The organism is Uliginosibacterium sediminicola, from assembly GCF_039631295.1.
Classification (GTDB): Bacteria; Pseudomonadota; Gammaproteobacteria; order Burkholderiales; family Rhodocyclaceae; genus Viridibacterium; species Viridibacterium sediminicola.
This window is the reverse complement of record NZ_JBDIVE010000007.1, coordinates 1-115343: the sequence shown is the minus strand read 5'-3', so window position 1 is coordinate 115343 and position 115343 is coordinate 1. Positions and strand designations below refer to the sequence as shown.

Genomic DNA, 115343 nt, shown 5'->3' with positions numbered 1-115343 from the left:
ACTGTTTATAACGTCTCTCGGCACGCGCTTCGGCCGAAGCGGTCATGAAAATCTTCAGAAAGGCATCGGGAAACACCACCGACGCCATATCGCGCCCATCGGCGACCAGGCCCGGCGACTGCCGATAGGCGCGCTGGCGGGCCAGCAGCGCCAGGCGCACGGCCGGCAAGGCGGCCAGCTTGGAGGCGGCATTGCCGGTCTCTTCACGCCGCACGACGATGGAGACGTCCTCGCCATCGAGCACGATGCGGCCATGATCGAAGCTCGCATCCAGGGCGTCGGCCAGCTTGACCAGCTGCGCCTCGTCGTCGAAAGCGACGTTGCGCTTGATCGCTGACAGCGCCAGCATGCGGTAGATCGAACCGGAATCGAGCAGATTCCAGCCCAGCACTTCGGCCACACGCGCGGCGACCGTCCCCTTGCCCGAGGCCGTTGGCCCATCAATCGCCAGAACAGGAATGCTCGCCATCACATCACCTCGAGAATATTGATGCCCAGCAGATCCAGGCCGGTCTTGAGCGTACGCGCCGTCAGCTGACACAGACGCAGGCGGCTGTCGCGCAGCGCACCTTCGCTCTTGAGCACCGGACAAGCTTCGTAAAAGCGCATGAACTGCGTCGCCAGATCGTAAAGATAGCTGCACAGGAAGTGCGGCGCCGTCTCACGACTCACGGCATTGAGCGCATCGGAGAAACGCGCCAGTTCAAGCGCCAGCGTACGTTCGGCGGCTTCCGTCAGGGTGATCGGTGCGGCCTCGTTCCAGCTGTCGACCTTGCGGAACACGCTCTGGATACGCGTATAGGCGTACTGCAGATACGGCGCCGTATTGCCTTCGAAGGACAGCATGGTGTCCCAGCTGAAGACGTAGTCGCTGCTGCGGTTCTTGGAGAGATCGGCGTATTTGACGGCGCCAATACCGACCGCCTGCGAAATGGTCTTGCGCTCGGCTTCGGCCATCTCGGCGTTCTTCTCGCTGACCAGCGCAAAGGCGCGCTCTTCAGCTTCCTGCAGCAAGTCGACCAGCTTGACCGTGGTGCCGCTACGCGTCTTGAAGGGCTTGCCATCGTCGCCCAGCATCACGCCAAAGCCGACGTGTTCGAGCTTGGTGGCTTCGCTCACGAAGCCGGCTTTGCGACTCAGGGTGAACAGCTGCTGGAAATGCAGGGCTTGTCTGGCATCGACCACGTAGAGGATGCGGTCGGCATGCAGGGTGCCGATGCGGTAGCGGATCGCGGCCAGATCGCTGGTCGCATACAGGTAGCCGCCATCCTGCTTGCGCACGATGTAGGCCTGGGCCTCGCCTTCCTTGTTCTTGAATTCATCGAGGAAGACCACCTGCGCGCCATCGCTCTCAACCGCCAGTCCCTTCTCTTGCAGATCGGCGACGACGACGGGCAGATCATCGTTGTAGAAACTCTCGCCGCGCACATCCTCACGCCTCAGCGCCACGCCGAGGCGCTCGTAGACGGCCTCGCAGTGATGCAGGGAGATGTCGAGAAACTTGCGCCACAGCGCATTCACCTGAGCATCGCCGCCTTGCAGCTTGACGACGTATTCGCGCGCCGTGTCGGCAAAAGCCGCATCTTCATCGAAGCGTTGTTTGGCACGACGGTAAAAGTCTTCGAGGTCCGACAGCGCGACGTCGCCGCCCTGCTCCGCTTCAATCAAATAAGCGGTCAGCATGCCGAACTGCGTGCCCCAATCGCCCACATGGTTCTGTGCGATCACGGTATGGCCGAGGAAGCGCAGCACCCGCGCCAGTGCATCGCCAATGATGGTCGAGCGCAGATGGCCGACGTGCATTTCCTTGGCGAGGTTGGGGCCGGAGTAATCGATGACGACGCGCTGGGCGGCGATCTGCGGCACACCGAGACGTGCGTCGGCCAAGGCGTCGGTGGCCAGGGAGGCCAGATATTCCGGCGCTAGCGTGATGTTGATAAAGCCGGGGCCGGCGATCTCGACCTTGCTGGCAATGCCCGCCAGATCGAGATGCGTGATGACTTGTTCGGCCAGTGCACGCGGATTCATCTTGCGTGCCTTGGCAGCGCCCATCACGCCATTGGCCTGGTAGTCGCCGAATTCGGGGCGGCCGGCGGGTGCCACCACGGCCGGCGCGCCGGCACAGCCAGCAGCATCGAGCGCAGCGCGCACGCGTGAATCAAGCAGTTCAATCAGAGTTTGTTTCATACACACCTTTTGTGCAGCACGACGGCAATACGCGAGCGGCCAATTGCGCCGCCCAGCGTGCCACTGCGGAAATCATGTTCAGCGGGTAACGCCCGCGAAGACATCAAAATATTCGGGAAAGGTCTTGGCGGTGCATTTCGGATCATTGATGCGCACCGGCACACCGCCCAATGCGACCAGCGAGAAGCACATCGCCATACGATGATCATCATAGGTATCGATGGCGGCGTTGGCGCTGAGATTTGCCGGCGGCACGATGCGCAGCCAGTCTTCGCCCTCCTCCACCGTGGCGCCTACTTTGCGCAATTCGGTCGCCATCGCGCTGATGCGGTCGGTCTCCTTGACGCGCCAGCTGCCGATATTGGTAAGGCGCGAGGGGCCATCGCAAAACAGCGCAGCGACGGCCAGGGTCATCGCCGCATCGGGGATGTGGTTGAAATCCATGTCGAAAGCCTTGAGCCCGCCGGCAGGCGCCTGCGCTTCGATCCAGTTGTCACCCATGCTGATCTGCGCGCCGATCTGCTCCAGCGCGGCGGCAAATGCCACATCGCCCTGGATGCTGTTGCGCCCCACGCCTTCGACGCGCAGCGGCCCGCCACCAATGGCGCCGGCGGCGAGGAAATACGAGGCCGAGGAGGCATCGCCTTCGACGTACAAGGTGCCCGGAGAGACGTAGCGCTTGCCGCCGGGGATGAAGAAGCGCTGCCAGCCTTCGCGCTGCACTTCGACGCCGAACTGCGCCATCAGCTTGAGAGTGATCTCGATATAAGGCTTGGAGATCAGCTCACCGATCACTTCGACCGTCGTCTCCACGCCCGTGGTCGGCAACGCCATCAGCAGCGCGGTCAGGAACTGGCTGGAGACATTGCCGCGAATTCTCACCACACCGCCGGGTTTGATCTCGGCCGGGCGAATCTGCAGCGGCGGGAAGCCCTCGTTGCCAAGGTATTCGATATTCGCGCCAATCTGCCGCAAGCCATCGACGAGGTCGCCGATCGGGCGCTCGTGCATGCGCGGCACGCCATGCAGCTTGTACGTACCGCCCGCCAAAGCCAAGGCCGCCGTCAGCGGACGAAATGCGGTGCCGGCATTGCCCAGAAAGAGATCCGCATTCTTGTTGGCAAAGCCAGCAGGCGCACCGACAACTCGATAGTCCCGCTCTCCCGTCTTCTCTACTGACACGCCCAGCAAACTCAGCGCTTCGAGCATGCGATCGGTGTCGTCCGAGGCGAGCAGATCGCGGATATCGGTCGTGCCCTCGGCCAGTGCCGCGAGCAGCAAGCTGCGATTGGAAATGCTCTTCGAGCCGGGCAAGCGGACCGTGCCACGGGCCTGACGCAAGGGTGCAAGATCGAGAAATTCCATGCTTCACATCGCTTTCGATTCATCAGCCCGGCGCAGCGGGCATGAGCGCCAACTCACTGCGAATTGGCCCATTTATTACGTGCCGCGCTGGCTTCGCTGAACAGCTTTTCCAGCTCTTGCCCGTCGCCTTGCAACAGCAGCGCGCGCAGCCAGGCAAGCTGCGCCAGATAGGCATCGAGTTCGGCCAGCAAGGCCTGACGATTGGCCACGCAGATGTCGCGCCACATCTCCGGATGGCTGCCGGCAATCCGCGTGAAATCGCGAAAACCCGAGGCCGCATACTTGAACAGCTGCTCGGCATTGGCCCGCGCAGCCAGATCGTGCACCAGGCCGAAGGCCAGCAAATGCGGCAGATGGCTGACGGCGGCAAAGACGCGGTCATGCTCCTGCGGGCTCATCTGGAACATCTGCGCGCCGCAGGCGACCCAGGCCGCGCGCACGCGGTCGATGGCATCCGGCGCATTCTCCGGCAAGGGCGTGAGCACCACCTTGCGATCCTGGAACAGCGTTGCGCTGGCTGCCGCAGGACCACTCTTCTCGGCTCCGGCAATCGGATGCGCCGGCACGAAGCGGGCGATGTGCACACCCAGGTGCGTATAGATCGCATCGATCACATCCGCCTTGGTACTGCCGGCGTCGGTCACCAGGGTCTGCGCTTCAAGGTGCGGCGCCATCGCCGCCATTACCGTCGCCATCTGGCCGACCGGCATGGCCAGCAAGACCAGATCGGCCCCTTTGAGGGCGGCCGCCCAGTCAGTCTGCACTTCATCGATCAGGCCCAGCGCCAGCGCCTCGTCGAGCGAGGCACGCGAACGACCGACACCCACCAGATGCCGGGCCACCGCCGCCTGCCGCAAGGCGGCCGCAAAGGAGCCACCGATCAGGCCGACACCGGCAATGACAACACGCTCGAAGCTCACGTTCATGCGCGGACCGCCTGTTCCAGCGCGGCGAGGAAACGCGCGTTTTCGGCTTCGCTGCCAATCGACACACGCAGCCATTCCGGCATGCCGTAGCCCGCAATCGGCCGCACGATCACGCCCTGCTTGAGCAGGCGCAGATTCACGCCGGCGCCATCGCCCACCTTGAAGGTGAGGAAATTGCCGGCCGAGGGAATGTGCTGCAAGCCCAGTTTGTCGAGCCCCGCGATGATCTGCGCCATGCCTTGGCGATTGGTCTCATAGCTTTGCTGCAGGAACTCATCGTCCGCCAGTGCAGCTTCGGCCGCAGCCAGCGCCAGACTATTGGCATTGAAGGGCGCACGCACACGGTTCATCAGATCCGCCACGGCAGGACTGGCCACCGCGTAGCCGATGCGCAGACCGGCCAGACCGTAGATCTTGGAGAAGGTGCGGGTGATGACCAGATTCGGATACTTCGCCAGCCAGGCCACGGCGTCGTAACGCTGGGCGGGCGCCAGATATTCGTTGTAGGCCTCGTCAAGCACCACGATCACATCCGGCGAGACTTGCTTGAGGAAGGATTCGATCAGCTCGCCCGGCAGGAAGGTACCGGTCGGATTGTTCGGGTTGGCGATGAAGACGACGCGCGTATCCGCCGCAATGGCGTCGCCCATCGCCGCCAGATCATGGCCGAAGTTACGCGCCGGCACTTCGATCAGGCGTGCGCCGACGCTCTGGATCGCCAGCGGGTACACCGCAAAAGCGTGCTGGGCAAAGACGCCGCTGCTGTTCTCGTCGAGAAAGGCACGCGCCACCAGCTCCAGCACGTCATTGGAACCATTGCCGAGCACCAGGGTATCGAGCCCGACGCCCAGCCGGGCAGCCAAGGCCTGCTTGAGCGCGAAACCATTGCCATCCGGATAGCGGGCCAGATCCTCGACGGCCGCCAGCAGCGCAGCCTTTGCCTTGGGGCTCATGCCCAGGGGATTTTCATTGGAGGCGAGCTTGACGATGTCGGCCTCGTTCAGCCCCATCTCACGGGCCAGCTCGGACACCGGCTTGCCGGGCACATAAGGCGAAATCGCGCGGATATAGTCAGGCGCACGTTGTGCAATCGTCATTCAGAACTCCGTAAAACAGCAGGCTTCAGATGGCTGCCACGGGATAGGAGCCGAGCACCTTGAGGAAGGCCGCACGATCGGCCAGCGCCGCAAGCGCACGCGCCACCGCAGGATCTTCGCGATGTCCCTCGACATCAACGTAGAACACGTATTCCCACAAACCGGTACGCGATGGCCGTGACTCGAACTTGGTCATGCTCACCCCTTCGTCGGCAAATGGCTGCAGCAAGGCATGCACGGCGCCAGGCTTGTGCAGCGCAGAGCAGACGATGGAGGTTTTGTCGCGACCGGAAGGGCTCGCGTCATGTGCCGAGATGACCAGGAAGCGTGTCGTGTTGTTCGGGTCGTCTTCGATGTTGGCATGCAGGATAGGCAGGGCAAAGTGCTGGGCCGCGCGCTCCCCGGCAATGGCAGCCGCTTCTTTGTCTTCCGCCGCGAGCCGTGCCGCTTCGGCATTGCTCGACACAGACAGGCGCGGAATACCATGCGCATGATGCGCCAACCAATCGTTACACTGCGACAAGGATTGTGAATGCGAGTAAATGCGCTTGACCTGTGACATGTCGGCCGCGTGCGTCATCAGGTTCTGGCGCACACGCAGACTCACTTCACCACACACCGAGACATTGCCCGACATGAAGAGGTCCAGCGTGCGGCCAACCGCGCCCTCGGTCGAATTCTCGACCGGCACGACACCATAGGCCGCTGCGCCGGCTTCGACGGCGTGGAACACATCGTCGATGGTCTGCTGCGGTTGCAGGTCGGGGGCGCCGCCAAAATGCTTGCTCGCTGCTGATTCGGAATACGTGCCATGCGGCCCGAGGTAGGCCACCTTGAGCGGCTGCTCAAGCGCCAGACACCAGGACATGATCTCGCGGAAGATGCGCTGCACCGCTTCATTCGACAGCGGGCCGGGATTCTTCTCGGCGATATTGCGCAGCACCTGCGCTTCACGCTCAGGGCGATACAGCGGGCCCTTCTTGATCTCGCCTACGCGCTGCGCGCAACGCGCCCGCTCGGCCAGGCGCTGCAGAATCTCCGCATCCAGCCGGTCGATATCCTTGCGCACCGTCAGCAAGGCTTCGGTCTGTTCCGCACTCAGCGGCTGCTCGGCAGCAGAAGAAGAATCAGCCATGGCTCTTCTCGAATTCCTTGAGGTAGTCCACCAGAGCCTGCACGCCCGCAAGCGGCATGGCGTTGTAAAGCGATGCGCGCATGCCGCCCACCGACTTGTGCCCCTTGAGCTGCAACAGGCCGCGCGCCTTGGCGCCGGCCAGGAAGGCCTCGTTGAGCGATTCGTCGCGCAGGAAGAACGGCACGTTCATGCGCGAGCGGCAAGCATGTTCGACATGCGTAATGTAGAGCTCGCTCTGGTCCAGCGCGTCGTAGAGCAAGCTGGCCTTGGCCGCATTGCGTTCAGCCATCGCCGCCACACCGCCCTGACGCTTGAGCCACTGGAACACCAGACCAGCGATATAGATCGAGTAGGTCGGCGGCGTGTTGTACATCGAGCCATTGGCCGCCACCAGCTTGTAGTTGAAGGCTGAAGGGCACAGCGCATGCGCCTGGTCGAGCAGATCATCGCGCACGATGACCAGGGTCAGGCCTGCCGGGCCGATGTTCTTTTGCGCGCCGCCGAACAGCAGACCGCATTTGCTGACATCCAGCGGACGCGAGAGAATGTGCGAGGACACATCGACCACCAGGGGCACGTCCGGCGCGCCCAGCGCCGCCATGTCCGGAAAGTCGAAGAACTCGACGCCGTCGATGGTTTCATTGCCGCAGATGTGCAGATAAGCCGCATCGCTGCGCACGCGCCAGTCGGCCACAGCCGGAATGCTCGTGTACTTGCCCTGCTTGGCCTCAGCACGCAGGCCGCTGGCAGCCAGATGCAGATCACCGTAGCGGGCCGCTTCTGCGCGCGACTTGGCGGACCAGCTGCCCGTCTCGACGATATCGACCTTGTTGTTCCGGCCGAGCAGATTGAGCGGCACGATGGCGTTCTCGCCCAGCCCGCCGCCCTGCATGAACAGCACCTGATAACCTGCGGGCACCTGCATCAGCTCACGTACATCGGCGAGCGCCTGCTCGATGATGCTGGTGAACTCCTTGCCGCGATGGCTCATTTCCATCACCGACATGCCACTGCCGTGCCAGTCGAGCATTTCCGCTGCGGCCTGGCTCAGCACCTCTTCCGGCAGCGCAGCCGGTCCCGCTGAAAAATTGAAAACCCGCGTCACGCTTGGCCCTCGTCGCTTGCGCCCTCACCGGAAGTATCCTGCGTGCCTGCGTCGGCGGCTTCTTCCTCGTCGGTCTCGACAATCTTTTCGATGCTCGAGAGCTTGGCGCCGGAATCCAGATGGATCAGCGTCACGCCCTGCGTCGAACGGCCCAGTTCGCGGATGTCACGCACCGGGGTGCGGATCAGCACACCGTTGTCGGCAATCAGCATCACGTGATCGGTCGGATCAACCAGCACCGCTGCGACCAGCTTGCCGTTGCGCTCCGAACCCTGGATCGCGATCATGCCCTTGGTGCCGCGACCGTGCAGGGTGTATTCGCTGATCGAGGTGCGCTTGCCGTAACCGTTTTCGGTCGCCGTCAGCACGCTTTGCGTCTCGCCATGCGCGACCAGCATCGACAGCACGCTCTGACCATCTTCGAGCATCATGCCGCGCACGCCGCGCGCAGTGCGGCCCATCGGGCGCACATCGTTTTCGCTGAAGCGCACCGCCTTACCTGCATCGGAGAACAGCATCACATTGCAGTCGCCATCGGTTACCGCCACGCCGATCAGGTAGTCACCATCATCGAGGCCCACGGCAATGATGCCGGCCTTGCGCGGATTGGCAAAATCGGTCAGCGGCGTCTTCTTCACGGTGCCCTGTGCGGTCGCCATGAAGATGAAGTGGCCTTCGTCGAATTCCTTGACCGGCAGCACGGCGGTGATCTTCTCGCCTTCGACCAGCGGGAACAGATTGACGATCGGCTTGCCGCGCGAATTGCGATTGCCTTCCGGCACTTCATAGACCTTGAGCCAGTACAGACGGCCACGGTTGGAGAAGCACAGGATGTAATCGTGCGTATTGGCGACGAAGAGCTGGTCGATCCAGTCGTCTTCCTTGGTCGCCGCAGCCTGCTTGCCACGCCCGCCACGCTTCTGCGCGCGATAGTCGGCGAGCGGCTGGCGCTTGAAGTAGCCGGTGTGCGAGAGCGTGACCACCATGTCTTCCGGCGTGATCAGGTCTTCAATATTGATATCCGAAGTACCGAGCACGATTTCCGACTTGCGCGGATCGCCGAACTGTTCGCGGATCGCGCGCAGCTCGTCAGAGATGATCTGGGTGATGCGCGCCGGCTTGGCCAGGATGTCGAGCAGGTCGGTGATGATGTCCATCACCTCCTTGTATTCGCTGACGATCTTGTCCTGCTCCATATTGGTCAGGCGCTGCAATTGCATTTCAAGAATGCGCTGCGACTGCACTTCGGAGAGGCGATAACCCTGCGCCGACAGACCGAACTCTTCGCCCAGACCGTCCGGACGGTATTCGGCCACCATGGCGCGCGAGAGCATTTCTTCAACCAGGGGCGAGCGCCACTGGCGGCTCATCAGCTCCTGCTTGGCAATCGCCGGCGTCGGTGCCGCCTTGATAAGGGCGATGATCTCGTCCACGTTGGACAGCGCGACAGCCAGACCTTCAAGCACATGGCCGCGTTCGCGCGCCTTGCGCAATTCGAAGATCGTGCGCCGCGTAATGACTTCACGACGATGCGAGAGGAAGCACTCGAGCATCTGCTTGAGGTTGAGCAGGCGCGGCTTGCCATCGACCAGCGCGACCATGTTCATGCCGAAGCTGTCTTGCATCTGCGTCTGCTTGAACAGATTGTTCAGCACCACCTCGGGCATTTCGCCGCGCTTGAGCTCGATCACCACGCGCATGCCGGACTTGTCCGACTCGTCGCGCAGATCAGAGATACCCTCGATCTTCTTCTCGCCCACCAGCTCGGCAATCTTTTCGAGCAGGGTGCGCTTGTTCACCTGATAGGGCAGCTCATCGATGATGATGGCCTGGCGATCATTGCTCTTCGGAATGTCTTCGAAGTGCGTACGCGAGCGCATGATCACGCGACCGCGACCGGTGCGATAGCCATCATGCACGCCCGACAGACCATAGATCAGGCCGGCAGTGGGAAAGTCCGGCGCCGGCACCAGCTTGATCAGCTCTTCAATATCCGTATCCGGATTGCCCAGCAGGCACAGGCAGGCTTCGATGACTTCGGAGAGATTGTGCGGCGGGATATTGGTCGCCATACCCACGGCGATCCCCGAGCTGCCGTTGACCAGCAGGTTCGGCACCCGCGTCGGCAGCACGGTCGGTTCGAGTTCCTTGCCGTCGTAGTTGGGCTGGAAGTCGACCGTTTCCTTTTCGATATCGGCCAGCAGATCGGCGGAGATCTTGTCCAGGCGGCACTCGGTGTAACGCATGGCCGCCGCATTGTCGCCATCGATGGAGCCGAAATTGCCCTGCCCGTCGATCAGCGTGTAACGCAGCGAGAAATCCTGCGCCATCCGCACCAGGGTGTCGTAGATCGCCGAGTCGCCGTGCGGGTGGTACTTACCCATCACGTCGCCGACCACGCGGGCGCACTTCACGTAAGCGCGGTTCCAGGCGAAATTCGATTCATGCATCGCGTAAAGCACGCGACGATGGACCGGCTTCAGGCCATCCCTGACGTCCGGCAGCGCCCGCCCGACGATCACGCTCATGGCGTAATCGAGATAGGAAGTGCGCATCTCCTCTTCAAGACTGATCGGGAGCGTTTCTTTTGCGAATGAATTCATGTGGCGCGAGTGTCGTAATATCCGGAATGCGCGAACAAGCAGAGGCGGTCAGCACAACGCCCGCAAAGGCAGGCTGAAGCAAGCCAAGGCTTTCCCAAAAGCGTGCAATTGTAACATGCCGTACCCCCGAGAGCCCGGCCTATCCACCACCCCTACAACAGCCCGCCCAAGCCATGAATCAAGCACTTGAGCACCTGGACCTGCTGATTGAAGCCCGCTGGGTGATCCCGGTCGAACCCGCCGAGCTGACGCTGGAAAATCATGCCGTCGCCGTGCGCGGCGGCCGCATCCTCGACATCTTGCCGATCAGCGAGGCGCGCTTGCGCTACAGCGCGACCGAGACCGTCTGCCTTGAAGATCATGTGCTGCTGCCCGGACTCATCAATCTGCACACGCACACGCCGATGTCGCTGCTGCGCGGCTACGCCGACGACCTGCCCCTGATGCGCTGGCTGCAGGAAGCCATCTGGCCAGCCGAGCGACAGCACGTCAGCGAGGAATTCGTCTTCCACGGCAGCTTGCTCGGCGGCGCCGAAATGTTGCTCGGTGGCGTAACCTGCGCCAACGACATGTATTTCTTCCCGGACGCTGCCGCGCGCGCCTACGAACAACTAGGCATGCGCGCCGTGATCGGCATGACGGTGATCGACTTCCCGACCAACTACGCCGCGGACGCGGCCGACTATTTGCACAAAGGCCTGCAGGCACACAGCGCCTGGCGCGAGCATCCGCTGATCGACTTCGCCCTGGCGCCGCACGCCCCCTATTCGGTTTCTGACGCCAGCTTCGAACGCATCGGCTCGCTCGCCGAAGAGCTGGATCTGATGATCCACATCCATGCGCACGAAACACGCGATGAAATTGCGCAAAGCCTTGCCGAGCATGGCGTGCGCCCCTTGCAACGCCTACAGTCACTGGGCTTGCTGGGGCCCAATCTACTGATCGCCCACGCCGTGCATGTGACGCCGGACGAAATCGCCAGCCTTGCCCTCAACAATGTCGGCATCGCCCACAACCCGGTCTCCAACATGAAGCTCGCCAGCGGTGCGGCGCCCGTCGCCGCCATGCTGGCCGCAGGGATTCATGTTGGTCTTGGCACCGACGGCGCGGCCAGCAACAACCGCCTGGACATCCTGCAGGAAATGCGTCAAGCCGCCCTGCTGGCCAAGCTCAGCACGATGGATGCAAGTGCCTTGCCAGCACACAAGATTTTACAAATGGCGACTATCCACGCCGCACACGCCTTGGGCCGCAGCGCCGAGCTGGGCAGCCTGCGCCCGGGCAAACTTGCCGACATGTGCGCTATCGCACTGAATTCACTTGAAACTTCACCAATATTCAATGTTGCATCGCACATCGTCTATGCCTGCGGCCGCGAGCACGTCCAGGAAACCTGGGTCGGCGGTCGGCATGTGGTGAAAGGAGGAGTACTGTTGCATAATGACAACACTGAATTGCTGCGTCTTTCACGGCTGTGGCAGAATTCCCTGCAGAATTAAGGCGGGAATTCAATTTCTACATTGATTCGCGTCATGAATTTTTAATGCAGGATGCAGTAGAACCAATGCCCTGCGGTGCAATCAAGCTGCAAGGCAAGGGCATTAGATGGGCATGGGTGATCCGCTCAGTCCTTTTCTTCACAAACAGTAATTGAGGAGCATATGAAGACAAGTCAAAAACTTCTGCTGACGGTTCTTGCCGCTGCAAGCATCACCAGCGCCTTCGCCCAGTCGATCACCACCAGTGGTACTGGCCCGCAGCCCTACGCAATCTCCGCCGACAAGGTCATCGAGCGCGCCAACGACGGTCTGTGCTGGCGTTCGGCCGGTATCTGGACCAAGGAACTGGCCCTGAGCGTGATGGGCTCCAATGGCAAGCCGGTCGGCTGCACCTGCGAACCGGAATTCGCCAAAGAAGCCGCTTGCCAGCCGCCGAAGCCCGCTCCTGCTCCGGCCCCCGCACCGGCACCGGCACCGAAGCCTGCTCCCGCTCCGGCACCGGCTCCTGCTCCGGCCCCCGCTGCAGTCAAGGTCAACATCCCGGCTGATGCCCTGTTCGAGTACGACAAAGCTGTCGTCACCCCGCTGGGTCAGGAAAAGCTCGCAGCTTTCGCTGAGCGCGTGACCAAGCTGTCCTCGCTGGAAGTCGTCATCGCCGTCGGTCACGCTGACCGTCTGGGTTCCGATGCTTACAACCAAGCCCTGTCGGAAAAGCGTGCTGCTGCCGTCAAGGACTTCTTGGTGAGCAAGGGTGTGCCGGCCAACCGTGTTTACACGGAAGGTAAGGGCGAAACCCAACCGGTGACCAACGACGACTACAAGAAGCTCGGCCCGTTCAACGGCAAGAACAAGAAGCTGGTTGACTTCTTCGGTCCGGACCGTCGCGTTGAACTGGAAGCTGTCGGCGTCAAGTAAAATAGCCGCCACTGCCTGAAAAAGCCCTGCTTCGGCAGGGCTTTTTATTTTCTTGTGAGACTGGGGAATACCGTGATTCAGACCAATGCCGACGATAGCGAACTGGCCAAATTCAGCGCACTGGCCCACCGCTGGTGGGACCCGCAATCGGAATTCCGCCCCCTGCACGAAATCAACCCCTTGCGCCTGGACTGGATCGACGCGGCCTCGCCCATCAGCGGCAAAGCCGTCATCGATATCGGCTGCGGCGGCGGCATCCTCGCCGAGAGCATGGCGCAGCGCGGCGCCAAGGTGACCGGCATCGATCTGTCGGACAAGGCACTGGCCGTTGCCCGCTTGCATGCGCTGGATAGCGGCGTGAGCGTCGATTACCAGAAGATCGCCGCCGAGACGATTGCTGCCGAGCGCCCGGGCCAGTTTGAAGTCGTCAGCTGCATGGAGATGCTCGAACACGTACCGGATCCGGCCAGCACCGTGCGCGCCTGCGCTGATCTCGCAGCGCCAGGGGCTTCGGTGTACTTCTCGACCATCAATCGCAATGCCAAGGCTTACCTGATGGCCATCATCGGCGCCGAATACCTGCTGCGCATGCTGCCGCGCGGCACCCACGAATACCAGCGCTTCATCAAGCCCGCCGAACTGACGCGCTTTGCACGCGATGCGGGGTTGGACGTGGTCGAACTGATCGGCATGCACTACAACCCGCTCGACAAGCGCTACAGCCTGGGCGCCGGCACCGACGTCAATTACCTGATGCGCTGTGTCAAACATGCCTGAGCACGACATCCTCTGCGTGTTGTTCGACCTCGATGGCACCCTGGCCGACACGGCCCCCGACCTGGCCGGCGCACTCAACCGCACCCGCCTGGAAGACGGCCTGCCGGCCCTGCCGCTGAGCCAGCTGCGTCCGCTCACCTCACAGGGCGTGCGCGGCCTGCTGCGCGCCGGCTACGGCATCAGTCCTGATGACGCGCGCTACGCAGCACTGGCAGATCGCGTCCTGCAACATTACAGCGCCAATATCTGCGTCGATACGCAGCTTTTTGCGGGCATGCCTGCCCTGCTCGCTGAGCTCGAAGCGCGCGGCCTGCCCTGGGGCATCGTCACCAACAAGCACACCCGCTTCACCACGCCGCTGGTTGCCGCCATGCAGCTGAATCAGCGCGCAGCTTGCGTGGTCAGCGGAGACACGACGGCCAAGGCCAAACCGGCGCCGGAGCCCCTGCTCCACGCCGCCGCGCTGTGCGCCATCGCGCCTGAGCGCTGCATCTACCTGGGCGACGACGAACGCGACATCATTGCCGCCAAAGCCGCCGGGATGCACAGCGTCGCAGTGCGCTGGGGCTACATCGGCGAAGACAAGCCGATTGAAGCCTGGAACGCCGACTACACCATCGAGCAGCCGCTGGATCTGTTGGACTACCTGTCAGCCAAAGCGTAGAATGAAGATTGCTGGGGGCGACCTGGTTTCGACGGGGGTCGCGAAGCAGCGTGGTGCATACCGAGGATCAGTGACCTCGTAAATCCATCTGAAAAGTTTTACTCGCAAACGACGAGCAATTCGCTCTAGCCGCTTAAGGCTTCAGCCACTGCACTGATTGTTCTCTGGGTCAGGTCGGGCAACCGACAGCAGTGTCATTCACAGGGAATCGTGCCGCATCGGGTTACTTGGTGTGGAGCTAAAAAATAGGTAACTCGCGTCGCGCGGGCCTGTCGATCGGCAATGCGCGGTGTTAAAAAAAATTGACCGACTAAGTATGTAGATCCAGTTGTAGAGGACTTTCGGACGCGGGTTCGATTCCCGCCGCCTCCACCAATAAACACCATAAGCTTCAATAAGCTAAAACAAAATAGCCCGCCAAAGCGGGCTATTTTTTTGTGAAGTCGGGTGTGGCGCTCTGCTTTTGCGGCCTTTTTGCGACGCTTCACTGCGGCATCATGTGCCATTGCATGCGCAGAACAGAACTGCCGCCATGGCAAATCAAGCCGATTTCAGCGCTTAGGCCGCAATCTCAGACAAGATAGCGCAACGAAAACACGTGATCCGAGACGGCTTGCGCCTCGGATCTTATGCATATCGTGTTGCAGCACCACACAAACAGAGACTCAAAGACGGATCAGCTCTGCGGGAGCGCCGGCCTGATCTTGAACCAGATGGAGTACATGGCGGGCAGGAACACGAGGGTCAGGATGGTTCCGGCAAAGGTGCCGCCAATCAGCGTATAGGCGAGCGTTCCCCAGAACACCGAATGCGTCAGCGGGATGAACGCGAGGATTGCCGCCAGCGCGGTCAGGATCACCGGACGCGCGCGCTGCACCGTCGCCTCGACCACGGCGCGGAAGGGGTCCAGCCCGGCTTGTTCGTTCTCACGAATCTGCCCAATCAGGATCAGCGTGTTGCGCATCAGGATGCCCGACAGCGCGATCAAGCCCACCAGCGCATTGATACCAAAAGGCTGATGGAAGAGGATCAGCGCCGGCACCACACCGATCAGCCCCAGCGGACTGGTCAGGAAGACCATCACCATGCCGGCCATCGAGCGCACCTGCAGGATGATGATGAGCAGCGTAAGCGCCAGCATGATCGGGAAGATCGGCAACATCGCTACAGTCGCCTTGCCGGACTCTTCGATGGAGCCCGCCTCCACGATGTGATAGCCACTCGGCAGCTTGTCGATGACAGGCTGCAGTTGCCGGGTGATGGCCGCCGACACATCCGGCGGCTGCAAGCCTTCGCCAATGTCACCCCGCACGGTGATCGTCGGCACGCGGTCGCGGCGGCGCATGATCGGCTCTTCCATGCGCACCTCGACTTTGCCGATCTGTGACAGCGGAATGCGCTGCCCCTGAACGCCCGCCAAGGTGAAGTCGCCGATTCTGGCCGGGTCGAGCCGCTTGTTTCCCGCCGAACGCGCGACAACCTGCACCGTGCGAATGTCCTCACGCACTTCGGTGACAGGAATTCCGCTGAGCAGGAATTGCAGTTGTTGCGCCACCGAGCTGGAGCTCAGTCCGACGGCCTGCAAGCGGTCCTGCTGCAGAGTGAAATGCAGTGTGGGTACGCGCACCCCCCAATCCGTGTTGACCGTGAGCATCAACGGGCTGGCCTCCATGACCTGCCGCACATCCTCCGCCAGCTTGCGCAACACCTCCGGATCTGGACCGGTGAGCCGATAAGCGACCGGAAAGGGCGAGTACGGACCGAAGATGAGTTGGGTGACACGCACGCGCGCCTCCGGGGCCAGGCCTTCGGCGATGGCCTGCCGCAAGCGGTGTTTCAGCGCCTCGCGCTCATCCTGGTTATCTGTCCGCACCACGATTTTGGCAAACGACGGGTCCGGGAGCTCCGGACCCATCGCCAGATAGAAACGCGGCGCCCCCTGGCCAACGTAGGCGGTGACAGTCTTCGCTTCCTTTTGCTTGGCTAGCCAGGCTTCCACCTGCGCCGACGCAGCGCTGGTCTGGGTAATCGAGGTGCCGTAGGGCATCTGGACCTCGACCAGCACTTCTGGACGGTCAGAAATCGGGAAGAACTGCTTCTTGACTACCCCCATGCCGAGCACCGACAGCACGAAAAGGCCGATCACCGTTCCGGCGACGATCCACTTCCGCGCGATGACCTGCCGCAGTAGTCGGCGGAAGCGGTTATAGCGAGGCGTGTCGTAGATCGCCTCGTGACCGCCTTCGACCTTCTTGAAATCGGGCAGCAGCTTGACCCCGAGATAGGGCGTAAAAACCACGGCCACCACCCATGAGGCGATGAGTGCGATGCCGACGATCCAGAACATGTTGCTGGTGTATTCGCCCGCCGAAGAGCGTGCGAAGCCATTCGGCATGAAGCCGACCGCCGTGACCAGCGTGCCTGACAGCATGGGTGCCGCAGTGTGGCTCCAGGCGTAGGCTGAAGCCGCGATACGGTCGTAGCCTTCTTCCATTTTCACCACCATCATTTCGATGGCAATGATGGCGTCATCCACCAACAGGCCGAGCGCCAGGATCAGTGAGCCCAGTGTGATGCGGTCGAAGTTCTTGCCGGTCGCCAGCATCACGGCAAAGACAACCGCCAAGGTCAGCGGAACGGCAGCGGCCACCACAATACCGACACGCCAGCCCATGCTGACAAAGCTCACCAACATGACCACCATCACCGCGGCGAAGAACTTGACCATGAACTCATTGACCGCTGTGCTGATATTGACAGCCTGATCGGTCACTTTGTCCAGACTCATGCCCAATGGCTGCACGGCATTGATGGCTTTGACCTCGCCGTCCAAGGCCTTACCCAGATCGAGCCCGTTCCAGCCGTCACGCATGACAACACCGAGCAGCAGCGCCGGCTCGCCAGCATTGCGGATGATGAACGTTGCCGGGTCTTCATAACCACGCTTCACCGTGGCGATGTCCGCGAGCTTCAGCGTGCGCCCCTGCGCCACCACAGGCGTGTTGCGGATCTTCTCCAGCTCATCGAAAGCGCCGTCCAGACGGATGAATACCTCCGGTCCCTTGGTCTCGACCGAACCCGCCGGCGTCAAGGCATTCTGGCTGCCCAGCGCGGCGAACACATCCTGCGGGCTGATGCCCAGCGTTGCCAGGCGCTCGTGCGAGAACTCGACGTAGATACGTTCTGACTGTTCGCCAACGATGTTGACTTTCTTCACCCCCGGCACATGCAGCAGGCGCTGACGCAGGGTTTCCGCTTCGCGAACCAGCTCGCGCTGGGGTACCCCCTTGGCCTTGAGTGCGTACAAAGCGAAGGTCACATCGGAATACTCGTCATTCACAAACGGCCCGAGCACTCCGGGTGGCAGGTTACGCAGTTCGTCCCCGACCTTCTTGCGGGCCTGATAGAACTCATCCTGTACCTCCGACGGCGGCGTGCTATCGAGCAGCGTCAGCGTGGTGAAGGCGAGTCCGGGGCGGGTGTAGGTCTCGCTGCGGTCATACCAGCGCAGCTCCTGCAAGCGCTTTTCGATCTTCTCGGCGACCTGATCCTGCATCTCCTGCGCGGTCGCGCCGGGCCAGGCGGTGACGATCGTCATGACCTTGATTGTAAATGAGGGATCCTCGGCCCGCCCCAGTTTGAAAAAGGACAGGGCTCCGCCCAGCGAAATCAGGATGATCAGGAACAGCGTGATGGCGCGTTCGCGTACCGCGAGCGCCGACAGGTTGAATCGGCCTTCGCTCACGGATGTGCTCCTTGTGTCGTATTGGCCGCGGCCAGACCCGCCACGCGGACCTGTTCGCCCTCATGCAGAAGATGGGCGCCGAGCGCGACGATTTTTTCGCCTTGCTTGATCTGGCCTGCGACATAGGCGCCGGCGTCATCGACGCGCTGGATGCTGACCGGCCGCCAGGACACCTTTGCGGGCTCGCCCTGGATGACCCACACTCCGGGGCCCTTGCCCGGGTCGAACAAGGCACCGATGGGAACCTGCAGGCCGCCTTGTTCTGAAGAAGTCCTCTCCGGCATCTGGAGCACGACCGTGCTGCCCAGCGGCGCGTTCGACAGCTCGCCCGCCAGCACATAGCGCGCCTCGAAGGTACGCGTGAGGCGATCCGCCGAGTTGGAGAGCTGGCGCAGTCTGGCTGGAACGGGCTTGCCTTCCTTGCCAAACAAGCTAGCCTGCGCCACCGAACCGATCACCGGGCGCAGCGTTTCCGGCAACTGGATCACCGCCTCACGCCGGCCGGCATGCGCCAGCCGCACCACGACCTGTCCGGCGCTGACGACCTGCCCGGGTTCGGCCAGGGTTTCCATGACCACACCGTCGCCATCAGCCAGCAGTTCGGTGTAGCGGCTTGCATTGCGGGCCACGTCGGCCTGAGCTTCTGCCGCGCTGAGCTGCGCACGGGCAGCATCGGCCGCAGCCTTGACCTGATCATAGCTGGATGCGGAGATGGCGCCGGTGCCGCGCAAATCGCGGTAGCGGGCCTCGTCTTCGGCCGTCTGCTGGGCACGGGCCCGTGCGGCGGCCACCGCTTCCAGCTGGGCATGAGCCGCCAGTTTCAGATCAACGGGGTCCATGCGCATCAGCGGCTGACCGCGCTTGACGCTTTGCCCGGCGTCGACCAGGCGCTCCAGCACCTTGCCTGAGACACGGAAGCCAAGATCGCTCTGCACCCGTGCAGCGACGGTGCCCGTAAACGAACGTGAAGCCGCGCCGGCCTCCCGGGCCATCGCAGCGCGCACCAGAGGGGGCTCGGTGCGCGGATCGGCGGGCGCCTTCTCGCCGCAAGCGACGAGCGCCAGGGGTATGGCGCACATGAATAAAGGAGTGGCGAAGCGGAGCATGAAAGTCCCTTTGGTAAAGTGATCGGGACCTTCATCATCTTTCTTGTGACCATTTCAGTCAATAGTCACAAACAATTTTCTTCATTCACGGTGACAGACTGCGCAGCACCAGGCTCGAAAGCTGAGCGGGTGCGTCCTCGGTGTAATCCAGGCTGTGCTGCAGGATCAGTGGGTGCAGGAAAGGACGCAGCACCAGGTAGATCGCCATCACGGTTTCATCGAGCGGCGTCTTGCGCTCGAAGTCCCCGCTCTGCCGCCCCTCCTCCAGGATGCTCCGCAGCATCACCCGGATGCGCTCTTCATAGGCGAGCGTGGACTGCCAGCGCTCGGTCGCGGCAGAGGTCGCAATTTCATACAGCTTGCGGTCTTGCGAAAACAGCTGCAGGCTCAGTTCGAGGACGGCCTTGAACATGCGCCGCAGCTTCTCCGGGGGCCGATCGGCCTGATCGATGGCCGCCTTGACGTCGGTCTCGATCTTGCCCAGGCAGTTGGCGCAGATCATCTCGCCTATCGCCTGCTTCGACTCGAAGAACTTATAGATGTAGGCCTTCGAAAAGCCGATGGCCTTCGCCAGATCTGACACGGTCGTCTTCTCGTAACCGTAGCGGCTGAAGTGTTCGGTGGCGGCGAGCACGATCTGGTTGCGCACCTCGTGGTCGGCCGGGCCCCGCACCAGGGCAGCAGGAGTACTGTTTTTCATCATGGGAGGCAGCTTACGCCAGCAGGAAAGACTAGACAATAAGTGACCAATTGGTATTATGGTCACTCGTTCGACGCCAGAAAGAAATCCATGTCGCCCAAAACCACGCTCATCTCACTCCTGCTGGCAAGCCTGTCGACTGGCTGCGCCGTCGGCCCTGACTACATTCACCCCGACACGCCCCTGCCCGCCCGCTTCCAAGGGCAGACGGCGGTCGATCAACGCACGGCGAAATCCAGCGCCGAGCTTGCCACCTGGTGGGCAGGATTCGGCGATCCGCAACTGACGCGCTTCGTGACGCTGGCGCTGGCACAGAATCTTGATCTTGCACAGGCTTCGGCACGCGTGATGCAGGCACGTGCCGGGCTAGGTGCGGCCAATGCCGCCTTGCTACCCTCCGGCAATATCAGTGGCCAGGCTGCCCGCGCTTACCAGTCGGTCGAGACGCCGCTGGGACAGGTTCTTAACGCCAGGCCCGGCTTCGACCGATACGGCAGTGCATATGAAGCCAATCTGGGCGCGAGCTGGGAGCTGGACGCATTCGGCGGTCTGCGCCGGGGGCGCGAAGCCGCGCTGGCTGAGTACAGCGCTTCGGAGGCCGGCGTCGTCGCCACGCGGCTCGCCGTAGCGGCCCAGACCGCCGACATCTATATCAGCATCCGCGGCCTGCAGGCCCGCCTGGACGTCGCGCGCCGGCAGGAGAAGACACAGCAGGATCTGCTCGCCACCATCAAGCTGCTCTACGGCAAGGGCCTGGCGCCCGAGCTGCAGGTACGTCAGGCCGAAGCTGCGCTGTCCCAGGTCCGGGCGTCTATTCCTGCGCTGGAGGCAGGCCTGGACGTCGCGCTGAACGCCCTGGATGTGATGTTGGGCACGGCGCCTGGCACACATCGGGCCGAATTGAGTCAGTTCGCTGAAATCCCCCTTGCCCCGCAGATCAACGCCATGGGCGCGCCGGGCGAGCTGCTGCGCCGCCGCCCCGACCTCATCGTGGCCGAACGCCGCCTGGCCGCCTCGAATGCGCGAATTGGTGTCGCGATGGCCGAGTACTACCCCAAGCTCTCGCTGAGCGGCTTGCTGGGGAGCGCGACAAGCGTATCGAGCAGCAATCTGTTCACTAGCGGCGCCAATCAGGCGTCCGGCGTGCTGGGCTTGCGCTGGCGTCTATTCGATTTCGGCCGCATCAACGCGCAGATCGAGCAGGCAAAGGGGCAGGAAGCCGAGAGTCTGGCGGCCTATCGACTGGCCGTGCTACGGGCGACGGAGGACGTGGAAAATGCCTTGTCGGCCCTGGTTAAGCGTGAAGCGCAGTTGGCCGAACTTGCCCAAGGCGTGGACGCGCTCAGCCGCGCGCGCGGCGCTTCATTTGCGGCATACCAGAAGGGTGTCGTCAGCCTGATCGAAGTGCTGCTTGCCGACGAAAGCCTGTTGCGTGTTTCAGATTCGCGCGTGCAGGCCCAAACCGAATCGGCCCGCGCAGCGGTCGCAGCGTTCAAGGCCCTCGGTGGTGGTTGGCAGCCTCGAGCGCTGACAAACATCGCTATCCAGTAATGGGGGAGACGCCTGGAGCAAGCGTAGTGCGAAGCTGTCACGACAGCGTTCGCCGGCGCTGACTGCGCTCTTTTTCCAGCCCAGGCTGACGCTTGAGCGCTTGGCTACATCGGGTGCTCAAGCTCGCTGCTTGATCAGATTGCCCCGTTTCAGCCAGCTACACGCTAATCCCTGATTTCAGGCTGATTGAACTGACTGGGTGTGATGACGCCCGGAATGTATTTCTGCCCCCATTGCGCCATCTCTTGCAATACAGGGCCCAGATCGGCGCCTTTGCGGGTGATGAAGTACTCCGCTCGCGGCGGCTTGTCTTGGTAGAACTCTTTCTTGACCAAACCGGCAGCTTCCAAGCGCTTCAACCTGTCCGCCAGGATGTTGGTCGGAATCGACTCGGGTGAAGACTGAAACTCGCCATAACGGCGCTTGCCCGACAACAACAGATCGCGCACCACGAGCAGGGTCCATTTATCGCCCAAGATGTCCAGCACGTTGGCGATAGGACATGTTGATCGATAGCCATCTGGGCACGCGGAAGACTGATTGATTTTCTTCATGTAGAAAATTTTAGGCTTGTGACTTGCATTTTGCAAGCCATAGACATAGCATGTGACTTGCAGTTTGCAAGTTACTAGACTTTGCGGTGCCTGGGACGCGTTCGCAACGCACAAGCCACGCTAAAGATCTGCATCAAAAGCACTGCGCGAATTCAAAACTGATCACAACTGGAGCCTGACATGAGTGACCCTGCTAGCACCCCCGACTCGCTATCCCGCCGTCAAGCACTCGTCGCGAGCGCAGCCATGGCCGCCGCCCTCTCCTTGCCCTCGCAGGCCAATGCTCAGAGCGGGCGCACGAGCGACAACAATTCAGCGACGGCAACCACCCGCTTCGTCGAAGTCGGTGGCCGCAAGCTGGCCTACCGCTCCGTCGGGAGCGGCAAACCCATCGTGCTGTGCAATCGCTTTCGGGGTGTGCTGGGCCTGTGGGACCCTGCCTTCATTGACGCCCTCGCAGTTCAAGGCTTTCAGGTAGTGAGCTTCGACTATTCAGGGCTGGGGCTGTCCACCGGGGAGAAAAGCTACAACCCGGCAGCCATGGTGAAAGACGCCAAAGACCTGATCGATGCACTCGGGCTGAAAGATGTCGTGATCGCAGGCTGGTCCATCGGCGGCATCGTTGCGCAGATCTATCTGGCGATGTTCGGCCAGGACGTCAGCCATGCCGTTCTGCTGGCGACGACGCCCCCCGGCAAGCTTGTCAAACAGGCTGAACAGCTCTTCTACGACGCCGCCGCCGTACCCGGCATCAGTCTGGACAACTTCACCACGATCTTCTTCGAGCCCGCCGATGAGGGCAGTCGTGCCGCCTCGAAGCGCTCCTTCGAGCGGATCGTGGCGCAGAAGATTGCCCGCAGCCCCGACGTGCCGGCCGACTGGGCGATCAGCCAGATCGGCAATACGCCGCGCAATCCCGTCTTTCCGTCGGATGAAATGCTCGGCTTCCTGAAGACCACCAAGACGCCCATCCTGCATCTGGGTGCGGACCACGACATCATTTTCCCGATCGAGAACTGGTACGCCCTCAACGGCCAGTTGCCGACCCTGAGCCTGATTACCTACCCCAGAGCGGGCCACGGACCGCATCACCAATACCCTGAAGCCGCCGCAAGCCAGATCGCGGCCTTCATCAAGGGCACACGCAAGGCCTGAGCGCCCACTTTCACTCACACCCCAAAAAGGACACATCATGAAACTCGAAGGCAATACCATTCTCGTGACCGGCGGCGGCTCCGGCATCGGCCGCGGCCTCGCGGAAGCATTCCACCAGCGCGGCAACAAGGTCATCATCGCCGGGCGTCGCAAGGCGCTGCTCGACGAAGTCGTGGCCGCCAACCCCGGCATGGAGGCTATTGAGCTGGATATCGCCGACTCAGCCAGCATCCAAGCTGCAGCGCAAACCCTGATCGCCCGCTACCCCAGCCTCAACGTGCTGGTCAACAATGCCGGCATCATGCCCTTCGACAATGCGGCCGGGCAGATTGACGAAGCGAGCTCGCGCCGCCTGCTCGAAACCAACCTGCTCGGGCCGATCCTGCTGAGCTCGGCGCTGATCGAACACCTCAAGCAGCAGCCGCGCGCCACGATCATCTACAACACCTCGATCCTGGCCTACGTGCCTCTGGCGCCCAGTGCGGTCTACTCCGCCACCAAAGCAGGGCTGCACTCGTACGCCTTGTCACAGCGCTTCATGTTGCAAGACACCAACGTGAGCGTGCAGGAAATCGCACCGCCCTGGGTGGATACCGAGCTTCTGGGCAAGAAGAGTGGCGATCCGCGCGCCATGCCGGTTGACGCGTTCATCGCCGAAACCATGGCAGGTCTGGCGACCGAGACGCCGGAGGTGGTGGTCAGCGCAGTAAGTACCCTGCGCTCCAATCCTGGGCCTGACGAACACGCCTTCATCAACGCATTCAATGCGCAGATGATCGCGAATCCGCCCCCGATGTAATTTGCCAAGCAAAGGGAGCCGTCATGTCGAATTCACAAGTAGTCCTCGTGACGGGTGTGTCATCAGGTATTGGACGCGCCGCAGCCGAGAGATTTTCGAGCCTGGGTTGCCGCGTGTTCGGCACTGTGCGCAATTTGGTGCCAGCGAATGCTATTCCGGGGGTCACGCTCCTGGAAATGGATGTTCGCGACGAGGCCTCGATTGCGCGCGCGATCGATACACTCATCGCCCAAGCTAAGCGAATCGACGTGCTGGTCAATAATGCCGGGGTCACGCTACTCGGCGCTACAGAAGAAACCTCGATCACCGAAGCTCAGACATTGCTCGACACCAATCTTTTGGGTGTCCTGCGCATGATCAGGGCCGTACTGCCCTACATGCGCGCTCGGCGTTCCGGCCGCATCGTCAATGTCAGCTCGGTTCTAGGATTTCTGCCGGCTCCCTACATGCCCCTGTACTCCGCCTCCAAACATGCCGTGGAGGGACTCTCGGAGAGTCTGGATCACGAAGTACGCCAATTCGGCATTCGCGTGGCCCTGGTCGAACCGTCTTTCACCCGAACCAATCTGGATCTGCACGCCCCGCGGACAGCCAGCAGAATCGATGACTACGTGGCCACCTTCGGATTCGTGACACAAGCGGTCCAACGCAACGTCCAGCAAGCGCCCTATCCGGATGGCGTTGCCGCCACGATTGTCGATGCCGCTTTAGGCCAGTGGAAAATGCGCCATACGCCCAAAGGTGAGGCCTCCCTTCTGGCCAAGTTACGTCGATTCATGCCTGCAGCTTCGGTCGAGAGAGGGCTGAGGAAAAGTTTCGGGCTCGCCTGATGCAGCTCAGCTCGCCGCCCCGCCCCAACACCCCCAGAACAAAGTACGGAGGAATCCGCAAATGACTGCAAGAGCTTCATAACAGCTATGGACAGCACTATCCGCATGTCCTCAACAGCCTCCGTTGAACGGAAGCTGGCAAACGCTCCACCCAGCAATCACTCTCCGTGGCCCGTGTTCTGGATCGCCAGTACCGCGGTGTTTCTCGTCTCCATGGACGGCACCATGTTGTTCGCTGCATTCAGTGCCTTGCGTGCAGGCTTTCCGCTCGCCACAGCACCGGATCTTTCGTGGGTGCTCAATGCCTACACCGTAGTGTATGCAGCGATGCTGATCCCTTCGGGCGGACTGGCGGACCGACATGGACGCAAAAAAGTATTTCTCGCTGGCGTCGCGCTCTTTGTGGCGTCTTCCGTCGCCTGTGGTCTGGCTGTCAGCGTGGAATGGCTGGTCGGCGCCAGAGCTGTGCAGGCCGTAGGCGCAGCATTGCTCACCCCAGCATCGCTCTCGCTCGTACTAGCCGCGTTTCCGAAAAACAAACGCGCAGTCGCAGTGAGCCTATGGAGCGCGGTGGGAGGACTGGCTGCCGCGGTGGGGCCCAGTCTAGGCGCACTCGTGGTCGCATCGCTCGGCTGGCAATGGGCTTTCTACCTGAACGCCCCCTTGGGCCTATTTGCACTGTGGCGCGGCGCAAGAGTGCTTAGCGAGGCCAAACAGCCGAGCGAAGGACATCCGCTCGACCTGATCGGAATGGGCTTGCTGATCATCGGCATTGGCGCCTTGGCGCTATCCATTGTGCAAACGGAGTCGCCCGGGTGGTCACGCCTTGAACTGCAGGGTATGGCGGGCCTGGGAATAAGCGCCATCGTCGGCTTTGTGATCTGGGCGAGGAGCGCTGCTGCGCCGCTGGTGGATCTGGACTTGTTTCGTAACACGACCTACCGCTACGTCAATCTCGCCAGCCTCAGCTTTGGTATTGCATTCTCCATGATGTTCTTCACGTTTTTCTTCTACATGAAGTCAATCTGGCACTATTCGCTCCCCCTGGCGGGCCTTGCGATCACACCGGGGCCGCTGATGGTGACACCTATCGCTGCACTCTCCGGGCGGCTGGCAAGCCTGTATGGCCATCGCCCGCTGCTGATTGCTGGATGCGCCGTCTATGCGGCGAGCGGCGTGTGGTTTTTGATCATGCCTGGCACGGAGCCCGCCTACCTGACCCAATGGCTACCCGGAGCAATACTCAGTGGAATGGGCGTGGGGATGGTCTTGCCGTCACTGTCGGGCGCAGCCGTGAGCCATTTGCCCGCAGAACACTACGCCGTCGGCAGCGCAGTCAATCAGGCGATTCGACAAATCGGTTCAGTGATGGGGGTGGCGTTCACCGTGATGCTGCTGGGGAACGCGAGCTTGAATCGAGCGGACTTCGATGCGGTCTATCTCACCCATATCGGTTTAGCTGTGCTGACAGCCGCCTTTTGCCTGCCCGTCAAAACGCGGCCGGCAATGGCTGCAGCCAAGTCATGAGCCGTCTCTCAGAGGCGATCAACACGTGCTTCAGCTGCAATGCCACTCAGCTTGAAACGATGGCGCTTCTTTTCCCTGCGCGGGTGCGGACTCGATGACTCCCGCGCCTGGGCCAGTCATGCATGGCAAGCCCTCCCCTTGCGGAAACTCCGTAAGGGGGAAGGGAAAAGGCCACGGCGGCGATCCAAAAATTATCGCAATACAGCGGTCGGCAGACCCACAAGCCTCTGCAAAACAGCCTGTTAGCGATGCAATGCACGTACTTTAAGAGCCTGAAGAACAACGGACTAGACAGGAATGGATGGCATGATTTACAACTAAAGGATACAAATACCTTCAAACGGAATCCACATGGCCATCAATGAACTGCGTTCAATCATGACCTTCGTAAAGGCTGTGGAGTTGGGGAGTCTCAGCAAGGCTGCGGAAGCGCAGGAAATATCACCACAGGCGGCGAGCAAAGCCTTGAGGCAGCTGGAGGCTTACCTGGGCGTGCGTCTGTTTCATCGCACAACGCGTAGCATGTCTCTGACCGAGGAAGGGCAGCGCTTCCTGGAGGCGGCGCAACCCTCCCTGGCGGGATTACAGCAGGCTTTGCGCGCCGTCAGGCAGACGAAAACAGATGTCGCCGGCCCTCTGCGAATCGTCGGCCCCCGATCTGTCCTGCCATCCGTCATCGGGCCCCTCCTCGACGAATATTTGCGCCTGTATCCGGAAGTGCAGCCTGACCTGCAGTTTGATGACCGGATCGGCAACTGGGTGGAGGATCGGGCGGATATAGGTTTCCGCCTGGGACAGTCCCCCCAGGAAGGTTTGATTGCACGCCCTTTGTTCCCCTTGCAGCTGATCATCTGCGCTGCTCCCAGCTATCTGCGCAAGTACGGTACGCCACACAGTCTCTACGATCTCACCTCCCATCGCTGCAGCGCTTTCCGCCGTGCCAATGATGGCCGCGTCGTGCCCTGGCATGTAAAAATCGGCGAAGCCGTGCAGGACCACCCCATCAATCCCTCGTTCTGTACCAACGATGAGGTCTTTGAGTTGCGGACTGTGCTGGCGGGCGAAGTCATCGGCCAACTTGCCGCGCCAAGCGCGGCACCGCTGATTCGTGCAGGAAGGCTGGTGCCATTGTTGCTGGAGCACATGGCCGACAACCTCAGCCTGCACATCTACTACGGCAGTCGTTCCGCCATGCCCGAGCGAGCTCGTCGCTTCATCGATCTGGCCGTCGAACGGCTGAGCAACGACAGTGACTTCGTCATGCGCCCTGAGGAACTGCTTAGGGCGTGTTCACATTCACCCGGCGGATTGCGTTGAAGTGCAGGGCTTGCCACGAGCTTGCCAAAAGCGGGCGCGCGACACAGTGCAGGGTGGCCCCCTGCACAAGGAGCGCAACGCAGTATGGCGAGCCCTGCACTTCAACCCTCCGGGCGGGCACTGAATTGGCCACAGCACAGCGTTGCAGCTCCTCGTCAGGGGGGCCACCCTGACAGCGTCGCTGCGCCTTGTTCTGTGCCCAATTCAGTACCCGCGCAACCGTCGCGTGAATGTGAACACGCCCTAGCACAGCAGCCCGATAGCAGAGATGGGGCTGACGCTCAGCGAAATCTGATGCTGAGCGGGAAGCTCATACCTCAGTTGCACAGCCTTCGGTCGATGAGCTGAGGCAGGTCTGAAAGTCCTGATGGCCTGCGGCTCATATCTGCAGTCGCAAGGCGATTTACATTATTTAGTTGTAAATAATTCAATCAATACACGTCTAGTTGGATGTTTTTGAGAGACCTATAGTTCCGTCCATCGCATCACGCCCCGACAGGAGCAGCTCATGGACAACTTCACTCTCTTCAATCCGACGACGATTGATTTCGGTACCGGCAAGGAACAACAAATTGGGCAGCATCTCGCCGCGCACAGCGTCAAGAAGGTGCTGCTGACCTATGGAAGCGAGCGCATCAAGCGCGATGGTCTGTTTGCCACCGTCGCGCAGAGCCTTGCCGCACAGGGCATCAGCTTCGTCGAGTTCGGCGGTATCGTCAGCAATCCTGTGATTTCCACGGTGCGCGAAGCCATCCTGGTGGCCCGCACTCATCAAGTCGATGCCGTGCTGGCCGTCGGGGGTGGCTCGGTACTCGACAGCTCCAAGGCGATTGCCGCCGGCGTACGCTATGAAGGCGATGTCTGGGATCTGTTCATCGGCAAAGCTGCGATTACTGCCGCGCTACCGATCTTCAGCATACTGACCCTGGCGGCCACCGGCAGCGAAATGAACAACGGCGCCGTGGTCACCAATGAGCTGACCAAAGAGAAGTTCGCCATCGGCTCGCCGCACACCTTTCCCAAGGTGTCGATCGTCAATCCAGCCTTGATGCAGACCGTATCGCGCGATTACCTCGTGTATTCCGCTGCCGACATCATCGCCCACTCGATCGAGGGCTATTTCACCGCCAAGCTGCAACCGCGCTTCCAGTCGCGATTGGTCGAGGCGATCATCAAGACGGTGATCGAGACCACCGAGACGCTGCTGGCCGATCCTGCAGATTACGAGGCCCGTGCCCAGTTTGCCTGGGCTTCAACGCAGGCACTCAACGGCCTCATCTATTCGGGCACGGCGGGCTTCAGCTACCCGAACCACATGATCGAGCACTCGCTTTCGGCACTCTTCAACGTACCGCACGGCGCAGGTCTCTCGGTGGTCATGCCGGCCTGGATGAAGTGGTACCACTCGCACAATCCACAGCAGTTCCAACGCTTCGCCCGCGAAATCTTCGGACTGGAAAGCGCCGAGCAAGGCATCACAGCACTGGAAAACTGGTTCGACAAGATCGGCACGCCGACGCGCCTGTCGCAACTGGGCATCACCGAAACCGAGCTACCCGCCACCATCGACAACGTGTTGGGCAATGCCAAATGGTTCGGCATTGCAGACATCTACACCCGTGACGTCGTCACCCGCATTCTCAAGAACGCACTGTAAAAAAACACCATAAATCTCTAACAAGGATCAACCCCATGAGCATCAACAAGGAAGTGATCGTCATCATTGGTGCAGGTGGCATCGGTATTGCGATTGCACGCAGGCAAGGTTTTGGTCGCAGCGTTTTGCTGGCGGACTTCAACGAGGTCACGCTGGCTAACGCAGCAAAGTCCATGCGCGACAGCGGCTATGCCGTCGAGACGCAAGTGGTCGACGTAACATCGCGCGATTCAGTCAAAGCCTTGGCTTCCAAAGCGGCCGCACTCGGCAGTGTGAGCCAGGTGGTCAACACTGCAGGCCTGTCGCCCAATATGGCGCCTGTCGAAGGTGTGTTGAAGGTCGATCTCTACGGCGCAGCCGTGGTGTTTGAAGAGTTTGGCCAGGTTATCGCTCCGGGCGGTGCCGGGCTGATCATCTCCAGCATGGCCGGACACATGTTGCCGGCGCTGCCCGCAGAGCAGGATCAGGCATTGCTTCATACGCCAAGCGAGGAACTGCTGGCGCTGCCTTTCCTGCAAGCAGATGTGATCCCCAATTCGGTGCTCGCCTACATGATCGCCAAGCGCGCCAATCATCTGCGCGTGCAGGCTTCGGCGATCAGCTGGGGCGCTCGCGGCGCGCGCGTCAACTCGATCAGTCCCGGCATTGTGGTCACGCCGCTGGCAATGCACGAACTCAATTCGGAAATCGGCGGCATGTATCGCGCCATGATCGAAGCCTCACCGGCCAAGCGCATGGCCCCTCCCGAGGAAATCGCCATCGCCGCGTCTTTCCTGCTCGGGCCGGATGCAGCCTTTGTGACCGGAAGTGATTTGCTGATTGATGGCGGCGTCATCGCAGCGATGAAGACCGGCACCCTGGCAACACCCGATTGAAGCAAGCATTGATCCCCTGGAAGACGAAAGCATTGTCATGCCCCGCATCCTGATTCTCGGCGCAAACGGCCAACTCGCACGCAACACCACGCCGTTCCTGCTGGAGCAGCCCAAGCTTGAATTGACGCTCTACCTGCGCCGTGCGAAACGCATCACCAATCCGGACCCGGCACGCGTCAACATCATCGAAGGCGACGTGCTCGACCGGACCGCTCTGGAAGCCGCGATGCAGGGGCATGACGTGGTCTACGCCAACCTAGCCGGGCCCATGGCGACGCAAGCGCGCAACATCATTGACGCAATGCATGCGACCGGCCTGAAGCGCCTTATTTTCATCAGCTCGATGGGAATCTACGGCGAAGTGCCGGGCGAGAAGTATCGCAGCGTGCTCGACCCCTACCGCGATTCAGCAGCGCTGATCGAAGCCTCGGATCTCGACTACACCATCTTGCGCCCAGGCTGGTTCATGCGTGAGCAGACGATCAGCTATGCGCTCACGCAGAAAGGCGAGAGCTTCCGTGGCCACTACGTTTCACTCAACAGCCTTTCAGACCTGATCGTGAAGCTCGCGCTGGATCCAACGCTGCACCTACGCTGCAGCCTCGGAGTGAGCGAAGTCTGAGCTGCATTCTAAGGCAGTACTTGTGGGCTTGGTTCGATAAAAAACAGGCACATCGAATCCCCCAACAATCAACACGGCCGCTTTCACAACCACACCGGAGAACATGGCGTGACGCAGAAAAATCCCAATGAAAATCAGCTGAACCATCGTGCCTTGCTAGCCATCATCCTTGCCAGCTACTTGATGATCGTGCTGGATATTTCCATTGTCGTCACCGCACTCCCCAAGATACAGGACAGTCTGGGACTCTCAGCAAGCGCACTCTCCTGGATGCAAAACGCTTACACGCTGAGTTTCGGCGGCCTGCTTCTGCTGGGCGCACGCGCGGGCGACATCCTCGGCCGCAAACGCATGTTCATGCTGGGCTTGACGCTGTTCACGCTCAGCTCGCTGATCATTGGCCTTGCGCCAAACGCCGCTTTGCTTCTGGCGGCGCGCGCCGTGCAAGGCATTGGGGCGGCGATCCTTGCGCCGTCTACCTTGGCGCTGCTCACCGCCAATTTTGCTGAGGGTCCGGAGCGTACGCGTGCTGTGGCCTGGTATGGCTCGGTAGCCGGGATTGGTGCCAGCCTTGGCCTCGTACTCGGCGGCGTGCTGGCCGACATGCTGTCCTGGCGCGTCGGCTTCTACATCAATGTGCCAATCGGCCTGGTGCTGTGGCTCGCCGCGCGCCGCCACCTGCCCGAATCACCGCGCCAGCCGGGACAGTTCGACCTGGCCGGCGCGCTGAGCTCCACGCTGGGCATGACGGCATTGGTCTACGGCATCGTGCATTCGGCCAGCGCAGGCTGGAGCGATCTTGAAACCCTGTTCTCCACAGGCATCGGCATCGTGCTGCTGGCCTTTCTGGTGTTCCACGAAGGGCGGGCTGCGCAAGCGATCATGCCCTTGCGTCTCTTTGCGCAGCGTGAGCGCGCCAGCGCCTACGCCGCGCGCGTCCTCTTCCTCGGCGCGATGATGGGCTTCTGGTTCTTCACCACCCAGTATCTGCAGGGCGTGATGGGCTTCAATCCCTTCCAGGCCGGGCTGGCTTTCCTGCCCATGACGGTGGTGAATTTTGCCGTCGCAGTCATGGTACCCCGGCTCACGCGCCGCTTCGGCAATCCGCGCCTGTTGGCGACGGGCCTCAGCCTGAGCTTGCTGGGCATGGTCTGGCTGAGTCAGGTATCGGCGGAGAGCTCCTACCTGCTCGGCGTCGCCTTGCCCATGGCGCTGATCGGCATGGGCCAGGGCGGCACGCTGAGCCCGCTCACCTCATCCGGCGTCGCAGGCGTGTCGCCCCGGGATGCCGGCGCGGCTTCGGGCCTGGTCAATGTGGCGCATCAGCTCGGTGGCTCGCTCGGTCTGGGGGTGCTGGTGGTGGTGTTTGCTGCCGCAGCGCCGCACTCACTGGATGCCCGCGCTGACTTGGCCTATCAAGTCGGTGCTGCCTTAATGGTGGGCTGCGGGCTACTGCTGCTGGCACTCCTCATTGTGCTTTTCTTCATCGTGCGCAAGCCGCGCACAGCAATGGATCTACACCACGTTTGATCTCATGTGATCTGCAGAAAGGAACGCTTCATGAGCGCAAATACAGAAACCATCGGTGTTGTCAGTGTTGCCCGCGCGGGTAGCCACAACACGTTTGCCGGGCCAGCCGAATGGTTCAGCGGCACGGTCAATATCGAAATGCTCTTCATCGCCCCCGATCCGGCGACCGTGTCGGGCGGGCTGGTGAGCTTTGAGCCTGGCGCCCGCACCAATTGGCATTCGCATCCGCTTGGTCAGACCCTTTTGGTGACTGCCGGTAGCGGCCTTATCCAGCACTGGGGCGGGCCGGTTCAGGAGATACGGCCTGGCGATGTTGTGAGCATCCCGGCCGGCGTCAAGCACTGGCACGGTGCGGCAGCAGATAGCGCGATGTCTCACATCGCAATTCAAGAGTCGCTTGATGGCAACAGTGCCGACTGGATGGAAAAAGTCAGCGACGAGCAATACGCCAGTTGAAGCGATCCTTCTTTCGACTTTAGAGCCAGGAGCACAGTATGCAGAAACGCGCACTAGGTAAAAGCGGTCTTCAGGTTTCAGCCATCGGACTCGGTTGCATGGGCTTGAGCTATGCCTACGGGCCGGCGACTGAAAAATCCGCCGCAATTGAATTGATCCGCCGTGCCTACGAACTTGGTGTCACCTTCTTTGACACCGCAGAGGCCTATGGTCCGTTTGCCAACGAGGAGCTACTCGGTGAGGCGCTGGCGCCCTTCCGCGACAAGGTCGTCATCGCCACCAAGTTCGGCTTCAAGGGCGGCAAGGTGTCAGAGGGTATGGATAGCCGCCCCGAGAACATCCGCGCGGTGGCGGAGGCTTCACTGCGCAGGCTCAAGACCGATGTCATCGACCTGTTTTACCAGCACCGCGTCGACCCAGCGGTGCCGATTGAGGACGTAGCAGGCACCGTCAAGGACCTCGTTGCCGAAGGCAAGGTGCGCTATTTCGGCATGTCGGAAGCTGGGGCCGAATCCATCCGCCGCGCTCACGCCGTGTTGCCACTGGCGGCCTTGCAGAGCGAATACTCGTTGTGGTGGCGTGAGCCCGAGCAAAGCATCCTCCCGCTGCTTGAAGAACTGGGCATCGGTTTCGTTCCCTTCAGCCCGCTGGGCAAGGGCTTCCTGACCGGTGCGATCGACGAGAACACGAAGTTCGATGCCAACGACTTTCGCAACGTCGTGCCGCGTTTCGGCGAAGAGGCTCGCCGTGCCAATCGCGGACTGGTTGAGGTGCTGTCCGACCTGGCCAGCGGCAAAGGTGTGAGCCCTGCGCAGATTGCAATTGCATGGTTGCTCGCACAAAAGCCCTGGATTGCGCCGATTCCCGGCACCACCAAGCGCCATCGACTCGAAGAGAACATTGCTGCGGCGGCCGTCACGCTGAGCGAACAGGACCTCGCCGACATCGCGCACACGCTCGCCAGCATCAAGGTCGAAGGCGACCGCTATCCGCCGCATCTGCAGCAACGCGTCGGCCGCTGAGCCGAACACCGCCATGAATGCCTGAGGCGAACCACCGCCGTCGCACACTGGATCGAACAGGAGCAAGACATGTCTGAAAAACCCTTCCTTAAAGCTTCCGCCTTAGCAGCACGGCGCCAGCTTTTGAAAACTGCGGCCGGCGGACTGGTGGCTGGCCTGGCTACACCGATCTTGTCGGCTACGGCTTCGGCGCAGACCACGGGCAAAACCGCGGGCAAGATCCTGATTGCCTATTACTCGCGCACTGGCACCACACGTGAAATGGCGACCCAGATTCAGCAAAAGCTGGGTGGCGATCTGTTTGAATTACGCACGGCACATACTTATCCAAAGGAGTACCGCGCCACCACCAATCAGGCCAAGCGGGAGCAGCAGGAGCGCTTCCGCCCGCAATTGACCACTGAAGTCCAGAACATGGCAGGGTATGACACAGTGTTCATCGGCTACCCGAACTGGTGGGGCACCTTGCCGATGGCGTTCTTCAGTTTTCTGGAGCGCTACGATCTGGCCGGCAAGAAGATCATCCCCTTCAGCACCCATGAAGGCAGCCATTTCGGCAGCAGCCTGAGCGACATCCGGACACTGTGTCCGAAGTCCACGCTGCTCGAAGGCATCGCTCTGCGTGGCGGCGGCATCGACAAGCTGCAAAGCAGCGCAGCGCGGGCAGAAGTGGCTGCTTGGCTACAGAAGATCGGTATGGTGGCCTGACATGCTCAAGCTCATGCACTTCCTGAGCCATTGGACCGCATTCGCCGGTGTGCTGGCGCTCAGCACAACGGCAGCGCCCCGTCACGCCTGGGCGGCCCAGAATGAGTCCGCTGGCACCCCCATTCTGATCCAGGCCGCTGGCCACACGATCCGCGCCACACTCAACGACAGCCGCACAGCGCAGGACTTCATCAAAAGCCTGCCGCGCAGCTTGACGATGACGCGTTGGGGCGATCGCGAGTTCTACGGCAAGGTGGGTAGCCGTCTCTTCGACGCTGTGCCGCGTCAGAAGGGCTTTGCCGACGGCGACATTACCTACTGGGTACCAGGAGCTTCCTTCGCGATCTTCTACGACAGCACAAAGGACCAGGACATCGACGACCTGATCGTGATTGGCAAGATCCAGTCAGACCTGTCGGTGTTCAAGGATTTGGACTATGTGCTCACGATGCGCATCGAGCTAGCGCCCTGAAGCTGGAGCCGCCATCATGATTCGCCGATTGCTCAAGCGCCTGGCACTGGATGCTTTCATGCTCGCCCTGATCCTGATCGAATTCGCCTACGGCCTCACCGGCAGCACTGTGCATGAGCTGATCGGTCTCGCCATGCTGATGCTCTTTCTATTGCATGGCGGGCTCAACTGGCAGTGGATCCGCAGCGTGCTGAAGGGCCGTTACAACGCTTTTCGCGTGCTGAGCCTCAGCGTGAACGCGCTGCTGCTGGTCGCCTCGCTGGTGATGATGCTCAGCGGCATCGTGAATTCTGCGCTGCTGTTTTCACTGACCGGCGTCGAGCTTGAGCTCATCCCGCGCGAGATTCATACCGCAGCGGCCTACTGGTTCCTGATCCTGATGGCGATTCACCTTGGACTGCACTGGAAGATGGTGATGAGCGAGGCACGCAGCCTGGTCGGCCTCGCCGAGCCATCGCGTCTCACCGCGCAAGCGTTGCGCTTAGCCGCCGCCGCCATCGTGGTCAGTGGCGTGCATGCTTCCTTCGAGCGTGGCGTACTGGGCAAGCTGATCGCCTATTACTCCTTCGATTACTGGGATTTTGAAGCGTCGATCGCTGGCTTCTTCCTGCAGTACCTGGCCATCGTGGGGCTTTACGCGATCCTTGCGTACTACGCGCTGCCGCTGTTCAAGCGCCGCGAACAGCGCTTGCGACAACTGGCGCTGACGCTGCTTGCCACCCTGACTGGATGCGACAAATGCAAATGCCTGGGCCGTTCCTGATTATTGGGCGGATCAAACTGTTCATTGCATCGGCATACCAAGTTGCAACACGCACCTTCATTAATTTCAACACACCGTACATCAAAGATTCGGTTCAAGCGCTCCAACAACAGAGAACTCCCAAATGAGCAGCTCAGCAAAGGGCAAACTGAATTCGCCCGCAGGCGAACAAAAGCATGAACAGGAGGTCCGCATACTGATCATCCTCAGCGCACTGATGTCCTTTGCCTCCATATCAGTCGACATGTATCTGCCCGCCCTGCCAAGCTTGGTGACCGAGTTGCATGCCGATCCGGCCCGTATTCAACTGACAATCTCTAGCTTCTTGATCGGCTTTAGCCTGGGCCAACTGTTCTGGGGACCGATCAGCGATGTTTACGGTCGCCGCTTGCCAATCGCGGTCGGCCTGGTCCTGTTCATGCTCGGCTCGGCAGGCTGCGCACTGTCGGAAAGCGCCTCGCAGATGCTCGCCTGGCGAGTCGTGCAGGCTCTCGGCGCCTGTGCCGGGCCGGTGTTGGCACGCGCCATGGTGCGTGATCTCTACGCACGAGAACGCTCGGCACACATGCTGTCGATTCTGATCCTGATGATGGCCGTAGCGCCGCTGGCGGGCCCCCTGCTGGGCGGGCAGATCCTCCACTTCTGGTCTTGGCGGGTAATTTTCTGGGTGCTGGCTGCGGTGGGCGGGCTGACACTGCTGGCGCTCCGTCTGCTGCCCGAAACCTTGCCACCGGCCCGACGCAGCAAGGGCTCGGTGCGCGCAGCCCTGCACAGTTACATGCAGTTGGCCATGAGCCCGAAGCTGCTGGTCTATGCGATCTCGGGCGGCTTTTACTACGGCGGCTGCTATGCCTTCATCGCAGGCACCCCCTTCGCCTACGTCGACTACTACCAGCTGTCACCGCGCTATTACGGGCTGATCTTCGGTGCCAATATCATCGGGCTGATGGGTGTGAATTTCTTCAACACACGCCTGCTGCGCAGTTTCAGTGCCAATCAAATCTTCAAGTTTGGTACCTGGATCGCTGCTGCCTCGGGCATTGTGCTAGCCGTCAACGCCTGGTTCGGTTGGGGTCGCATAGCCGGACTCGCCATTCCGATTTTCTTCTTCATGTCGGTCAGTGGCTTGATCGTAGCGAATTCGGTGGCCAGCGCCCTTGCCGCCTTTCCTGAGCAAGCCGGTGCGGCTTCATCCTTGGTCGGCGCCATGCATTACGGCAGCGGTGTGTTCAGTGCCGCCATGCTCGGCTGGTTTGCCGACGGAACCCCTTGGACAATGGGCTGGATCGTCGCAGCCGCGGGGATCGCCTGCCTCCTGGTGGCTTTACTCCAAGATCGCAGCCGCACCGCCGTCGCGCTGCCCGACAAGGTGTAGTTTGCATCCGGCGCCGGTGCCGAGATCCAGCGCGCACTCGGCCGCTCAGCCACGAGGCCCAACAGGGAAAATCCGGGAAAACTTATCTGGAAACAAGCCTGACTTCGCGCTAAAGCCGGTGATCAGCGAAAACCACAAGTCATTGTTTTTTTGATGGTGCCCAGGAAGGGACTCGAACCCCCACGTATCGCTACGCCAGAACCTAAATCTGGTGCGTCTACCAATTTCGCCACCTGGGCAGGTGATTTGCGCCTGAATCCGGCGCTTGGACGGCGCGGAGTATACCAGCTTGGCTATACTCGGCGGCTGTCTTCGAAATTTGTGGCCATGCCTGTCGAGCATTACGAGAACTTTCCTGTCGCTTCCATCCTCTTGCCGCGCCATCTGCGTGAGCCGGTCGAGGCGATCTATGCCTTTGCGCGCAGCGCTGACGATATTGCCGACGAGGGGGATGCTGCGCCGCTGGTGCGGCTGGCGCAGCTCAACGACTACCGCCGCGAGCTCAACACGATTGATTCGGGCGGTATGCCGACGCAGGCGATGTTCGCGCGCCTTGCGCGCAACGTGCGCGCATTCAAACTGCCGACGATCTTGCTGCGCGACTTGCTCGATGCCTTTGCGCAGGACGTGGTGAAGAAGCGCTATGCCGATTTTGCCGAGCTGCGCGACTACAGCCGGCGCTCGGCAGATCCGGTCGGGCGGCTCTTGCTGCACTTGTACCAGCGCGCGACGCCGGCGAATCTGGCGAGGTCGGATGCGATCTGCTCGGCCTTGCAGTTCATCAATTTCTGGCAGGACGTGGCCATCGACTGGCGCAAGGATCGCGTCTATCTGCCGCAGGATGAGCTGGCGCGCTTTGGCGTGAGCGAAGCACAGCTTGCCGAGGGCCGCGTCGATGCCGCCTGGCGCGAGCTGATGCGCTTTCAGTTGCAACGTGCACGCGACATGATGCACAGCGGCGCGCCGCTGGCCCACGCCCTGCCCGGCCGCATGGGCTGGGAGCTGCGGCTCGTGGTACAAGGTGGCCTGCGAACGCTGGAGCAAATCGAGGCGGTCGACTACGATGTCTTCCGCCGTCGCCCGAGCCTGGGTAAAACCGACTGGCTGCGCATGCTGTGGCGCGCCAGCCTGATGAGAAAAAAAGACTGATGGATCCCTTTGAATACTGCCAGCAGAAGGCCGCCGCCAGCGGTTCGAGCTTCTATTACAGCTTCCTCTTCCTGCCGCTCGAAAAGCGCCGCGCGATCATGGCGCTGTATGCCTTCTGCCGCGAGGTTGACGATGTGGTCGACGAGATTGCCGACCTGTCGATCGCGCAGGCCAAGCTTGAGTGGTGGCGCAAGGAAACCCTGCAGATCCATGGCGGCTCGCCCACCCATCCGGTGACGCTGGCCCTGGCCCAGGTGGTGAAGACCATCAATCTGCCGGCCGAGCAGCTGCTGGAGATCATCGAAGGCATGCAGATGGATCTGCAGCAGACGCGCTACCTCGATTTCAAGGCGCTGCAGCTCTACTGCTATCGCGTCGCCAGCGTGGTCGGCCTGCTCGCCGCCGAGATCTTTGGCTACAGCGACAGACAGACGCTCAAGTACGCGCACGATCTGGGCATCGCCTTCCAGCTCACCAACATCATCCGCGATGTCGGTGAGGACGCGCGCCGCGGCCGCATCTACCTGCCCATCGATGAATTGCAGCGCTTCAATGTGACCGCCCGCGAGATCACCGACGGGCAATACAGCGAGCGCTTCACGGCGCTGATGGAATTCCAGATCGGGCGCGCCGAGCAGTACTACGCCCAGGCGATGGCGCATCTGCCGGCGGCAGACCGAAAATCGCAACGCGCCGGGCTGATCATGGCAGCGATCTATCGCACCACGCTCGACGAGATCAAGCGCGATGGCTGCAAGGTACTCACCCAGCGCACCTCGCTGACGCCGATCCGCAAGCTGTGGATCGCCGCGCGCACCTGGCTGAAGAGCTGAACATGGCGCGCGTGGCAGTCATCGGCGGCGGTTACGCGGGGCTCAGTGCAGCCGTCGAGCTGGCACGCGCCGGCGTGCCAGTGACGGTGTTCGAAGCCTCGCGCACACTCGGCGGGCGCGCACGCGTGGTCGAGAAAGACGGCCGCCGCATCGACAATGGCCAGCACATCCTGATCGGCGCCTACACCGAAACCCTGCGCATGCTGCGCCAGCTGCGCGTCCCCACGCGCAATCTGCTGAGCATGCCATTCAATCTGCATGTCGTCGGCCGCCTCAGCCTGCGTGCCGGAAACTGGCCGGCGCCGCTGCACCTGGCGACGGCCTTGCTGGGCGCCAAAGAACTCAGCTGGGCGGATCGCCTCTCGGCCTTGCGCCTGATGCGCTACATCAAGCGCATCAAATACACCCTGAATACCGATCACAGTGTCTCTCAGCTGCTCAGCGACAGCGGCCAGACCGATGCCATGCGCGAGCTGATGTGGGAGCCGCTGTGCATTGCCGCCTTGAACACGCCACCGCACGAAGCCTCGGCCCAGGTGTTCATCAATGTGCTGCGCGATGCGCTGACCGGCAGCGCGTCAGCCAGCGAAATGCTGATCCCGCGCGTCGACCTCTCCGAGCTCTTGCCGGTGCCTGCCGCGCAGTTCCTGGCGCTCAATGGCGGCGTGGTAAATATCGCCACGCCGATCAAGGGCATCGAGCAGGACGGCGAGGAATTCCGCCTGATCGGTAATCCCTTCGAGGGCGAGCGCTTCAGCCAGGTCATCGTCGCGGTGGCGCCTTATCACGTCAGCGATCTGCTTGCGCCGCTGCCCGATCTGGCCCTCCTGCGCAGCCAGATCGACGCCATGACGCATCAGCCGATCACCACCATCTACCTGCAATACGCGGAGACGGTAAGCCTGCCCGAGCCGATGATGGCTTTCGCCGATTCGAGCATCCAGTGGTTGTTCGACCGTGGCCAGCTGGGCGCCGACAAGGGCTTGATTGCGGCGGTGATTTCCGCGCGTGGCGAGCACTCGAATCTGTCACGTGAGGAACTCGCGCTGCGCGCGCACGAAGCCGTCGAGCGCATCGTGCCGCGCCTGGCTGCGCCGCAGTGGTCGACGGTGATCACCGAGAAACGCGCCACCTTTGCCTGCGGCCCTGCGGTGTGGCGGCCGATTGCGACGACGCCGCTGAAGAACCTGCTGCTGGCGGGCGACTATCTGCAGTCACGCTATCCGGCAACGATTGAAGCGGCCGTGCGCTCCGGGCTGATTGCGGCACGTCAGGTGCTGCGCATGACGCGGCAGAGTGACTGAGGCCGACCGGGCGCTGAAGGCGTTTGAGCGAATCTTCAGGCGGCTGGCACACTCGCCGATCAGGCACAGCGCTGAGCGCCGCCCCTCTCCCGGCCTCCGGCCCCCGGAGGGGGAAGGAACGAGATGGCGCGGCAACAAGCAGGCCGCTTTGCCGTGTTCTCCCGAACGGGGAAGCGCCCCCTCCGGGCCAAACGAGGCGCGGAGAACGGCTTATTTACGCGACTTCTTTTCCGTCTGGGCGACCGCCGAGAAGGCATCGCTGGATGCCTTGGCGACCTGCTCCAAGGTCTTGCGCGCGGCCTCGAATGTCGATTGCATCGCTTCGGCAGCTGCGTGGCTGTTGAGCGGCATGCCCTTGAGGAAGCCTTGCATGGCTTCAATCATTTCCTGACTGCCCGAGGTGAGCTGCTCGCTGACCAGCTTGCTCATCTCGTGCTGCAGCTCGGCGGTGATTTCGGCGATGGTGCGGCTGGTCGAGAACATCTTTTCGGCCGCCTGCTGGGCGTAACGGGCGCGCAGTTCCATGGCCTCGTTGGGTGTCTTGATCTGGGTGAGGGACTGCACGTTGGCGACGCCATCCTCAAACAGATCCTTGGCAGTCTGCATCTGCAATTGCAGGATGCGCTGCGAGTTCTCGATCGAGAGCTGAGCCAGCTTCATGGCTGACTCCAGGTTCTTTTTCTGCAATGCAGCGACAGTCTGTTCAGCGTTGTTGCTCATGCTCGGCACTCCAATGATTTTTTCATATTGGTCAAGGGTACGGCGCGAGCAACATAGCACTCCCCGCCAACCGGGTCGATAAGCACTTCTGCCTATCAGGGACATGCCGCCTTGAAAGCCCCTGCTTCGCCCCCAGATCGGGAACAGAGGGTTTTGAACGCCCGCCTTGAAGGAATCTGCCATGCGCTTTGACAAACTCACCACCAAATTCCAGCAGGCCCTGGCTGATGCTCAGAGCATCGCCGTGGGCCGCGATTCTCAGTACATCGAACCCCAGCATCTGCTGCGCGCCCTGCTCGGCCAGGAAGACGGCAGCACCACGGCACTGCTGGCGCGTGCCGGCGTCAATGCACCGCCGCTGCTCAGCGCGCTGGACAAGGCCATCGAGCGCCTGCCCCAGGTGCACGGCCATGGTGGCGAGGTGCAGGTCGGCCGCGACCTCTCCAATCTCTTGAATGTCACGGATCGCGAAGCGCAGAAGCGCGGCGACCAGTTCATCGCCAGCGAGATGTTCCTGCTCGCCCTGTGCGAGGACAAGGGCGAGACGGGCCGCCTGTTCAAGGAGCATGGCGCTGATCGCAAGAGCCTGGAAGCGGCGATTGAAGCGGTGCGCGGCGGCGCCTCGGTGGGCAGTGCCGATGCCGAGTCGCAGCGTGAATCGCTGAAGAAATACTGTATCGACCTCACCGAACGGGCGCGCCAGGGCAAGCTCGATCCGGTGATCGGGCGCGATGACGAGATCCGCCGCGCGATCCAGATCCTGCAGCGGCGAACCAAGAACAATCCGGTGCTGATCGGCGAGCCGGGCGTGGGCAAGACGGCGATTGTCGAAGGCCTGGCGCAGCGCATCATCAATGACGAAGTGCCCGAATCCCTGCGCGGCAAGCGCGTGTTGTCGCTGGACATGGCCGCCCTACTGGCGGGCGCGAAATACCGTGGCGAGTTCGAGGAACGCCTCAAGGCCGTCCTCAACGATATCGCCAAGGAAGAAGGCCAGCTGATCATCTTCATCGACGAGCTGCACACCATGGTCGGCGCAGGCAAGGCCGAAGGCGCGATGGATGCCGGCAATATGCTCAAGCCCGCGCTGGCACGCGGCGAGCTGCACTGCATCGGCGCCACCACGCTCGACGAATACCGCAAGTACATCGAGAAGGACGCCGCGCTGGAGCGCCGCTTCCAGAAAGTGCTGGTCGACGAGCCCTCGGTCGAATCGACCATCGCCATCCTGCGTGGTTTGCAGGAGCGTTACGAGCTGCACCATGGCGTCGACATCACCGACCCGGCCATCGTTGCCGCAGCCGAGCTCTCGCATCGCTACATCACCGACCGCTTCCTGCCCGACAAGGCCATCGACCTGATCGACGAAGCTGCCGCGCGCATCCGCATGGAGATCGATTCCAAACCCGAGAGCATGGACAAGATGGATCGCCGCCTGATCCAGCTGAAGATCGAGCGCGAAGCGGTGAAGAAGGAAAAGGATGAAGGCTCGAAGAAGCGCTTCGGACTGATCGAGGAAGAAATCGCGCGCCTGGAAAAGGAATACTCCGACCTGGACGAGATCTGGAAAGCCGAGAAGGCCGCCGTGCAAGGCAGCCAGCACATCAAGGAAGCCATCGAGGCGATTCGCCAGCAAATGGAAGAAGCACGCCGCCGCGGCGACTGGCAAAAGATGAGCGAGCTGCAATACGGCGAACTGCCCAAGCTCGAAGCCCAGCTCAAGAGCGCCGAGGGCGCCGAGCAGCCTGCCAAGGCCAATACCTTGCTGCGCACCCAGGTTGGCGCCGAGGAAATCGCCGAGGTCGTCTCACGCGCCACCGGCATCCCGGTGTCGAAGATGATGCAGGGCGAGCGCGAAAAACTGCTGCAGATGGAGAGCAAGCTGCATGAGCGCGTGATCGGCCAGGACGAGGCTGTGCGCCTGGTCTCGGATGCGATCCGCCGCTCACGTGCCGGGCTGTCGGAAGAATCCCGCCCCTACGGCTCCTTCCTGTTCCTCGGTCCGACCGGGGTGGGCAAGACCGAGCTGTGCAAGACTCTGGCGAGCTTTCTGTTCGACAGCGAGGAGCACCTGATCCGCATCGACATGAGCGAATTCATGGAGAAGCATTCGGTCGCCCGCCTGATCGGCGCGCCGCCCGGATACGTCGGCTACGAAGAAGGCGGCTACCTCACCGAGCTGGTGCGTCGCAAGCCCTACTCGGTGATCCTCTTCGACGAGGTGGAAAAGGCACACCCGGACGTCTTCAATGTGCTGCTGCAGGTACTCGATGACGGACGCATGACCGATGGCCAGGGGCGCACGGTGGACTTCAAGAACACGGTGATCGTGATGACCTCCAACCTCGGCAGCCAGATGATCCAGCAGATGGAAGGCGAGTCTTACGCGGCGGTCAAGGCCGCCGTCATGACGGAAGTGAAGACCTACTTCCGGCCCGAGTTCATCAACCGCATCGACGAGGTGGTGGTGTTCCACGCACTGGACAGCGCCAACATCCAGTCGATTGCACGCATCCAGCTGCAGTATCTGGAACGCCGCCTGGCACGCATGGAAATCGGCCTGATGGTCTCCGACAGCGCGCTGGCCGAGATCGCCAAAGCGGGCTTCGATCCGGTGTTCGGCGCGCGTCCGCTCAAACGTGCGATTCAGGAGTACATCGAGAATCCGCTGGCGCGGCAAATTCTCGAAGGCCACTTCAGCGCCAAGCAGACCGTGGTGGTTGATAGCGAAGGCGGCCACATCGTGTTCCGCAAACCCAGCTGAAGCACGAGCACTGCCCGGCCCCCCACCGGGCAGTGCTCAAGCACAAGCTGCCTGACAAATAAGCGTTATCCCTAGTTTTTTACTCAAGATTGTCGGAAAAATGCCGATGCCAATGCTGATGACTCTGCTGGCTATGCACAAACCGAGCGCAGGTGGAGAGCAAACCAGGCAAGTCCGCGCTGGTGGCATGACGAGTACGCAATCTGATGCAAACAAACAACCTGGGCAAAGCGCGACTGCTTGCGTGCATCGGAATCGTGCTCATCGCAGGCTTTCTGGCGACCAGCCTGAGCAGTTACTACACCTCCCGCGAATCGATCCGTCTGCGCATCAGCAGCAAGGGCCTGCCGCTCACCAGCGACAACATCTATTCCGAAATCCAGCATGACCTGCTGCGGCCGGTGCTGATCGCCGCACAGATGGCGAACGACACCTTCCTGCGCAACTGGGTGCTCGAAGGCGAGCGACGCCCCGAGCAGATCAAACAATTCCTGCAGGAAGTGAAGAGCCGCTACGGCGCGGTCAGCGCCTTTCTGGTCAGCGAGAACAGCCGCCATTACTACTACGCGGGCGGCGTGCTGAAGGACGTGGCCGAAGGCGAAGCACGCGACAAGTGGTACTTCCGCCTCCGTGGCATCGCGGGCGATTACGAAACCAATGTCGACCCGGATCTGGCCAATCGCGATGCGATCACCATCTTCATCAACCACAAGGTGCTTGATTTCAAGGGCAATTTCATTGGTGCCACCGGTATCGGCCTGACCCTGGACGCCGTCAGCCACATCGTCGACAACTACCAGCAGCGCTTTAACCGGCGCATTTACTTTGTCGACCGCAGCGGCCAGATCGTACTGGCCAGCAAGTCACTGTATCTGCTGCGCGGCTCGATCCGCGAGCTGCCGGGCATCCGCGAGGTGGCCGACAAGGTCATGGCGGCCGGCAACGAACCGGAGGCCATGCATTACCCCTTCCGTGGCAGCACGATCTGGCTCAACGCGCGCTTCATCCCCGAGCTGGGCTGGTATCTGCTGGTCGAGGAAGACGAGAGCGGCGAGATCAGCGCAATCCGTAATGCCCTGCTGCTCAACATCCTGATCAGCACCTGCATCACCGTGGTGGTGCTGGCCATCACCCTGTACGCCATCAACCGTTTCCAGCGCCGCCTTGAACGCCTGGCCAACTACGACGTGCTCACCGGCCTGCTCAACCGTCAGGCCTTCGAGCTGCTGATCCAGCAGTCGATCAACACCGCACAGCGCTACCAGCGCCCGCTGGCGGCGATCCTGTTCGATCTGGATCACTTCAAGACCATCAACGACACCCACGGCCACCTCGTCGGTGACGAAGTCCTGCGCCAGATCGCCAGCGTGACGCGCAGCGTGCTGCGCGAGAGCGATGCGATCTGCCGCTGGGGTGGCGAGGAATTCCTGATCCTGCTCAGCGAGTGCAGCCAGGCCCAAGCCCTGCTCACCGCCGAAAAGCTGCGTGCCACCATCGAACTGCATGACTTCACTGCGCCGGTGAAGCTGGTGACCATCAGCGCGGGCGTGGTGCAGTATCGCCAGCGCGAAACAGCGATCAGCTTCTTTGCTCGCGCCGATGAAGCGCTCTACCGCGCCAAGGCCAACGGGCGCAATCAGGTCGAGCTGGAAAGCCAGCCGACGGACCGCTCAAGCGAGCCGCCCAAGACGACCATCAATGCCTGATCGAGATTAGAATCCGCGTCTCATCCACGCAGGAGCAGATTGATGTCCGGAGCTCACTTCCATGTGCACGGCCCGCACGACCACGAAGTCGAACATGTCGCCGCCCACGCAGCGCCCGACAGTTTTGCCGGACGCATCGCCGTGACCACAGCCATCCTGGCCACCGTCGGTGCGATGTTCGCTTATGAAGCCGGTGCCACCCAGGCCGCGGCCATGCTGTTCAAGAACAATGCCGCGATCAGCAAGACAGAAGCCTCCAACCAGTGGAACTACTACCAGGCCAAGAGCAGCAAGCAGAACATCGCCGAGCTGGGTGCGCAGCTGATTGCTGGCGAGCGCGGCGAGAAGTTCGCTCAGGACGTCGAGCGCTACAAGAACGAAAAAGTCGATATCCAGAAAAAGGCCGAGGCACTGGAAGCTGACAGCAAGGCCTGGGACGACAAATCAGAAGCCACGATGCATCTGCATCACCGCTGGGCGCAAGCCACCACGGTGCTGCAGGTCGCCATCGCGCTGGCCGCGATCGCCTTGCTGACGCGCAAGCGCTGGCTGCAATACGGCGTCTACGGCGTGTCCACACTGGGTGTCGGCCTGGGTCTGGCCGCCCTGGCGCATCTCTGAGCCCGCATCCGCGAAAGACAGCCATGCCGCTCGAACTGGACAAGCAGGATCGCCAGCAAGCCATCGAATCGCTGCAACGCTACTTCGCGGAAAACATGGATGAGCCCATCGGCAACGTCACGGCAGGTGCCCTGCTCAACTTCTTCCTCGAGGAAGTCGGCCCCTGCCTCTACAACCAGGGCGTCGCCGATGCGCAAGCCCGTCTGCAGCAACGCCTCGAAGACCTCAGCTTTGAGGTGCATGAAGACGTGTTTGCCTATTGGCGCAAATTCGACGCGAACAAGCCAAGAAACAAGCCGAAAAAATAGCGCCGCCCGGCGCAGCCTTCACAGGCTGCCGAAAGGCCGGCCATCGCGCGTCGCGCCGCGCGCGCCGCTCTTGATGTCGTACACCTGGCCTTTGTAAGGCGGCTCCGGCGGAATCAGCACCCAGGTCCTTGAACTGCCGGTCACCGGGTCAATCGGCAGGCTGCGCAGATATTTGCGCTCTACCAGCTCTTCGAGCGACTCGGGGTAACGCCCCTGGTCGCTGTAGAACTTGTCGATCAGCTCGCGCGTGGTGTGCAGGTTGTCGAGCAGCACCACTTCCTTGGAGCTGTCCACGCCCTTGAAGTACTTGGGCAAGGCCAGGGTCAGCAGCAAGGCGATGATCGCCATCACGATGAGCATCTCGATCATCGTGAAGGCGGCCTGCCGCCGCGTAAGGCCGCTACGCTGTCTCATGCTCGCTGCCTCAGTCCTCACGCGAACGCTTCGGTGCGTTGTCAGCCGGCACATTGACCACGATAGACTGCGGCTGTGCGACCGGCGCGGCATCCGTGTTCACTACAGCATCGGCCCCCTCTGCGCGACGACCGCGCACGCTGGTCACCGTGCCAGCCTCGAAGCTCTCTTCATTGACGCCTGGCTTGCTGATGCCACGGATCAGGCGCGGCGTGATCGACAGCAGGATTTCCGTCTTGCCTTTGTCCACTGAATCGGAGCGGAACAGCTGTCCGAGGATGGGAATCTCACCCAACAGCGGCACCTTGCTGGCGGACTTGCGGTCGCTGTCCTGGATCAAGCCGGCCAGCACCTGGTTCTCGCCATCCTTCAGACGCAGCACGGTTGAAGTGGTGCGGGTGCCGATGCGGTACGCCACCGTGCCACTGGTCTTGTTCTCCACCGTGCTGTTGATGCTGCTCACTTCCAGCGCGATCTTCAGACCGATCTCGTTGCCGGGGAAAATCTGCGGCTCGACATCGAGCTTCAGACCCACATCGACATAGGTGATGTTCTGGCTGGTCACGCCATTGGAAGTGGCCGTCGAACTGATATTCGGCACCCGCTCGCCGATCAGGATCTTGGCCTTCTCGCGATTCTTGGCGCGGATGCGCGGATTGGCCAGCACATTGACGGCGCTGTCGGTCTGGTTGGCATTCAGGCTGGTGCTGCCAATGGTCAGGCCCAGGCTGGCCGGTGTCAGGTTGAACAGGTCGCGCAGGGTCAGGATATTGCTGCTGTCACTGGTCGTCGTGCTGGTGGTCGTCACCGTGGTCGTGGACGTCCCCGCCACCGTGCGCGCGATGGGCGACAGCGAGAGCGAACCGGGCCAGGCGATGCCCAGGTTTTCGAGCTTGCCCTTGCTCACCTCCAGAATCGCCACTTCCAGCATCACCTCGGGTTCGGGCACATCGTGCAGGGCAATCAGCTGCTGGGCCAGCGCCAGCGCCTGCGGCGTGTCACGCACGACGATCATGTTGAGCTTCTCGTCGACCACCACGTCCTTGAACTTGAGCACCGTCTTCAGACTGTTGGCCACCAGCTTGACATCGGCATTGGCCAGATGGAAGCCGCGCACCACCAGCGTCTGGTAATCACTCTGCTTGGCCGGCTCGTCCGGGTAGATCAGCAAGGTGCCCTGATCCATCATGCTCCAGCCCAGGCGCGTGGTCAGCACGATCTTCTCCAGCGCTGCGCGCACCGTGGTGTCCTTGAGATAGATCGAGGTACGCAGATCCGGCGGTACATCCTTGTCGATGACGATGTTCAGACCGGTCGATTTGCCGATCGCATCGAACAGCGAACGCACCGGCGCATCGCGGAACTGCAGGGTCACCTTCTTGTTCAGCGCATCGAGCTCGCTGGCGGCCGAGGCAGCCTGGGCGCGGGCGCTGCTGCTCACCCGACTGGCCGCCGAGGCGCTGCTGGCAGCCGCCGCTTCGCTACTGCTGCTGGACGCCTTGCGCGCCGAACTGCTGTGCTGCGGCAGCGGCAACACGACGGTCTGTGCCGCCACCAGGGGCGCGGCGCCCGCTTGCCCGTTTTGCCTGCCGACGGAAGAAGCTTCGAAGCGTGTGAACGTCGGCAGCATCGGCGCGGCGGAAGAGGATTGCGCAGACGCCGACGAAGCGGCCGCCACCGACGAAGATGCCGCCATCGCCGACGAGGACGCAGCGGACTCTGCCAGCGGCGGCGCCGGCGCAGCGGGGTCAGCCAACTGCGCTTGTACCGATTCCAGCGCGGCACTGATCGCCGCATCCCCCGGCCGCGCCGCATGCGCCTTCTGCAACACCGGCAGGGCTTCACGCGCACGACCTGCAGCAATCAGCGCGCGGCTGTATTCAAGCTCCTGCGTCGATGAACTGGCGCAGGCGGCCAGCACACCCAGCATCGCGCTGCCCAGCAAGAGAAGGGCCGTACGCTGACGGATGGATTGGATTGTCGTTGTCATTGTTCACCCTCGATCGGGATGATGAGATTCGATTGAGTTGAAAGATCCCTGAGCAGGACTTGCTTGGGTTCGATGGCGAGCACCTTGAAACCACTGATCTCGGCCCCTGCAGTGGCGACATAGGTCTGGTTGTCGCGGTCCAGAAAAACATTCCAGTGACCGTCGCGCAGCATGCGACCAATCACCACAAAGGTCGGCGGCGGCGCCTCGGCCTCGGGCGGCGGTGCTTGCTCGGCCGTAGCGCCCCCCGCTGGCGCGACGACCGGGAACAGATTGTTCGGCTCGGTTTCGGCAAGCGCCTTGCTCAGGCTCTCGCGCGCCGACAGCGGCGCGGCCTCGCTGCGTGGCGCCGTGCTCTGCGCCGAGCCGCCGCGGAACAAAGCAACTTCCTCACTGCCGGGATGACTCTTGTCGCCGAACAATGCCAGCCAGGCGGCAATGCCCAGCACCGGCAGCAGCAGGAGCATACGCGTACGTTCGTTCATCAACGCTCTCCCGCGCTAGCCAGGTTGGGGCTGTCGGCCGGCTTCTGCCACAGCGAGAGCAGCAGCTGGGCATCCACTTGCGGCGCGCTGGGCTGCTCATGCTTGATGATCAGCTGCTCCAGCGACAGCGACGGCATCTGCGCCATGGCCTGGAACAGGAATTGGCGCAGCACCAGATAATCGGCGCGAACCGGCAGGCTGATCTGGAATTCCGACCAGGTGTGCTGCGCATCGGCGATCCGCCGGTAGTCGGCCTGCACCACGGTGACATTCATGCTCGCTGCCAGCTCCAGCAGCTGGCGGATCTGCGCATCGGTGTCGCGCTGATCAGAGAGCACGCGGGCCAGACTCTGTGCGTGCGAGAGTCGCTGCGCCGCCGGCATATTGGCCTGCTCGGCCAGTGCTTGCTGGACGCGCGCCAGCGAATCCCGCGCCTGAGCCGTCGCCGCCAGCTGGCCGGGGATCAGCGCCGCCGCGCAGGCCAGGCTCAGCGCTGCCAAGCCGGCCGCGATGAATGGCCACACGCCATGGCGCGCATGGAGCAAACCGAGCTTGAGACGCAAGGCGGGCACGGAGATCGCGTTTTTCATCGCGTCCTCCCCACGGCCGGTCTGGCCGTCGCACCGGCCTGGGCGGCCTCAAAGGTGAAGCGCAGGCGTTGGCCGCCCTCACCCACCGTCGTTTCCTGCCGCACCAGGGCCAGATTGGCAAACTCCGGACTGGCCTTGAGATCCTTGAGGTAATCGAGCGCCACGGCAGCATCCTGCGTTTCAATGACCAGCTTGTTGGACTGACGCACGGCGCCCATTTCCAGCGACAACAGCGTCACCGCAGGCCGCGACTTATGTTCCAACGTGCCTAGCAGGTTCGCCCAAGGGTAGTTCAGATGCGTGCGCGCCTGTGCCACGGCCTCGGCCGACTCGGTGCTGGCCACGGTATTGTCCTCATCGCCCGCCTGACTGGCATCCAGCGCAGCCTGCGCCGACGAGAGGCGCGCGAGCGCCGCACTGCGCTGCTGGTCGAACTGCCAGATCAGACTCAGCGTCGCCACCAGGGCAGCGGCCAGCAGCACGCAGAGGAAGATCCACAAGGGCCGCCGTTTGCGGTCAACACCGCCATCCCACCAGCCACGGCGGGGCGCGAAATCGATCTTCAGCGTCCTCATGCCATGACCCCCAGCAAGGCCAGACGATAGGCTTCGCTGGCTTGCTCGATCCCCACTGGGCGCGGCAAGGCGCGACGGCGGCCCAGCGTGCGGACATCCAGATCGGATGTCACCGGCAGCTCACCGACCACGGGTGCATCGCCGAGCAGACGCACGTGCTGCGGCATCTCGACGCCCATGCGCAGACTCTCGGTTTCCAGCCTTGCCAGCACCTCGCTGATGTCCGGCAGCAAATCGAAGTGGAACTGCCGCGCCGCGCGAATCTGCCCCGCTTCGAACAGGATCGCCAGAAAGGCGTGCGTGCTGAAGCTGCACAACCAGCAATCGGCACTGATGGCGGAGGCTTCCCGATTGATCAGGCGGACCGCTTCGGGCACGACCGAAGCGATGCGGCAGGCGCTCTGTGCCGACATCGTGTTGAGCGCCTCGATCAGCGACCTGGGCAGCGCGCAAGCCAGCATGGTCTGGTCGCCACGCCAGTCCGCTTCGATATGCCAGCTGTCAGCATCGGTGCCGAACAGCTGTTCAAAGCGCGCCGCAGCCAGGGCACGCAGTTCGGCAATGCTGCCCAGACCTTGCGGCGGCGTCACCGTCCAGTAACGCACCCAGTCGTCGGACACCGAGACTTGCAGATCGCCCGACAAGCCCTTGGCCTGCGCCAGTGCCAGACTCACCGCCGGTTCCCAGATGGCGGTTTCCGGCGATGAGGCGCCCGGCAGATAGTCGCGCAGCGGCAGCGTGCTCGCCACGTGTGCGCCTTCGCTGTTGATGCGGTCGACGACGATCATCTCGCCGGCGCCCACGCCCAGCCCGAGCTTGGCGCTCATGCGCGGCCTCCAGCGCTTTGATCGCTACACAGTTCATCCAGCCAGCGTGACACGGCGCACCTCCTCAAGAGTCGTTTCACCATTGGCGACCAGACGCAAGGCGTCGTCGTACAGGCTGCGCGTGCCATTGCGCTGCGCAGCTTCCATCAGCTGGCGAACCGAGCGGCGCTCGACCACCATTTCAGCCAGTTCAGGATTCATCACCAGCACTTCGGCGACCGCCTTGCGACCGCGATATCCGGTGCCGCGGCAATCACCGCAGCCGCGCCCGCGCTGGAAGTTGAAGTGCTGCACGGCGTCGCGCGTCAGGCCAGCGGAAGCGAGCTCGGCATCGTCCGGCGTATAGGGCGCGCAGCAGTGCTTGCAGGACAAGCGCACCAGGCGCTGCGCCGAAACGCCATTGAGTGCCGAGACGAAGGAATACAGATCGACGCCGATGTGGTGGAAGCGGCCGAACACGTCATAGACATTGTTGGCGTGCACCGTCGATAACACGAGGTGGCCGGTCAGCGCCGACTGCACGGCGATCTCGGCCGTCTCCTTGTCGCGGATTTCGCCGACCATGATCTTGTCGGGGTCGTGTCGCAGGATAGAGCGCAGACCACGCGCGAAGGTCAGGCCCTTCTTGTCATTGACCGGAATCTGCAGGATGCCGCCAAGCTGGTACTCGACGGGGTCCTCGATGGTGATGATCTTGTCGCGCCCGTTATTGATTTCGGAGAGTGCGCCATACAGCGTGGTGGTCTTGCCCGAACCGGTCGGGCCGGTCACCAGCACCATGCCATAGGGCTCCTGCACCAGGCGGCGAACGACACTCAGAGTGTGCTCGTCAAAGCCCAGCGCATTGAGCGTCAGCGAGCCATGTGCTTCGACCATGGCCTGCTTGTCGAGAATACGGATCACCGCATCTTCGCCGTGAATGCTGGGCATGATCGAGACGCGCAGATCGATCTCGCGGCCCATCGCCTCGACGCGGAAGCTGCCGTCCTGCGGCACGCGACGCTCGGCAATATCGAGTTCGGAGAGCACCTTGATGCGCGAGATGATCTGCTCGGCCAGCGCCGAGCCCTGGATCTGCGCGATCTGGTCGAGCACGCCATCGATGCGGTACTTGGACACCATGCCGCTCGGCGTGCTCTCCAGGTGGATGTCGGAGACGCCCAGCTTGAGCGCATCGTAGAGCGTCGAATTGACCATCTTGACGGCCGGACTGGTGGCATCGCTGACCGAGGCAAAGCTCAGGTTTTCCAGCGCCCGCGCATCGCCCGTGCCCATCTCGCCATTGGCCATCATATTGTCCATGGCACGCATCGACTCTTCCTGTTTGGACAGGAAGGCATGGATGTCGGAGGCCAGGGCGACGCGGTATTCGAGATTGCGGCCAACCAGGCTGTCGACCCAGATCTGCAGATCCTGATCGAAGGGGTCGGCCACTGCCGCCAGCAGTGCATTGCGCGCCGCATTGCCACGCTGGCGCAGGACCACGACACCGCGCTGCTGGGCGCGGGCCAGCGGAATCACATCGAAAGCGGCATCGAGATCGAGCATCTCGGCGGTCTCGATGACCTGGTAACGGAAATGTGCAGCCACCGCGCCGAGCAGCGCACGCGACTCGATGCCTGAGAGCACCTCCAGCTCGGCCATCACCGGACGCCCTGAAGCCTGCGCCGCAGCGCGCGCCCGCTTGATCAGTTCGACATCGATTGCAGTACTGCGTGCATTCACTGAATGGACCCCGCCAAATCAAAAATCGGCATGTACAACAGCACCACGATCAAGCCGACCACCAAACCGATGATGGCCATCATCACCGGCTCGACAACCTTGCTGAAACGTTCCAGCCAGCGCGAGCTCTCACCTTCGTAAAACAGCGCCGAACGCGTCAGCATGGCGCCCATCTGCCCCGAGCGCTCGCCCACGCGCAACATGCGCAGTGCAATCGGCGTGGTCAAACCATGCGCTTCGAAGGCCTGCGAGACCGGCTCGCCATTGGAAATAGCCGCGCGTGCCGCCGCCAGCTTGGCGCGTGAGGTCGCCGACACCGTGCCGGCCACCATGTCCAGCGCGGTAACGATGGGAATACCGCCTTCGAGCAGCATGCCGATGGTCAGATACAGACGCGAGATCTCCAGAATCTGCGCCCGCTCGGCCACACCGGGAATGCGCGCAGCAATTTGCGCCCAGCGCCCCTCGCGATTGATGCGCTGGATCTGCACGACCACCAGCACGACGAGTGCCAGCAGCGCCGGCAGCACGATCATCAGATGCGCGCCGATGAAATCGCCCCAACCCAGCAACAGCCGTGACATCAGCGGCAACTCACGGCCACTGTCTTTGTACACCGCAGCGAATTTCGGCACCACGTACATCATCAGGAACATGGCCACCGAACTGCCCACGGTGAGCAGGATGGCCGGATAGATTGCCGCCGACACCAGACGGCCGCGCACCAGCTCCATGCGCGTCTGGTAATCGATGAAGCGTGCCAAGGCGCGTGGCAGGTCGCTGGTGCGCTCGGCCGCCCGCACGATGCCGATGTAGAGCGGCGGGAAATGTTCGGGCTGCAGACCGACGGCATCGGAGAACTTCATGCCCTCACGCATGCGGTGGATCAGGCTCTCCATCACGCCGCGCGCGGTGAGGCCGCTTTCTTTTTCAACCAGGGCTTCGAGCGATTCGACCAGGCTCAAACCGGCTTCGAGCAGGGACAGCAGCTCCTGGCTGAACAAGACCAGTGAAAAGCTGCCACGCCCGCGCCGTTTGCCACTGCCGCTGCGCACGCGCAGAGTCACCGGCCGCAGACGGCGCGCTTCGCAGGCTTTGCGCGCTGCGAACTCGTCGTCTGCTTCCAGGGTCAGTGTTTGCAGCTGGTTGTCTGCCGTCAGGGCACGAACCTCGAACTGCATGCAGTCTCCCTCAGGAAGTGCTGGGCGAACTCAGTTGCTCACGTCCGCAGCGGAATCCGTGCCGCCGGGCTGGGCATCACTGCCGTAGGAGAGGATGTCGTAATCGCGCCCCTTGGTGCCGGGGAACTTGTAGATATAAGCCTTGCCCCAGGGGTCCAGCGGCACCGCCTTGGCCAGATACGGGCCGCCCCACTTGGCCGCCCCAGCCGGGCGTTCCATCAGCGCATTGAGGCCTTCAGCGGTGGTCGGGAAACGCCCCACTTCGAGGCGGAACTGGTCGAGTGCTTTGGAGAAAGCCTCGATCTGCGCCTTCGCCACACCTTGCTCGGACTTGCCGATCTGCGAGAAATATTTCGGGCCGACATAGGCCGCCAGCAAACCGATGATGGCTACCACCACCAGCAATTCCAGCAGCGTGAAACCAGCTGCCTTGCGGACTGTGGTCTTCCCAGTAAATTGCAATCGCACGTTTTGCCTCCGAGTTTGCTGCCCAAGCACTTGCAACCCAAGTACTTGCAACACTTGTCTCACATTTTTTGTATTTTGTATTTCGGGCGCCAGCACAGCCGGCAACCGAAGCTCTCGCGCTGCGCCGCAACAGTCCGAAAACCCGCGGAGCCTTTACGCCAAAGGCCTGAGAGCATGCCACAAAGCCGCAGCAACTCCAATTCCGCCAAGCGCACTGCGTAACGCTTCTGCGCAAAAACCGCACACTCTCCGCCACGATACAAGACGCATTTGCATCCCCGCTTTGCGCTGGCGCATGACAAAGCGCCAAGCCAGACATCATGCAGCGGGTGTACGGTAAAGTCGGCGCCAGATTCCAAGCGATTGATACGGCTGCGCATGTTCAAATTCATCACCCAGGCTTCCGGCGCCACGCGCTACATTCACCTGTCGATTGCAGCAGCAGTAGCCACCATCACGCTCAAACTCATCGCTTGGAAAATCAGCGGCTCGGTCGGCCTGCTATCGGACGCACTGGAATCTTTCGTCAATCTGGCCGGCGCCCTGTTTGCATTGGCCATGATCCAGATCGCCAATGAGCCGCCGGACGAAGAACATCCCTTCGGCCATAGCAAGGCCGAATATTTTTCCAGCGGTTTCGAGGGGACACTGATCTTCGCCGCCGCCGGCGCCATTCTGTGGGCGGCGATTCCGCGCCTCTTCAATCCGGCTCCGCTGGAGTCCCTGGGCCTCGGTCTGTGGCTCTCGGCAGCCAGCACAGCGCTGAACTTCGCCGTCTCCCGCACGCTGTCCAAAGCCGCCAAGCGCCTGCACTCGGTCGCCCTCGATGCGGATGCACGCCATCTGATGACCGATGTGTGGACCACCATCGGCGTCATCTGCGGCCTGGCCGGCGTCGCCCTGACCGGCTGGCAATGGCTGGATGCACTGATCGCCATTGCGGTGGCCCTGCACATCCTGTTCGAAGGCTGGCACCTGATGCGCGGCGCGGCCGACGGCCTGATGGACCAGGCCCTGCCCGAGGAAGAGCTGGCCCAGGTCGAAGCCGTGCTCAACAGTTATGGCGAACGCGGCGTCAGCTGGGGCAAGCTCAAATCGCGGCGTGCCGGCAGCCAGCGCTTCGTGCACGTCGATGTGCTGGTGCCGGGTGACTGGCGGGTCGACAGCTCGCACGAAATGCTCGATGAAATCGAGCAACGCATCAGCGATGCGCTGGGCCGCGCACATGTCACCACCCACCTTGAGCCCTCGTATTGCGAGATGCCGGCGCCTTGAAACGCTGCCGAAGCTGTATCAGAGCAAGGACGGAAGCGCCCGAAATCGCTTAAAATCGCGCCATGCTCTATCAAATCGCCCGCCCGCTGCTGTTCGCACTCGATCCCGAGACCGCGCACGAACTCACCCTCTCGACCCTTCGCAACCTCGGTGGCTTGATCCCAAGCTGCGGGCGCGTGCAGGCCGAGCCCGTCGAAGTCATGGGACTGCGCTTCCCCAACCGCGTCGGCCTGGCCGCCGGTCTGGACAAGAATGGCGAAGTCATCGACGGCCTCGCCAGCTTCGGCTTCGGCTTCATCGAAGTCGGCACGGTCACGCCGCTGGCGCAACCGGGCAACCCGAAGCCGCGCATGTTCCGCATCCCCTCGCGCAAGGCGATCATCAACCGCATGGGTTTCAACAACCATGGCGTCGATAATCTGGTCGCCCACGTCAAGGCCAGCAAGTTCAAGGGCGTGCTGGGCATCAATATCGGCAAGAACCTCGTCACGCCGATCGAGCGCGCGGTCGACGACTACCTGATCTGCCTGGACAAGGTCTATGCCCACGCCAGCTATGTGACGATCAACATCTCCTCGCCGAACACCAAGAACCTGCGCCAGCTGCAAGGCGAATCCGAACTGGACGCCCTGCTCGGCACGCTCAAGGCGCGCCAGACCGCGCTGGCCGATCAGCACGGCCGCTATGTGCCGATGACGCTGAAGATTGCGCCTGACCTCGATGAGGAACAGATCGTCACGATTGCCGACGCGCTGCGCCGTCACCGCATCGATGGCGTCATCGCCACCAACACCATGATCGGACGCGAGGGCGTCGAAGGTCAGCCGCACGCCAATGAAGCAGGCGGCCTGTCCGGCGCCCCGGTGCGTGAGAAATCCACCCTGGTGATTGCGGAACTGGCCCGGCGTCTGGCCAGCGAAGTGCCGATCATCGGTGTCGGTGGCATCACCGAGGCGGCACATGCCGCCGAGAAGATCGCCGCCGGCGCCAGCCTGGTACAGATCTACACCGGCTTCATCTACGGCGGGCCGGAACTGGTGGGCGACTGCATCAAGGCTACCGAGCAGGCAGCGCGCCCGCGCTGAAGGGAGTCCCATGAGTCATTACCTCTTGCTGCTGATCGGCGCGGTTCTGGTCAACAACGTCGTCCTCGTGCGCATCCTCGGCCTGTGCCCCTTCATGGGTGTCTCGAAGAAGTACGAGACAGCCATCGGCATGGGTGCAGCCACCACCTTCGTGCTGACCCTGGGATGTGGCACCAGCTACCTGATCGACCACTACCTGCTCAGCGCCTTCGACGTCGCCTACCTGCGCACCCTGGCTTTCATCGTCGTCATCGCCGCCATCGTGCAGCTGACCGAGCTGGTGCTGCAGAAGACCAGTCCGGTGCTGCATCAGGTGCTGGGCATCTACCTGCCGCTGATCACCACCAACTGCGCGGTGCTGGGCATCCCGCTGCTATCGGTGGCCTATCGCCACAATTTTTTCGAAGCCATCGTGTTCGGTTTTGGCAGCTCGGTCGGCTTCTCGCTGGCCCTGGTGCTGTTCGCCGGCATCCGCGAACGGCTCGATGGTGCCGACATCCCGCTGCCCTTCCGTGGCAGCGCCATCGCCCTCGTGACCGCCGGGCTGATGAGCCTGGCCTTCATGGGCTTTGCTGGATTGGATAAATACTGAAATGCGTAACTTTTCTCGCGAGTGGAGAGTCGGGAGTGGGGAGTGGAAAACCCCCGCCGACTCACGCCTTTTCGACTCACGCCTTTTCGACTCACGCCTTTTCGACTCACGCCTTTTCGACTCACGCCTTTTCGACTCACGCCTTTTCGACTCACGCCTTTTCGACTCACGCCTTTTCGACTCACGCCTTTTCGACTCCCGACTCCCGACTCCCGACTCCCGACTCCCAACTCCCGACTCCCGACTCCCGACTCCCGACTCACCATGCTGAATGCCATCCTCGTCATGCTCGGCCTGGCACTGGTGATCGGTGCCGTACTCGGCTGGGCTTCGCTCAAGTTCAAGGTCGAAGGCGATCCGCTGGTCGACAAGATCGACGCCATCCTGCCGCAGACCCAGTGCGGCCAGTGCGGCCACCCCGGCTGCAAGCCCTACGCCACGGCGATTGCCAATGGCGAGGCCGACATCAATCAATGCCCGCCCGGTGGTGAAGAAGGCATCCGCAAGCTGGCGGACCTGCTCGGCCGCGAGTTCAAGCCGCTCAATGCCGAGAACGGCACCGAGAAGCCCAAATCGGTCGCCTTCATCGACGAGAACACCTGCATCGGCTGCACCCTGTGCATCCAGGCCTGCCCGGTGGACGCCATCTCCGGCGCCGCCAAACAGATGCACACCATCATCGCGCCGCTGTGCACCGGCTGCGAGCTGTGCCTGGCGCCCTGCCCGGTCGATTGCATCACGATGGAAGTCGTGAAAGAAACCGTGGACACCTGGAAGTGGCGTTATCCGGTCATTCCGCTCAAGGAACAAAGCGCAGCATGAACGAGCAGAAAATCTTTCACCGCAAAGGCGCAAAGAAAATGCAAAGGGCCGCGAAGGAAAACGTTTTGAATTTGCCTTTGAAGTCCTTTGCAGCCCTTTGCGGCCCTTCGCGCCTTTGCGGTGAGGGTGTTTGAAAATGAACGCACTTCGCCAACTTTTCAGCTTCAACGGCGGCGTCAAGCCTGCCACGCACAAGACCGATTCGACGCGCGCGCCGATTGCCCAGGTACCGCTGCCGGCCGAACTGGTGATTCCTCTGCATCAGAGCATTGGCGGCACGCCACACCCGCTGGTGTCGGCTGGTGACAAGGTGCTCAAAGGGCAGCGCATCGGCGATGCCGACGGCAACTTCTCATCCGCCATCCACGCCTCGACCTCCGGCACCGTGCTGGCCGTCGAGCCGCGCGTGATGGCGCACACCTCGGGCCTGACCACGCTCTGCGTGGTGCTGCAACCCGATGGCGAGGAGCGCTGGCTGGACGAAGCGCCGCTGGACTGGCGCAATACCGATGCCAACACCCTGCGCGACTTCCTGCGTGACGCCGGCGTCGTCGGCCTCGGTGGCGCGGTATTCCCCAGCCACCTCAAGCTGCGCGCCGGGCGCGATACGCCGCTCAAGACCCTGGTCATCAATGGCGCCGAGTGCGAACCCTTCATCACCTGCGACGATCTCCTGATGCGCGAGCGGCCCGCGCTGATCCTGCGCGGCATCGCCATCATGCGTCACCTGCTCTGCGCCGAAGAGGTGCTGATCGGCATCGAGGACAACAAGCCCGAAGCCATCGCTGCGATGCAGGCCGCTTGCAAGGACATCGTCGGCATCGACACCATCGCCGTGCCGACGCGCTACCCCGCTGGCGGCGCCAAGCAGCTGATCCGCGTGCTCACCGGCATCGAAGTGCCGCATGGCGAGCGCTCCACCGATTACGGCGTGCAGTGCTTCAACGTCGGCACCGCCTACGCGATTTACGAAGCCGTCGAGCTGCGCCGCCCGCTGATCTCGCGCATCGTCACCGTCGCTGGCAATGTCGAACAGCCGCGCAATTACGAAGTGCTGTTCGGCACGCCGATGGATCACCTCGTCAAGCTCGCCGGCCTCAAGCCCGATACGGATGCATTCATCATGGGCGGCCCGATGATGGGTTTCCGCATGCCGGCGTTCGACGTGCCGGTGGTCAAGGCCACCAACTGCGTGATTGCCGCCAGCCCAACGCTGTTCGCGCCGCCACCGCCCGAGATGCCCTGCATCCGCTGCGGCGAATGCGCCCGCGCTTGTCCCGCTGACCTGCAGCCCTTCGAACTGTACTGGCACTCACGCGCCAAGAACTTTGGCAAAGCGCAGGAGTTCCACCTCTTCGACTGCATCGAATGCGGCTGCTGCAGCTACGTCTGCCCCTCGCACATTCCGCTGGTCGATTACTACCGTTTTGCCAAGAGCGAAATCTGGGATCGCGAGAAGCAGAAGGACTCGGCCGACGCGGCACGCGAGCGCTTCGAGTTCCGCAATTTCCGTCAGGAACGCGAAAAGCAGGAAAAAGCCGAGAAGCTGGCCGCCCGCGCCACCAAACCGGCCGCCAGCAGCGAAGCGCCGGCTGCTACCGGCGAGGCGGCGGAAGATCCCAAGAAAGCCCTGATCGCTGCGGCCCTGGCCCGCGCCCAGGCGCAGAAGGAAGCCGCCGCCGAAGCCAGCGAAGGCAAGCGTGATGAATAAGCTGCGCTGGGGCATCCTCGGCTATGCGCGCATCGCCCGTCTCAATGCGATTCCCGCCCTGCTGCGCGCCGGCAATGCCGAGCTGGTTGCCATCGCCTCGCGCGACGCCAACAAGCTTGCCGAGTGCGCCGCGCAGTTCCCGCTGGCACGCCTACATCTGAGTTACGAGGCCCTGCTCGCCGACCCCGATGTCGACGCCGTCTACGTGCCGCTGCCCAATTCGCTGCACAAGCCCTGGAGCATCGCCGCGCTCAAAGCCGGCAAGCATGTGTTGTGCGAAAAGCCGCTGGCCATGAACGCTGCCGAAGCACGCGAGATGACCGCTGTCGCGCAGGCGCATGGCAAGCTGCTGATGGAAGCCTTCATGTACCGCTACACCGACCGTGCGCGGCGCGTGCAGGAGCTCATCGAAAGCGGCGTGCTCGGCCCGCTGCGCCACATCAATGCGAGCTTCCGCTTCTTCCTCGACCGGCCCAATACCATCAAGGCGCAGCCCGAGCTGGGCGGCGGCGCGCTCTACGATGTCGGCTGCTACCCGGTGAACCTGGTCGGCCTGATCACCGGCGCCGTGCCGCTGAGCGTCAAGGCTGTTGCCGAATACGAGCAAGGCGTTGATGTGAATCTCTCGGCCCTGCTGCAGTACGAAGACGGGCTGATCGCCAACATCCACTGCGGCTTCAACGCGCATGGCCGCATGCATGCCGAAGTCATTGGCACGCTGGGCGTGCTGGAGATTCCCGACACCTTCCTCGACCCAGCTGGCGAAATCCTCGTCCATACCAAGGCCGGCACCGAGCGCATCGCGATTGCTGAATCGGACCGCTACGGCGCCGAATTCCGTGACTTCTCGGCTGCCGCGCTGGAAGGCCGTGCGCCCTTGCTGACACTGGATGAGACGATCCGCAACATGCAGGTGATGGACATGATTCGCGAGAGTTTGAAGCCGTGAGCCACCGCCAACATTACCGCACAACAGGACTTAGCCGTGCTGCCTAGCCGCTCCAACAACTCCCCCTACGTTCGCGCCCAGACCAGCGTCACGCAAGTGATGCTCAAGGTGCTGCTGGCCCTCGTGCCGGCGATTGCCGTCTATGTCTGGCAGTTCGGTATCGGCGTCCTGGTGCAGATTCTGCTCGCCACCGTCACAGCACTGATTGCCGAAGCGCTGCTGCTCAAGCTGCGTGGCCGACCGCTGGGCCTCTTCCTGCCGGACCTCTCGGCGGTTGTCACGGCCTGGCTGATCGCGCTGGCCTTCCCGCCCATCGGCCCCTGGTGGATGGTCGTGGTCGGCACGGCGTTCGCCATCGTGGTCGCCAAGCAGCTGTATGGCGGCCTCGGCCAGAACCCCTTCAATCCGGCGATGGTCGCCTATGCGGTGATGATCGTCGCCTTCCCCTCGCTGATGTCGCAGTGGCCGTCACTCGGTCTGGACAGCGGCCTGCAGTTACAACACATTTTCGGCGCGCACGGCGGCAATGCGGCGGTGGACGCGCTGACCAGCGCCACGCCGCTCGATGCCTTGCGCACCGGCCTGCGCGAGAGCGGCGCCAGCGTCGCACAAGTCGTGCAAGGCGCGGGCTTCGGCAGCTTTGGCGGCAAGGGCTGGGAGTGGATCGCCTTCGCCTATCTGGCCGGCGGTCTCTATCTGTGGCAGCAGCGCATCGTCACCTGGCACATCCCGCTCGCATTCCTCGGCGGCTTGAGCCTGATTGCCGGCATTGCAACGCTGGCGCACGGCGAAGCCTATCCCGGCCCGCTGTTCCACCTTGCCAGCGGCGGCACCTTGCTCGGCGCCTTCTTCATCCTCACCGATCCGGTCTCGGGCGCCACCACGCCGCGCGGCAAGCTGCTGTTCGGCCTCGGTGCCGCGCTGATCACCTGGATCGTGCGCAGCTTCGGCGCCTACCCGGATGGCGTCGCATTCGCCACCCTGCTCATGAATCTCTGCGTGCCCATCATCGACATGAAGACCCAGCCACCGGTCTTCGGGCACAAGAAGCATTAGAGATGGAACGAGACAAATCTGCGCGTGGCAATGCAAGCCAGTTCTTTGTTGCGGGCGAGCTTTGCCGTCGTGGATACGCAGCTGTCGTCACGCTGGGGAATACGCCGAACACTGATGTCCTGTGCAGCAACAGAGAAGGCACAAGTTTTGTTCACATACAGGTCAAAACTTTTATTCCAGGAACAAAAACCTGCAGTGTGGGAATGAAAGCGGAAAGGAATTTTGGCCCCAGATTTTTTTGGATACTTGCCGGAATTCCTCTTGCGAACTCGGACGCAGCTTTTGAATACTTCATCATTCCAGCTGCCATCATGTCCAAACATGTGAGTGAATTTCACCAACGCTGGTTGGATGCCCCGGGTAAATTGGGTCAAAGCCACAAAGACAGCTCTGTGCGAGCAGTGAATATTCCACCTAACGCTTATGCGCACCTTTGGAGTATCGAGCCGTATCGCAATCGATGGGACCTCATTGCTGAGTGTCTCGAACCAACCAACTCTTTTAAGTCATAACATTCAATAATGTTCACCGGAATCGTCAAAGGCACGGCCCGTCTCGCCAAGCTTGAACGCAAGCAAGGCCTCTACACGCTGACCCTGGATTTCCCTCCCGACTTCGACGCGGGCCTCGCAATCGGCGCCAGCGTCGCCGTCGATGGCGTCTGCCTCACTGTCACACGCCACGCCAGCGGCTGGGCCGAGTTCGACGTGATGCAGGAGAGCCTGGTGCGCAGCACCCTCGCCAACATCAGCGAAGGCCAGCGCTTCAATGTGGAACGCGCCGCGCATGATGGCGCCGAGATCGGCGGCCACCCGCTGTCCGGCCACGTCGATTGCACGGCCAGCATCGTCGGCATCGAGACGCCGGAAAACAACAAGGTGATGCGCTTCGAAGTGGCGCCCGAGTGGATGCACTACATCTTCGCCAAGGGCTATATCGCCGTGAATGGCTGCAGCCTCACGGTCAGCGATGTGGATCGCGCCACGCGCCGCTTCAGCGTGTGGTTCATCCCCGAGACCTTGCGCGCCACCACCTTCGATGCCAAACAGCTGGGCGACATGGTCAACATCGAGATCGAGCGCGGCACGCAAGTGACGGTCGATACCATCCGCACTTATCTCGATGAACGCCTCGGCCCCCTGCTGCCGCGCCTGGAAGCCCTGCTCGGCGGCCAGGGCACGCTGCTCGAACAGACCATCGCCGCCCTGCCGCCTTCGACCACGCCTGACAAACCATGAGCAAACCCCTCACGCCCTTCAAGCTCTCGGCGCAGACCGCGGCGATGATGATGGCCTTCACCCTGGTCTTCACCGCCCTGATGGCCGGGACTTACCAGGCCACGCGCACGACGATTGCCGAGAGCGCCGAAGCGGAAAAGCTCATCCTCATCAACCAGGTGCTGCCGCCCGCCAGCTACGACAACAAGCTGCTGCAAGACACCTACAAGCTTGGCGCCACGCCCGAGCTGGGACTCGATGAAGGCGGCTTCGTCTATCGCGCACGCAAGGACGGCAAGCCGGTCGCCGTGGTGATGGAAGCGGTCGCGCCCGATGGTTACAGCGGCAAGATCCGTCTCGTCATCGCCGTCAAGACCGATGGCACGGTGAGCGGCGTACGCGTCACCGAACACCGCGAAACGCCGGGTCTGGGCGACTATATTGACCCGAAGAAAGACAAGAACAAGCAACACCCGTGGATCGCGCAGTTCGAGGGCAAATCGCTGAGCGTGCTGCCCTTCGAGCGCTGGAAGGTGAACAAGGACGGCGGCGATTTCGTCTACATGAGCGGCGCAACCATCTCGCCGAGCGCGGTGATCAAAGCGGTGGCACATGCGGTGAAATTCGCCGCCGACAATCAGGCCAAACTTTTCGAGTGATGAGCACACGATGAGCACACAAAAACTCTCCGAAGTCGCCTGGAACGGCCTCTGGAAACAGAACACCGGCCTCGTCCAGCTATTGGGTCTGTGCCCGATCCTCGCTGTGTCGACCAGCTTCGTGAACGGCGTAAGCCTGGGCATTGCGACCATCGTCGTGATGTCGCTCTCCGGCGCGGTGACGGCGGCGCTGCGCAACTTCATTCCGTATGAAATCCGCATTCCGGTGTTCATCCTGATCATTGCTGCACTTGTGACCGTGCTCGATCTGGCGATGAACGCCTGGATGCACTCGCTCTACGTGGTGCTGGGTATCTTCATTCCGCTGATCGTCACCAACTGCATCGTGCTGGCGCGCATCGAAGCCTTTGCGGCAAAGAACGGCGTGCTCTCCTCCGCCGTCGATGGCGCAGGGATGGGCGGCGGTCTGGTGGTGGTGCTGGGCATGCTCGGCACGATCCGCGAGCTGCTCGGCACCGGCGCCATTCTCAATGGCATCGACACGGTGATTCCCGGCACCTCGGCAATCCAGATCCTGCCGGCGGACTACCCCGGCTTCCTGATCGCCATCCTGCCGCCCGGCGCCTTCATCGCATTGGCCTGCCTGATTGCGCTGCGCAACTGGTCGGAAAGCAGAGCGGCCAAGCGCAAGCCCGTCGTGCCGCCCGCAACACCTGCTGAACAGATTGCCTGAACACGCAAGTCCCTCCTCCGGGAACGGCTGAGCGCTCGTACTGACAGCCGTTCCCTCTCCTTGAGGAGAGGGTGGCCGCAGGCCGGGAGAGGTGAAATGCAAGCACACAGGAACCATTGATAGAGCCCCATGCCCCGTAACATGCTCAAGGCGGAAATCGCCGAAGCCTTCCAGCGCTGGCAAGCCGCCAATCCGCATCCGGTGACCGAGCTGGAATACGGCTCGCCCTTCCAGTTGCTGGTCGCCGTGGTGCTCTCTGCCCAGGCGACTGACAAGGGCGTCAACATCGCCACGCGCAAGCTCTTCCCGGCCGCGCCCACGCCTGAAGACATGGCGACGCTGGGCGAAGCGGGCATTGCTGAATACATCAAGACCATCGGCCTTTATCGCAACAAGGCCAAGAACGTGGCGATGCTCTCGCGCCAGCTGCTCGAACGCCACGCCGGCGAAGTGCCGCGCAATCGCGAGGCGCTCGAAGCACTGCCGGGCGTCGGCCGCAAGACCGCCAATGTGGTGCTCAACTCGCTGTGGCGCGAGCCGGTGATGGCAGTCGATACACACATCTTCCGCGTCTCCAACCGCATGGGCCTGGCGCCGGGCAAGGACGTGCTGGCGGTCGAAAAAGCACTGATGCGTCGCGTGCCCAAGGAATACCTCATCGATGCGCATCACTGGCTGATTTTGCACGGCCGCTATGTGTGCACCGCGCGCTCGCCCAAATGCGGAGAATGCACGGTGCGCGATCTGTGTCAGTCAGCGGATAAGTAAAGCACTGACCTACAATCGACTCCCGACTCCCGACTCCCGACGCCAACATGTTCAACCCCACCCGAGACCAGGCCCGCGCATTCTTCATCGAGAGCTGGCGCAAGCGCCGTGCTGGCGAACAGCTCGAAGCGATGGAGCAGCTGGTCGCCGACATCATCGCCTCACATCCGGAATACCACCCGCTGTTCGAGAACCCCGATGCGACGGACAAAGACTTCGCGCCCGAGGATGGCCAGGTCAATCCCTTCCTGCACATTTCCCTGCATCTGGCCATCGAGGAGCAGCTGGCGATCGACCAGCCGCCCGGCATCAAGGCCGCTTTTGAAGCCTGCTTGGCGCGCCGCGACAATGCCCACGAAGCACGTCACGACGTGCTGGAGAGCCTCGGCGAAACGATCTGGGAAGCGCAGCGCAATGGCACGGGCATGGATGCCGCCGCCTATATCGAACGCATCAAACGGAGAGCCGCACAATGAGTTCTGGTATCGATACCGTCGTCTTTGATCTGGGCAATGTGCTGATTCCCTGGAACATTCACAATGTCCTCGGCGATTACTTCGACAGTGAAGAAGCGGTCTCGGCCTTCCTGACAGAAATCGATTTTGCCGGCTGGCATGCGCGCCAGGACGCCGGTTACCCGGTCGCCCAGGCCGTGGCCGAACACAGCGCAAAGTTTCCGCATCACGCGCATGTCATCACCGCCTTTTACGCCCGCTGGAACGAGACCGTCGGCCCGGTGATTGAAGAATCCGCGCAGATGCTGGCCAGCTTGCGCGCGGCCGGCTTGCGCTGCTACGCGCTGTCGAATTTCTCGGCCGAACTCTTCGCGCAAAGCAAGCCGCGCTACGACTTCTGGTCGCATTTCGAGGGCATCGTGCTGTCTGGCGAGGAAGGCGTGAACAAGCCCGATGCGCGCATCTATCAGGTGCTGTTCGAACGCCACGCCATCGACCCGGCACGCGCCGTGTTCATCGACGACAGCCTGCCCAATGTGCTCGCCTCACGTGCGCTGGGCATGCGTGCGGTGCATTTCCGCGCGCCCGGCGAAGCGCGTCTGGCGCTGCGTGGCTTCGGCCTGCCGGTCTGATCCACTCAGGGCCTGCGCGGGCTCACAGCCTTGGCGTGCGAGGCCTTGGCGCAGATGCCACGACGTGCATCAAAAGGATCGAACCACAGCTCCTTGCGCTTCAAGGGCGTCTCCGGCGTCAGCAGGGGGTTGTCGAGGCGAATGATGTGACGCGCGCATAGATTGGCGCGCCTGAGCGCATCTTTGTAGAAATCGACCACGATGCGCTGCAGGCTGCCGTCGCTGACCATGGACTCCAGACCCTCGTTGAGGCGGCGCGCCAGGCGCGGCTCGCTCGGCGAGACGAAAATATAGGTCGGTAGCGGCAGTACCAGCAGCAGCTCGCGCTCGATTTCCAACCCTGAAGCGTCACCACCGCGCGCGTCGTATTCGGGGAAGATTTCAGTCACGCCACGCGGAAAGTAATCAAAGCGCCCGGCCAGCAGCATGCGGCTGAGCGTTTCCTGATTGACCGCTGTCTCCAGGCGCAGACCGTTCGCTTCCATGATCTTGCGCGAAGACCAGCCCAGGCCCACGCCGAGGCTGAGCGCGCGCAGATCATCAAGCGTGCGCACGGCGCCAATCCGCGTCTGCATGCCATGACGCACAAAGCCGATACGGTTGCCGGAAAGCCCCATGTCCAGCGGAATACGGATCGGCAGCAGCTCATGCTCCCACTCCGGCTGCGTGACCACCACCGCAACATTACCGGGCTTGCCGTTTTTCAGGTCGCTGAGCAGGCGCTCGCGGATCATCGGATTAGGCTGGAGGAGGATGTTGTAGTCGCCATAGCTGCGCTGGGTGCGACGCATCGCCTCGGCAATCACCAGATCCGGCAACTCGGGCGCCCTCGCGGCAGATTCGGCACGATACAAACGCACCACGTCCGTCGCCCCGCCAGGCATGCTGGCCAGCGCCAGCAAACATGCAAAAAACAAACGACGCAGAACGCGGTTGGGCATGACGGGCGTGTGTCTCTTGTTATGCTTCCGCTGGGGGCGGCGTTATGTTCTTTTGTATAGAACAGTTATGTAACCGAAGCCCCTGCAGGACGCAAGCTCCCTGAGCGTGAATATTGCACGAAGTCTTTTCTCTCATGCCACCATACGCGCCATGAACGACGCAATCGAGCCCCCGAACGGCAGTGACGAACACGAGGCGATCCAGCCCATCGTCCAGTCGGACCTCGATTACACAGCCTGAAGCTGAGATTGCTTGTGTTACTTGCTCACTCACAGACAAAGATCAGCCCAACGCCTCCAGCGCGTTGGGCTTTCATGAGATGTGTCAGTGCGCGTTGTGTTATCGCCGCCTTGCTCAGCCTCGTACTTACAGGCGCATCTGCGCAGACGTCGGACGCTTTGGCAACTTATTTCCGTGCCAACGGGATCCCCTGTCTCAGCGCTGAAGGGCACTGGATCGCGGAAATCTCCGAGACCCCCATGTCGGTGTGGCTTACATCTCTCTCGGAGCAACGGAAGCAACGGGAGTTGCGCCTTCCAGACACAGGCCGCGTGCTATGGATTTTCTGGACACAGCACGGCGAGAAATTGATTGTGGTCGCCCAGCAGGAAGCAAAGCCGCTTGTGTATTCGATAGACCCAGAGAGCGGAGCATTCGAGCTACTGAGCCAAGCCTCTGACAGCCTGGCCATGGTGCGTGGGTCCTCATCAAGCAACTACGCTTTCAGCTCATTCCGGATCCGTCGCGACAAGCAATTCCTGGAACTGGACGCAGATGGGCGCTTCGTCCCGAGCATCGCAACCAATGACATCTGCGCGGATCCTGAGTGCAAGGGTGCAAGGCTTAGCTTCGCAGCGCGCGGCGCGGAACAGCACTATCTGCATGGCGGCGAGAATCCGCAGACAGTCATGCGCCTAAATGCTGCAGACCGGCGACAGGGCAGTGGTTTGGTCTCCATCACGCAAGACGGACAGGCCTACTTCCTTTCCTCAGAGGGACGCAACCTCCTCGCGCTGAGCCGCACCGACTTGGCCTCCGGAACAGAGACCGTACTGCACGAAGGCCACTCGGACATTCTGAGCGTGAGCCTGAATCCGCTCAGCAAGAAGCCACAGTTTGTCGAAACGGACGATTCAAGCCGCCGTGTTATCGCGCTGGACGCAGACACAACCCGAACACTTGAACTATTGAAACAGCTGGGCGGTGGCGACGCTCACATCATCAATCGTGCCCCTTCGGACAAATACTGGCTAGTGTCATTCCCCGAGACAGTACAAGCGCCCAAGCTTGCCTTGTTCGACCGTGACCAACGCAGCTTGCGCACACTCACCGCTGTCGGAGCCAGCTTCCGTGGACGCGTGAGCTGGCACACGGAACGCGGCGTGCAAGTATCTTCAGGAGGTCTGCACATTCCTTATGTGCTCCTGACTCCGATTGAATGTCCCGCAAGCACCTGCCCGCTCGTTGTACTTCTTCACGGCGGCCCTGCTGCGCGTGACACCGGAAATATCGACCGCGAGAGACAGATTCTGCTGGATCGCGGCTATGCCATCCTGATGATCAATTACCGCGGTTCGAAAGGCTTTGGCAAAGCCTACGAACAACTCGATCAGGGCGAGTGGTACAAGGGTATTCCGGAAGACGTCAAAACGACGCTTCACGCCTTGCAAGCATCTGGCGTCGCGAACCGCGAGCGTATTGCATTCGTAGGAACAAGCTTTGCCGCATATCTCGCCTTGAACCTGATTGCCGATGGAGAAGCAGCCAGCTGTGCGGTCGTCGACTCCGGAGCCCTTGATCTTCCCGTGTTCGTGGCCGAGGAGATGGAAAAGGCGCGCGCCAAGGGCGCAATCAGCGATCTGCTCGAACGCGTCGGAGATCCGCGCATCGAGGCTCAACGGTTCGTCATGGCCGCGGGGTCGCCAGCCAACAAGACCGAGGCTTTGGCCCGCATTCCCATCCTTCACTTGCACGGAGGACAGGACAGCATCGTCAACATCGCCCAGGCCAGAGCCTTTGCTGCGCAGATGCAAGCAAAATCCAAGGTCTATCGCTATATCGAGTTAGCCGATCAGGGACATAGCCTTGTGGGCGCACGCGAGATGTACTGGAATGTGGCAACGGAATTCCTGGACCGCTGCCTGAAGCACTAACACGCCTCAGCATCACCGCTGTGCCCCAACGGTATGTGATGAATCGTGCCCAAGCCGCCGCACTCATGCCACCATACGCGCCATGAACGACGCAATCGAGCCCCCGAACGGCAGTGACGAACACGAGGCGATCCAGCGTGTGGTCAAGGTGCGCCGCGACTACAACTCCTGGGTGGCCAAGGAGTCGATTGAAGATTACGCCCTGCGCTTTACTGCGCGCAGCTTCCGCAAGTGGCCGGCGTGGCGGGTGGCCAATACAGCGTTCGGTGCGGCGTCCTTTCTGGTGCTCGAAGCCGTGGGCGCCACCTTGCTGGTGAACTTCGGCTTCATCAACGCCTTCTGGGCGATCCTCGTCACCGGCCTGATCATCCTGCTGTGTGGCTTGCCGATCAGCTATTACGCGGCCCGCTATGGTCTGGACATGGACCTGCTGACGCGCGGCGCGGGCTTTGGCTATATCGGTTCGACCATCACCTCGCTGATCTACGCGAGCTTCACCTTCATTTTCTTCGCGCTCGAAGCGGCGATCATGGCCTATGCGCTGGAGCTGGCCTTCGATATTCCGCCTTCGCTGGGCTATCTGATCTGCGCGCTGGTGGTGTTGCCCCTGGTCACCCACGGCATCACCGCGATCAGCCGTCTGCAGGCCCTGACCCAGCCGATCTGGCTGCTGCTGCTGGTGCTGCCGTATTTCTATGTGCTGCAGGCGAACCCCGGTGTGCTGGGCGAACTGGCCAGCTACCCCGGCGCCAATGGCGCGGGCGGGCAGTTCAATATCTATCTGTTCGGCAGTGCGCTGACCGTGGGCATCGCGCTGATCACGCAGATGGGCGAGCAGGTCGATTACCTGCGCTTCATGCCCGAGCGCACGCCGGCGACGCGTCTGCGCTGGAATCTGGCAGTGATCATCGGCGGTCCGGGCTGGATCCTGCCCGGCATCGCCAAGATGCTCGGTGGCGCCCTGCTCGCCTACCTGGCGCTGCGCAATGCGGTGCCGCTGGAGCGCGCCGTCGACCCCAACCAGATGTACCTGATCGGCTACGAATACGTACTGCAGCGCAGTGACTGGGCGATTGCCGTGACCGCCTTCTTCGTCATCCTCTCGCAGCTGAAGATCAACGTCACCAATGCCTACGCCGGCTCGCTGGCCTGGTCCAACTTCTTCGCGCGGCTCACCCACAGCCATCCGGGGCGCGTGGTGTGGGTGGTGTTCAACCTGCTGATCGCGCTCTTGCTGATGGAGCTCGATGTGTTCCAGGCACTCGGCCAGGTGCTCGGGCTGTTTTCGAATGTGGCCATTTCGTGGATCGTCGCGGTAGTCGCCGATCTGGTCATCAACAAGCCGCTGGGGCTCTCGCCGCCGGGCATCGAGTTCAAGCGCGCGCATCTTTACGACATCAACCCGGTCGGCGTCGGCGCGATGCTGATCGCCTCGGCACTGTCGATCTCGGCCTTCGTTGGCCTGTTCGGCGCGCAGGCGCAAGCTTTCGCCTCGTTCATCGCACTGGCCAGCGCGCTGATCCTCTCGCCCTTGCTGGCCTGGGCTACCGGCGGCCGCTACTACATCGCACGCCGCTCCATCCCGATCATTGCCGAGCCGCGTGGCGAGACGCGCACCGTCTCCTGCGTGATCTGCGAGCGCCAGTATGAAGTCGATGACATGGCGCACTGCCCGGCCTACCAGGGCCACATCTGCTCGCTGTGCTGTTCGCTCGACGCACGCTGCAACGACCTCTGCAAGCCCGAGGCGCGCCTGGCCAGCCAGTGGTCGCACTTGCTGCAGCATCTGTTGCCTCGCCGCCTGTGGCCCTACATCGACTCGGGCATCGCCCACTACCTGCTGCTGATGGCGCTGATCGTGCCGGTCATCGTGGCCCTGCTCGGCCTGTTCTACTACCACGAGGTGCAGATGCTCGGCGGCGAAGATCCGGCCGTGCGCGTCGCCCTGCGCCAGGCCTTCATGAAGGCGTTTGCCGCGCTGCTGCTGATCGCCGGCATCCTCGCCTGGTGGCTGGTGCTGACCCACAAGAGCCGCCAGGTCGCGCAGGAGGAATCGAACCGCCAGACGCATCTGCTGATGCGCGAAATCGAATCGCATAAGCGCACCGACGAAAAACTGCAGCGCGCCAAGCGGGTCGCCGACCAGGCCAATCAAGCCAAGAGCCGCTACATCACGGCGATCAGCCACGAGCTGCGCACGCCGCTCAACAGCATTCTGGGCTATGCGCAGATCCTCGATGGCGACCCGGCGATTCCCGCGCATCGCCAGCAAGCGATCAAGGTCATCCGCCGCAGTGGCGACCACCTGCTCTCACTCATCGAAGGCACGCTGGACATCGCCCGCATCGAAGGCGGCAAGCTCACGCTGGAGACGCGCGCCATCGACTTTGCCGAGGTGGTGCAACAGCTGGTGCGCATGTTCGAACAACAGGCGCACAGCAAGGGGCTCAACTTCAGCTTCGAGAAACTCAGCGAACTGCCTGCCGTGGTGCGTGCTGACGAAAAGCGCCTGCGCCAGATCCTGATCAACCTGCTCGGCAATGCAATCAAGTTCACCGCACAGGGCGATGTCACCCTGCGCCTGCGTTACGCACGCGAAATGGCGGTGTTCGAGATCGAAGACAGCGGCCCCGGCATTGCCGCCGAGGAACTTGAACGCATCTTCGAGCCCTTCTCGCGGGGCAGCGCGCCACAAGCAGCGGCCGCCGGCGGCACCGGACTGGGCCTCACCATCGCACGCATGCTGACCGACCTAATGGGCGGCGAAATGAGCGTGCGCAGCGTGCTGGGCGAAGGCACCTGCTTCACCCTGCGCCTGTTCCTGCCACAAGTGCATGCCGCCCAGGCGGCGCGCGAACTGCCGGTCAGTGTGCGGCGCACGGGTTATCGTGGCGAGCGACGGCGCATCCTCATCGTCGACAACGAACAGGTCGACCGCGAACTGCTCGCCAGCGTGCTCGCGCCGGTCGGCTTCGAGCTCGACCAGGCCGCCTCCGGGCTTGAATGTCTGGAAGTGCTGCCGCGTTTCAAGCCGCATGCGATTTTCATGGATCTGGCGATGCCGGGTATCGACGGTTGGGAGACCATCCGCCGCATCCGCGCGCAGCAGCTCTCCGACGCGCCGATCGCCATCATCTCAGCGAACGCCTTCGACAAAGGCCTCGACAACGACGTCGGCATCGCCAGCAGCGACTTCATCCTCAAGCCAGTCAAGGTTGCCGAGCTCTTCGACTGGATCGGCGCGCGCCTCGATCTGGCCTGGGACGACGCGGCATCGGCGACGAACACACCCGCAGCGCCAGCGCACGCCGCCAAGAAAGCCAGCGCTGAAGTGCAGCGGCCGCCGCGTGAGCAGCTTGAAGCGCTCGCCGCGCAGATCGACCTCGGCTATGTACGCGGCATTCACAAGGCGCTCGACGAAATGCTGGCGGCGAGCCCGCACAGTGCCGACTTTGTGAACAGCATGCGCGAACACGCCAACCGCTTCCAGCTCGAAGCCATGAGCCAGACTTTACGGAGAATGATGGATGCCGACCAGTCTTGACCGGCAGAATACCGACATCGTGCTGATCGTCGATGACGTGCCGGAAAACCTCTCGGTGCTGCACGATGCGCTCGACGAAGCGGGCTTCACCGTGCTCGTCGCGATCAATGGCGAAAGCGCCCTCTCACGTGCGCGCCAGGCTGTGCCCGACATCATCCTGCTCGACGCGATGATGCCCGGCATGGACGGCTTTGAAGTCGCACGTCGCCTGCGTGCCGACTTCGCCACCCAGCACATCCCGATCATCTTCATGACCGGCCTCACCGAGACCGAGCACGTCGTCGCCGCCTTCCAGGCCGGCGGTACCGACTACGTCAGCAAGCCGATCCGCAGCGGCGAAGTCATTGCCCGCATCAGCAGCCACCTGCGCAGCGCACGGCAGATGAAGCAGGCGCGCAGCGCGCTCGACGCCTTCGGCCAGGCCACCATCGCCGTGCATCTGGCCAGTGGCCGCATCACCTGGCAAACCCCGCTGGCGCGCCAGATGCTCGCCACCCACGGGCTCGACAGCGAAGGCATCACCGCGCCGCGCATCCTCGACTGGCTGCGCCTTGCCAGCCAGACGCCCGCCGCCAGCAACGCACCCGAACCCGCCACGCTCAACCTCGCACACGGCGGCCGCCGCCTGATCTTCTCTCTGCACGACCGCACCGCCGACGACGAATACCTGCTGGTGCTGCGCGAAGAATCCGACAGCAGCGCGCTCGAAATCCTCATCGCCGCCTTCCGCCTCACGCAAAAGGAAGCCGAAGTCCTGCACTGGGTCAGCAAGGGCAAGACCAACAAGGACATCGGCGACATTCTCGGCTCCAGCCCGCGCACCGTGCATAAACACCTCGAACACATCTTCGAAAAGCTCGGTGTCGAAACGCGCACGGCCGCGGCGAATCTGGCGATGAGCAAGCTGGGGCGGGGTGGAGGCTAAACGATCAAAGCCCGAAAGCGCCCCCATCGCTGAGAGACGCCGCCTAGCAAGAAGACATATCTCCTGAGCATTTATAGGCCTTGGTTTTTAACTAACGCAAAACAAAATATTCGTCGTAGACCTAGCATTGGGATCTGACAATGCCGACAGCAAAACAATATTGCTGTGCGCGCCAGGCCACAGAAGCTCTTCCGCTAAAGGACTACGCAAATCATGAATATTTCCCGCTCTTACCTCGGCGCTGCGATGCTGATCGTAGCTGGACTGTATGGTGCAAACATTCAGGCTGCGACAGCGTTCGTCCAGACCTATGTGCAGGGCCATCCAGCGCTAATCAGCGCCGTCGCCTACCCAGACGTCGCTTCAGCCAAGACCGCAGCAAGCAATGAATGCATCCGGGTTAGCGGCGGCGAGAAGATATCGGAGTTCAACCGCGTACGCTGTCAAAGCTTTCCAGACAAAGGAGGTCCGAAGTTTTCGGCCAGCCCTGTCGTAGTGGCCTGGGCATTCTCCGAGAGCAATTCAGGCGGCAACGCCGGAACAGGCCTCGACAACAACGCAGACAGCGCCACCAATCTCGCCGACAGTTGGTGCAACTCCGGCAAAAGCAGCGCCTCCAAAACCCCTCCGCGCCGCTGTATTGTTACAAAGCTGCTTGACTGTGTCCCACATGCCGCGAACGACCCGGAGGTTGCTGACAACTTCTCCGGCTTGTTTCCGGAGAAGGCTAGTGAATTGTGCAATAAACAAGGTGGGCAAACCTCACCAAGCCTGAGCGTACTATTCCCTGCATGGATTACGCCCCCTCCGTCCCTACCTGCGCGCTAAGCTCTTCGAAAAACAAGCCCGGATGAAAGCCGCAGGTCGAGCATCCGGGCTGGGGCCTGATCAGCCGCCCTTCCCGAATTTCGCAGCGCTTCATTCAGCCAGCAAGGGCTTCCGAGCGAAGCCTGAATCATGCAGTCATTTCGGCGGCTGGCGGCCTCAACTAAGTTCCACCCCTAACAAAGTGGGTGACTGCGCGAATAGATATCCCTTCACTACGCATCTCCCCTCTCCCGGCCCGAAGGGCCCCCCTCCCCCAAGGGGAGGGAACTTCATTGGTTCTCCGGCGCATCGACCAGTAATGCACCTTGCCGTGCCCTCCCCCTCGGGGGAGGGTGGCCGGAGGCCGGGAGAGGGGCGAACGTCGCGCAATGCGAATTGCCGCAACTGGGAACGCTGCGCTGCCGAAGACCATCGGTTTAAAGCCAAGAAGGAGGCTTGATTCCGCTAGCCCCCGGATTCCGCTACGCTTCATCCGGCTAAAAATGCTGTGCTGTATCCAGCCGCGGTGTGCCCCAAGCAAAGCCGTGATTTCCGGATGATGCATTGGCCTGCGAACAAGCCTTGCCCTGCTCACTCTGAGCTCAGCCGACGCGCGATTGCATCGCGAGCTTTCAGTGAGCTACCATCCAAAGCATGCAGCTCGCTTCCGGAACCATCGTTGACGGCAAGGTCGTCGTTGAAGGTCTCTCTCTGCCAGAGGGGACCGTGGTGACGGTCATCGCGCGCGGGGATGATGCTGCCGTGAAGTTGCCCCCTGCTCAGGAGACTGAGCTGCTGGATGCGCTGGACGAAGCGGATCGCGAAGAAGGTATTTCGGCTGATGAGCTCTTCGCGCGCTTAAGTCGCTACGGCTGATCTTGTCCCTCGCGGTCCGCATCAAACCCCGCGCAGTGCGGGAAATTGAAAAAGCTGCTGCGTGGTGGGCGGACAATCGCCCGGCAGCCCCTGGCGCCATTCGCAAAGATATTGCAGCCGCGCTGGCTTTGCTTGTAGATGAGCCGGGCATTGGTAGCAAGATCGAAACTGCGCGCCCTATTGTGGTCAGGCGTTTATACCTGCCGCGCATCCAGTATTTCCTTTACTACCGAATACAGGACAAAGCCCTGGAGGTGGTCGCGTTCTGGCATCAAGTCGGGGACAAGGCCCTGGGCTTTAAGCGGACCTTGAATGCATTGCCAGCATCAACGCAAGCTTCAACCCCCTCCTCGTAGTCAGCCCCGCAACACCCCCGCCAAATATTCCTTCGCCTCACGCAACATGCCCGGCGTCACCGTGTGACCAGCATTGTATGCATGCAGGGCATGGCGAACGCCGCGCTCGCTGAGCATGCGTGCGGCAAGCTCGGACTGTTCAAAAGGCACGGCGCCGTCTTGCGTGCCGTGTAACAGCAGCACCGAGAGATGCGCCAGCGCGGCGGCCTCGCAGTGCAAGGGTTCAATCGCGTCGAGCACGCGGCCGGCGATGGAGATGGCGCCCTGGATCAGCTGCGGCGCGGTGAACACCAGGCTCAGGGCCATCGCGGCGCCCTGGCTGAAGCCCAGCACATAGACGCGCTGCGGGTCGATGTCGAATTCGCGCACGGCGGACTCGATGGCGGCGATGAGGAAGCTGCGGCTCTCAAGCACTTCACGGCCGTCGTAGACCGGGCCACTGGGCGTGTCCTGACGCAGATACCAGCGGTAGTAGCCAGGCTGGATTTCAATCGGCGCGCGGATGCTGAGCACGGCGAACTGCGCATCGAAATGGGGAGCGAGGCCGAACAGGTCTTCTTCATTGGCGCCCATGCCGTGCAGAAGCACCAGCAGAGGTGCTGGCTTTGCAGAGGCGGTGCCAGGTGGGCGAACGGCTGGACGGTAAAGGTAGTGGAAATTCATGGGCGCAGTGAGTGTGGCAAAGCAGCACTCTAGAGTGACTGCGTAGTCCTACGCAATCTGGCGTATTCCGTCAGACGCGACGAATCCCTACATTGGCGACATCCGCTGGCTTACCCGGTGGTTCTTCAACTTCTGTCAGGGAGTCTCACACATGCAATCACGTCGTAACTTCATCAAGGTTTCGGCGATGGCCTCGGCTCTGGCTATCGCAGGTCTCACTTCCTTTACGGCACGCGCCGCCGATACGATCAAGGTCGGCATCCTGCACTCGCTCTCCGGCACGATGGCGATTTCGGAAACGGTCCTCAAGGACGTTGCGCTGATGACCATCGACGAAATCAACAAGAAGGGCGGCGTGCTGGGCAAGCAGCTGGAACCCGTGGTGGTTGACCCCGCTTCCAACTGGCCGCTGTTCGCTGAAAAGGCTCGCCAGCTGATCTCCAAGGACAAGGTTGCGGTGACCTTCGGCTGTTGGACCTCGGTGTCGCGCAAGTCGGTGCTGCCGGTCTATGAAGAGCTGAACAGCCTGCTGTTCTACCCGGTGCAGTACGAAGGTGAAGAACTCTCGAAGAACGTTTTCTACACGGGTGCAGCGCCTAACCAGCAAGCCATCCCGGCCGTCGAATACCTGATGAGCAAGGACGGCGGCTCGGCCAAGCGCTTCGTGCTGCTGGGTACCGACTACGTCTATCCGCGTACCACCAACAAGATCCTCCGCGCCTTCCTGCACAGCAAGGGCATCAAGGACGAGGACATCATGGAAGAGTACACGCCCTTCGGTCACAGCGATTATCAAACCATCATCGCCAAGATCAAGAAGTTCGCCGCTGAAGGCAAGAAGACGGCCGTGGTGTCGACCATCAACGGCGACTCCAACGTGCCCTTCTACAAGGAACTGGGCAACCAGGGCCTGAAGGCGACCGATGTGCCGGTGGTGGCTTTCTCGGTGGGTGAAGAAGAGCTGCGTGGCGTCGATACCAAGCCGCTGGTCGGCCACCTGGCCGCATGGAACTACTTCATGAGCATCAAGAACCCGACCAATGACGCCTTCATCAAGGAATGGAGCGCATACGCCAAGGCTAAGGGCATTGCTGGTCACAAGGACAAGCCGCTGACCAATGACCCGATGGAAGCGACCTACATCGGCATCCACATGTGGGCCCAGGCGGTGACCAAGGCCAAGTCGACCGACACCGACAAGGTGATCGCCGCGATGGCTGGCCAGACCTTCCCGGCACCGGGCGGCTTCATGTCGACGATGGACAAGGAAAACCATCACCTGCACAAGCCGGTGTTCATCGGCGAAGTGAAGGCTGACGGCCAGTTCAAGGTGGTGTGGAAGACCAAGGGTCCGGTGGTTGCCGACCCGTGGAGCGACTACATCCCCGAGAACAAGGGCAAGAAGAACGTTCCCGAAGTGAAGAAGTAAGCAAAGTCTGTAAATGCCGCTCGCCCGGCCGCGCTCCTCTTCGCAGGGGAGTGGCCGGGCAGCTGGCAAGCCCTCGCAGGCAATGCCTCGATGCAAGTCAGGGCAACGCGTGTTGCCCTCCCGGCCTGGTGCTTTGCCCGGCCATCCTCTCCCGCAAACGGGTGAGGGAACTGCAGCGGAAGCCAGAACACCACCATGATTTCCAGCCGTGAATTCCGTAGCCACGCCCGTGCTTGCCTGAGCTTCGTGCCGGTAGTGCTGTGCGCTTTGGCCTTGTGTTGCAGCAGTATCGCCAACGCCAAACCGTCTGCCGAGCTGATCCTCAAGCTCGCCAATGAAGACAATGACATCAAGGTCGAAGCGCTCAATGCCATCGCCGGCAGCGCCGACCCGGAAGCCCTGCCGGTGCTGCAGGCGCTGGCCAATGACGGCCTGAAGGTCGTCGGCGGCAAGCAGGTGCTGATCGTCGATGGCGACAAGATCACCGATGCCGTCAGCGGTCAGGTTTTGCCCGCCCTGCCGGCCGATGCTGAAGACATCGTCACCAATAACCGCGTCAGCAGCGCGCTCGACGCCGCACTGGCCGCACTGGCGATCACCTCGCCGGACACCGCAGTGCGCCTCGATGCGGTCAAAAAACTGCAAGCCTCGGCCAATGAAGCGATCCTGCCCTTGCTGGACAAGGCGCTGAAGATCGAAAAAGATCCGACCATCCTCAAGCTGCTGCAGCTGACCCAGGCCACCGCGCAATTGCAAAGCAAGGACAAAGCGCTGCGTCTGGCTGCCATCCAGACCCTCGGCACCACCGATGACGCCAACATCAAGAGCCTGCTTGAAGCCGTGCTGGAAAAAGACGGCGAGGCTTTCAAGGAAAGCGACGAGTCGGTGCGCCTGGCCGCACAGCAATCGATCAACGCCATCAATACGCGACTCAAGCGCGGTGAGTGGCTGGGCGGCATTTTCACCGGTCTGAGCCTGGGCAGCATCCTCTTGCTGGCCGCGCTGGGGCTGGCGATCACCTACGGCCTGATGGGCGTGATCAACATGGCGCACGGCGAGCTGATCATGATCGGCGCCTACGCCACCTTTGCGACACAGAACCTGGTGCAGAAATTCGCGCCCGGACTCTTCGAGATCTATCCGCTGATCGCCATTCCGGTCTCCTTCCTCGCTTCGGCCCTGGTCGGCGTGGCGATGGAGCGCCTGGTCATCCGCCACCTCTATGGTCGTGCGCTGGAAACCCTGCTCGCCACCTGGGGCATCAGCCTGATCCTGATCCAGCTGGTACGCACCACCTTCGGCGCGCAGAACGTGATGGTCGAGAACCCGCAATGGCTGTCAGGCGGCGTGCAGGTGATGAGCAATCTGATCCTGCCCTGGAACCGCCTGGCCATCATCGCCTTCGCCGCCCTGGTGGTGATCGGCATGACCCTGATTTTGACGCGCACCCGGCTGGGGCTGTTCGTCCGCGCCGTGACGCAGAACCGCCAGATGGCCAGCTGCGTCGGCGTTGCCACGCCGCATGTCGACACGATGGCTTTCGCGCTGGGCTCGGGCATCGCCGGGCTGGCTGGTTGCGCGCTGTCGCAGGTCGGCAATGTCGGTCCCGATCTGGGCCAAGGCTACATCATCGACTCCTTCATGGTCGTGGTGCTCGGCGGCGTCGGCCAGCTGGCCGGTACTGTCTATGCCGCGATGGGTCTGGGCATTCTCTCCAAGCTGCTCGAAGGCTGGGCCGGCGCGGTGTTGGCGAAGATCGCCATCCTCGTCTTCATCATCGTCTTCATCCAGAAGCGTCCGCAAGGCCTCTTCGCGGTGAAGGGACGTTTCGTGGATAACTGAGCAGGCCGCTGCGCGCAAAGGTGCCGGCTCCCGTTACGACTGACTCATTACGCATCGACAAGACATGGACAAGACTTTGATCTACCGACTCTTCGGCCCCAAGGGCTGGCTAGCACTGGCGGCTTTTGCAGCGCTCATGCTGGTACTGGTCCCGATCTTCAATATCGTGGTGCCCGAGGGCAGCCCGCTGCATCTATCGACCTACTGGGTCGGCCTGATCGCCAAGATCATGTGCTACGCCATCGTCGCGCTGGCAATGGATCTGGTGTGGGGCTACACCGGCATCCTCTCGCTCGGCCACGGCCTGTTCTTCGCGCTGGGCGGCTACGCCATGGGCATGTACCTGATGCGCGCCATCGGCCGCGAAGGCAATTACCAGAGCGACCTGCCCGACTTCATGGTGTTCCTCAACTGGAAGGAGCTGCCCTGGTACTGGCAAGGCACCGACAGCTTCCTCTACACCCTGCTGCTGGTCCTCGTGGTGCCGGCCCTGGTCGCCTTCATCTTCGGCTTTTTCGCCTTCCGCTCGCGCATCAAGGGTGTGTATTTTTCGATCATCACCCAGGCGCTGACCTTCGCGGCGATGCTGCTGTTCTTCCGCAACGAGACCGGATTCGGCGGCAACAACGGCTTCACTGACTTCAAGCGCATCCTCGGCTTTCACATCGCTTCGCCCGAGACGCGCATCGTGATGTTCGGCCTCACCGCCTTGCTGCTGATCGGCTGCCTGCTGCTGGGCCGCTACATCGTCACCAGCAAGCTTGGCCGCGTGCTCGCTGCGATTCGCGATGCCGAGTCACGCGTCATGTTCTCCGGCTACAACCCGCTGCCCTACAAGCTCTTCATCTGGGTAGTGTCGGCGATCATCTGTTCGATTGCCGGCGCGCTGTTCGTGCCGCAAGTGGGCATCATCAACCCGAGTGAAATGTCGCCCGCCAATTCGATCGAGATCGCCATCTGGGTCGCGGTCGGCGGGCGCGGCACGCTGATCGGCCCGCTGCTCGGCGCCGGCCTCATCAACGGCGTGAAGAGCTGGTTCACCGTCGCCTTCCCGGAATACTGGCTGTATTTCCTGGGGCTGATTTTCGTGCTGGTCACACTGTATCTGCCGCAAGGCGTCATTGGCTTAGGTGGACAAATTCGCGCCCAGCTCAAGCGCCGCTTCGCAAAGCGGGAGGAAGCATGAACACGACAACGCACGCCGCCGGCAGCCCGATCTCCGGCGAAGGCAATCTGGCGCCCAGCTCCATCGGTGCCGGTCGCGCCACCGACAGCTCGCAGCTTGATACCACGCACGGCGTCATTCTTTATCTGGAAGACATCGTCGTCAGCTTCGATGGTTTCCGCGCCATCAACAAGCTCAACCTGACCATCGACAAGGGCGAGCTGCGTTCGATCATCGGCCCCAATGGTGCCGGCAAGACGACCATGATGGACGTCATCACCGGCAAGACGCGGCCGGACTCGGGCACCGCCTTCTTCGGCCAGACGATTGACCTGACCAAGCTCAACGAAGCGCAGATCGCCCATGCCGGCATCGGCCGCAAGTTCCAGAAGCCGACCGTGTTCGAGCAGCTCTCGGTGTTCGAGAACCTCGAACTGGCGATGAAGATGGACAAGGGCATCTGGACCAGCCTGCGCGCCAAGCTCAGCGGCCTGCAACGCGACCGCATCAACGAGATCCTCGAACTGATCCGCCTCACGGAGCAGGCCCAGCGCCCGTCCGGCCTGCTCTCGCACGGCCAGAAGCAGTGGCTGGAAATCGGCATGCTGCTGATGCAGGAGCCGCTGGTGTTGCTGCTCGACGAGCCCGCCGCCGGCATGACCGACGAGGAAACCGAGCGCAGCGGCGAGCTGTTCCTCTCGCTGGCCGGCGAGTACACGCTGATCGTCGTCGAGCACGACATGGACTTCATCAAGCAGATCTCCGGCGGCCGCAAAGTCACCTGCCTGCACGAAGGCAGCGTGCTCTCGGAAGGCTCGCTGGAGCAGGTGCAGAACGATGAACGGGTCATTGAAGTCTATTTAGGGAGGTAGTGAGTGGGGAGTGGGGAGCGGGAGTTAAAACGGTGCCAGATGGCCGCATCGACTCCCGACTCACCACGCCCGACTCCCAAAGCAATGCTGACAATCGAAAACCTCAACCAATACTACGGCGGCAGCCACACCCTGCGCGGTGTCTCGCTGACGCTCAAGCAAGGCGAAGTAACCACCCTGCTCGGCCGCAACGGCGTCGGCAAGACCACCTTGCTCAAATGCCTGATGGGCCTGCTGCCGGTGGCCAAGGGCTCGGTGAGCTTCGAAGGCAAGGACATCACCAAGATGGCCGCCTATAACCGCGCCGCGCTCGGTCTTGCCTACGTGCCGCAAGGCCGCGAAATTTTCCCGCGCCTCACTGTTGAAGAGAACCTGCTGATGGGCCTCGCCAATGGCAAGGCCTCGCGCGGCATCCCGTCCTACATCTACGAGATGTTCCCGGTGCTCAAGGACATGCTCGGCCGCCGGGGTGGCGATCTTTCCGGCGGCCAGCAACAGCAGCTGGCCATCGGCCGTGCGCTGACCATGCGCCCCAAGGTGCTGATCCTCGATGAACCCACCGAAGGCATCCAGCCCTCGATCATCAAGGACATCGGTGCCGCCATCCGCAAGCTCGCCGAAGGGGGAGAGATGGCGATCCTGCTGGTCGAGCAGTACTACGACTTTGCCGAATCGCTGGCTGACCAATACGCCGTGATGGCGCGCGGCGAGATCGTCAAGGCAGGTCCCGGCAGCGAGATGAAAGAACAGAATGTGAAGAGCCTGGTGGCGATTTGAGGCTTTGTCCCTGATCGGCGCATCACCCCTCTCCCGGCCCTGACGGGCCACCCTCACCCAAGGGAGAGGGAACGGCAAAGATCGCAGCTTGGCTTAGCCGTTCCCTCCCCGAAGCAAGGGTGGCCGAAGGCAGGGAGAGCTGAAATCGTCCTGCCGCCCCCAAGCCCGGTGACACGCGGCATAATCAGCCCCACCATGAATGCCCCGCTCACTCCCCAGACGCTCACCAGCAGCGACAGCCAGAACTGGCACGCATCTCTTGCGCTGCGCGTCGCACAACAAGGCGGCCGCAGCGTGCTCGCCCACAATCTGCACAAGGGCCCGCTGCGCGTGCAAAAGGCCCTGCATCCGGAAGGCGATGCGGTCTGCCAGATCCTCATGCTGCACCCGCCGGCCGGCATTGCCGGTGGCGACCAGCTGAACATTCAGCTTGATGTCGAGGCCGGCGCCCACGCCCAGCTGACCACACCCGGCGCGGGCAAGTGGTATCGCAGCAAGGGGCCGCAGGCGAGCCAGCAGATCAGCTTGAATATTGCCCGCGATGCAGTGCTCGAATGGCTGCCGCAGGAAGTGATCGTCTTCGATCAGGCGCAGGCGCTGTCGACAACGACCATCACCCTGGCCGAGGGCGCCCGCGCCATCGGCTGGGACATCCTCTGTCTGGGACGCACGGCCAGCGGCGAGAAATTCAGCCAAGGCAGCTTCCGCCAGCAGATCCGCCTGCAGCGTCCCGACGGTACGCCGCTGTGGCGCGAAGCCATGCACCTGGAAGGCTCCGATGCCGCCATGCAGTCGCCGCTGGCGCTGCGCGGCCACACCGTTTTCGGCACGCTGTGGCTGGCCGGCATGGCGCCGGATGCGGCCCTGATCGAAGCCCTGCGCGGGATCAGCATCCGGGATGTGGAATGCGGAATATCTGCGCTACCGCATGTCACGCTGGTGCGCCTGCTGTCACACTCCAGCGAAGCGGCCCGCCAGTACTTTGAAGCGGCGTGGACCTTGGCCCGCCCCGCCTTCCTGCAACGCGCAGCCCTCAGGCCGCGCATCTGGGCGACCTGAGGAATCAGGCGGCGTGCTGCGCAAGAAACGGACACTCGTCACCAGGACAGCCCGCTGTCCTCGTGCTTATTGCTTTTGAAGAAGGACCCTGCCCATGGAACTGACCCCTCGCGAGAAAGACAAGCTGCTGATCTTTACCGCCGCCCTGCTTGCCGAGCGCCGCAAGGCACGCGGTCTCAAGCTTAACTACCCGGAAGCCATCGCCTACATCAGCGCCGCCATCATGGAGGGCGCGCGTGACGGTCGCACCGTCGCCGAGCTGATGAGCTATGGCACCACCCTGCTCAGCCGCGCCGACGTGATGGATGGCATCGCCGAACTGATCCCCGAGATCCAGATCGAAGCGACCTTTCCCGACGGCACCAAGCTGGTGACCGTCCACCACCCGATCATCTGATGCATCCGGCATTGCGCCGGCGACCCTATTCCAAGCTTCACCGCTTTCATCTGGAGATTGCCATGAAAAAATTCCTGCTCAGCCTCGCTGCCCTGCTGCCTGCTCTGGCCTTTGCCCACATCGGCCATGACGGCGGCTATCACCACGGCAGCGCCTTCCTGCTTGGCCTGGCGCACCCCTTCACCGGTTTCGATCACCTCGCCGCAATGCTCAGCGTCGGCCTGTGGAGCGCGCTGGCTTTCCAGCACTCGCTGCGCAAGGCGATTGCCGCGCCGGCCGCCTTCGCCGGCCTGCTGCTGATCGGTGGCGTGCTGGGCATGGCGGGCGTCAACGCGCCTGCGGTGGAACCGATGATTGCTGCCTCCCTGCTGGTGCTGGGCGTCATGCTGGCCACCCAGATCAAGCTGCCGGTGGCTGCCGGCGCAGCCCTGGTCGGCGCCTTCGCCATCTTCCACGGTCTGGCGCACGGCAGCGAGCTGCCCGCTGAGCAAGGTCTGGCGGCGCTTTCCGGCATGGTCCTCGGCACGCTGGCACTGCATCTGACGGGTATGCTGGCGGGCCACTTCGTGCTCCGCCGCCATGTCTGGCTGCCGCGTCTGGCCGGCGGCGCTGTCGCCGTGCTGGGCCTTGGCCTGCTCAGCGGCGCGCTGTAAGGAGCCCGCGATGATCCCCGGCGAACTCTTTACCGATGATGGTGACATCGACCTCAATGTCGGCCGCCGCACGCTCAGCCTCAGCGTAGAAAACACCGGTGACCGCCCGATCCAGGTCGGCTCGCACTACCACTTTGCCGAGACCAATGCGGCGCTGAGCTTTGACCGTGAAGCCGCGCGCGGCATGCGGCTGAACATCGCCAGCGGCACCGCCGTGCGCTTCGAGCCCGGCCAGAGCCGCACGATAGAACTGGTGGACTTCGCCGGCGACCGCAAGGTCTATGGCTTCCGTGGTCTGGTGCAAGGCGCGTTGTAATGACCAAAACCCTTCACCGCACAGGCGCGAAGATCTTTTTCTCCTTTGCGCCTGTGCGGTGAAGCCGTTCGCATTTCAAGGAACATGACATGAGCAAAATCTCCCGCCGCGCCTATGCGGAAATGTTCGGCCCCACGGTGGGCGACCGCGTGCGTCTGGCCGATACCGAGCTGGTCGTCGAGGTCGAACGCGACTTCACGATCTATGGCGAGGAAGTGAAATTCGGCGGCGGCAAGGTGATCCGCGACGGCATGGGCCAGAGCCAGCGCGTGGCTGCTGAGGTCGCCGATACCGTGATCACCAATGCGCTGATCATCGACCACTGGGGCATCGTCAAGGCCGACATCGGCATCAAGGGCGGCTTCATCTCGGGCATCGGCAAGGCCGGTAATCCCGACGTGCAACCGGGTGTTACCATCGCCATTGGCGCAGCGACCGAAATCATCGCCGGCGAAGGCATGATCATCACCGCCGGCGGCATCGACACCCACATCCACTTCATCTGCCCGCAGCAGATCGACGAGGCGCTCATGAGTGGCGTGACCACCATGATCGGCGGCGGCACCGGCCCCGCCACCGGCACCTACGCCACCACCTGTACGCCCGGCCCCTGGCACATCGCCAAGATGCTGCAGGCGGCCGACGCCTTCCCGATGAATCTGGGTTTCCTCGGCAAGGGCAACGTGAGCCTGCCTGATCCGCTGCGCGAACAAGTCGATGCCGGCGTCATCGGCCTCAAGCTGCACGAAGACTGGGGCACCACGCCGGCCGCCATCGACAATTGTCTGAGCGTCGCTGAAGAGATGGACGTGCAGGTCGCCATCCACTCCGACACGCTCAATGAATCGGGCTTCGTCGAAGACACCGCCGCCGCCTTCAAGGGCCGCACCATTCACACCTTCCACACCGAAGGTGCCGGTGGCGGCCACGCGCCGGACATCGTCAAGCTCGCCGGCCTCAAGAACGTGCTGCCCAGCTCGACCAATCCGACGCGCCCCTACACCATCAACACCATCGACGAACACCTCGACATGCTGATGGTCTGCCACCACCTCGACCCCAGCATCGCCGAGGACGTGGCCTTTGCCGAATCGCGCATCCGCCGCGAGACTATCGCTGCCGAAGACATCCTGCATGACATCGGCGCGCTGTCGATGTTCTCCTCCGACTCGCAGGCCATGGGCCGCGTCGGCGAAGTGGTGATCCGCACCTGGCAGACCGCGCACAAGATGAAAACGCAGCGCGGCGCACTCAAGGGTGATGGCGCTCGCAACGACAACTTCCGCGCCAAGCGCTACATCGCCAAGTACACCATCAACCCGGCGATCGCCCACGGCATCGGCCACGTCGTCGGCTCGGTCGAAGTCGGCAAGCTCGCTGACCTGGTCCTCTGGCGGCCGGCTTTCTTCGGCGTCAAGCCGACCACCATCCTCAAGGGCGGCATGATCGCCGCTGCTGCGATGGGCGACGCCAATGCCTCGATCCCGACGCCGCAGCCGGTGCACTACCGCCCGATGTTCGGCGCCTTCGGCGGCGGCCTCAAGACCTCGCTGACCTTCGTCTCGCAAGCCGCGCTCGACAAAGGCACGCTCGACGGCCTTGGTCTGCAAAAGCCGCTGGTTGCCGTCAAGAACATCCGTGGCGTGCAGAAAACCGACATGGTGCACAACGACTGGCACGGCGAGATCAAGGTCGATCCGGAAACCTACGAGGTGCGCGCGGAAGGCGAATTGCTGACTTGCGAGCCCGCCACCAGCCTGCCGATGGCACAGCGTTACTTCTTGTTCTGAGACTTGTTTTCGCCAAAGTGCGATATATACTGTTGATATATACCAACCCGGAGCGAAATCATGCAAATCACAGCCAAGCTTTTTGCCAACGGCCGCAGCCAGGCGGTGCGACTGCCCAAGGAATTCCGTTTCGAGGGCAGCGAAGTGCTAATTGAAAAACAGGGGGATGCGGTGATCCTGCGCCCGCTCAAAAAGAAGAAGAGCTGGGCTGATGTGTTTGCAGCGCTGGATGCGTTTGAATCTGACTTCGTCTTCGAGCGCGAACAACCAGCAATGCAGGAACGCCCTGAACTTGAGCAACTATGGTCCGGCAAATGAAGTACATGCTGGACACCAACATCTGCATTTATCTCATCAATGGACACCCCGACACGGTACGGCAGCACTTCGCTCGCTACGACGTTGAAGACATCGCAATATCGTCCATCGTTGCCGGAGAGCTCTATTACGGAACCGCAAAATCGGGGTCGAAAAAAAACTTTTTTGCGTTGGAAGCATTTCTCAACGAATTTGAAATCCTGCCTTTCGAACGAATCGAAGCCATCCGAACAGGCGAGCTGCGTGCCTTCCTCGCACAGAAAGGTAGCCCAATCGGGCCTTATGACGTGCAGATTGCAGCTCATGCTCTGACTCAGGAATTGACACTTGTTACCAACAACGAACGCGAATTCCGTCGCGTTCCCGGTCTAAAGATCGAAAACTGGATCGCCTGACATGCTTCTCATCGAATCCCTCTACACCGGCAGTGACGCCGCCAGCGAACAACTGATCCTCAACTTCGACGCCCGCACCAAGAGTCGCCTGCGTACCCAACTGGCATCCGGCGAAGAGGTTGGCATGTTCCTGCCGCGTGGCAGCATCTTACGCAATGGCGACAAGCTGCAAAGCCAGGATGGCCGCATCATCGAGATCGTGTCGGCGCCGGAAGCCCTGGTCGAAGCGCGTTGCGACAATGCCTACGAGCTGGCGCGCATCGCTTACCACCTGGGTAATCGCCACGTCGCGGTGCAGGTCTGCGAGGGCGCGCTGCGCATCCAGCAGGACCATGTGCTCGAACACATGCTCGAAGGCCTGGGCGCCCGACTCAGTCATCTCGAAGCTGCATTCGAGCCGGAGGCCGGCGCTTACGCGCACGGCCATCATCACTCGGAACGCGGCGCCACCGAGGCACGCATCCATATCATGGGTGGCTCAAATGCGTAACGTAGGTCGGATAAGCGCAGCGCCATCCGACACGTTGTCATCGCAAACGTCGGATGGCGCTTTGCTTATCCGACCTACGCACATCGGGTCGCGTTCATGAACCTGCAGCTTGCCCGCCTGCTCCACCTCGCCAGCCCGGTGCTGCCGGTTGGCGCCTTCTCCTATTCGCAAGGACTGGAATGGGCGGTGGAATGCGGCACGGTAAAGAACGAAGCACTGGCCCTGCAGTGGATCAGCGATGCGCTGCACTTTGCGCTGGCGCGCTGCGAAGCGCCGGCACTGATCGCGCTGATGCGTGCCTGGCGCAGCGCCGATGTGGCGGCGGTCGCGCGGCTCAACGCCGAGTTCATCGCCACCCGCGAGACCGCTGAACTGCGCGCCGAAACCTTGCAGATGGGCTACTCGCTGGCGCGATTGCTGCGCGACCTGCCGGAGATGCCAGAAGCCATCCGCAGCACGCACGCGAGCCTTGCCGAGATCGCCTATCCCACGCCCTGGGCCGCCGCAGCGGCACACTGGCAGATCGAGGAACACGACGCGGCTACGACCTATCTGTGGGCCTGGCTGGAAAACCAGGTGATGGCCGCCGTCAAGCTGGTGCCGCTCGGCCAGACCGCCGGCCAGCGCATGCTCGTCGCCCTCTCGCCCGCCCTGCCCGGCCTCGCCAGCGAAGCAATCCGCCGCGCCGACAGCGAGGACTGGGAGAATTTCACGCCCGGCATGACCTTGGCGAGTAGCCAGCATGAGACGCAATACACGCGGCTTTTCCGCTCCTGATGCTGCTATTTGAGACGCGAAGTACGCAAAGAAAAACGAAGGTCCACGAAGGTAAAAAGTTAAAAGCCAAGTACCGCTTTGAACGCTCATAAAGTAAATCCTAAAAACTTTGCGAACCTTCGCTTTTCTTCGCGCCCTTCGCGTCAAAAACCATACTGACCAACAAAGAAACCAGCTATGACAACTACACAACCTCTCCGCATCGGCATCGGCGGCCCCGTCGGTTCCGGCAAGACGGCGCTGACGCTGGCGCTGTGCATCGCCTTGCGCGACAAGTACAACATCGCCGTCGTCACCAATGACATCTACACCGCCGAGGATGCGCAGTTCCTGGTGCGCAATGCGGCGCTGCCGGCTGAGCGCATTCTGGGTGTGGAGACCGGCGGTTGCCCGCATACGGCGATTCGTGAAGATGCTTCGATCAATCTCGAAGCGGTCGAGCAGCTGACGCGCAAATTCGAGGGTCTGGAGATCGTCTTTGTCGAGAGCGGTGGCGACAATCTCGCGGCGACCTTCTCGCCCGAACTCTCGGACCTCACCCTGTATGTCATCGACGTATCAGCCGGCGACAAGATTCCGCGCAAGGGCGGGCCCGGCATCATGAAGAGTGACCTGCTGGTGATCAACAAGATCGACCTGGCGCCTTACGTGGGCGCCTCGCTCGAAGTGATGGATCGCGACGCGAAGAAGATGCGTGGCGACAAGCCCTTCGTGTTCAGCAATCAGAAAACCGGTCAGGGGCTCGACCAGATCATCGCCTTCATCGAAACCCAGGGCATGCTCAAGCGCTGAGCGGGAAACGCAGCGAGACCTTGAGCCCCTTGCCATCCGCTCCGTCGCCCAGCGCGATCTGACCGCTGTGGGCAAGGCAGATTTCGCGCACGATGGAGAGGCCGAGGCCGCTGCCCGAACTATTGCCCTGCCCCAGCAGGCGGTGAAAGCGGGCAAACACATTTTCGCGCTCCGCAACCGGGATGCCCGGCCCGCTGTCGATGATGTCCAGACACAGATCAGGCGTCTCTTCGCAGAGCACGATGCTGATCTGCCCGCCTTCCGGCGTGTAGCGCAGCGCGTTGTCGAGCAGGTTGAGCAGCAGCTCGTGCAGCATGCCGGCATGGCCCTGCATGAACAGCCCACGTTCCGGCCCCTGGTAGGCGAGCTCCTGGGCACGCGCCATCACCAGGGGCGTGATTTCCAGTGCCGCCTCGCGCACGATGCGCGCCAGATCGACGCGCTGCGTCTCCAGCACCAAGCCATTGGCCGACTCGGCGCGCGACAGGCTGAGCATCTGATTGGTCATGTGGCGCATACGGCGAATACTCTCGCGCAGGCCTTCGAGCGTCTGTTGAAGCTCGCGCGGATCACTCTGCCGCAACGCATAATCGACCTGTGTGCTGAGCACGGCGAGCGGTGTGCGCAGCTGGTGCGCTGCGTCGGCAAGAAAACGCTTTCGCGCACCGATCATGCGAGCGATGCGTGCCGTATGCAGATTGATTGCATCGATCAAGGGGCGTACTTCCTTGGGCGTGACATCGACCGGAATCGGCGTCAGGTCATCGGCGCCACGCGCCTCGATGGCGCGCCGCAAGCGCAGCAGCGGATTGAAGATGCGCCACAGCAGCAAGGCCAGCACCACAGCGACGACCAGCACCAGCATGGCATCACGCCAGACGCCTTCGATGAACAGGCGCCGCACCAGTGCCTGGCGCGATTCGGTGGTCTCGGCCACCACCACCTGCACCACGTCATGCCCAGCGAGCTCGGGCGCGAACAGTCGCTTGCGCAAGACGCCGACGCGGATCTTTTCATCACGGTAGCTGGCGTCATACACCTCCACCCTGTCGATGGGGGCAAGATTACCCGGGCGCACCGGCAGATCGGTGTAGCCGGTCAAGGGCCGCGAATCCGGTCCCAGCACGGCGTAGAACACGCGCTCCTGATCGCTGCCCTCGAATGCGTCGAGGGCCGAGTAGGGAATATCGCTGAGGATCTTGCCATCCTTGACGTAGATGCGTTCAGCGATTGCGCGGATCGATGCGCTGAGGGTGCGGTCATAGGCCAGATTCACCGCTCGCATGGCATCAGCATAGGCAAAGATGGCATTGAGGCCCAGCGTGCACAGCAGCAGCGGCAGCAGCCAGCACACCAGCGAGCGCCGCAGCGACATCATGCTGCGCGGACCTCGCCGAGCACGTAGCCCAGACCGCGCAAGGTGGTGATCGCCACGCCCGAACCTTCGAGCTTCTTGCGCAGTCGATGGACGTAGATTTCGATGGCCTCCTCGCGCGCTTCCTCGTCGTAGCCAAACACGGTGGCGAACAGCTGCTCGCGAGCGATGGGACGACCGACACGCACCAGCAGGGCTTCGAGCACCGCCAGCTCGCGTGGTGTCAGCGACAGGACCTGATCATCGACCAGGGTCTGCCGCGTGGCGGTGTCGAAACTCAGTCGCGCTACGCGAATCACCTGCGCGTGGCCGCCGGCGCGCCGCAGCAGCGCCTTGATGCGCGCCTCCAGCTCGGCCAGTTCGAAAGGTTTGGGCAGGTAGTCATCGGCGCCCAGGTTGAGGCCGCGTACGCGCTCTTCGGTACTACTGCGTGCCGTCAGCACCAGCACCGGTGAGCGCCCTTCGCGCTGGCGGTAACGGCGCAGCACTTCCAGGCCGTCCAGCCCCGGCAAGGACAGGTCGAGAATGATCAAGTCATACACCTGAGTGAGCAGCATGTGATCGGCGTCGTCGCCGCGCGCGAGGCGTTCGACAATGTAGCCACTCTGCCGCAGGGCACGCGCCAGCCATTCAGCAACATCATCGTGATCTTCTACAAGCAGGATACGCATGCGGGTAAACCGTAGGCATCGCGAGGTGCGATTGAAAGATTATTGAAAGGGACGGCGCAGAGTATGCCGTCTCAACAAGAGTTTCGGTAGCTGCAAGCGCCTCAGGAAAGTCGCCGGGCCGTCCCAAGACTTTCCTGGCCCCCACGGGGGCGGCTCGGTCAAAGGCCGTGCCGGGGACTCACTCACCGACCAACCGCACCACCACAGAGGAGACACACATGAAGCTGAACAAGCTCGTATCGCTGCTCGCATTGAGCATCTTCGCGATCAGCGCCGAGGCCGCCACGCCGGAAGTCGTTGCCGCCGCCGTCAAGGAAGGCAAGGTCGTCATCTACAGCGCGACCGACCAGAAATCCGCCAGCCCGCTGATCAAGGACTTTGAAGCCGCTTACCCCGGCATCAAGGTCGAATACCACGACATGAACACCACCGAGCTGTACAACCGCTTCATCGCCGAGAGCGCGGCGGGCAGCTCGGCCGACGTGACCTGGAGCTCGTCGATGGACCTGCAGGTGAAGCTGGCCAACGATGGCTACGCGCTGGCCTACAAATCCTCGGAAGCGGCCAGTCTGCCCAGCTGGGCGGTGTGGCGGGATGAAGCCTATGGCACGACCTACGAGCCCCTGATCTTCGTCTACAACAAGCGCCTCACCGATGCCGCCGACGTGCCGCAAAGCCACGCCGAGCTGACCCGCCTGCTGAGCACCAAGGCCGACAAGTACAAGGGCAAGGTGACCACCTATGACCCCGAGCGTTCGGGTGTGGGCTTCATGCTGCTGGCGCAGGACGAACTGGCCAATTCAGCCGGCTACGCGGCGATGACCAAAGCATTCGGCGCTGCCAATGTGCGTGTGCAAGCTTCTACCGGCACGATGATGGAACGTGTGTCCTCGGGCGAAAACCTGCTCGGCTACAACATCCTCGGCTCCTACGCCCTGCTGCGCGCCAAGCAGGACCCGAACATCGGCATCGTCTATCCCAAGGACTACGTGCTGGTGCTCAGCCGCGTCATGCTGATCGCCAAGAAGGCCAAGAACCCGAACGCCGCCAAGCTGTGGCTGGACTACGTGCTCTCCAAGCGCGGCCAGGAGAAGATCGCCAACGAATGCGACCTGTATTCGCTGCGTGAAGACGTCTCCGGCGAAACCAATGCCGCAGCGCTGCGCAAGCAGCTGGGCTCCGCACTCAAGCCGGTGCCCATCGGCCCCGGCCTCTTGAGCTACCTGGATCAGGCCAAGCGCCTGGAATTCCTCAAGCAATGGAAGACCGCCATCGCGCCCTGAGCGCAAGCGCCCAGCTTCTCATTCCGGCCTGACCCGACACACCCCGCTGCGGCGCGGGTGTGCCGTGGCACGGCTTCCTGCTGCCCATGACTCGTCGTCATGGATCCCGACACACAGGGAACTCCCATCATGAAGATGTCGCTCTCCAGAGCCACCGTCATACTTTTGCTCGGCCTCGCGGTCCTCGTACCGCTCGGCCTGATCGCTTACCAGAGCTTGCTCACCGGCCCCTTCTTCCTGCCGGCGAACACGTTTAGCCTGGACGCCTTCCGCTTCGTTTTCGACGATCCGGATTTCTACGTTGCCTTCAAGAATTCCGCCTTCATCGCACTGGGCATGGCCCTGATCGCCGTACCGCTGGGCGGCGTGCTGGCCTTCCTGCTGGTGCGTTGCGACCTGCCCGGCAGTCGCTGGCTCGAACCCCTGGTGTTGATTCCGGTGTTCGTCTCGCCGGTGGTGCTGGCCTTCGGTTATGTCGTCGCACTCGGCCCGGCCGGCTTTTTCTCCGCCTTGTGGATCGAGCACATCGGCAACCTGCCCTGGAACATCTACTCGCTGACCAGCATCGCCATCATCGCCGGGCTGACGCACGTACCGCACGTCTATCTCTACAGCTCTTCGGCGCTGAAGAACATCGGCTCTGATCTGGAAGAGGCGGCGCGCATCAGCGGCGCCGGCCCTTTCCGCGTGGCGCTCAATGTCAGCCTGCCGATGGTCTCTCCCGCGCTGATGTATGCGGCCGTACTGGTGTTCTTCCTGGGCTTCGAGATCTTCGGCTTGCCTCTGGTGCTGGGCGACCCTGAAGGTCACCTGGTGCTCACCACCTACCTCTACAAGCTCGCCAACAAGCTCGGCACGCCCTCCTACCAGCTGATGGCGGCAGTGGCGATGTGCATCATCGCCATCACCGTGCCCCTGGTACTGTTGCAGCGTCTGCTGCTGCGCAGCGCCAACCGCTATGTCTCGCTCAAGGGCAAGGCGACGCGTCAGAAGGCGCTTTCGCTGGGTCCGTGGAAGTGGCTGGCGCTGGGCATCCTCGGCTTCTGGCTGCTGCTGACGGTGGTGATTCCCTTGATGGGCATCACGCTGCGCGCCTTCGTCAGCAACTGGGGCATCGGCGTCAATCCGCTCGATGTACTGACGCTGAACAATTTCCGCGCCGTGTTCGAAGACAGCAACATGATCCGCGCCATTCTCAACACGCTGGCGCTGGGTGTCTTCGGTGGCGCGGTGGCGGTGGCCTGCTACACCATGATCGGTCTGGCGGCGCACCGCAAACACGACGGCTGGACGCGCTTCATCGACTACATGGTGATGACGCCGCGTGCCGTGCCGGGCCTGCTCGCCGGCCTGGCGGTGTTCTGGGTGTTCCTCTTCGTACCCCTGCTCGCCCCACTGCGCACCACCATCATCAGCATCTGGGTGGCGTATACCGTGGTATGGCTGGCGTATGGCATGCGCCTGATCCAGAGCGCCATGCTGCAGGTCGGCCCCGAGCTGGAAGAAGCAGCACTCAGCACCGGCGCCAAACCCGGCCGCGTGGCGCGCGACGTCACCCTGCCGCTGATCCGCAACGGGCTGCTCGCCTCCTGGCTGCTGATCTTCATGATCTTCGAGCGTGAATACTCGACCGGCGTGTACCTGCTCTCGCCGGGCACCGAGGTCATCGGCTCGGTCCTGGTGTCCCTGTGGGGCACCGGCGCCATCGACATCGTTGCAGCACTCTCCCTCATCAACATCGTGCTGGTTGGCAGCGGTCTGGCCATCGCACTTCGCTTCGGAGTCCGCCTCCATGACTGATCAGAACAAAATCCCCTCGGACATCGTCCTCTCGGTCGACGACCTGCATCTGTCCTACGGCAGCAATCCCATCCTCAAGGGGGTGTCGATGCAGCTCAAACGCGGCGAAGTGGTGTCGCTGCTGGGCCCGTCCGGCAGCGGCAAGACAACCTTGCTGCGCGCCGTCGCCGGTCTGGAAACACCGCATGCCGGCACCATCACCATCGCCGAGCGACGCGTCTTCAACAGCAACTCCGGCAAGGATGTGCCGGCTGAAGGGCGCAACCTGGGCCTGGTGTTCCAGTCTTACGCGCTGTGGCCGCATCGCACGGTTTTCGATAACGTCGCCTATGGCCTCAAGCTGCGCAAAGTGGCCGCCGGCGAAATCCGTGAGCGGGTCAACGAAGCGCTCAACAATCTGGGCCTGGGGCATCTGCAGGAACGCTTCCCGCACCAGCTCTCCGGCGGCCAGCAGCAGCGCGTCGCCATTGCCCGCGCCCTGGTCTATAACCCGCCCGTCATCCTGCTCGACGAGCCGCTGTCCAACCTCGACGCCAAGCTGCGCGAAGAAGCGCGTGCCTGGCTGCGCGAGCTGATCATGCGCCTGCAGCTCTCGGCCCTGGTGGTGACGCATGACCAGAGCGAAGCGCTGGCGATGTCCGACCGCATCCTGCTGCTCAATCAGGGCCGCATCGCCCAGCAAGGCACGCCGGAAGAAATGTACGGCGACCCGCAATCGCTGTTCGTCGCCGAGTTCATGGGCTCCAACAACCTGATCAAGGGGCGCGTGCGCGAGTCGCGCGGCGATGCCGTCTGCATCGACGTGGGCGACTGGAGCCTGTGGGGACAGCGCCGTGGCACGGTGGACAGTGGCAGCGAAGCGAACGGACTGGTGCGTGTGGCGGCCGTGCGTCAGGTCGATGGTCCCGGCGACAACCGCATGCGTGTGCGGGTGATCACCAGCATGTACCTGGGCGACCACTGGGAATACCTGTTCGATGGCAATGGCACGCGCATCCGCGCACACGGCAATCTGCCGCTGGCCGCCGACAGCGAACACTGGATCGAGATCCCCGCCGAGCGTCTGTGGGTGTTTGCCTAGGGCATGGACAAGTGGCGTCTGCACAGCCAAAGCCGTGCAGACGCCACTCTCGCTTGAATTAAATGAAATACGCCTAACGCAAGCTCAGCGCAGGCACCGGCGTACCTGGTCGTGGTTCGGCCTCCGGCTTGCTCGCCGACTCAGGCAGCAGAACTGGCACAGGCTTGATGCCTGCATCCACCTTGCCTTCGGGCTTGGGCTCCAGCTTCGGTTCGATCTTCGGCAAGGGCTTGATCGCCGGCGCCGCAATCAGCGCCACATCGGCTTCAGCCATGCGGCGTGGCAGGAACAGGCGTGAGTCAATCGATTCGCTGTAGTGGATCAGCTGGTAGCCCTGCATGCCGCGCTCCCGTGCCAGCTCTGCAGCACGCCGTGCGAGCACCAGACGCGCCTCGCCCTCGCCGCCACTGCTGATGCGCTGCATGCTCAGGCGGTAACTGACGAGATTGCCCTCGCGGCGGGTTTCCTCGATTTCCCAGGCCGGCGCCATCGGGTCGACCACTTTGTAGACCAGGGCCACCGCACCACCGATCAGCACCATGTCGACATAGCTGACATTGAAATGCGGTGTCAGGCGCAAGCCACCGCTGGGCAGCAAAGTATCGCGGCCGGGATTGTCCAGCCCCATACGATGGCACCCGGCGAGACTTGCCAGGCACAGTAGCGAACAGAGGACGCGATGCGCCTTCATGATCAGCTCAACAGATTGAAGAGGCTCATGCTGGTGGTCTTCACGAAAGTGCTTTGTGAAGCCTGCAGGAAGGTCTGCTGCTGCTGGAACTGGCTGATCGTCTCGGCGTAATCGAGGCCGATCAGGCGCTCGGTACGGTCGGCGTACTGCATCTTCATATCGTCGGCAATATTACCCAGGGACTCGAGTTCAATCTGCCGCGAACCGACCTGGGCGCGCAGGCGCAGACTGTTGTCGAGTGCGCTGCTGGCACGCGACAAAGTGTCCTGCAAGGACGCCTGGAAGGAAGCGCCCGTCCCGCCATTCTTCAGATTGTCGATGAAGTCGGAAATGATCGAGAAAGCATCCTGTTTGTTCGGCTTGATCTCGAAAGTATCCCCCGCGACCGGCGTGCCATTGATGTCCACCTGGATCTCACCGGTCGCCGGTGCCGGCGGCAAGGTAACAGCCGTCGGCGCAGCGGTGTAGCTGCCGGTGGCGGCCGGCGTACCGGTCATGCCCGGATCAGTGGCCGTATCGTAGATTTCGTAGGCGGTCGCCGACGTAAATCGGATGGCATACTGACCGCCAGTGTAATGCGCCAGCGCAGTATCGCCGGTCACTGTCGCGGTGCCGGTATTGCTCGCCGAGGGCGTGGTGTAGAACTTGGCGGCGTTGATGTTCATGAACAGATCATCACCACTGATGCTCACCGGAATATCGCGCGTGGAGCTCACCTGCTGAGTGCGCTGCCCCTGGTCGCCAGCATAGCTGACACCAGCCAGACCGCCGCTGAACGGCAGGGTGTCACTCTTGTAACCGGCAAACAGGTACTCACCGTTGGCATCGGTCGAATTGGCAATCGACTTGAGCGCATCGAATTGCGCCTGCATGTCGGTCGCAATGGCTTCGCGGTCGGTCTGATTGAGGGTGCCATTGCCCGCCTGGATGGCGCGCTCGTGCACGTATTTCATCAGATCACCAAAGGCACCGAGCTGCGAGTCGAGCAAGCTCAGCTTGTCATTGGCATCGCCTTGCGCATTCTTGTACATCGCAACCTGGGCCGTTGCCTGCGAGATTTCAAGCGCACGCGCCGCCGCCACCGGATCATCGCTGGGGTTGACCACGCGCGAGCCTGTCGAGAGCTGGTTCTGCAGCTTCAGAACCTCGCTCTGCTGCCGGCTCATGTTGTTGATGTTGCTCTCATACAGTTGTGAGGTGCTGATCCGCATGATGATTATCCCTTCGCAACATTCAGAACTTCGTTGAAGATGGTGCTGGCCACATTCATGACCTTTGCTGCAGCCTGGTAGGCTTGCTGGTAGCGCAGCAGATTGGCGGCCTCTTCATCCAGATTGACACCGGCTGCGCCTTGCTGGGCGCTGGTCGCCTGCTCCAGCAGGGACTTCTGCGCGGACAGCCCGACTTCCGCATCGCGCGCCTGAGCGCCCACGCTGCTGACCAGCTGTGAGTACGCATACTCATAGTTGGCGCTGCCATTGATCAGGTTCTTGGCGTTTTGCAGCGCCGCCATCGGCACCATGTTGCGGTTGTCCGCCGTGCCATTGGTATTGGTCGAGATGGTGAAGAAGTCGCCATCATTGGGCGTGCCGCTGACCGTGAAGGAAATGTTCGGCACGCTGAGGGTGATGGTCTTGCCGCTGGCCTCGGTGGCCGGATCGTAGGGCAGGCTGACCGCCGGCGAGCCATAGGTAAAGGCCTTGGCCGTGGCATCGTACTTGAGCACTACGCTGCTGAAGTCCGGGATCGAGTCGCCATTGCTGTCCAGGCCGGTGGTCGACAGCACCGCGCCATTGGTGAGCGTTGCCGTACCGGTGTTGCCGCTGTCGGTCTTCACGCTGTAAGGAGAAGCGGCGGCGATCTTGCGTGTATCAGTGATGGCCAGCTGGATGTCCTGCGCAGCAAAGCGCGTCGGCTGCACCAGCCAGCGGTCACCCGCACTCACCGTGCCGGAGATCGCAAAGTGCATGCCCAGCGAGTCCGGCGGCGTGCTCGCGCCGTGATACACCGTGCTCTTGTCCGAGTTGCGAATCAGCGTGTAGTTGCTGCCGTCATAGCTGAGGGTAAAGTCCTCGGCTTCCAGTTTGCTCACATCGCTGACCGTAACATCCAGATTGCCGGTGGTCGTGTGTGCCGTACTATCGAGCTTGGCCACGGCCGGCAACAACTTGCTGGACTTGAACAGCTCGGTGCCCAGCTTGCCGTCCAGATCCTGACCCAGCGTCTGTTGTGCATTGATATTGGTGGCCAGCCCGATGGCGACCAGGCCCAGGGTGTTGTCCGCCGAGTTGAGGGTTTCGTTGCGGAAACGCAGCAAGCCACCGAGCGTGCCGCCGGTGATGAAATCATCCGGAATGGCCATCGGTGCAATACCATCGCCCACCGTCGAGTACAGTGCCTTGTTCTTCGGATCGTCCGGCGACACGCCGAGCGAGAGCTTGTAGCTCGAATCGCCCACCACCAGCGGCTGACCGGTACCGAAAAAGAGGTTCACCGTGCCGTCATTCTGTGTCGTCTCGGTCACCCGCACTTGTTGATTGATCTGCGTGACCAGCGCGTCGCGCAAATCGCGCATGTCATTGGCCGGCTGCCCGGTATTGGATTCGGCGACCAGGATCTTCCTGTTCATGTCCGCCACCTGGGCAGCGAGCGAATTGATCTGGCTGACCGAACCTGCCATCTGCGAATTGACGCCATCACGCATCTCGGCCAGACGCTGGCTCATCGAGTGAAAGCGATCCACCATGGTTTCGGCATACGAGAGCATCGATTGCCGGGAAGGGATGCTTGACGGGCTGTTGGAGACTTCCTGCAGACCGTCAAAGAAATTCTGCAAAGCGGGCGACAAACCCGCTGTGGCATCCGAGAGCAGGTTATCAACCTGGCTCAGCTCGGTCTGCATGGTCTCAAACTCCTTTTTCGCGGCATCGGCCGAGCGCACCTGACTGGTCAGGAAGGAGTTGTAGACGCGTTGCACCGTCTCGATCTTGGTACCTTGACCAAAGAAGCCGGCACCTGTGCTCAGACCGGTCTGCGTCGTCTGCACGATCTGCTGACGGCTGTAACCCGTGGTCGAGGCGTTCGAGATGTTATGAGCAGTCGTGGTCAGCCCTGCCTGTGCGGCATTCAATGCTGAAAGGCTGATTCCCATCAGGCTCATGACAAGGGCTCCTGCGTACTGTGTAAGCCAGTACAGCAAGGACTCTGCCAGTCTGTGTAAAGCCTTTATTGGCGCGGCTTGGCGCGAATCGGACAAACTCTCCGGCAAGCTGCGCGGCAAGATTTGCCGTCACTGCGGGCCGTGTGGCGGCAATATGCGCCGCGCGGCAAGCTGCCCGTGCCCCCTGCTCAGTGCGGGCGGCTCAGTGCGGCCTGCTCTCCCAGATCTTCTGCAGCCGCTTCACGCTCACCGGCATCGGCGTCTTGAGTTCCTGCGCGAAAAGGCTCACGCGCAGCTCTTCAAGCAGCCAGCGGAACTCATCGAGCTGCGGGTCGATGACGCCGGCTTTCAGCTTGGCCAGCTGCTCGCGCTCGAAAGGCTGGGCGAGCGAGCGCCAATCGGCAAACAACTCGGCATCGCGCGCCGGATTGTTGCGCCACTTGTCTACGCGCACCGCCGCCGCCTTCAGGTAGCGCGCGAAATGCCCCAGCCGCTCGAACGCAAATGCCATCAGGAAGTCCTTGGGCATCAGGCGCGTGAGCTGCTGCTGAATATCCGCAACCAGCTCTCCAGCATTTTTCAGGCCAGTGATTTTCTTGGTGATCGCAGCATGCTCGACCAACAAGCTCGCCGCCAGGCGCATCAGCTCCTGCGCCACCAGAGTGATGCGCGGCTTGGCTTCTAGCGCACGCTGCGCAAAGGCTTCGGCCGTGGCGGGCAAGGGATCGAGCAAGCAGGTACGCGACAAGGTCGCCTGCACGATCATCGCCTTGAGTTCGGCTTCGCTGCCAAAGCTCATGTACTGCAGGCTCAGCTCACGCATGCCGGGCAGACGCTCGATGGCCTTGACCTGATCCTTGAGCGTCAGCGCGAACAGCCGCCCGAGACCACGACGATGCACCTTGGCCGCTTCCTCCTCGGTATCGAAGGGACGAATGCTCACCGAGTCGCCATCATCATGCAGCGCCGGAAAGCCGATCGTCATGCGATTGCCGATCTTCACTTCGAGCAACTCGGGGAGCACGCCGAAGGACCAGGTGGTGAGGCCTGAGAGAGCGGACTCACTTGCAGCACTCTCCCTCTCCCGGCCCTGCGGGCCACCCTCTCCCGCTCGCGGGAGAGGGGCTGTGCGCTCCCCTCGCCCGCTTGCGGGAGAGGGGCTGGGGGAGAGGGCTGCCTCTACAAGGCCCTGCTCCGCCGTGGCTTGCAAACCCTTCGCCGCCAAAGCGCTCCCCATCGCGCCCTCGACCTGGGCGTTGCGGAACGCTGCCGCGACCTGATCTTTCAGCCGCGTGCGCAGCTCCATCAGATTGCGCGAGGAGGCCAGCACGCGGCCGTGCTCGTCGATGACGCGGAAATTCATGAAGCAATGCGGATTGAGGTTCTCGGCGCGGAAGCTCTCCAGCGGCAGCTTGAGCGACACACGCTCCTCGACGAAGGTCTGCAGCACGCGCAGCAAGGGCTGCTCGCGGTCGAGCTTGCCCTCCTCGGCCGCGACGAGGAAATCGCGCGTGCTCTCGCTGATCGGCTGCAGGCGGTGGCGATGTTTCTGCGGCACGGTCTTGAGCAGGGCCGTCACCTTCTCTTCGAGCAAACCCGGCACCAGCCATTCGCAACGATTGGCCGGCACCTGGTTGAGCATCGCCAGCGGCACGGTCAGCGTCACGCCGTCTTCAGGGTCGCGCGGCTCATGCACATAGCTCAGCTTGAGCTTCTGGCCGAGCACGGTCATCGTCCCCGGAAAACTCTCGCTATTGACGCCCGCCGCCTCGTGGCGCATCAGCTGTTCGCGCTCCAGATACAGGCAGCGCGGCGCTTTGCGCTCGGCCTGCTTGCGCCAGGCTTCAAAGCTGCGCACATCGCAGACTTCTTCAGGAATCTGCGCATCGTAAAAGGCTTCGATCAGCGCCGGATCGACCAGCAGATCGGGCCGCCGCATCTTCTGCTCCAGGCGCTCGATCTCGGCGATCAGGCGCTGGTTGTGCTGGAAGAACGGCATATTGCGCGCATGGGCATCATCGAGATCACCTTCGACCAGACCTTCGCGGATGAAAATCTCGCGACAAGTCGCCGCATCGATGTGCGAATAGGCCACCGGTCGTTTGGCGTAGAGGGTGATGCCGTGCAGCACGCCGCGCTCGTAGGCACGCACTGCGCCGTGTTTCTTCTCCCAGTGCGGTTCATAGGTCTGGCGCTTGAGCAGATGCGCGCCGACTTCCTCGATCCACTCCGGTTCGACCTTGGCGATGCAGCGCGCATAAAGGCGCGAGGTATCGATCAGCTCGGCCGCCATCAACCATTTGCCGGCCTTCTTGGCGAGATAGGAACCCGGATGCGGCCAGAAGCGGATCGCCCGCGCGCCCAGATAAGCGCCGGCATTCTGCCCCACCGTCTCCTCCTGCTTGAGGCCGATGTGGCCGAGCAAGCCGGTCAGCAAGGCTTTGTGGATGGATTCGTAATCAGCGGGCGCGCCGCTCTCCTTCCAGCCATGTTCGGCACACAGCGCATGCAGCTGGCCGTGCACATCGCGCCACTCGCGCATGCGCATCCAGGAGATGAAGTGCTGCTTGCACCAGGCTTTCTGCTTGCTCGATGACTCGTGCCTCCAGACCTGATCAAAGACATGCCAGAGATTGACGTACCAGAGGAATTCCGAACGCGCCTCTTCCTTCTCGGCGTGCTTGTCCGCCGGCTTGGCGGGGTCCGGCGGCGGCAGGCGGAACTTGGCATGTGCCTGATCGGCCGTGCCGGTCTGCTCGGGCGGACGTTCGCGCGGGTCTTGCGTGGACAGGGCAGCCGCGATAATCAGCACCTCGTGCAGGCAGCCACGCTCGCGCGCAGCCAGCAGCATGCGGCCGATCTTCGGGTCCAGCGGCAGCTTGGCGAGTTCGCGGCCGATAGGCGTGAGCTCCAAACGGCTTTCCGGACGCAAGTCCGCAGTGCGCTCCCCTCTCCCGCTTGCGGGAGATGGGTTGGGGGAGAGGGCTTTGTCAAACGCCAACGACAGTGCAGCCGAATCACCGCCCCTCTCCCGCCCCTTCGGGGCACCCTCTCCCGCTCGCGGGAGAGGGGACGCCACTTCATCCACCGCCCCCAATTCCTGCAGCAACTGGTAACCATCCGCAATCATGCGCGGCGTCGGCGCGTCGAGGAAGGGGAAGTCTTCCACCGCGCCGAGCTTGAGCGACTTCATGCGCAGGATCACGCCGGCCAGCGAGGAACGCAGGATTTCCGGATCGGTGTGCGAAGGCCGCCGTGTGAAGTCCTGCTCGTCGTAGAGGCGGATGCACACGCCGTCCTGCACGCGACCGCAGCGACCGGCGCGCTGGCGGGCAGCGCTCTGCGCGATCTTCTCGATCTGCAGCAGCTCGACCTTGTTGCGGATCGAATAGCGATTGAGCCGCGCCAGGCCGGTGTCGACCACGTAGCGGATGCCCGGCACGGTCAGCGAGGTTTCGGCGACATTGGTCGACAGCACCACACGCCGCCCGGACGAGCGCCCGAACACGCGCTGCTGTTCGGCCGCAGACTGGCGCGCGAACAGGGTAAGAATTTCTGCGCCGGGTGCATGATGCTTGCGTAGCGCTTCAGCCGCCTCGCGAATCTCGCGCTCGCCGGGCAGGAACACCAGCACATCGCCGAGACCGATGCGCTGCAACTCGTCGACCGCGTCGACGATGGCTTCGTAGAGATCGCGCTCAGGCTTCTTCTTGCCATGGATCTCGACGCCGGCGCGCTTCATCGGCGCAGGCGTTTCCTCCTCTTCAATCGGGCGATAACGCACTTCGATCGGGTAGAGGCGGCCCGAGACCTCGAACACCGGCGCCGGCTTGCCCGCGCTGGCAAAGTGATTGGCAAAGCGCTCGGCGTCCAGGGTTGCCGAGGTAACGATGACTTTCATATCGCGGCGCTTCGGTAGCAGGGTGCGCAGGTAGCCGAGCAGGAAGTCGATGTTGAGGCTGCGTTCGTGCGCCTCGTCGATGATGATTGTGTCGTAGGCCGACAACATCGGGTCACCCTGGGTCTCGGCGAGCAGGATGCCGTCGGTCATCAGCTTGATGTAGCTCTCGGGCTTGGTGTGATCGGTGAAGCGGATCTTGTAGCCGACCAAGCTGCCGAGCTCGCTGTCCAGTTCGCTGGCGATGCGCTCGGCGGTGGCGCGCGCAGCAATGCGGCGCGGCTGGGTGTGGCCGATCAGGCCGGCAACGCCGCGCCCCAGCTCCAGACAAATCTTCGGCAGCTGCGTGGTTTTACCCGAACCGGTCTCGCCACAGATGATCACCACCTGGTTGTCGCGAATCGCCGCAGCAATCTCCTCGCGGCGTTGGTTGACCGGCAGATCGTCGGCGAAGCGCGGTTTGGGCAGGGCAGCCTGCCGCGTCGCGCGCAACGCAATGCTTTTCTCGAAACGCTCACGCAGCGCCTCGGGCAGGTCTTGCAGGCGCTCGACGCGGGTAGGCAGCGCACGCAGCTGGCGGCGCAGCGCGGGCAGGTCTTTGGAGAGGACTAAATCAAGCAGGGACAATTTGATACATGCGCGGGTCAGGAGGCGGCATTCTAAGTGACAATGCGCTCCAGCCAGTATCTGGAGATCAGCATGCAGCGTCGCGACCTCATCAAACTCGCTGCCAGCGCAGCCCTGGCGCAGAGCCTGCCACGCAGCCTGCAAGCCACCAGCCGCGCCGACAATCTGTTCGCGCTGGGCGTCGCCAGCGGTTCGCCGCTGCACGATGGCGTGGTGCTGTGGACCCGCCTGATCGATCCGCAAGGCCGCCAGTTCGAGCAAAAGCCGCTGGCCGTGGCCTGGGAAGTCGCCGATGACGAAGGCTTTCGCCGCATCGTGCAGAAGGGCAGCGCGCCCGCCCTGCCCGAGCTCGGTCACGCCGCGCATGTCGAGCTCAGGGGCCTGCAGCCGGATCGCTGGTACTTCTACCGCTTCCAGTGCGGCAACAGCCGCAGCGTCACGGGCCGCACACGCACCTTTCCCCTGCCCGGCAGCGCGGCCAGCAAGCTGCGCCTCTCGTATGCCTCCTGCCAGCGCTGGGAGCATGGCTACTACGCGGCCTGGCGCCACATGCAGGACGAACAGCTCGACGCCGTCTGCTTCGTCGGCGACTACATCTACGAATACACGCGGAGCAAGAAAGACATCCGCTCACACGATGTCGGCAAACCCGTCGACCTGCCCAGCTACCGCGACCGCTACGCGGTCTACAAAAGCGATGCCGACCTGCAAGGCATGCACGCACAATGCCCCTGGCTGCTGACCTGGGACGACCACGAAGTCATCAACGACTACGCCGGCCTGCAGGCGCCGGGTCTGCCGGCCGACTTCCCGGCGCAGCGTGCCGCCGCCTACCAGGTCTATTACGAGCACATGCCGCTGCGCGCCAGCGTGCTCACGCAAGGGCCTACCGGCATGCGTGCGGGCGCCGAAATGCGTCTCTACGACCGCGTCTCCTTCGGCGACCTGGCCGACTTCCACATTCTCGACACGCGCCAGTACCGCACGCTGCAGGCCTGCTCGGTCGATGACAAGGGCGGCGGCAATGGCGTCAAGCGCGATGCCTGCAGCGCGCTGCGCGACCCACAGCGCAGCATGCTTGGCTTTGAGCAGGAAGCCTGGCTCGCCGCCGGCCTCAAAGCAGCGCGCCAGCGCCCGCCCAAATGGACCCTGATCGTGCAGGAAACGCGCTTCGGTCCGATGCGCTCCTACAACAAGAAAGGCGAGACGAGCGTCAGCAATGACACCTGGGACGGCTACCCGGGTACGCGCACGCGCCTGGTACAAGCGCTGATCGACACGCGCGCACCCAACCCGGTGCTGCTCGGTGGCGATGTGCATTCCAACTGGGTCGGCCACGTCAAGGCCGATTACGAGCAGCCCGACAGCGCCAATGTCGGCATCGAACTGACCGGCACCAGCATCAGTTCCAACAATAATTCGCCGGCCAATATCCCGCGCCATGTCGAGGAGAATCCGCATTTCATCTTTGGCGATGGCTACCGGCGCGGCTATGGCGTGGTCGAACTACGGCCCGGCAGACTCACCGCGACACTGCGTGTCGTCAGCGATGTCACCCAGCCCGACAGCGGCATCGAGACCCTCGCCAGTTTTGAACAAGAGGCCGGCCGGGCACTTTTGCAGCGCACGCGTTGACTAAGCGGGGAGCTCACACAGCTCCGTTATACTCAGGTCAATTCAACCACAACAAGTCTCCCCATGAGCCAACAGAAATCCCCCCGCATGCGTCCCCTGCCCAAACTGATCTTCATGAGCCGCTGGCTGCAACTGCCGCTCTACCTCGGCCTGATCCTCGCCCAAGCGGTCTATGTCGTGCATTTCTGGGTCGAACTGGTCGATCTGATCGGCGCTGCGATGGGCAACCAGGCTGCGCTGGCCCACGTCGTACAAGCGGTCGGCCATGCCGGCACCGACCCCAGCAAGCTCACCGAAACAACCATCATGCTGGTCGTGCTGGGCCTGATCGACGTGGTGATGATCTCCAACCTGCTGATCATGGTCATCGTCGGCGGCTACGAAACCTTCGTCTCGCGCATGGACCTCGAAGGCCACCCGGACCAGCCCGAATGGCTCTCGCACGTCAATGCCTCGGTGCTCAAGGTCAAGCTGGGCACGGCGATCATTGGCATCTCCTCGATCCACCTGCTCAAGACCTTCATCAACGCCGAGAACTACAGCAACAAGGTGCTGATCGCACAAACCGTGATCCACATCGCCTTCCTGCTCTCCGCCCTGGCGATTGCCGCCTGCGACCGCCTGATGGCGCAGCCGCATGGCGAGGACGCAGCGCACTGAGTACAGTCGTTCCAAGAGGCAGTTTAAGAGCAGTTCAGCTTTGATTTTTTGACGCGAAGGGCGCGAAGCAACAAGACAAGGTCCGCAAAGGAATACAAAGTCAGTATCTCCGACATGAGGCCCTTGGCGAAGCTTCGCTGTTCTTCGCGCCCTTCGCGCCCTTCGCGTCAAAAATACACCGCGTGATCTGATCCGCGAACAAAATCAGGCGCTAAAACCCCAGCAACTCCGCCGCATGGCTGCGTGTCGTCGCGGTGATGTTCACGCCGCCCAGCATGCGCGCGATCTCTTCGATGCGCCCTGCTTCGTCGAGCACGTCGAGGCGCGAGAGCGTGGCGCCGTCGCGGTTCTCCTTGCTGACGCGCCACTGCCAGGCCGCTTGTGCGGCAACCTGGGGCAAGTGCGTCACGCACAGAACCTGACGCGTGCTGCCCAGCTCGCGCAAACGGCGGCCGACGATCTCGGCGACGCCGCCACCGATGCCCACATCGACCTCGTCGAAGATCAGCGTCGGCACCGCTTGCGCGGCGCTGGCGATGACCTGGATCGACAGGCCGATGCGCGAGAGTTCGCCGCCGGAAGCCACCTTGGCCAGCGGGCGCAGGGTCTGGCTGGGATTGGCGGCGACCTGGAATTCGACCTTCTCGTAGCCATTGGCGCTGCCTTCAGGCTCGGGCAGCAAGGCGATCTCGAAGCGACCGCCAGCCATTGCCAGCTCCTGCATGGCGCCGGTCACCGCATCGCTGAGCGTGCGTGCAGCGCTGGCGCGATGGGCTGACAGCTCGCGGGCGGCCTGCTCGAAAGAAGCTTGTGCGAGGCGCTCGCGTTCGGCCAGCGCGGCCGGATCGGACAAGGCGGTCAGGCTCTCCAGCCGCGTGCGGCTGGCGGCCAGGCGCGCGGGCAGCTCGTCGGGTTGGATGCGGTATTTGCGCGCTGCGGCGACGATGTCGGCAATCCGCTGTTCAAGCTGTTGCAGGCGTTCCGGGTCGAGTTCGACGCGTTCGCGATAGCGGCGCAGCGCATGGCCCGCTTCTTCGAGACGGATTGCCGCCTCGTTGAGCAGCTCGGCGATGTCGCCCAGCGCCGGGTCATAGCTCGCCAGTTCGGCCAGCTGCGCGGCCAGCCGCTCGGTCTGGCTGTCGAGCGCCTGCTCGCCTTCGCTGACGGCTTCCAGCGCGCTGCTGGCACCATCAAGCAGGCTGGCGGCGTGGCTCAGGCGGGCGTGCTCCTGGTTCAGCGTTTCCCAGTCCTGCGCCTCGAAGCCCAGCGCGGTGAGTTCCTGTACTTCAAAGCTGAGCATTTCCTGCTCGCGCAAGATGCCGGCCTGCTGGGCGCGTGCTTCTTCACTGGCGCGGCGAGCGGCCGACCAGTCGCGCCAGTGCTGCGAGACTTTGCGCGCCAGATCGAGAATGCCGGCGTGCTCGTCGAGCAGCTGGCGCTGCGCATCGGGGCGCAGCAAGGCCTGGTGGGCGTGCTGGCCGTGGATGTCGCAGACAAATTCGGCCAGCTCGCGCAATTGCGTCGCCGTGGCCGGCACGCCATTGATATAGGCACGCGAACGGCCATTGTTATCGACCACGCGGCGCACCAAGAGCTCGGCCTCGTCGCCGCCCAGGTCTTGCGCACGCAGCCAGGCCTGAGCGGGTGAATCGCTGGCCAGTTCGAACTCGGCGGAAAGGTCTGCCTTCTCGCAACCGGCGCGCACCACGTTGGCATCGGCGCGTTCGCCGAGCAGCAGCGAGAGCGCATCGAGCAGGATGGATTTGCCCGCGCCGGTCTCGCCGGTCAGCGCGCCAAAGCCGCCACGAAAATCCAGTTCGAGGCGGTCAACCAAGACAAAATCAGCAATCAGCAGTCTGCGCAGCATGGGTCAGGACAGGCGCGGGCTGGCGCTCCAGTTGAGTTTTTCGCGCAACACAGCGAAGTAGCTGTAGTTGCCCGGATGGATGAGGGTGATGGACTGAAAAGAACGGCGCACCCGCACGATGTCGCCGCCATGCGCATCGAACAGGGTCTGGCCATCGTAGTGGATGCGCGCATCGTGCGGCGCCACCACGGTGAGCTCGACGATGCTGTCATGCGACAGCGCAATCGGCCGGTAAGTCAGGCCATGCGGGCACAGCGGCACCAGCACCATGCCGGCCAGACGCGGATGCAGCAAGGGGCCATTGGCCGACAAGGCATAGGCGGTGGAACCGGTCGGCGTGGCGACGATCATGCCGTCGGAACGTTGCGAGTAGATGTACTCGCCATCGACCACCAGCTCGAACTCGATCATGCGGCCGACTTCGCCACGGCTGATCACCACATCATTGAGGGCCACCGAATTGAACACGCTGCGCCCGTCGCGCAGCACTTCGGCTTCGAGCAGCACGCGGCGCTCGCGCAGATACTTGCCATCGAGGATCTCGCCCAGGCGGTCGAGCATTTCGCCACGGCCGACATCGGTGAGAAAACCCAGGCGCCCCTGGTTGATGCCCAGCATCGGTACCGGATAGGCGCACAGGCGGCGCGCAGCGCTGAGCATGGTGCCATCGCCACCGACGACGACAGCCAGCTCGGCATGCTCGCCGATCTGCTCGAAGCTCGAGACCTTGGCTCCGTCGATGCCGCCGACCAACAGTGCGGTCTCGTCATCGACCAGCACCGTGACCTCGCGCTGCTGCAGGAAGGCCGCCAGGCGCCGCAGGGCCTCGGCCGCTTCGGCGCTCTGATACTTGCCCACCAGGGCGACGGTGCGAAATTCGTTCATGGGCGAATTAAACCATAAGCCATTGTGTCTTGACCGCGCCGGCCGCATGCAGCATCTTTCACAATCAGTGGATGCATGCCTTAGAATCAGACCATGACACAGCTAGATGGACGCGCCCGCATACTGCTCAAGACTCTGGTAGAGCGCTATATCGCCGAGGGACAACCGGTCGGTTCGCGCGCGCTCTCCCGCCAATCCGGCCTGGAGCTCTCGCCAGCCACCATCCGCAATGTCATGGCGGACCTCGAAGAGCTGGGCCTGATCAGCAGCCCGCATACCTCGGCCGGACGCATTCCGACGCCGCTGGGCTACCGCCTCTTCGTCGACACCTTGCTGACCGTCAAACCGCTGGAGCAGGCGGAAGTGCATCACCTGCAAAGCCATATCCAGCCAGATGAGCCCAAGCGCGTGATCGCCGCCGCCTCCAACCTGCTCTCCGAGCTGACCCAGTTCGCCGGCATCGTCGTCGCCACCCGGCAGGAGACCGACAAGGTCCGCCAGATCGAATTCGTGAGTCTCTCCGAAACACGCGTGCTGCTGATCATCGTCACCATGTCTGGCGATGTGCAGAACCGCATCGTGCACACCCAGCGCCCGCACTCGCCGGCCGAGCTGACCACGGCCGCCAATTACCTCAATCATCACTGCGTCGGCCTGGGCTTTGGCGAAATGCTCGCGCACCTGCGCGACGAGCTGGTTCAGCTGCGCTCCGATATGGTCGAGCTGATGACCGCCACCATCGACGCCGGCGACCGCGCCCTGCAGGAAGAACAGAGCCGCTACGTGATCTCCGGCGAAAGCCGCCTGCTCGACGTCAACGACCTCTCCTCCGACATGGGCCGCATGCGCGAGCTGTTCCGCCTGTTCGAGCAGAAGTCCGGCCTGATCCAGCTGCTCGACCTGTCGCAGCGCGCCGAGGGCGTGCAGATCTTCATCGGCGGCGAATCGGGCATCTCGCCGCTCGATGAGTGCAGCGTCATCACCGCGCCTTACGAGGTCGACGGCAAGCTGGTCGGCACCGTCGGCGTGATCGGCCCGACGCGCATGGCCTACGAACGCGTCATTCCGATTGTCGATATCACCGCACGCCTGCTCAGCGGAGCCCTCTCCAATCATGCTTGATGCCCTGCGCCGCAGCGCGCTGCTGCTGGCCCTGCTGGCCGTACTGCCGGTTCAGGCACAAAGCCTCTACCGCTGCGGCAATACCTTGCAGGACAAACCCTGTGCCGACGGCAATGGCAGCGAGATCATCCTCGACAGCCGAGAGCCCGCCAGCAAGACCGCCAAAAGTAGCAAGAGCAGCAAGAGCGCATCCTCCAGCCGCCCGCCCGATGAATTCTGTGCGCAGCAAGGCGATGCCGCCATGCGCATGCGCTGGGAGAAAGAAGGCGGCCGCACCGAGGCCGAGCAGATCAGCCGCAACCCGGCCAACAGCGCCTTCATCCGCTACGTCTATTACAAGCGCGGCTCGGCGCTCGATGTGCGCCGCCAGGTCGAAGCCGACTGCATGCAGACGCGCGCCAAAGCCGAATCCGCTGCCGTCGTGGCCCCCACATTCACACCCGCTGTAGCCGCCAGCGCGCCGCTTGCGCCACCGCCGCCAGCGCCCGCCGCTGTACCGGCGGCCAGCAGCGCCAGCTCATCGCAAACGAGCAGCGATAACCGGCGCGGCGGTGGCATCCCGATCCAGAACAGCGAAGCGGCCAGTCGCCCGGTCGACGAAGCGCTGTGCCGCAACCTGCTCGACTCGGCCAAGCGCATTCGCGACCGCCAGCGCGCCGGTGGCAATGCGGCGACCATGCTCGACCTCAATCGCCTGCAGCAAGAGCTCACGGAGCAATTGCGCCTCTCGGGATGCTGATGCCATGAACCGCTACCTCATTCACGCGCTGCTATTCGCCGCCGCCCTGCTCGGCACCGCCCAGGCGCAGAGCAACAAGGTCATCGATGTGGCCACGCGCAGCGGCATCACCGAACGCATCCTGCTCAACGCGCCGCCACAGCCACGCGCCGTGGTGCTGCTGTTCAATGGCAGCAATGGCCAGGTGGAGATCAAGGACAACGGCGAACTTGGCGCCGGGCGCGGCAATTTCCTGCTGCGCACGCGCACGCTGTGGAATGCGCGCGGCCTGGCCAGCGTCGTCGTGGCGCCACCTTCCGATCACAATGAAGAGCCCTTCCTCGCCGATTTTCGCGACACGCCGGAACACGCGGCCGATGTGCAGGCCCTGATCAGCCAGCTGCGCCAGCAATTCCATGTACCGGTGTGGCTGGTCGGCACCAGTCGCGGCAGCTTGTCGGCCGCCGCCGTCGCCAGCCGCCTGGCGCCGCCGGCCGGGCCGGACGGCATCGTGCTCACTTCGAGCATTCTGTACGACAAGCAGCAACGCACGGTCACCGCCCTGCCGCTGGATGCGCTGCAGGTGCCGGTCTTGCTGGTGCATCACAAGCGCGATGCCTGCCGGCAATCGAATCCCGCCGATGTGCCGGCCCTGCTCAGCCAGATCGCCACGGCACCGCGCAGCGAAGTCATGTACATCGATGGCGGCCAGTCGCAGGGCGATCCCTGTGACAGCTACGCCTACCACGGCTTCAATGGCACCGAATCCCTGGTGATCGACAAGATCGCCGACTGGATCCTCAGACAAGATAAAAAATGAGCGCACGCTACCTGCCCGAACCGCCGCACAAACATGGCCAGGCGGCCGCCCTCGGCATCCTGCTGATCAATCTGGGCACGCCGGACGAGCCCACGCCCAAGGCGGTGCGCCGCTACCTCAAGCAGTTCCTCTGGGACCCGCGCGTGGTCGAGATTCCGCGCGCCGTCTGGTGGCTGATCCTCAACGGCATCATCCTCAACACGCGGCCCAAGGCCTCGGCGCAGAAATACGCCAAGGTGTGGAGCAGCGAGGGCTCGCCACTGCGCGTGCATACCGAAAAACAGGCCAAGCTGCTGCAAGGCTATTTCGTGCAAGCCGGCTATCGCAACGTGCAGGTCGACTACGCCATGCGCTACGGCCAGCCCGATGTCGCCAGCGCCCTCGGCCGCCTGAAAGCCGCCGGCTGCACGCGCATCCTCGCCTTGCCGATGTATCCGCAATACGCGGCGAGCACCACTGCCAGCGCGGTCGATGCACTCGGTGCCGCCTTCGCCCGCCTGCGCAACCAGCCCGAGCTGCGCGTGGTGCGCAACTTCCATGACGACCCGGCTTATATCCGCGCCCTGGCCCACAGCGTGCAAACGCACTGGAACCAGAACGGCCGTGGCGAATTGCTGGTGATGAGCTTCCACGGCCTGCCGCGCTTCTCGCTCGACAAGGGCGATCCGTATTTTTGCGAATGCCACAAGACTGCGCGCCTGCTGGCCGAAGCGCTCAATCTCAAGCCCGAGCAATACCAGGTCACGTTCCAGTCGCGCTTTGGCCGCACCGAATGGCTCAAGCCCTACACCCAGCCCACGCTCGAAGCGCTGGCCAAGAAGGGCAGCAAGCACATCGACATCATCTGCCCCGGCTTTGTCGCCGACTGCCTGGAAACCCTCGAAGAAATCGCCATCGAATGCCGCGCCGCCTTCCTCGCCAACGGCGGCCAGGCGCTCAACTACATTCCCTGCCTCAACGAGCAGCACGACTTCATCAGCGCCCTGCTCACGCTCGCCCAGCGCCACATGCAGGACTGGCTGGCCAGCCCTGCGCCCGACGCCGCCACGCTCGCGCAACAAGCTGAACGCGCCCACTCACTCGGAGCCAAAGCCTGATGCTCACCATGCTGCTGCGCTGGGCGCTCAACGCCGCCGCGCTGATGGTCGTCCCCGCGCTGATCGACTCGGTCAGCATCAGCGGCTTCGGGCCGGCGCTGATCGCCGCGCTGATCATCGGCCTGCTCAACGCGCTGATCCGCCCGCTGCTGATCGTCCTCACCCTGCCGGTCACCGTGCTGAGCCTCGGCCTCTTCGCCCTGATCATCAACGGCCTGCTGTTCTGGCTCACCGCCGAACTGGTCGAGGGCGTCAGCGTGCACGGTTTCTGGGGCGCTTTCTGGGGCGCGCTGCTCTACAGCATCCTCAGCAGCCTGGTTGATCTGGTCGTCGGCAAGCCACGCTGAGGGCCCGCCCGCCGTGGCGCCGGAGAGCATCGTCGCAGGCATCGATGTCGGCGGCCCGCGCAAGGGCTACCACCTCGCCATCCTGCGCCAGCGCCAGATCCTGGCAGTGGTCAATAGCACAGACCCGCAGCAGATCCTGCGCCAATGTCTGGACGCCGGCGTCTCCGCCATCGCTATCGACGCCCCCAGCCAATGGACCAGCAATGCGGCAAGTCATCGCACGATCCGCAGCGCCGAGCGCGCCCTGCTGCAAGCCGGCATCCACTGCTTCTTTACCCCCACGCGCGAGCGCGCAGCCGCCAATCAAAGCGGTTTCTACGAATGGATGTTCCAGGGCGAAGCGCTCTACCAGGCCCTCGCCGCACACTACCCACCAGCGCGCCAGACACAACCCAGCACGCCCTTCTGCTGCGAAACCTTCCCCCACGCCATCACCCACCAGGCCCTCGGCAGCGAAACCCGCGCCCGCCTCAAACGCTCGCAACGCAGCCAGCTGCTGCAAGCAATCGGCCTCGCCGACCCGCAACTCGACTCCATCGACACCCTCGACGCCACCCTCTGCGCGCTGAGCGCCCAAGCCATCCTGCAAGGCGCCAGCCAGGCTTATGGCGAAGCGGAAGATGGCTTCATCTTTGTGCCGCAGCGGGAGTTTTGGGGGACGACTTGAGGCTCTAAATACCGTGGCGGCCGCAACAGAGAAGCAGCTAAGGCTGCCGGTCCTGGCCCAACGTAATCCGATCCGCGATCCAGGCCAAACAGGCAGCTCCGTAACCACAAGTCCCAAGCGACTAAAGCATAGCAGGCGCATCGGCTCGATACCTTTTCTCGTCAGTGTGCTGAAACAACGGTCAAAACATAAAAACGAGATGGGGCTCAAGCTCATCCTCGTCAAGCCGATAGTCAATTATCATCTCTTATGCACAAAGGCTTGCTACGAGACTGACTTGCAAGATAGAAAGCTTCATTCAACCCGAACCTTGACTGCACAAACGAACGCGATGTTTCCCTTCTCCAGCTTTATGTCCTCCCTTGAGAACACGATGAGTAATCTCGAGCAAGACAAACCCAAAAAACCTCAGCAGCCGACGCCTGCGCTTGCCTTTAAATTCGGCACACCCTCAGAGATTTACACCACGATCCTGAAAGAAGTAGATGCCTTGTTCAGCAAGTTCACTGCAGCGGGACACGACTCCGAGCAGACCAAGGAGGCCAAACAAAAATGCCATGAGCAACTGGTGCTGATCCAGAATAAGATCAAGCAGAGGATCATCGAGCATAAAAACGAAGCAGAGTGGGACAAGTTCACAATCGCGTTCTACGGTGAAACTAATGCCGGCAAGTCCACCATCATCGAGACGCTGCGCATACATCTTGCCGAAGAGAGCAAAAAGGCCGAACAAGAAGCCTTCATCGCCGCTATGGCGAAAGCGGGTCTCTCGAAAGCAGCTTTTGAAGCGGCTCAGCGAGCCACAGAGGCCACAAGCCAGCGACTCTCAGTTTTCGAAGCGGATTTCGCAGCTCGCACGAGCAGCAACAAGTCCGAGCTTTCAAAGCTAGAGCTTGAGTTGAGCACTCAGCATGAATCGCCCCGGGTTTTCTAGACACCCTGAAGCCTTAAACTTTCAGGCTGATGGAGGTGTTTATGAGCAACAAGCG

Annotated in this window: 106 protein-coding genes, 1 tRNA gene, 1 other RNA gene and 1 pseudogene (1 of these 109 running past the window's edge); 76 read left to right on the top strand and 33 right to left on the bottom strand. The window is 62.4% G+C overall.

The window, feature by feature from the left end; all coding sequences use genetic code 11:
- The 8 genes and pseudogenes from cmk to gyrA all read right to left on the bottom strand — a co-directional run.
- Positions 1–469, bottom strand: the 5' portion of a protein-coding gene (cmk, locus tag ABDB84_RS13455; RefSeq protein WP_345920258.1) for a (d)CMP kinase. The gene continues 203 nt to the left of window position 1, outside the view; 469 of the gene's 672 nt are visible here — the first part of the coding sequence; its start codon is at positions 467–469; its stop codon lies off the left edge, out of view.
- The gene (gene argS, locus ABDB84_RS13450) at positions 469–2187 is read right to left on the bottom strand and encodes an arginine--tRNA ligase (protein WP_345920257.1); all 1719 of its coding nucleotides are present in this window, start codon (positions 2185–2187) and stop codon (positions 469–471) included. Before argS ends, cmk begins: the two co-directional genes overlap by 1 nt.
- 81 nt (positions 2188–2268) lie before the next feature.
- Positions 2269–3552 (bottom strand): annotated as a pseudogene (gene aroA / locus ABDB84_RS13445) (3-phosphoshikimate 1-carboxyvinyltransferase); the annotation flags it as partial.
- 53 nt (positions 3553–3605) lie between these two features.
- Positions 3606–4478, bottom strand: a complete 873-nt coding sequence (locus tag ABDB84_RS13440) for a prephenate dehydrogenase (protein WP_345920256.1) — start codon at positions 4476–4478, stop codon at positions 3606–3608.
- Positions 4475–5575: a histidinol-phosphate transaminase gene (gene hisC / locus ABDB84_RS13435; RefSeq protein WP_345920255.1), complete on the bottom strand. Its 1101-nt coding sequence runs from the start codon at positions 5573–5575 to the stop codon at positions 4475–4477. The genes ABDB84_RS13440 and hisC overlap by 4 nt, the downstream gene beginning before the upstream one ends.
- 25 nt (positions 5576–5600) lie before the next feature.
- Positions 5601–6710 carry a prephenate dehydratase gene (pheA, locus tag ABDB84_RS13430; protein WP_428715097.1) on the bottom strand — a complete coding sequence of 370 codons (1110 nt, stop codon included), beginning with the start codon at positions 6708–6710 and terminating at the stop codon, positions 5601–5603.
- Positions 6703–7815 carry a 3-phosphoserine/phosphohydroxythreonine transaminase gene (serC, locus tag ABDB84_RS13425; RefSeq protein ID WP_345920254.1) on the bottom strand — a complete coding sequence of 371 codons (1113 nt, stop codon included), beginning with the start codon at positions 7813–7815 and terminating at the stop codon, positions 6703–6705. The genes pheA and serC overlap by 8 nt, the downstream gene beginning before the upstream one ends.
- Complete coding sequence (gyrA, locus tag ABDB84_RS13420; protein ID WP_345920253.1) at positions 7812–10418, bottom strand: DNA gyrase subunit A; 2607 nt, start codon at positions 10416–10418, stop codon at positions 7812–7814. Before gyrA ends, serC begins: the two co-directional genes overlap by 4 nt.
- 173 nt (positions 10419–10591) lie before the next feature.
- Here gyrA and ABDB84_RS13415 point away from each other — a divergent pair, with 173 nt between their 5' ends.
- From ABDB84_RS13415 to ssrA, 5 genes are all read left to right on the top strand, one after another.
- Positions 10592–11917, top strand: a complete 1326-nt coding sequence (locus tag ABDB84_RS13415; RefSeq protein ID WP_345920252.1) for a TRZ/ATZ family hydrolase — start codon at positions 10592–10594, stop codon at positions 11915–11917.
- Positions 11918–12079: 162 nt separating this feature from the next.
- Complete coding sequence (locus ABDB84_RS13410; RefSeq protein WP_345920251.1) at positions 12080–12832, top strand: OmpA family protein; 753 nt, start codon at positions 12080–12082, stop codon at positions 12830–12832.
- Positions 12833–12907: 75 nt separating this feature from the next.
- A complete protein-coding gene (gene ubiG, locus ABDB84_RS13405) occupies positions 12908–13609 on the top strand; it encodes a bifunctional 2-polyprenyl-6-hydroxyphenol methylase/3-demethylubiquinol 3-O-methyltransferase UbiG (protein ID WP_345920375.1) in 702 nt (233 codons plus the stop codon).
- Positions 13602–14273, top strand: coding sequence for an HAD family hydrolase (locus ABDB84_RS13400; protein WP_345920250.1), 672 nt, complete (start codon positions 13602–13604; stop codon positions 14271–14273). The genes ubiG and ABDB84_RS13400 overlap by 8 nt, the downstream gene beginning before the upstream one ends.
- 13 nt (positions 14274–14286) lie before the next feature.
- Positions 14287–14648: a transfer-messenger RNA gene (ssrA, locus tag ABDB84_RS13395) on the top strand.
- 301 nt (positions 14649–14949) lie between these two features.
- Here the strand turns inward: ssrA and ABDB84_RS13390 are convergent.
- The 3 genes from ABDB84_RS13390 to ABDB84_RS13380 form a co-directional block, all read right to left on the bottom strand.
- Positions 14950–18018 carry an efflux RND transporter permease subunit gene (locus ABDB84_RS13390; RefSeq protein ID WP_345920249.1) on the bottom strand — a complete coding sequence of 1023 codons (3069 nt, stop codon included), beginning with the start codon at positions 18016–18018 and terminating at the stop codon, positions 14950–14952.
- Complete coding sequence (locus tag ABDB84_RS13385) at positions 18015–19097, bottom strand: efflux RND transporter periplasmic adaptor subunit (RefSeq protein ID WP_345920248.1); 1083 nt, start codon at positions 19095–19097, stop codon at positions 18015–18017. The genes ABDB84_RS13390 and ABDB84_RS13385 overlap by 4 nt, the downstream gene beginning before the upstream one ends.
- Before the next feature lie 112 nt (positions 19098–19209).
- Positions 19210–19827, bottom strand: a complete 618-nt coding sequence (locus ABDB84_RS13380; RefSeq protein ID WP_345920247.1) for a TetR/AcrR family transcriptional regulator — start codon at positions 19825–19827, stop codon at positions 19210–19212.
- A gap of 87 nt (positions 19828–19914) precedes the next feature.
- On the opposite strand from ABDB84_RS13380, the gene ABDB84_RS13375 reads away from it, so the two are divergent.
- Positions 19915–21375 (top strand): efflux transporter outer membrane subunit, encoded by a 1461-nt coding sequence (locus tag ABDB84_RS13375; RefSeq protein ID WP_345920246.1) that lies wholly within the window; start codon positions 19915–19917, stop codon positions 21373–21375.
- A gap of 164 nt (positions 21376–21539) precedes the next feature.
- Here the strand turns inward: ABDB84_RS13375 and ABDB84_RS13370 are convergent, their stop codons facing one another.
- A complete protein-coding gene (locus ABDB84_RS13370) occupies positions 21540–21929 on the bottom strand; it encodes a winged helix-turn-helix transcriptional regulator (RefSeq protein WP_345920245.1) in 390 nt (129 codons plus the stop codon).
- 180 nt (positions 21930–22109) lie between these two features.
- Here ABDB84_RS13370 and ABDB84_RS13365 point away from each other — a divergent pair, with 180 nt between their 5' ends.
- From ABDB84_RS13365 to ABDB84_RS13295, 15 genes are all read left to right on the top strand, one after another.
- Positions 22110–23084, top strand: coding sequence for an alpha/beta fold hydrolase (locus ABDB84_RS13365; RefSeq protein ID WP_345920244.1), 975 nt, complete (start codon positions 22110–22112; stop codon positions 23082–23084).
- A 37-nt stretch (positions 23085–23121) separates the two neighbouring features.
- Positions 23122–23883: an SDR family oxidoreductase gene (locus ABDB84_RS13360; RefSeq protein ID WP_345920243.1), complete on the top strand. Its 762-nt coding sequence runs from the start codon at positions 23122–23124 to the stop codon at positions 23881–23883.
- Between the two features lie 23 nt (positions 23884–23906).
- Positions 23907–24713, top strand: a complete 807-nt coding sequence (locus tag ABDB84_RS13355) for an oxidoreductase (protein WP_345920242.1) — start codon at positions 23907–23909, stop codon at positions 24711–24713.
- Between the two features lie 87 nt (positions 24714–24800).
- On the top strand, positions 24801–26240 hold the full coding sequence (locus tag ABDB84_RS13350) for an MFS transporter (protein ID WP_345920241.1): 1440 nt from the start codon (positions 24801–24803) through the stop codon (positions 26238–26240).
- A gap of 351 nt (positions 26241–26591) precedes the next feature.
- Entirely contained in the window at positions 26592–27557 is a 966-nt protein-coding gene (locus ABDB84_RS13345; protein ID WP_345920240.1) for a LysR family transcriptional regulator, read from the top strand.
- Between the two features lie 508 nt (positions 27558–28065).
- The gene (locus ABDB84_RS13340) at positions 28066–29214 is read left to right on the top strand and encodes an iron-containing alcohol dehydrogenase (protein WP_345920239.1); all 1149 of its coding nucleotides are present in this window, start codon (positions 28066–28068) and stop codon (positions 29212–29214) included.
- Positions 29215–29249: 35 nt separating this feature from the next.
- Positions 29250–30089, top strand: coding sequence for an SDR family oxidoreductase (locus ABDB84_RS13335; RefSeq protein ID WP_345920238.1), 840 nt, complete (start codon positions 29250–29252; stop codon positions 30087–30089).
- 37 nt (positions 30090–30126) lie between these two features.
- Positions 30127–30711 carry an NAD(P)H-binding protein gene (locus ABDB84_RS13330; RefSeq protein ID WP_345920237.1) on the top strand — a complete coding sequence of 195 codons (585 nt, stop codon included), beginning with the start codon at positions 30127–30129 and terminating at the stop codon, positions 30709–30711.
- A gap of 108 nt (positions 30712–30819) precedes the next feature.
- The gene (locus ABDB84_RS13325) at positions 30820–32241 is read left to right on the top strand and encodes an MFS transporter (protein WP_345920236.1); all 1422 of its coding nucleotides are present in this window, start codon (positions 30820–30822) and stop codon (positions 32239–32241) included.
- Positions 32242–32271: 30 nt separating this feature from the next.
- Positions 32272–32697: a (R)-mandelonitrile lyase gene (locus tag ABDB84_RS13320; RefSeq protein WP_345920235.1), complete on the top strand. Its 426-nt coding sequence runs from the start codon at positions 32272–32274 to the stop codon at positions 32695–32697.
- Positions 32698–32735: 38 nt separating this feature from the next.
- A complete protein-coding gene (locus ABDB84_RS13315; RefSeq protein WP_345920234.1) occupies positions 32736–33719 on the top strand; it encodes an aldo/keto reductase in 984 nt (327 codons plus the stop codon).
- Positions 33720–33788: 69 nt separating this feature from the next.
- Positions 33789–34427 (top strand): flavodoxin, encoded by a 639-nt coding sequence (locus tag ABDB84_RS13310; protein WP_345920233.1) that lies wholly within the window; start codon positions 33789–33791, stop codon positions 34425–34427.
- Position 34428: 1 nt separating this feature from the next.
- The gene (locus ABDB84_RS13305; RefSeq protein WP_345920232.1) at positions 34429–34899 is read left to right on the top strand and encodes a cyclophilin-like fold protein; all 471 of its coding nucleotides are present in this window, start codon (positions 34429–34431) and stop codon (positions 34897–34899) included.
- Positions 34900–34915: 16 nt separating this feature from the next.
- Positions 34916–35662 carry a DUF4405 domain-containing protein gene (locus ABDB84_RS13300; RefSeq protein ID WP_345920231.1) on the top strand — a complete coding sequence of 249 codons (747 nt, stop codon included), beginning with the start codon at positions 34916–34918 and terminating at the stop codon, positions 35660–35662.
- Between the two features lie 124 nt (positions 35663–35786).
- Positions 35787–37037: a Bcr/CflA family multidrug efflux MFS transporter gene (locus ABDB84_RS13295; protein WP_345920230.1), complete on the top strand. Its 1251-nt coding sequence runs from the start codon at positions 35787–35789 to the stop codon at positions 37035–37037.
- Between the two features lie 154 nt (positions 37038–37191).
- Here the strand turns inward: ABDB84_RS13295 and ABDB84_RS13290 are convergent.
- Positions 37192–37276: transfer RNA gene (locus ABDB84_RS13290), tRNA-Leu, on the bottom strand.
- 88 nt (positions 37277–37364) lie between these two features.
- Here ABDB84_RS13290 and hpnC point away from each other — a divergent pair.
- The 3 genes from hpnC to hpnE are packed head-to-tail and all read left to right on the top strand — an operon-like array spanning position 37365 to position 40323.
- On the top strand, positions 37365–38186 hold the full coding sequence (gene hpnC, locus ABDB84_RS13285; protein WP_345920229.1) for a squalene synthase HpnC: 822 nt from the start codon (positions 37365–37367) through the stop codon (positions 38184–38186).
- Complete coding sequence (gene hpnD, locus ABDB84_RS13280) at positions 38186–39019, top strand: presqualene diphosphate synthase HpnD (protein ID WP_345920228.1); 834 nt, start codon at positions 38186–38188, stop codon at positions 39017–39019. The genes hpnC and hpnD overlap by 1 nt, the downstream gene beginning before the upstream one ends.
- Positions 39020–39021: 2 nt before the next feature.
- Positions 39022–40323, top strand: a complete 1302-nt coding sequence (gene hpnE, locus ABDB84_RS13275) for a hydroxysqualene dehydroxylase HpnE (RefSeq protein ID WP_428715096.1) — start codon at positions 39022–39024, stop codon at positions 40321–40323.
- 210 nt (positions 40324–40533) lie between these two features.
- On the opposite strand, the gene ABDB84_RS13270 is transcribed toward hpnE, so the two are convergent.
- A complete protein-coding gene (locus ABDB84_RS13270) occupies positions 40534–41043 on the bottom strand; it encodes a phasin family protein (protein WP_345920227.1) in 510 nt (169 codons plus the stop codon).
- Positions 41044–41224: 181 nt separating this feature from the next.
- On the opposite strand from ABDB84_RS13270, the gene clpB reads away from it, so the two are divergent.
- The 4 genes from clpB to ABDB84_RS13250 all read left to right on the top strand — a co-directional run bounded on the left by clpB (position 41225) and on the right by ABDB84_RS13250 (position 46442).
- Positions 41225–43807 (top strand): ATP-dependent chaperone ClpB, encoded by a 2583-nt coding sequence (gene clpB, locus ABDB84_RS13265; protein ID WP_345920226.1) that lies wholly within the window; start codon positions 41225–41227, stop codon positions 43805–43807.
- A gap of 206 nt (positions 43808–44013) precedes the next feature.
- Complete coding sequence (locus tag ABDB84_RS13260) at positions 44014–45513, top strand: sensor domain-containing diguanylate cyclase (protein WP_345920225.1); 1500 nt, start codon at positions 44014–44016, stop codon at positions 45511–45513.
- A gap of 42 nt (positions 45514–45555) precedes the next feature.
- Complete coding sequence (locus tag ABDB84_RS13255; protein ID WP_345920224.1) at positions 45556–46134, top strand: DUF4337 domain-containing protein; 579 nt, start codon at positions 45556–45558, stop codon at positions 46132–46134.
- A gap of 23 nt (positions 46135–46157) precedes the next feature.
- A complete protein-coding gene (locus tag ABDB84_RS13250; protein WP_345920223.1) occupies positions 46158–46442 on the top strand; it encodes a DUF2164 domain-containing protein in 285 nt (94 codons plus the stop codon).
- An 18-nt stretch (positions 46443–46460) separates the two neighbouring features.
- Here ABDB84_RS13250 and ABDB84_RS13245 read toward each other — a convergent pair whose 3' ends face one another.
- From ABDB84_RS13245 to gspG, 9 genes are read right to left on the bottom strand one after another with little or no spacing between them, the layout of a single operon-like run.
- On the bottom strand, positions 46461–46856 hold the full coding sequence (locus ABDB84_RS13245) for a type II secretion system protein (protein WP_345920222.1): 396 nt from the start codon (positions 46854–46856) through the stop codon (positions 46461–46463).
- A gap of 10 nt (positions 46857–46866) precedes the next feature.
- Complete coding sequence (locus ABDB84_RS13240) at positions 46867–48846, bottom strand: secretin N-terminal domain-containing protein (RefSeq protein WP_345920221.1); 1980 nt, start codon at positions 48844–48846, stop codon at positions 46867–46869.
- The gene (locus tag ABDB84_RS13235) at positions 48843–49331 is read right to left on the bottom strand and encodes a hypothetical protein (RefSeq protein ID WP_345920220.1); all 489 of its coding nucleotides are present in this window, start codon (positions 49329–49331) and stop codon (positions 48843–48845) included. Before ABDB84_RS13235 ends, ABDB84_RS13240 begins: the two co-directional genes overlap by 4 nt.
- Entirely contained in the window at positions 49331–49921 is a 591-nt protein-coding gene (locus tag ABDB84_RS13230) for a hypothetical protein (protein WP_345920219.1), read from the bottom strand. The genes ABDB84_RS13235 and ABDB84_RS13230 overlap by 1 nt, the downstream gene beginning before the upstream one ends.
- Complete coding sequence (locus ABDB84_RS13225) at positions 49918–50496, bottom strand: hypothetical protein (RefSeq protein ID WP_345920218.1); 579 nt, start codon at positions 50494–50496, stop codon at positions 49918–49920. The genes ABDB84_RS13230 and ABDB84_RS13225 overlap by 4 nt, the downstream gene beginning before the upstream one ends.
- On the bottom strand, positions 50493–51323 hold the full coding sequence (locus tag ABDB84_RS13220; protein WP_345920217.1) for a hypothetical protein: 831 nt from the start codon (positions 51321–51323) through the stop codon (positions 50493–50495). Before ABDB84_RS13220 ends, ABDB84_RS13225 begins: the two co-directional genes overlap by 4 nt.
- Before the next feature lie 33 nt (positions 51324–51356).
- Positions 51357–53048, bottom strand: a complete 1692-nt coding sequence (locus ABDB84_RS13215) for a GspE/PulE family protein (RefSeq protein ID WP_345920216.1) — start codon at positions 53046–53048, stop codon at positions 51357–51359.
- Complete coding sequence (locus tag ABDB84_RS13210; protein ID WP_345920215.1) at positions 53045–54229, bottom strand: type II secretion system F family protein; 1185 nt, start codon at positions 54227–54229, stop codon at positions 53045–53047. The genes ABDB84_RS13215 and ABDB84_RS13210 overlap by 4 nt, the downstream gene beginning before the upstream one ends.
- 30 nt (positions 54230–54259) lie before the next feature.
- A complete protein-coding gene (gene gspG, locus ABDB84_RS13205) occupies positions 54260–54697 on the bottom strand; it encodes a type II secretion system major pseudopilin GspG (protein WP_428715095.1) in 438 nt (145 codons plus the stop codon).
- A gap of 378 nt (positions 54698–55075) precedes the next feature.
- On the opposite strand from gspG, the gene ABDB84_RS13200 reads away from it, so the two are divergent.
- The 15 genes from ABDB84_RS13200 (at position 55076) to ABDB84_RS13130 (ending at position 66612) form a co-directional block, all read left to right on the top strand.
- Positions 55076–55972 carry a cation diffusion facilitator family transporter gene (locus ABDB84_RS13200; protein ID WP_345920213.1) on the top strand — a complete coding sequence of 299 codons (897 nt, stop codon included), beginning with the start codon at positions 55076–55078 and terminating at the stop codon, positions 55970–55972.
- A 62-nt stretch (positions 55973–56034) separates the two neighbouring features.
- Positions 56035–57057 carry a quinone-dependent dihydroorotate dehydrogenase gene (locus ABDB84_RS13195; protein ID WP_345920212.1) on the top strand — a complete coding sequence of 341 codons (1023 nt, stop codon included), beginning with the start codon at positions 56035–56037 and terminating at the stop codon, positions 57055–57057.
- 10 nt (positions 57058–57067) lie between these two features.
- A complete protein-coding gene (rsxA, locus tag ABDB84_RS13190) occupies positions 57068–57649 on the top strand; it encodes an electron transport complex subunit RsxA (RefSeq protein WP_345920211.1) in 582 nt (193 codons plus the stop codon).
- Between the two features lie 264 nt (positions 57650–57913).
- Positions 57914–58471, top strand: a complete 558-nt coding sequence (rsxB, locus tag ABDB84_RS13185) for an electron transport complex subunit RsxB (protein ID WP_345920210.1) — start codon at positions 57914–57916, stop codon at positions 58469–58471.
- Entirely contained in the window at positions 58468–58605 is a 138-nt protein-coding gene (locus ABDB84_RS13180; protein ID WP_345920209.1) for a hypothetical protein, read from the top strand. Before rsxB ends, ABDB84_RS13180 begins: the two co-directional genes overlap by 4 nt.
- A 2-nt stretch (positions 58606–58607) precedes the next feature.
- A complete protein-coding gene (rsxC, locus tag ABDB84_RS13175) occupies positions 58608–60182 on the top strand; it encodes an electron transport complex subunit RsxC (RefSeq protein WP_345920208.1) in 1575 nt (524 codons plus the stop codon).
- Positions 60175–61131, top strand: a complete 957-nt coding sequence (locus ABDB84_RS13170; protein ID WP_345920207.1) for a Gfo/Idh/MocA family protein — start codon at positions 60175–60177, stop codon at positions 61129–61131. The genes rsxC and ABDB84_RS13170 overlap by 8 nt, the downstream gene beginning before the upstream one ends.
- A gap of 36 nt (positions 61132–61167) precedes the next feature.
- The gene (locus ABDB84_RS13165; RefSeq protein WP_345920206.1) at positions 61168–62187 is read left to right on the top strand and encodes an RnfABCDGE type electron transport complex subunit D; all 1020 of its coding nucleotides are present in this window, start codon (positions 61168–61170) and stop codon (positions 62185–62187) included.
- 2 nt (positions 62188–62189) lie between these two features.
- Positions 62190–62699 carry a hypothetical protein gene (locus tag ABDB84_RS13160; RefSeq protein ID WP_345920205.1) on the top strand — a complete coding sequence of 170 codons (510 nt, stop codon included), beginning with the start codon at positions 62190–62192 and terminating at the stop codon, positions 62697–62699.
- A 9-nt stretch (positions 62700–62708) separates the two neighbouring features.
- Positions 62709–63425: a riboflavin synthase subunit alpha gene (locus tag ABDB84_RS13155; protein WP_345920204.1), complete on the top strand. Its 717-nt coding sequence runs from the start codon at positions 62709–62711 to the stop codon at positions 63423–63425.
- Complete coding sequence (gene rsxG / locus ABDB84_RS13150; protein WP_345920203.1) at positions 63422–64063, top strand: electron transport complex subunit RsxG; 642 nt, start codon at positions 63422–63424, stop codon at positions 64061–64063. The genes ABDB84_RS13155 and rsxG overlap by 4 nt, the downstream gene beginning before the upstream one ends.
- A gap of 10 nt (positions 64064–64073) precedes the next feature.
- Positions 64074–64757 (top strand): electron transport complex subunit RsxE, encoded by a 684-nt coding sequence (rsxE, locus tag ABDB84_RS13145; RefSeq protein ID WP_345920202.1) that lies wholly within the window; start codon positions 64074–64076, stop codon positions 64755–64757.
- Positions 64758–64898: 141 nt separating this feature from the next.
- The gene (nth, locus tag ABDB84_RS13140) at positions 64899–65525 is read left to right on the top strand and encodes an endonuclease III (RefSeq protein ID WP_345920373.1); all 627 of its coding nucleotides are present in this window, start codon (positions 64899–64901) and stop codon (positions 65523–65525) included.
- A gap of 47 nt (positions 65526–65572) precedes the next feature.
- A complete protein-coding gene (locus tag ABDB84_RS13135; protein ID WP_345920201.1) occupies positions 65573–66001 on the top strand; it encodes a DUF1841 family protein in 429 nt (142 codons plus the stop codon).
- Positions 65998–66612, top strand: a complete 615-nt coding sequence (locus ABDB84_RS13130; RefSeq protein ID WP_345920200.1) for an HAD family hydrolase — start codon at positions 65998–66000, stop codon at positions 66610–66612. Before ABDB84_RS13135 ends, ABDB84_RS13130 begins: the two co-directional genes overlap by 4 nt.
- Positions 66613–66617: 5 nt before the next feature.
- Here ABDB84_RS13130 and ABDB84_RS13125 read toward each other — a convergent pair whose 3' ends face one another.
- A complete protein-coding gene (locus tag ABDB84_RS13125; protein WP_345920199.1) occupies positions 66618–67553 on the bottom strand; it encodes a substrate-binding periplasmic protein in 936 nt (311 codons plus the stop codon).
- A gap of 480 nt (positions 67554–68033) precedes the next feature.
- On the opposite strand from ABDB84_RS13125, the gene ABDB84_RS13120 reads away from it, so the two are divergent.
- The 6 genes from ABDB84_RS13120 (at position 68034) to ABDB84_RS13095 (ending at position 76215) form a co-directional block, all read left to right on the top strand.
- Positions 68034–69707 (top strand): alpha/beta hydrolase family protein, encoded by a 1674-nt coding sequence (locus ABDB84_RS13120; protein ID WP_345920198.1) that lies wholly within the window; start codon positions 68034–68036, stop codon positions 69705–69707.
- A gap of 82 nt (positions 69708–69789) precedes the next feature.
- Positions 69790–73251: a hybrid sensor histidine kinase/response regulator gene (locus ABDB84_RS13115; RefSeq protein WP_345920197.1), complete on the top strand. Its 3462-nt coding sequence runs from the start codon at positions 69790–69792 to the stop codon at positions 73249–73251.
- Positions 73235–74176, top strand: a complete 942-nt coding sequence (locus ABDB84_RS13110) for a response regulator (protein ID WP_345920196.1) — start codon at positions 73235–73237, stop codon at positions 74174–74176. The genes ABDB84_RS13115 and ABDB84_RS13110 overlap by 17 nt, the downstream gene beginning before the upstream one ends.
- Before the next feature lie 213 nt (positions 74177–74389).
- The gene (locus tag ABDB84_RS13105) at positions 74390–75004 is read left to right on the top strand and encodes a hypothetical protein (RefSeq protein ID WP_345920195.1); all 615 of its coding nucleotides are present in this window, start codon (positions 74390–74392) and stop codon (positions 75002–75004) included.
- Between the two features lie 633 nt (positions 75005–75637).
- Positions 75638–75859, top strand: coding sequence for a hypothetical protein (locus ABDB84_RS13100; protein WP_345920194.1), 222 nt, complete (start codon positions 75638–75640; stop codon positions 75857–75859).
- 2 nt (positions 75860–75861) lie between these two features.
- A complete protein-coding gene (locus ABDB84_RS13095) occupies positions 75862–76215 on the top strand; it encodes a type II toxin-antitoxin system RelE/ParE family toxin (protein WP_345920193.1) in 354 nt (117 codons plus the stop codon).
- On the opposite strand, the gene ABDB84_RS13090 is transcribed toward ABDB84_RS13095, so the two are convergent.
- Entirely contained in the window at positions 76216–76878 is a 663-nt protein-coding gene (locus ABDB84_RS13090; protein WP_345920192.1) for an alpha/beta hydrolase, read from the bottom strand. It abuts the gene before it with no gap.
- 151 nt (positions 76879–77029) lie between these two features.
- Here ABDB84_RS13090 and urtA point away from each other — a divergent pair, with 151 nt between their 5' ends.
- The 15 genes from urtA (at position 77030) to ureG (ending at position 89950) form a co-directional block, all read left to right on the top strand.
- Positions 77030–78307 (top strand): urea ABC transporter substrate-binding protein, encoded by a 1278-nt coding sequence (urtA, locus tag ABDB84_RS13085; RefSeq protein WP_345920191.1) that lies wholly within the window; start codon positions 77030–77032, stop codon positions 78305–78307.
- Positions 78308–78502: 195 nt separating this feature from the next.
- The gene (gene urtB / locus ABDB84_RS13080) at positions 78503–80149 is read left to right on the top strand and encodes an urea ABC transporter permease subunit UrtB (protein ID WP_345920190.1); all 1647 of its coding nucleotides are present in this window, start codon (positions 78503–78505) and stop codon (positions 80147–80149) included.
- 64 nt (positions 80150–80213) lie between these two features.
- Positions 80214–81335, top strand: coding sequence for an urea ABC transporter permease subunit UrtC (gene urtC / locus ABDB84_RS13075; RefSeq protein WP_345920189.1), 1122 nt, complete (start codon positions 80214–80216; stop codon positions 81333–81335).
- Complete coding sequence (gene urtD, locus ABDB84_RS13070; RefSeq protein WP_345920188.1) at positions 81332–82186, top strand: urea ABC transporter ATP-binding protein UrtD; 855 nt, start codon at positions 81332–81334, stop codon at positions 82184–82186. Before urtC ends, urtD begins: the two co-directional genes overlap by 4 nt.
- Positions 82187–82270: 84 nt before the next feature.
- On the top strand, positions 82271–82963 hold the full coding sequence (urtE, locus tag ABDB84_RS13065) for an urea ABC transporter ATP-binding subunit UrtE (RefSeq protein WP_345920187.1): 693 nt from the start codon (positions 82271–82273) through the stop codon (positions 82961–82963).
- Positions 82964–83158: 195 nt separating this feature from the next.
- The gene (locus tag ABDB84_RS13060) at positions 83159–84022 is read left to right on the top strand and encodes an urease accessory protein UreD (protein WP_345920186.1); all 864 of its coding nucleotides are present in this window, start codon (positions 83159–83161) and stop codon (positions 84020–84022) included.
- Between the two features lie 94 nt (positions 84023–84116).
- Positions 84117–84419, top strand: coding sequence for an urease subunit gamma (gene ureA / locus ABDB84_RS13055; protein WP_345920185.1), 303 nt, complete (start codon positions 84117–84119; stop codon positions 84417–84419).
- A gap of 62 nt (positions 84420–84481) precedes the next feature.
- Positions 84482–85072, top strand: coding sequence for a HupE/UreJ family protein (locus ABDB84_RS13050; protein ID WP_345920184.1), 591 nt, complete (start codon positions 84482–84484; stop codon positions 85070–85072).
- Between the two features lie 10 nt (positions 85073–85082).
- Positions 85083–85388, top strand: a complete 306-nt coding sequence (locus ABDB84_RS13045) for an urease subunit beta (RefSeq protein WP_345920183.1) — start codon at positions 85083–85085, stop codon at positions 85386–85388.
- Between the two features lie 89 nt (positions 85389–85477).
- Entirely contained in the window at positions 85478–87178 is a 1701-nt protein-coding gene (ureC, locus tag ABDB84_RS13040) for an urease subunit alpha (RefSeq protein ID WP_345920182.1), read from the top strand.
- Between the two features lie 60 nt (positions 87179–87238).
- Complete coding sequence (locus tag ABDB84_RS13035; RefSeq protein WP_345920181.1) at positions 87239–87496, top strand: antitoxin; 258 nt, start codon at positions 87239–87241, stop codon at positions 87494–87496.
- The gene (vapC, locus tag ABDB84_RS13030) at positions 87493–87891 is read left to right on the top strand and encodes a type II toxin-antitoxin system tRNA(fMet)-specific endonuclease VapC (protein ID WP_345920180.1); all 399 of its coding nucleotides are present in this window, start codon (positions 87493–87495) and stop codon (positions 87889–87891) included. The genes ABDB84_RS13035 and vapC overlap by 4 nt, the downstream gene beginning before the upstream one ends.
- A 1-nt stretch (position 87892) precedes the next feature.
- The gene (ureE, locus tag ABDB84_RS13025) at positions 87893–88381 is read left to right on the top strand and encodes an urease accessory protein UreE (protein ID WP_345920179.1); all 489 of its coding nucleotides are present in this window, start codon (positions 87893–87895) and stop codon (positions 88379–88381) included.
- Between the two features lie 96 nt (positions 88382–88477).
- Positions 88478–89158 carry an urease accessory protein UreF gene (locus ABDB84_RS13020; RefSeq protein WP_345920178.1) on the top strand — a complete coding sequence of 227 codons (681 nt, stop codon included), beginning with the start codon at positions 88478–88480 and terminating at the stop codon, positions 89156–89158.
- 177 nt (positions 89159–89335) lie between these two features.
- On the top strand, positions 89336–89950 hold the full coding sequence (gene ureG, locus ABDB84_RS13015; RefSeq protein WP_345920177.1) for an urease accessory protein UreG: 615 nt from the start codon (positions 89336–89338) through the stop codon (positions 89948–89950).
- Here the strand turns inward: ureG and ABDB84_RS13010 are convergent.
- Positions 89940–91328: a sensor histidine kinase gene (locus ABDB84_RS13010; protein ID WP_345920176.1), complete on the bottom strand. Its 1389-nt coding sequence runs from the start codon at positions 91326–91328 to the stop codon at positions 89940–89942. The two genes, ureG and ABDB84_RS13010, sit on opposite strands and share 11 nt — an antisense overlap.
- On the bottom strand, positions 91325–91996 hold the full coding sequence (locus ABDB84_RS13005) for a response regulator (protein WP_345920175.1): 672 nt from the start codon (positions 91994–91996) through the stop codon (positions 91325–91327). The genes ABDB84_RS13010 and ABDB84_RS13005 overlap by 4 nt, the downstream gene beginning before the upstream one ends.
- A gap of 218 nt (positions 91997–92214) precedes the next feature.
- Here ABDB84_RS13005 and ABDB84_RS13000 point away from each other — a divergent pair, with 218 nt between their 5' ends.
- The 3 genes from ABDB84_RS13000 to ABDB84_RS12990 all read left to right on the top strand — a co-directional run bounded on the left by ABDB84_RS13000 (position 92215) and on the right by ABDB84_RS12990 (position 96160).
- Positions 92215–93279 carry an ABC transporter substrate-binding protein gene (locus ABDB84_RS13000; RefSeq protein WP_345920174.1) on the top strand — a complete coding sequence of 355 codons (1065 nt, stop codon included), beginning with the start codon at positions 92215–92217 and terminating at the stop codon, positions 93277–93279.
- Between the two features lie 129 nt (positions 93280–93408).
- A complete protein-coding gene (locus tag ABDB84_RS12995; RefSeq protein WP_345920173.1) occupies positions 93409–95079 on the top strand; it encodes an ABC transporter permease in 1671 nt (556 codons plus the stop codon).
- Positions 95072–96160, top strand: coding sequence for an ABC transporter ATP-binding protein (locus ABDB84_RS12990; RefSeq protein WP_345920172.1), 1089 nt, complete (start codon positions 95072–95074; stop codon positions 96158–96160). Before ABDB84_RS12995 ends, ABDB84_RS12990 begins: the two co-directional genes overlap by 8 nt.
- Before the next feature lie 73 nt (positions 96161–96233).
- On the opposite strand, the gene ABDB84_RS12985 is transcribed toward ABDB84_RS12990, so the two are convergent.
- The 4 genes from ABDB84_RS12985 to ABDB84_RS12970 form a co-directional block, all read right to left on the bottom strand.
- Positions 96234–96788 (bottom strand): hypothetical protein, encoded by a 555-nt coding sequence (locus ABDB84_RS12985; protein ID WP_345920171.1) that lies wholly within the window; start codon positions 96786–96788, stop codon positions 96234–96236.
- Positions 96789–96853: 65 nt separating this feature from the next.
- Positions 96854–98062 carry a flagellar hook-associated protein FlgL gene (gene flgL, locus ABDB84_RS12980; protein ID WP_345920170.1) on the bottom strand — a complete coding sequence of 403 codons (1209 nt, stop codon included), beginning with the start codon at positions 98060–98062 and terminating at the stop codon, positions 96854–96856.
- 5 nt (positions 98063–98067) lie between these two features.
- Positions 98068–100011 carry a flagellar hook-associated protein FlgK gene (gene flgK, locus ABDB84_RS12975; RefSeq protein WP_345920169.1) on the bottom strand — a complete coding sequence of 648 codons (1944 nt, stop codon included), beginning with the start codon at positions 100009–100011 and terminating at the stop codon, positions 98068–98070.
- Positions 100012–100213: 202 nt separating this feature from the next.
- On the bottom strand, positions 100214–104536 hold the full coding sequence (locus ABDB84_RS12970; RefSeq protein WP_428715094.1) for a DUF3418 domain-containing protein: 4323 nt from the start codon (positions 104534–104536) through the stop codon (positions 100214–100216).
- Positions 104537–104578: 42 nt separating this feature from the next.
- Here ABDB84_RS12970 and ABDB84_RS12965 point away from each other — a divergent pair, with 42 nt between their 5' ends.
- Both ABDB84_RS12965 and ABDB84_RS12960 read left to right on the top strand, forming a co-directional pair.
- Positions 104579–106171 (top strand): alkaline phosphatase D family protein, encoded by a 1593-nt coding sequence (locus ABDB84_RS12965; RefSeq protein WP_345920371.1) that lies wholly within the window; start codon positions 104579–104581, stop codon positions 106169–106171.
- Between the two features lie 63 nt (positions 106172–106234).
- Positions 106235–106831, top strand: a complete 597-nt coding sequence (locus tag ABDB84_RS12960; protein WP_345920168.1) for a TIGR00645 family protein — start codon at positions 106235–106237, stop codon at positions 106829–106831.
- A gap of 211 nt (positions 106832–107042) precedes the next feature.
- Here ABDB84_RS12960 and recN read toward each other — a convergent pair whose 3' ends face one another.
- Positions 107043–108698: a DNA repair protein RecN gene (gene recN / locus ABDB84_RS12955; protein ID WP_345920167.1), complete on the bottom strand. Its 1656-nt coding sequence runs from the start codon at positions 108696–108698 to the stop codon at positions 107043–107045.
- A gap of 3 nt (positions 108699–108701) precedes the next feature.
- Positions 108702–109583 carry an NAD kinase gene (locus ABDB84_RS12950; RefSeq protein ID WP_345920166.1) on the bottom strand — a complete coding sequence of 294 codons (882 nt, stop codon included), beginning with the start codon at positions 109581–109583 and terminating at the stop codon, positions 108702–108704.
- A gap of 93 nt (positions 109584–109676) precedes the next feature.
- Between ABDB84_RS12950 and hrcA the strand changes: the two genes are divergently transcribed.
- Genes hrcA through ABDB84_RS12915 form a run of 7 tightly spaced genes read left to right on the top strand, consistent with a single transcriptional unit; the run spans position 109677 to position 115288 of the window.
- Positions 109677–110705 carry a heat-inducible transcriptional repressor HrcA gene (hrcA, locus tag ABDB84_RS12945; RefSeq protein WP_345920165.1) on the top strand — a complete coding sequence of 343 codons (1029 nt, stop codon included), beginning with the start codon at positions 109677–109679 and terminating at the stop codon, positions 110703–110705.
- The gene (locus tag ABDB84_RS12940; protein ID WP_345920164.1) at positions 110698–111444 is read left to right on the top strand and encodes a hypothetical protein; all 747 of its coding nucleotides are present in this window, start codon (positions 110698–110700) and stop codon (positions 111442–111444) included. Before hrcA ends, ABDB84_RS12940 begins: the two co-directional genes overlap by 8 nt.
- Positions 111445–111448: 4 nt before the next feature.
- Entirely contained in the window at positions 111449–112243 is a 795-nt protein-coding gene (locus ABDB84_RS12935; RefSeq protein WP_345920163.1) for an alpha/beta hydrolase, read from the top strand.
- A complete protein-coding gene (gene hemH, locus ABDB84_RS12930; protein ID WP_345920162.1) occupies positions 112240–113340 on the top strand; it encodes a ferrochelatase in 1101 nt (366 codons plus the stop codon). Before ABDB84_RS12935 ends, hemH begins: the two co-directional genes overlap by 4 nt.
- Positions 113340–113687 carry a phage holin family protein gene (locus ABDB84_RS12925; protein WP_345920161.1) on the top strand — a complete coding sequence of 116 codons (348 nt, stop codon included), beginning with the start codon at positions 113340–113342 and terminating at the stop codon, positions 113685–113687. Before hemH ends, ABDB84_RS12925 begins: the two co-directional genes overlap by 1 nt.
- Positions 113659–114354: a DUF429 domain-containing protein gene (locus ABDB84_RS12920; protein ID WP_345920160.1), complete on the top strand. Its 696-nt coding sequence runs from the start codon at positions 113659–113661 to the stop codon at positions 114352–114354. Before ABDB84_RS12925 ends, ABDB84_RS12920 begins: the two co-directional genes overlap by 29 nt.
- Positions 114308–115288, top strand: a complete 981-nt coding sequence (locus ABDB84_RS12915; RefSeq protein WP_345920159.1) for a hypothetical protein — start codon at positions 114308–114310, stop codon at positions 115286–115288. The genes ABDB84_RS12920 and ABDB84_RS12915 overlap by 47 nt, the downstream gene beginning before the upstream one ends.
- Positions 115289–115343 lie beyond the last annotated feature (55 nt).

Bases quoted from the DNA above. Each gene is read 5' to 3' on its own strand.
- argS (WP_345920257.1), bottom strand. From the start codon at position 2,187: ATGAAACAAACTCTGATTGAACTGCTTGATTCACGCGTGCGCGCTGCG.
- ABDB84_RS13440 (WP_345920256.1), bottom strand. From the start codon at position 4,478: ATGAACGTGAGCTTCGAGCGTGTTGTCATTGCCGGTGTCGGCCTGATC.
- hisC (WP_345920255.1), bottom strand. From the start codon at position 5,575: ATGACGATTGCACAACGTGCGCCTGACTATATCCGCGCGATTTCGCCT.
- pheA (WP_428715097.1), bottom strand. From the start codon at position 6,710: ATGGCTGATTCTTCTTCTGCTGCCGAGCAGCCGCTGAGTGCGGAACAG.
- gyrA (WP_345920253.1), bottom strand. From the start codon at position 10,418: ATGAATTCATTCGCAAAAGAAACGCTCCCGATCAGTCTTGAAGAGGAG.
- ABDB84_RS13415 (WP_345920252.1), top strand. From the start codon at position 10,592: ATGAATCAAGCACTTGAGCACCTGGACCTGCTGATTGAAGCCCGCTGG.
- ABDB84_RS13410 (WP_345920251.1), top strand. From the start codon at position 12,080: ATGAAGACAAGTCAAAAACTTCTGCTGACGGTTCTTGCCGCTGCAAGC.
- ABDB84_RS13400 (WP_345920250.1), top strand. From the start codon at position 13,602: ATGCCTGAGCACGACATCCTCTGCGTGTTGTTCGACCTCGATGGCACC.
- ABDB84_RS13385 (WP_345920248.1), bottom strand. From the start codon at position 19,097: ATGTGCGCCATACCCCTGGCGCTCGTCGCTTGCGGCGAGAAGGCGCCC.
- ABDB84_RS13380 (WP_345920247.1), bottom strand. From the start codon at position 19,827: ATGATGAAAAACAGTACTCCTGCTGCCCTGGTGCGGGGCCCGGCCGAC.
- ABDB84_RS13375 (WP_345920246.1), top strand. From the start codon at position 19,915: ATGTCGCCCAAAACCACGCTCATCTCACTCCTGCTGGCAAGCCTGTCG.
- ABDB84_RS13370 (WP_345920245.1), bottom strand. From the start codon at position 21,929: ATGAAGAAAATCAATCAGTCTTCCGCGTGCCCAGATGGCTATCGATCA.
- ABDB84_RS13365 (WP_345920244.1), top strand. From the start codon at position 22,110: ATGAGTGACCCTGCTAGCACCCCCGACTCGCTATCCCGCCGTCAAGCA.
- ABDB84_RS13360 (WP_345920243.1), top strand. From the start codon at position 23,122: ATGAAACTCGAAGGCAATACCATTCTCGTGACCGGCGGCGGCTCCGGC.
- ABDB84_RS13355 (WP_345920242.1), top strand. From the start codon at position 23,907: ATGTCGAATTCACAAGTAGTCCTCGTGACGGGTGTGTCATCAGGTATT.
- ABDB84_RS13350 (WP_345920241.1), top strand. From the start codon at position 24,801: ATGGACAGCACTATCCGCATGTCCTCAACAGCCTCCGTTGAACGGAAG.
- ABDB84_RS13345 (WP_345920240.1), top strand. From the start codon at position 26,592: ATGGCCATCAATGAACTGCGTTCAATCATGACCTTCGTAAAGGCTGTG.
- ABDB84_RS13340 (WP_345920239.1), top strand. From the start codon at position 28,066: ATGGACAACTTCACTCTCTTCAATCCGACGACGATTGATTTCGGTACC.
- ABDB84_RS13335 (WP_345920238.1), top strand. From the start codon at position 29,250: ATGAGCATCAACAAGGAAGTGATCGTCATCATTGGTGCAGGTGGCATC.
- ABDB84_RS13330 (WP_345920237.1), top strand. From the start codon at position 30,127: ATGCCCCGCATCCTGATTCTCGGCGCAAACGGCCAACTCGCACGCAAC.
- ABDB84_RS13320 (WP_345920235.1), top strand. From the start codon at position 32,272: ATGAGCGCAAATACAGAAACCATCGGTGTTGTCAGTGTTGCCCGCGCG.
- ABDB84_RS13315 (WP_345920234.1), top strand. From the start codon at position 32,736: ATGCAGAAACGCGCACTAGGTAAAAGCGGTCTTCAGGTTTCAGCCATC.
- ABDB84_RS13310 (WP_345920233.1), top strand. From the start codon at position 33,789: ATGTCTGAAAAACCCTTCCTTAAAGCTTCCGCCTTAGCAGCACGGCGC.
- ABDB84_RS13305 (WP_345920232.1), top strand. From the start codon at position 34,429: ATGCTCAAGCTCATGCACTTCCTGAGCCATTGGACCGCATTCGCCGGT.
- ABDB84_RS13300 (WP_345920231.1), top strand. From the start codon at position 34,916: ATGATTCGCCGATTGCTCAAGCGCCTGGCACTGGATGCTTTCATGCTC.
- ABDB84_RS13295 (WP_345920230.1), top strand. From the start codon at position 35,787: ATGAGCAGCTCAGCAAAGGGCAAACTGAATTCGCCCGCAGGCGAACAA.
- hpnC (WP_345920229.1), top strand. From the start codon at position 37,365: ATGCCTGTCGAGCATTACGAGAACTTTCCTGTCGCTTCCATCCTCTTG.
- hpnD (WP_345920228.1), top strand. From the start codon at position 38,186: ATGGATCCCTTTGAATACTGCCAGCAGAAGGCCGCCGCCAGCGGTTCG.
- hpnE (WP_428715096.1), top strand. From the start codon at position 39,022: ATGGCGCGCGTGGCAGTCATCGGCGGCGGTTACGCGGGGCTCAGTGCA.
- ABDB84_RS13270 (WP_345920227.1), bottom strand. From the start codon at position 41,043: ATGAGCAACAACGCTGAACAGACTGTCGCTGCATTGCAGAAAAAGAAC.
- clpB (WP_345920226.1), top strand. From the start codon at position 41,225: ATGCGCTTTGACAAACTCACCACCAAATTCCAGCAGGCCCTGGCTGAT.
- ABDB84_RS13260 (WP_345920225.1), top strand. From the start codon at position 44,014: ATGCAAACAAACAACCTGGGCAAAGCGCGACTGCTTGCGTGCATCGGA.
- ABDB84_RS13255 (WP_345920224.1), top strand. From the start codon at position 45,556: ATGTCCGGAGCTCACTTCCATGTGCACGGCCCGCACGACCACGAAGTC.
- ABDB84_RS13250 (WP_345920223.1), top strand. From the start codon at position 46,158: ATGCCGCTCGAACTGGACAAGCAGGATCGCCAGCAAGCCATCGAATCG.
- ABDB84_RS13245 (WP_345920222.1), bottom strand. From the start codon at position 46,856: ATGAGACAGCGTAGCGGCCTTACGCGGCGGCAGGCCGCCTTCACGATG.
- ABDB84_RS13240 (WP_345920221.1), bottom strand. From the start codon at position 48,846: ATGACAACGACAATCCAATCCATCCGTCAGCGTACGGCCCTTCTCTTG.
- ABDB84_RS13235 (WP_345920220.1), bottom strand. From the start codon at position 49,331: ATGAACGAACGTACGCGTATGCTCCTGCTGCTGCCGGTGCTGGGCATT.
- ABDB84_RS13230 (WP_345920219.1), bottom strand. From the start codon at position 49,921: ATGAAAAACGCGATCTCCGTGCCCGCCTTGCGTCTCAAGCTCGGTTTG.
- ABDB84_RS13225 (WP_345920218.1), bottom strand. From the start codon at position 50,496: ATGAGGACGCTGAAGATCGATTTCGCGCCCCGCCGTGGCTGGTGGGAT.
- ABDB84_RS13220 (WP_345920217.1), bottom strand. From the start codon at position 51,323: ATGAGCGCCAAGCTCGGGCTGGGCGTGGGCGCCGGCGAGATGATCGTC.
- ABDB84_RS13210 (WP_345920215.1), bottom strand. From the start codon at position 54,229: ATGCAGTTCGAGGTTCGTGCCCTGACGGCAGACAACCAGCTGCAAACA.
- ABDB84_RS13200 (WP_345920213.1), top strand. From the start codon at position 55,076: ATGTTCAAATTCATCACCCAGGCTTCCGGCGCCACGCGCTACATTCAC.
- ABDB84_RS13195 (WP_345920212.1), top strand. From the start codon at position 56,035: ATGCTCTATCAAATCGCCCGCCCGCTGCTGTTCGCACTCGATCCCGAG.
- rsxA (WP_345920211.1), top strand. From the start codon at position 57,068: ATGAGTCATTACCTCTTGCTGCTGATCGGCGCGGTTCTGGTCAACAAC.
- rsxB (WP_345920210.1), top strand. From the start codon at position 57,914: ATGCTGAATGCCATCCTCGTCATGCTCGGCCTGGCACTGGTGATCGGT.
- ABDB84_RS13180 (WP_345920209.1), top strand. From the start codon at position 58,468: ATGAACGAGCAGAAAATCTTTCACCGCAAAGGCGCAAAGAAAATGCAA.
- rsxC (WP_345920208.1), top strand. From the start codon at position 58,608: ATGAACGCACTTCGCCAACTTTTCAGCTTCAACGGCGGCGTCAAGCCT.
- ABDB84_RS13170 (WP_345920207.1), top strand. From the start codon at position 60,175: ATGAATAAGCTGCGCTGGGGCATCCTCGGCTATGCGCGCATCGCCCGT.
- ABDB84_RS13160 (WP_345920205.1), top strand. From the start codon at position 62,190: ATGGAACGAGACAAATCTGCGCGTGGCAATGCAAGCCAGTTCTTTGTT.
- ABDB84_RS13155 (WP_345920204.1), top strand. From the start codon at position 62,709: ATGTTCACCGGAATCGTCAAAGGCACGGCCCGTCTCGCCAAGCTTGAA.
- rsxG (WP_345920203.1), top strand. From the start codon at position 63,422: ATGAGCAAACCCCTCACGCCCTTCAAGCTCTCGGCGCAGACCGCGGCG.
- rsxE (WP_345920202.1), top strand. From the start codon at position 64,074: ATGAGCACACAAAAACTCTCCGAAGTCGCCTGGAACGGCCTCTGGAAA.
- nth (WP_345920373.1), top strand. From the start codon at position 64,899: ATGCTCAAGGCGGAAATCGCCGAAGCCTTCCAGCGCTGGCAAGCCGCC.
- ABDB84_RS13135 (WP_345920201.1), top strand. From the start codon at position 65,573: ATGTTCAACCCCACCCGAGACCAGGCCCGCGCATTCTTCATCGAGAGC.
- ABDB84_RS13130 (WP_345920200.1), top strand. From the start codon at position 65,998: ATGAGTTCTGGTATCGATACCGTCGTCTTTGATCTGGGCAATGTGCTG.
- ABDB84_RS13125 (WP_345920199.1), bottom strand. From the start codon at position 67,553: ATGCCCAACCGCGTTCTGCGTCGTTTGTTTTTTGCATGTTTGCTGGCG.
- ABDB84_RS13120 (WP_345920198.1), top strand. From the start codon at position 68,034: ATGTCGGTGTGGCTTACATCTCTCTCGGAGCAACGGAAGCAACGGGAG.
- ABDB84_RS13115 (WP_345920197.1), top strand. From the start codon at position 69,790: ATGAACGACGCAATCGAGCCCCCGAACGGCAGTGACGAACACGAGGCG.
- ABDB84_RS13110 (WP_345920196.1), top strand. From the start codon at position 73,235: ATGCCGACCAGTCTTGACCGGCAGAATACCGACATCGTGCTGATCGTC.
- ABDB84_RS13105 (WP_345920195.1), top strand. From the start codon at position 74,390: ATGAATATTTCCCGCTCTTACCTCGGCGCTGCGATGCTGATCGTAGCT.
- ABDB84_RS13100 (WP_345920194.1), top strand. From the start codon at position 75,638: ATGCAGCTCGCTTCCGGAACCATCGTTGACGGCAAGGTCGTCGTTGAA.
- ABDB84_RS13090 (WP_345920192.1), bottom strand. From the start codon at position 76,878: ATGAATTTCCACTACCTTTACCGTCCAGCCGTTCGCCCACCTGGCACC.
- urtA (WP_345920191.1), top strand. From the start codon at position 77,030: ATGCAATCACGTCGTAACTTCATCAAGGTTTCGGCGATGGCCTCGGCT.
- urtB (WP_345920190.1), top strand. From the start codon at position 78,503: ATGATTTCCAGCCGTGAATTCCGTAGCCACGCCCGTGCTTGCCTGAGC.
- urtC (WP_345920189.1), top strand. From the start codon at position 80,214: ATGGACAAGACTTTGATCTACCGACTCTTCGGCCCCAAGGGCTGGCTA.
- urtD (WP_345920188.1), top strand. From the start codon at position 81,332: ATGAACACGACAACGCACGCCGCCGGCAGCCCGATCTCCGGCGAAGGC.
- urtE (WP_345920187.1), top strand. From the start codon at position 82,271: ATGCTGACAATCGAAAACCTCAACCAATACTACGGCGGCAGCCACACC.
- ABDB84_RS13060 (WP_345920186.1), top strand. From the start codon at position 83,159: ATGAATGCCCCGCTCACTCCCCAGACGCTCACCAGCAGCGACAGCCAG.
- ureA (WP_345920185.1), top strand. From the start codon at position 84,117: ATGGAACTGACCCCTCGCGAGAAAGACAAGCTGCTGATCTTTACCGCC.
- ABDB84_RS13050 (WP_345920184.1), top strand. From the start codon at position 84,482: ATGAAAAAATTCCTGCTCAGCCTCGCTGCCCTGCTGCCTGCTCTGGCC.
- ABDB84_RS13045 (WP_345920183.1), top strand. From the start codon at position 85,083: ATGATCCCCGGCGAACTCTTTACCGATGATGGTGACATCGACCTCAAT.
- ureC (WP_345920182.1), top strand. From the start codon at position 85,478: ATGAGCAAAATCTCCCGCCGCGCCTATGCGGAAATGTTCGGCCCCACG.
- ABDB84_RS13035 (WP_345920181.1), top strand. From the start codon at position 87,239: ATGCAAATCACAGCCAAGCTTTTTGCCAACGGCCGCAGCCAGGCGGTG.
- vapC (WP_345920180.1), top strand. From the start codon at position 87,493: ATGAAGTACATGCTGGACACCAACATCTGCATTTATCTCATCAATGGA.
- ureE (WP_345920179.1), top strand. From the start codon at position 87,893: ATGCTTCTCATCGAATCCCTCTACACCGGCAGTGACGCCGCCAGCGAA.
- ABDB84_RS13020 (WP_345920178.1), top strand. From the start codon at position 88,478: ATGAACCTGCAGCTTGCCCGCCTGCTCCACCTCGCCAGCCCGGTGCTG.
- ureG (WP_345920177.1), top strand. From the start codon at position 89,336: ATGACAACTACACAACCTCTCCGCATCGGCATCGGCGGCCCCGTCGGT.
- ABDB84_RS13010 (WP_345920176.1), bottom strand. From the start codon at position 91,328: ATGATGTCGCTGCGGCGCTCGCTGGTGTGCTGGCTGCTGCCGCTGCTG.
- ABDB84_RS13005 (WP_345920175.1), bottom strand. From the start codon at position 91,996: ATGCGTATCCTGCTTGTAGAAGATCACGATGATGTTGCTGAATGGCTG.
- ABDB84_RS13000 (WP_345920174.1), top strand. From the start codon at position 92,215: ATGAAGCTGAACAAGCTCGTATCGCTGCTCGCATTGAGCATCTTCGCG.
- ABDB84_RS12995 (WP_345920173.1), top strand. From the start codon at position 93,409: ATGAAGATGTCGCTCTCCAGAGCCACCGTCATACTTTTGCTCGGCCTC.
- ABDB84_RS12990 (WP_345920172.1), top strand. From the start codon at position 95,072: ATGACTGATCAGAACAAAATCCCCTCGGACATCGTCCTCTCGGTCGAC.
- ABDB84_RS12985 (WP_345920171.1), bottom strand. From the start codon at position 96,788: ATGGGGCTGGACAATCCCGGCCGCGATACTTTGCTGCCCAGCGGTGGC.
- flgL (WP_345920170.1), bottom strand. From the start codon at position 98,062: ATGCGGATCAGCACCTCACAACTGTATGAGAGCAACATCAACAACATG.
- flgK (WP_345920169.1), bottom strand. From the start codon at position 100,011: ATGAGCCTGATGGGAATCAGCCTTTCAGCATTGAATGCCGCACAGGCA.
- ABDB84_RS12965 (WP_345920371.1), top strand. From the start codon at position 104,579: ATGCGCTCCAGCCAGTATCTGGAGATCAGCATGCAGCGTCGCGACCTC.
- ABDB84_RS12960 (WP_345920168.1), top strand. From the start codon at position 106,235: ATGAGCCAACAGAAATCCCCCCGCATGCGTCCCCTGCCCAAACTGATC.
- recN (WP_345920167.1), bottom strand. From the start codon at position 108,698: ATGCTGCGCAGACTGCTGATTGCTGATTTTGTCTTGGTTGACCGCCTC.
- ABDB84_RS12950 (WP_345920166.1), bottom strand. From the start codon at position 109,583: ATGAACGAATTTCGCACCGTCGCCCTGGTGGGCAAGTATCAGAGCGCC.
- hrcA (WP_345920165.1), top strand. From the start codon at position 109,677: ATGACACAGCTAGATGGACGCGCCCGCATACTGCTCAAGACTCTGGTA.
- ABDB84_RS12940 (WP_345920164.1), top strand. From the start codon at position 110,698: ATGCTTGATGCCCTGCGCCGCAGCGCGCTGCTGCTGGCCCTGCTGGCC.
- ABDB84_RS12935 (WP_345920163.1), top strand. From the start codon at position 111,449: ATGAACCGCTACCTCATTCACGCGCTGCTATTCGCCGCCGCCCTGCTC.
- hemH (WP_345920162.1), top strand. From the start codon at position 112,240: ATGAGCGCACGCTACCTGCCCGAACCGCCGCACAAACATGGCCAGGCG.
- ABDB84_RS12925 (WP_345920161.1), top strand. From the start codon at position 113,340: ATGCTCACCATGCTGCTGCGCTGGGCGCTCAACGCCGCCGCGCTGATG.
- ABDB84_RS12915 (WP_345920159.1), top strand. From the start codon at position 114,308: ATGGCTTCATCTTTGTGCCGCAGCGGGAGTTTTGGGGGACGACTTGAG.